Raw genomic sequence first — 111322 nt, 5'->3', positions numbered from 1 at the left:
CGAGGATCTCCTTGCCGCGGTACCCGAAGACGCCCTCGTAGAAGGCGTCGGCCTTCGCCGCGTCGCGGGTGAAGATCTCGGCCCAGACGTAGGAGCCGGGTTGGCGGGTCGTCTCGAAGCCCTGATGGGTCCCGGCCTGCCACGCCCCGAAGACCGCACCGGTGGGGTCGGCCGCGGTCAGCATGGAGCCGAAGGGCCCAACGGCCATGGGCTCCATGATGAGTTGGCCGCCGGCATCGCGGATCCTGCGTGCGGTGTCCTGGATGTCGGACGAGGCGAGATAGAGGTTCCACACGGTCGGCATGCGGCCGTCGGGCTTGGGCGACAGCGCGGCGACGTTCTTCCCCCCGGGACCGTAGGCCTGGGTGTACGAGGACGACTCCGGATCGGTGGCCCCGAAGGTCCAGCCGAGCAGCTCGCCGTAGAAGCGTTTTCCCGCCTCCAGGTCATTGAGCATGGCGTCCGCCCAGCAGGGCACGCCGTCGGCGTATCCGGCCATCTGGTCCTCGATTCGTGTCGTGATTCGCGCGGTGATTCGCATGGATCGACGGAGTGTCTGACTTGACACGTTATCGGCCGATCCTCAAGCCCGCCCGAGGAAAATTCGAACACATGGCCTTCCCCATTTGCAGGCACCGAATCGCGCGCTGATCACCAGCCCGTAAACTGACGGCATGACAGGACAAGTTCGCACCGTCGACGGCCGTGTGGCAGGACGTCGGGGTCAGGCGACGCGGCAGAAGCTGCTCGACTGCCTCAGCGAAATGCTCAGCACGTCGCCGTACCGGGACGTCAAGGTCATCGACGTCGCCCGGATGGCGGGTACCTCCCCCGCAACGTTCTACCAGTACTTCCCCGACGTCGAGGGCGCCGTGCTCGAGCTGGCCGAGGAGATGGCCAAGGAGGGCGCCGCGTTGACGGACCTCGTGGCCGGTCGTTCCTGGGCCGGCAAGGCCGGTGCCACGGCGGCGGAGGAACTCGTCGAGGGCTTCCTCTCCTTCTGGCGCAAGCACGACGCCATCCTGCGTGTCGTGGATCTGGGCGCGGCGGAAGGGGACAAGCGGTTCTACAAACTCCGCATGAAGATCCTCAACCCCCTCACCAACTCCCTTTCGGATTCCGTCAAGGAGCTCCAGAGCAAGGGCAGGGTCGACAAGGACATCACTCCGGCGGCCGTCGCCGGGTCCCTTGTGGCCATGCTCGCGGCGGTCGCCGCACACCAAAAGGGCTTTCAGAGCTGGGGCGTCAAACAGGCCGAGTTGAAGCCGAATCTGGCACTGCTCGTCCATCTGGGAGTGACGGGCAAGAAGCCCACGCGCTGATTCCCGCCGCTCGCGGCCTTTTTAAAGTCCTTGCCGTCGTAGTCCTGCCTGCAAAGACGCGGGCGCCGACCGGTCCTCGGGGGAGGTTGCCGGAACGGCGCCCGCGTTTTCCTTTCCGATTCCGCAAGCAGAGCACGGGCACCCGTTCGGTCGAGCGCGGGGCGCGGACGGACGCCTCAGGCCCGGCCGGCCGGCCGCGGGTCCGTCGCGAGACGGCTGTGCAGATGGACGTCCCTGAGCCGGCCGGAGACATCGACCATCGCCCCGCGCAGGACGCCCTCCAGGGGGTAGCCGCAGCGTCCGGCGACGGCGCAGGACGGCTCGTTGCCGACCGCGTGGCCGAGTTCCAGGCGGTGCAGGCCGAGGTCGCGGAACGCCCACCGGGTGACCGCCTCCAGCGCCCGTGAGGCGACCCCGCGGCCGCGCGCCTCGGGGAGCAGCCAGTAGCTGACCCGGGCGGTGCGCATCGGCCGGTCGATCAGGCCGACGGCGACCTGCCCGAGCACGGCGCCGCCCTCGGTCACCGCGAAGGAGGCGAGGTCGCCCGCGCCCCACCCGTCGCGCCGGCGGCGCAGGAAGTCGCGTACGCCGTTCTCGTCCGGCCGGGGCACGACCGCCGAGTTCCACCGCCGGAAGTCCGGGTCGCCGAGCCCGCGCAGAGCGGCGGCGAAATCTCCCGGAGTGTCCTCCCAGGGCCTGAGCAGCAGGTCGAACGCCTGCAACTCCACGGGGACCAGCACGGGTTCCTGCACGGCCACATTCAACCAACCGCCGCGGAGCGCCGACCAGGGGGTCCGGCCGCGCGAGTGCGCCCCGGCGGCGCGCCGGTTGACCGGATGCGGTCCCTCCTCGGCGAGGTGCGGGCGGTGAAGCGCGCTACCTTCCGGAGTGACCTCGCCATCAGTCAGCCACGGGAGTACGACATGACCGACACCTCCGCCTCCGCCGTCGCCCCGATACCGGGCGCGGCCGCCCCGGACGCCATCGTCATCGGTGCCGGGCCGGGGGGGCTGGCCGTGGCGGCCTCACTGCGGCACCGCGGGGTACGCACCCTGGTCGTCGAGCGCTCCGGCGCCGTGGGCGCGTCCTGGCGCGGCCACTACGAACGGCTGCATCTGCACACCACCAGACGGCTGTCCGCGCTGCCCGGCCTCGCCATCCCGCGGTCCTACGGCCGCTGGGTGGGCCGCGACGACGTGGTGCGCTACCTGGAGCAGTACACGCGCTTCCACGACCTGGACGTCGCCACCGGGATCGAGGTGTCCCGCATCGAGCCCGCGCGGGACCCCGCGGCCGGCTGGGCCCTCCCCGCGACCGGCGGCCGCATGCTGAGCGCCCGCAGCGTCGTGGTCGCCACCGGCTTCAACCACACCCCGCACCTGCCGGACTGGCCCGGCCTGGACACCTTCGACGGCGAGTTGCTGCACGCGTCCGGCTACCGCAACGGCACGCCGTACGCGGGCCGCGACGTCCTCGTCGTCGGCGTCGGCAACACCGGCGCCGAGATCGCGGTCGACCTGGTCGAGGCGGGGGCGGCCCGGGTGCGCCTGGCGGTGCGCACCCCGCCGCACATCCTGCGCCGCTCCACGGCCGGGTGGCCCGCGCAGCGCACGGGCATCCTGGTCCGCCGCCTGCCGGCACCGCTGGTGGACGCGATCGCGCCATATGTGGAGCGGATCTCCGTGCCCGATCTGTCGGCCCACGGGATGCCGCGACCGCGGACCGGCCTCTACTCGCGGGTGCGCGAGGGCGCCATCCCGGTCCAGGACGTCGGCCTGATCGCCGCCGTACAGACGGGCAAGGTCGAACCCGTCGCCGCCGTCGAGGGCTTCGACGGCCGCGAGGTCCTGCTCGCCGACGGCACCCGGCTCACCCCCGAGGCCGTGATCGCGGCGACCGGCTACCGGCGGGGCCTGGAACCGCTGGTCGGCCACCTCGGTGTGCTCGACGGCCGCGGCCGGCCCTCGGTGCACGGCGGCCGCAGCCACAAGAGCGCGCCCGGCCTGTACTTCACCGGCTTCACCAACCCCATCAGCGGCAACCTGCGGGAAATGGCCATCGACGCACGCAGGATCGCCAAGTCCGTTGCCAGGCGGTAGCCGAGGCGCCACGCCGGGTATCGACACGGTGTGGGCGTGCGCGCTCCGGCGCCTCCCGGACGGCGCGCGCACCCCCACGCACACCCTCCGCGCCGCACCGGCGCGGGCCCGGCACCACCCCCGGTCCGGCGGACCGGCCGGCCTCTCCCCCTCGGCCGGCCGGCCCGCCTTCCACCCCGGATCACGGGGCGGCGTCCTTCCTGAACAGGTACCAGATCGCGAGATCCGGATCGCCCAGCTCCTGGTAGAGCACCGGCCGGGCCTCGGTACCCCGTGACGACCAATGGCCCATCTCGGCGCCGTCGTCGCCGAAGGTGAGCGTGAGCCCTCCGGGCACCCCGCCCTCGCTCTCCTTGACGTACCGCCACGTCCCGGGGCCGGAGTGGCTGACGTAGTGGCTGTACAGGCCCGACGCGTCGGCGTCGTACTCGCGGACGCCCTGCGCGATGAAAGTGCCGTCCGCCGAGAACCGCATGACCCCGTCGAACTTGTCGCGCCAGGTACCCGCGTAGTCGGCTCCCGACTCCAGGACCGGCGGCTCGTACTCCTTCACCAGGCCCGTCCCGTACGCCACCAGGCCGCCCGCGAAGACGACTCCGACCAGCACGACACCGACGACGGAGATCTGGCCGGCCACCTGCTTCTGGCGCGGCCATCCGGTCTTCCCGCCCGGGTTCGGGCGAACGGCGTACAACGAGGCGGCCAGCACCGGGGCGACGCCGGCCCCGGCGATGCAGCACCACACCGTCAGGTAGGGCAGGCCCAACGCCGGGGCCGGCGCAGCCAGTACGGCGGCGAGCACCACCTCGGCCGCGAGGCAGCACAGCGTGCGAGGCACGTCGATGCGGCGCGACAGTGCGTGGCCGAGAGCTGCGGCGGGCAGGGCGTGCAGCAGGGAGGCGGCCACACCACCGGCCCAGAGAGCCACGAGGAGGAACGGGAACAGGCACAACACGAGCCCGCCGCCGGCCGGCCCGTAGGACGACTCCAGTGCCGGGGCGACGACGGTCTGGACCGTCAGCGCCACCACGGCCACCGCGCAGTAGGCCGTGACGGCGGCCGCCCTCCCCGCGTCGTCCCACGGACTGCCGGACACTCCCCCGGATGATCTCCCCCACCCCATGACGATCACGCTACGCCCCGGAGGGGACGACCAGTTGGCCGTCCCTCCCCGGGGCCCGAGCGGTGAGCCGGCAGAAGAAGCAGACCCGCCGCGGCCGCCGTGGGCGGGGTGACGGGCCACCGGCCGCAGCGCCTCAGGCGGCCAGCGGGGCCGCCAGAGTCGTGCCGTTGCCCCGGCGGATCACCAGTGCCAGGAGCGCGGCGATCGCGCACAGCGCCCCGGAGGCGTACCAGACGAGGTCGTAGGAGCCGAAGGCGTCGCGTGCCGCGCCGCCGAGGAAGGCCACCAGGGCGGCACCGAGCTGGTGGGAGGCGAGGACCCAGCCGAAGACGATGGCGCTGTCGGCACCGTAGAACTCGCGGCACAGGGCGATGGTCGGCGGGACCGTGGCGACCCAGTCGAGGCCGTAGAAGACGATGAACAGCACCATGGGCGGCTGCACGCTGCCGGCCATGAGCACGGGCAGGAACATCAGCGACAGCCCGCGCAGCCCGTAGTACGTGGCCAGCAGGCGCCGCGGGCTGAAGCGGTCGGTGAACCAGCCGGAGGCGATCGTGCCCGCGATGTCGAAGACGCCGATGACGGCGAGCAGCGACGCGGCGGCCGTCACCGGCATGCCGTGGTCGTGGGCGGCGGGGACGAAGTGGGTCTTGACCAGTCCGTTGGTCGACGCGCCGCAGATCGCGAAGGTGCCCGCGAGCAGCCAGAACGGCCCGCCCTTCGCGGCGCCGGCCAGCGCCCTGAGCGCGCGGACGGCCGCACCGGTCACCGGCGGGGGCTTGGGCACGAACTGCGCGGCGCCGTAGGGGGCGAGCCCGACATCGGCCGGGTGGTCGCGCAGCAGCAGCCACACGAAGGGCGCGACCAGCAGCGCGGCACCGGCGACGGTGAGCGTGGCGGAGCGCCAGCCGGCATCCTCGACGATCACGGACAGCCCCGGCAGGAAGACCAGTTGGCCGGCCGCGCCCGCCGCCGTGAGGATGCCGGTGACCAGGCCGCGGCGTTTGTCGAACCAGCGGTTGGTGACGGTGGTGGCGAAGGCCAGTGCCATGGAGCCGCTGCCGAGCCCGACGAGCACGCCCCACAGCAGCACCAACTGCCAGCTCTGCCGCATGAAGACGGTCAGGCCCGCGCCGGTGGCGATCGTCAGGAGCGCGGCGACGACGACCCTGCGCATGCCGAAGCGGTCCATCAGCGCGGCGGCGAACGGCGCGGTGACCCCGTACAGTGCCAGGTTCACCGACACCGCGAACCCGATCATGCCGCGCGACCAGCCGAACTCGCTGTGCAGCGGCTCGATCAGCAGTCCGGGCAGGGAGGCGAAGCCCGCCGCGCCGACGAGCGTGACAAAACTGGCGACGGCGACGTACCAGGCGCGGTGCACCCGCAGGCGGCGCGGCGGACGGGCGTCGGGGAGGGCGAGGTCCCTCAGGGGCTGGGCGGGAAGCTCCGGAGTCTGCGTCACCAGATGAGCATCGGGCAACGATTCCCGCACAACGAGTGGCCGGATGGCCATGATGTGCAAGGATCGGGCCATGGCCACGCCGCTGGAGTCCGCCGAGAACGCCGCCGCAGAACCCGCCGGCCCGGTGCGGCCGCACCGTGTCGCCGTCCTGGTGCAGCACGGGGTGATCCCGTTCGAACTCGGCATCCCGCACCGCATCTTCGGCGGCGCGCGGACCCCCGGCGGAACGGACCTGTACGAGGTGCGCACCTGCACCCCGGGCGGTCCCGGTCCCGTGCGCGCCGAGGCCGACTTCGAGATCGCCGTGCCCCACGGTCCCGAGATCCTGGAGGAGGCCGACACCGTCATCGTCCCGGCGGCGCACGAACGCGACAGCGCCCACTCCGAGGGCCGGCTCACCCCCGGTCTCGCGGCGGCCTTCGCCCGCATCCGCCCGGGCACCCGGCTGGTCTCCATCTGCACCGGCTCGTACTTCCTCGCCGCGGCGGGCTACCTCGACGGACTGCGCGCGACGACGCACTGGTCCAGCACCGAGCACTTCCAGCGCCTGTATCCCCGGGTGCGGGTGGAGCCGGACGTCCTGTACGTCGACAACGGCACCATCCTGACCTCGGCGGGCGTCGCCTCCGGCATCGACCTGTGCCTGCACCTGCTGCGCCGCGACCACGGCGCGGCCGTCGCCAACGCCAGCGCCCGGCGCACGGTCGTGCCCCCGCACCGCGAGGGCGGCCAGGCCCAGTACGTCCAGCGGCCGCTTCCGGAACCGCAGTTGGCCACGACGGCGACCGCGCGGGCCTGGGCGCTGAGCCGGCTGGACCGACCGCTGTCACTGCGGGAGCTGGCCGGGAAGGAGTCGATGAGCGTGCGCACCTTCACCCGGAGGTTCCGCGAGGAGGTCGGCACGAGCCCCGGTCAGTGGCTGGTGCAGCAGCGCGTCGAACGGGCCCGGCAGTTGCTGGAGTCCAGCGACCTGTCGGTCGACCAGGTCGCGCGCGACGCCGGGTTCGGCACCGCGGCCTCGATGCGGCAGCACCTCCAGGCGGCGCTCGGCGTCTCACCGACCGCCTACCGCCGCACCTTCCGGGACACGGCGATCCGCTGAGCCCTCGGCGCGCCCGCCGGCGGGGTTCAGAACGCCGGGCGGCCGATCAGCCCGCCGGTGGCCTGCGGCGGCACGATCGCCTGACCTCGCGCGCAGCGGTCGATCTCGCACCAGATCTGCTTGCCCGCACCCTCGCGCTGCCAGCCCCAGCGGTCCGCCAGGCCGTCCACCAGCTCCAGGCCGCGCCCGCCCGTCTCGTCCTTGTCCGCGTGGCGCGGCCGCGGCGGCGCGTCACTGGTGTCGGCCACCTCGACCCGTACGGTGTCGCGTTCCTGGCCCTGCGAGGCGCCGGAGGACCGGAAGAGCATCCGCAGCACCGCGGGGCAGCCGGTATGCACGACCGCGTTGGTGACCAGTTCGGAGATCAGCAGGATCAATGTCTCGGCGACGGGCTCGTCCGCCCCTATGCCGGAACCGGCCAGACGCGAACGCGCCCAGCTGCGGGCCCGGCCCACCTCGGCCGGGTCGGGGCCTACCTCTAGCTGAACCTGGAGCATCTGCACTGCTCACACCATCCGAACCGGCGGACACATCGCCTCGCGCCTCGGCAAGGTCACCAAGCGTGACCCCTTCGCGACACAGCATGATTGACCGACAGTCACCCCAACAAGCGCTTCGGGCATATTCCAGCGCGAAGGGGGAGGGGTGCTGCATACTGTGCGGGGCTCAATACGGGGCGAATACGCACAGCGCGACGGCGGTCGCCTGCCCGGCCCCCGGGCCGCGCTCCGACTGCTCACGTCGCGCTCCTGCACCACACGCACCCGATGGAGCGTACCCGAGGTGACGCCCGACTCCATGGCGTGACGAGTCACACCTCGGACACAACCCGATATCGACACCGCTCACCCCTTATCTCCGACGATTCCGACATGCCTCAATAAATGCCGCAAAGGGCGCCATTGCCCGGGCGTTCCGCGCATGCGGTCCCCACCGTCCGCGACCGGCCGCCCCGCACCCCAGGACCCATGCCCGTTTCCCGTGCGGATGCACCTCCCACCCGGATCCGGGTGGGAAACGGCGGCCGTGCCTCCAGCCGCCGGGACACCGCGCGACCTGCGCGCACCTCGACCGGGGAACCGCTTTACGAAAGCGTGAGGCATGGCCGGTGCAAAGCCGCGTAACCTCCTCCGCAAGAGATCCGGAGGGAATGGGGCACGGTGGGCGCACAGGACGACCAGGACCGAACGCAAGACGTCCTGGACGAGGATTTGAACGATCCTCAGGTGCGGCTGCGCCTCGGCGAGGCCGCGCTCGACGCGGGCGAACTCATGGAGGCCCGGGCCCACTTCGAGAACGCGGGACGCCTCTTCGACGCGGCCCCCGAGGCGGCCCCGGCGCACCGGGCCACCGCGCTGCGCGGCCGGGCGGTCACGCACCTGCTGGCCGGTGAGGTGCGGTACGCCGCGCACCTGCTGGAAGAGGGCATCGCACGGCTCCAGGCGGAGGCGGCGTCCGGCGGCAGCCCCGACCCCGACGCCCTGCTGATGCTGCACGTCGCGGCGATCGGCCCGTACACCGACCTGGGCGCCTACGCCCGCGCCGCGCACGCCGCGGAGCAGGCGCTCAACCTCGCGCCCGACGCGGCCGACCCGGCCCTCGTCGCGCTGATGCACCGCAGCATCGCCCGCACGCTGATCGTCGCGGGGCGCACCGGCGAGGCCGAGGCCTCCCTCGCCAAGGCCCAGGAGATCTTCCAGCGCCTCGAACTGCACACGGAACTGGCGCACTGCCACTGGATGCGCGGCTACGTCCACTCCCAGGACGGCGACCTGGAGCAGGCCGAGCGCGAACTGCGCACCGCCCGCGACATGCTGGTGGCCGGGCGCTCGGTGCTCTTCACCGTGCAGGTCGAGGTCGAACTCGCCGACGTGCTGCGCCGGCGCGGCAAGTCCGCCGAGGCCGAGGAGCTGCTGACCCGGCTGCTGGACCAGCTCGGCCCGTGGCGCGGCGCCGTCCACGCGGGCGGCGCGCACCGGCTGCTGGGGCTGCTCGCCGAGGAGCGCGGCGACCCGGAGGCCGCGGAGGAGCACTACGTCTCCGCGCTGGCCCTGCTGGAACGCGCGGGCGCGGCCGGGGACCTGGCGGACATCTGCCGGCTGCTGGGCGACCTGCTGCGGCGGGCCGGCCGGGTCGAAGCCGCGCTGGACGCCTACCGCACCGGGCTCGGCCACCGCGCCGCGATCGGCACCACCACACTCGGGCCGGCCCCCGCGGACTCGTAGGACCTCGCGCGCCTCAGGCCGACAGCGGTCCCGCCTCGTCGTCGGTCGCGGCCGCGATGTCGGGGAACACCTCGAACAGCCGCCGCACCCCCAGTGCGGCCAGCACCTTGTTGACGTGCGCGGCGTTCGTCCCCCGCACGTCGGAGGGCAGGATCAGGCGCAGCCGCCCGGCGCAGGAACGCATCAAGCGCCGCGCGGAGATGAGCACGCCGACCCCGCTGGAGTCGCAGAAGTCCACCCCGGCCAGGTCCAGCACCAGGTCGCGGCGCCCGTCGGCGACGGCCTCGTGCACGTGCCCGCGCACGGTGGGGGCGGTCACGAGGTCCAACGCGCCGGAGACGGTCAGGACCGTCCAGCCGTCCCGCTCGTCGTGCGTCACCTTCAACGCCACTGTCTGGCCCTTCTCCTGGCACCGATTCTGTTGAACCTATGCCCTTCCCAGGCTGCTTCCTCGCAATCTTTCGGTCACACACAGATAACGCATTACCAGAATTGATCAGTTTCGGCAGAAGCTTGCCCCAAGGCGGCGTACACGGCAGCACCGGGCGGATACATTCGATGCGAGGCAGGACGACCGGAGTCGGGCGACGGCGACAAAGGCGAAGAGGGGGGACGACGCATGGCGGCATCGGCACCACCCCGCTGGGACCGCAAGATGCAGCAGCGCCTCGCCCGCGGCGAGGAGGCAGCCCTCGGCGAGCTGTACGACCGCTTCGCCTCCCTCGTGCACACCCTCGCCCACCGCGTCATGGACGACGAGGAGGCCGCCGCCCAGATCACCCGTGAGGTCTTCGGCTACATCTGGGAGAACCCGGACGCCTACGACCCCAAGCAGGGCTCGCTGCGCTCCTGGATCGCCGGGCTCACGCAGAAGCAGGCCGTCCACCGGCTGCGGCTCGCCGAGAGCCACGGCGAGGGCACCCCCGAGGAGGTCGAGACCCGGGTCCGGGAGGCCAACACCGCCGCCCGCGCCGACTACATCGTGACCTCCATGCCCGAACCGCTGCGCCAGGCGCTCGACCTCGCCTACCGGCGCCGCATGGACTACCGCGCCGCCGCCGTCGACCTCGGCGTCACCGACGACGAGGCCCGCCGCCGGCTCCGGCTCGGACTGCAACTGCTCTCCACCGCCATGCAGGACCCCGCCCCCGAGGGGCGTGCCCTGTGACCGGACCCGCCGGAGACGGCGACACCTCCCCGCACGGGGCCACCCCGCCCCGTGTGCCGATGCCCCGCGGCGCCGCCGAGGACGGCCCGCTCCCGGAAAGCGTGACCATGCAGCCCGAACAGCCCCGGTACGACCACCGCGTGCTCCGCTCCCTCCTGGGTGCCTGGGCGCTGTCGGCCTGTTCGCGCGACGAGTCGCTCGCCGTCGACGAGCACCTGACGGCGTGCGCGCCGTGCGCGGACGAGGCACTGCGGCTGCGCCGGGCCGTCGAACTCCTCCACCAGGAGGAGTCCCTCGACCTCGACCCCCTGCTGCGCGCCCGCGTCCTGGAGGGCTGCCTCGGACGCCGCCCCGCCCGCATCCCCGTCCCCCAGTGGGCCGCACCCTACGACGCGGAGACCGCCCGGCTCGACGCGCTCCTGTCCGACCTCGGCGAGAACGAGTGGGAACTGCCGGTCCAGCTCGTCTGGGCGGGCGGCGAACGCGAACTCACGCTCTGCGGGGTCCTGGCCCACCTCGGTTCCGTGGACGGCGTCGTCGCCACCGCGCTCGGCCTCGACGACCCGCTCGGCCCCGGTGCGCCCCGCACCCGCCTGGAGCGCACCGAACTGGCGGGAGAGCGCTGCCGGCAGCACACCCGCGGCTTCGTGCGGAACAAGTGGCGCACCCAGACCCGGGACATCGTGCGCACCCTGTCCTTCGCCGGCACCGGCACCGGCGGCCTGCCCGTCGACTTCGCAGACGTCGTGGTGCCCATGCGGGACGCCCTGATCGACCGTGCCTTCGAGTGCTGGATCCACGCCGAGGACATCGCCCAGGCACTGGACTACCCCGAGTACGGGCCGCCCGCGCCGGCGCACCTCAACAGCATGATCGACCTCGCCGCGCGCATGCTCCCGCTGGCGCTGGCGGGCCTGCGGCAGGCCGGGCTGGCGGACTCCCCGGCGCGGCTGGTGCGCGCGGGCGCCCCCGGCCGCACCCTCGACCTGCACGTCGAGGGCGAGGGCGGCGGCCACTGGTACATCTGCCTCGACTCCCCGGGCGCCGTCGGCTCTCCCGACAACGTCGTCGCCCAACTGGCGGTCGACCAGATCGACTTCTGCCAGCTCGCCGCGGGCCATCTGCCGCCCACCCGCATCGCCGCGGGCCGCGGCGGCGACCCGGACGCCATCCGCGACATCCTCCTCGCCACGGCATCCCTCTCCCGCCTCTGACCCCGAGCCACGACGAACCGCGCGCCCAGCCCCAACCCGGCCGAACAAGCGAACACCCAAGAAAACGCGCCCCAAGGGGGCGCGGGGAACTGCGCGACCAGCCCCAACGAACCATCACGCAAAGAACCCAGCCCCACCCCCGCGCACGAGGCCAACGCCCAACCAGGACACCCCCAAAGGGGCGCGAGGAACTGCGCGACCAACCCCAACGGGCCCGCACCGAAAAGACCCCGCACAAGCGAAGCGCTACCCCTTGCTGACCGCCGCGAGAATCTCCGGCAGCCGCCCCCGCAAGCCCGGCGCAGCCGCCCGCACGCCCACGACCGCCAGCAGCGCCCCGTAGACGCAGCCGACCGGCAGGACGAGCCACAACGCGCCCTGGCGGTCCGCCACGTGCAGCCAGATCAGCAGGGCGAGCACCGGCAGGGTGAGCACGGTCCCCATGCCCGCGCCGCCCACAAGGCTCAGCCAGACCAGGCTGCCCTGCCCCGGGGCGGCGGAGCTGCCGAAGCGGTTCTCCCGGGGCATGGAGTACGGGAAGCGGACGCTGGCCCACGCGCCCGTGGCGATCAGCGCGCCGAGCAGGGCGAAGGAGAGCCCGAGTGTCTCCGGTGCCGCGTCGAGGCGGCCGAGGAGCAGCGCCGTCCCGACCGTGACCACGGCGACGTAGGGGACGGCCACGATGGCGATCGCCAGCGCGCGGGCGCGCAGTTCGGCGAGGGCGTCCTCGCGCGAGGAGATCGTCGCCGCGACGGTCCAGAAGGCGGAGCCGTCCATGCCGAACTGGTTGTACATCTGGAGGCCGAGCAGTCCGGCGGCCCAGCACGCGGAGTACACGCTGCCGTGCTGCACGGCCGAGACCACGGGCAGCAGCAGTCCCACGGCGAGCGCGGTGGCCCACGCGGCCTTGGTGCGCGGGTCGCGCCAGGCGTAGCGGAACTGGCGCTCCATGACGGTGCCCGCGCGGCCCTCGGGGAACAGGGAGCGCGTGCTGCGGACCCGCGTAGGGCGCGTTGCCTGGAGCGTGGAGGAGTCGGGGCGGGTCATGAGCCGGTCCAGGCTGCGGTGCCACCAGACGAGGACGCCGGCCAGCGCCGCGCCCGTCCAGAGGAGTTCGGCGGCGGCGAGCCCGTACGCGCCCGCGCCGGCGGCCCGCACCGCGTCGAGCGCGGACGCGGGCGGCAGCCAGCGCAGTACCGAGGTGACGCCCTCCAGCCGTTCCAGGCCGTTGCCGGAGGCCAGGGCGTTGGCGCCGAGGTTGGCCAACTGGGCGCCGACGGCGACGAGCACACCGCTCAGCAGCGCCAGGTCGCGCCCCCTGCGGCTGGTGAGGAGCCGGGTGTTGGCGGCCGCGACGGCCCGCGACAGGGCCACGCACAGCACCACCACGAGGGGCACGGCGACGACCGCGGCCGCCACCGACGCCGCCCCGTGGGCCACGGCCACCGCCGCCCCGGCCGTCACCAGCAGGGTCAGCAGTGGTCCGACGCCGACCAGGGAGGAGACCAGCAGCGCGCGGATCAGCGGGCGGGGGCGCAGCGGCAGCATCGCCAGCCGGGTGGGGTCGAGGGTCTCGTCGCCGCCGAAGACGAACAGCGGCATCGCCGTCCAGGCGACGGCGAGGACGGTCCCGGCGGCGACGGCCGCGACGGGCGCGTAGTCGTGGCCGTGCAGCACGACCAGGCCCACGGTGACGCCGAACGCGTACATCAGGGCGACGAGCGTGCCGACGATCCAGCCGACCGTGCGGCCGGTCGACTGCCGCAGTCCGTTGCGGATGACGGACAGCTTGAGCCGTACGAAGGTCCCGGTCACGGCCGTCCCGCTCCCCGGCCGCCGGCACCGCCGGTCCCGCCGCCGCCGAGCCAGTCCAGCTCGCGGCCTGCCGCCCGGTCGTGCGCCCCCACGAGCGTGAGGAAGGCGTCCTGGAGGGTCGCCGCCTGCCCGCGGACCTCCGCGAGCGGCCCCTGCGCGACGATCCGGCCGGCCGCCATCACGGCGACCCAGTCGCACAGGCTCTCCACCAGTTCCATGACGTGGGAGGAGAAGACGACGGTGGCCCCCGAGGCCGTGTAGCGCTCCAGGACGCCTCGGATCACCTGGGCGGACACCGGGTCGACGCCCTCGAACGGCTCGTCCAGGAAGAGCACTTCGGGGTTGTGCAGCAGCGCCGCGGCGAGCCCGATCTTCTTGCGCATGCCGGTCGAGTAGTCGACGACCAGTTTGTTCGCGGACCCGGCCAGGTCCAGGACGTCCAGCAGCTGGGCCGCCCTGCGGTCGGTCTCGGCTCCCGGGATGCCGCGCAGGCGCCCGGTGTAGGCGAGCAGTTCGCGCCCGGTGAGCCGCTCGAACAGGCGCAGTCCCTCGGGCAGCACGCCGATCCGGGACTTCACGGCGACCGGGTCGCGCCAGACGTCGGCCCCGGCGATCTCGACCGTGCCGTCGTCCGGCCGGAGCAGTCCGGTGACCATGGACAGTGTCGTGGTCTTGCCCGCGCCGTTGGGACCGACGAGCCCGACGAAGTGACCGGCGGGCAGCGTCAGGTCGATCCCGGCGACAGCGGTCTGCTGCCCGAAGCGCTTCCAGAGTCCCTGGACGCGCACGGCGGGCGGCGTGACGGGTTCGTTCGGCATCCGCCCAGCCTATGCCGCCCCGCCCACAGTCCGGTGGCTACCTGGTCCCTCCGCACGCGTAGGCGAGGGGGCCGAGCAGTTCCTCGGTGTCGGGCAGCCAGCGGTTGACCGCGGTGGGCTTGCGGGCCCACTGGACGGTCTGGCCGCCCGCCAGGCGGGTCGGCGGGGCCGGGATCCAGTCGCCCTCGCCGCGTACGACCAGGTCGAGCGTGGACGGCGACCAGCCGAGCCGCCGCAGCAGCCCGGGCACCTTGGCCCCGGCGCCGGGCAGCACGAAGAAGATCAGCCGCCGGTCGGGGGTGCCGATCACCGGGCCCAGCGGCAGGTCCCTGCGCTCCATCCGGGCGAGCGCGAGGCAGCCGGCGGCCTCGGGGACGTCGATGGCGTCGAAGGCGCGGCCGGTCGGCAGCAGGACGGAGGCGTCCGGCTGGGCCAGCCACATCCGGCGCACGGCGGCGGCGCTCCCGCTCGCCTGCCCGATCCAGTCGGCGCTCAGGGGGTGCGCGCCGGGCCGCGGGCACCGGGGCTCGCCGCACGAGCAGAACGCGGCGCGCCGGCCGCCGGGGCCCGCCACCGGTCCGGTCCCTTCGGTGAGCCAGGCTCCGGGGAGCACATCCCAGTGCCGCTCCTCCGCGTAACCGACCGCGGCGTCGAGGAGTTGGCCGGCGGTCTGCCGGGGGGCTGCGAGGGTGTCGTCCACGGTGTTTTCCACGACCATCACAACTGCGGCGCTGAGCACGGGTTACGGGCGGTGACGAGTCCACCTCGCGGGTCATGACGGGCGCACGGATGCACGTACGGGGGCGCGCGGTGGAGGTCGTACATGATCCGGGTAATCACTCTTGGGTGTGTAGGCATGCATCCCGCCGCAAATTATGGCGTTTGCGGCGAATCCGAGAGGCGCGTACCGGGAAGGGATCTTCAGGCAAGGGATCTTGAGGTCCCGCACAAGCGGCAGCTATGAGGGGGAGCCCATGGCCGCACGACCGCTCGTCGCACGTCAGCCCAACGAAAGGCTGCAGGCACTGATCCAGGAAGCCGGCTGCTCCAACGCCGGATTGGCCCGCCGGGTCAATATGTGCGGGGCGGAGCACGGCCTCGACCTGCGCTACGACAAGACCTCGGTGGCCCGCTGGCTACGGGGCCAGCAGCCCAGGGGCCGGGCGCCGGCGATCATCGCCGAGGCCATCGGCCGCAAGCTGGGCCGCACCGTGACGATCGACGAGATCGGCATGGCCAACGGCAAGAACCTGGCGACCGGTGTCGGCCTGCACTTCTCGCCCACCGTCCTGGGCGCGATCGAGCAGGTCTGCGAGCTGTGGCGCAGCGACGTCGGCCGCCGGGACTTCCTGACCGGGTCGTCCGTGGCCGCCTCCGCGCTGGTCGAGCCGAGCCGCGACTGGCTGATCACCCGCGCCGACTCGCAGGTGGCGCGCACCGGCGGGCCGCGGGTCGGCATGTCCGACGTGGAAGCGGTGCGGGCCACGACCCGGGCGCTGAACGAACTCGACCACCGGTTCGGCAGCGGCCATGTGCGCCCGGTGGTGGTGCACTACCTCAACAGCGTGGTCTCCGGCCTCCTCGCGGGCTCCTACCGCGAGGCGACGGGCCGTCAGCTCTTCTCCGCGGTGGCCCGGTTGACGGAACTCGCCGGCTACATGGCCGTCGACACCGGGCAGCCCGGACTCGCGCAGCGCTACTACATCCAGGCACTGCGGCTGGCCCAGGCGGCCGGCGACCGCGCGTACGGGGGTTACGTCCTGGCGGCCGGGATGAGCCATCTCGCCGCGCAGCTCGGCAACCCCCGCGAGATCGCCCAACTCGCCCGTGCGGCGCAGGAGGGCGCCCGCGGCCAGGTCACCGCGACCGCGCAGGCCATGTTCTACGCCGCCGAGGCGCGCGGCCACGCGCTGATGGGCGACGCGCGGGCCTGCGGCGCGGTCGCCGGGCAGGCCGTGGAGGCGCTGGAGCGCTCGGTCCCGGAGGACGACCCCGACTGGATCGCCCACTTCAACCAGGCCTATCTCGCCGACGAACTGGCGCACTGCCACCGCGATCTGAACCAGGCGCCGCAGGCCGCGCGCCGTGCCGAGGAGGCGCTGTCCGCGCTGGGCCCGGAGAAGGCGCGGCGGCGGGCGATCGGGCTGCTGGTGCTGGCCCAGGCGCAGGTGCAGCAGCGCGAGGTCGAACAGGCCTGCCACACCGGGGCGCAGGCCGTGGAGCTGCTGTCCACGCTGCGTTCCAACCGCGGCGCTGAGTATCTGGAGGACCTGCGGACGCGGCTCCAGCCGTACGCGGCGGAGTCGGCGGTCCGGGAGTTCGACGCCCGTCTGGAGGAGCAGGAGGCCGCGGCCTGACGGGGGTTCGCCCCCCGGCCTGCCGGGGGGCGGAACCGAATCGTTATGCGAACGACATCAACCCACCACCGCGGGCACCTTGTTCTGCGCCGGGGCACCCGGCGGGGACTTCCCGGACCCCCCGCGGCGTGTTGCCTTGTGAAGCCGACCCGGTAGCGTGAGCCGACGATTCCGTGTCGACGGAGAAGGCAGAGGTAGCGGTGATGCACGGCGGACGCGGTGACGAGGCGTATCCGGAGGTGCACGAGGGAGTGGTGCTGCCCGCACAGGGGCGCGCACCCGAGCCCGAGCTGCCCCCGGCGTGGGGCGGCAGTCCGGCCGGCGGCCGGCCCTGGGGCCAGCCGGCGCAGCAGGACCCGTACTACGCGCCCCAGGCGCCCCTGCCGGACAGCGACGCGACGCAGCTCTTCCCGCCCTACCCGCAGGCGCAGCCCCCGGCCGTCCACGACGTCGGGCAGCCCCTGCCGCAGTTCCCGGGCCAGGCCGACGCCACCCAGATGCTGCCCCCGTTCCCGGCGTCCCAGTCGGCGCCCTTCGACCTCCACCCCGGCGCCCCGGGCCCGGCGGAGGCGACCCAGCACCTGCCGCGCTACGAGGACCTCTCGCCGTCCCCGGCGCCGGCGTACGGCTACCCGCAGCAGCCGCAGCAGGAGCCGCAGGACGACTTCGGCCACCTGTACCGCCAGGACGGCCCGTCGCCGTCGCAGAACCTGCCGCAGCAGCAGTCGGCCTACCAGCCGCAGGTCTACCAGCAGCAGCAGCCGCAGGCCCCCTCGTACGAGACGTACGACACGTACGACGCCTCCTACGAGGAGCGCCCGCGCCGCAGCCGCAAGCTCTCCCCCGCGGCCCTCATAGGCATCGTCGTGGGCGGCTGCGCGATAGCCGGCCTCGCCGCGGGAGCCCTCATGAGCGGCGGGGACGACACCGGCCCGACGGCGTCCGCCGGCCAGTCCGCCTCCCCCTCCGGGGCCCCGGACGGCTCCGGCGGCGGGAACGACGCGAGCGCGGCGGAGAAGCAGGCGGGAGAGCTGGACTCGCTGCTGAAGGAGAGCGGCGGCAGCCGCACCGCCGTCATCAACGCGGTGGCGAACATCAACCAGTGCGACAACCTCGACCAGGCGGCCACCGATCTGCGGGCGGCGGCCAAGCAGCGCGGCGAGCTGATAGCCCGCCTGAAGACCCTCTCCGTGGACCAGCTGCCCGATCACCAGCGGCTGGTGGAGGCCCTGAACAAGGCGTGGTCCGCCTCGGCCGCCGCCGACAACCACTACGCGGCCTGGGCCGACCAGGTGCGCGACGGCAAGCGGATGTGCAAGCACGGAAAGGCCCGCACCACCGGGCAGACCGCCGCCGGCAACAACGAGAGCGGCAACGCCACGCAGGCCAAGAAGACGGCCGTCGGCCTGTGGAACACCATCGCCAAGAAGTACGACCTCACCGAGCACCAGTACACCCAGATCTGACCGGGCGCGGCCCGCGCGCGGAAAAGCCCCGGAGTACACCGCTCCGGGGCTTTCGCACGTACGGCCGGCCCTGGTCCCGGGCCGGTTCCCGGCTCATTCGCGCGGGGCGCTCTCCAGCGTCTTGGTCATGTCGACGAAGCCGTTGCTCACGGCGACCAGCTTGCCGTTCACGACCTTCTGGTAGGTCACCTTGCCGTTGACCATGCGCGGCTGGTCGATGATCGAGGCGGCGTCCTGCTCGCGCCAGCCCAGGGGCGGCGTGAGCCCGCCGGTGGAGATGCCGTGCGCCTTGTCGAGGGCCGCCTTCACGGTGGCGGCGGTGATCGGCGCGTCGTTGCCCATCTCACCGACGACCTCGGCGAAGGCCGTGTAGGCGATCCATGTCGTCTGCACGCCCGGGTCGTCGGGGTCGATGTCGTTGTTGCCGAACGCGTACTTGCTGATGGCCTGGCGCATCGTCGCCCAGCGCGCGTCGGAGGCCGGGGGGTACCAGCCGGTGACGTACGCGCCCTCCAGCGGGCTGTTCGGGCCGCCGGTGCTGTCGAGCGTGGACTGCTGCACACTGCCGAGCACGGACGCGATGAGGGCCTTGGGCTTCTCGTCCTTGCCGGTCACCGGGTTGTGGGTGGTGGTGCGGCGGAACGCGTCGAAGAAGGTGGCGGTCTTGTCACCGAGGGCCGCACTGACGCACTCGTCGGCCTTGTTCTCACCGACCGCCTGGAGGGCGATCTGGTTGTAGTCGGTGGAGTCCTCCTTGGCGCGCAAGTCCTTCGCCTTCGTCCGCCCGGCGTCCTGCAGGCCCGTGTCGAGGAAACGGGCGAACAGATCGCCGGCCGCCGTGTCGGGACGGACCAGGCTCACCTTGTCGCACTTGCCGGCGAGCTGGCGGCCGTTGCCGGCCATGAGCACGGTCAGACCGCCGTTGATCGGGTACGACAACGGACTCTCGAACTCGTCCTGCGTGACGCCGTAACCACCGATGTAGGGGATGCCCTCCGCCTCCAGCGTGGAGGTGAAGGCGGCGCCGTACTGGCTGTACGAGCCGATGACGGCGACGGCACCCTCGTCGGCGGCACGCTGGGCGCAATCCTGCGCGCCCAGGGAGGTGTTGTGCTCGTTGCAGCTGATGACCTTCAGCTCACGTCCGCCGATGCCGCCCTTGGCGTTGACGTACTTGGCGAAGGTCTGTGCCATCGCCGGCATTCCCGGCATATTGGTCGCGCTGGTCTCTACTGGAGCCCATGTCATCACTACGACCGGTCCGGTCGAACCCCCAGTCCCCCCCGGGAGCACGCCGCAGCCGACCAGCAGAGCGACGCCGGCCGCCGCGCTGACAAGGGGAACGGCCGTTCGCGAACGCCAATCACTCATGGAACGGGACGATTCCGCTCGATCCACAACTCCAGGGTGAACGCAAGGGAACACAGGACAACGGCCGGGTGAAAATAATGTGCTCCTATCTGGAGCACGTACGATCGTGCACTGTGCAGAGTGCCGAGAAGTCTTCCCGCCGGCGTGTCCGCTCCTCCACGATGGGGGACATGCCGCTCAATGACATGCCGTGGTGGCGCTGGCGCGCCAATGTGCGCTCCGCGCTGCACATGATCAGCGACCCGGTCTTCCACCAGGAGACCTGGCTGGCCGGCCGGCCCGGCTACGGGGACGTGACGGACGCCGTCTACCGCCTGGTCGAGGACACATGGCTCGACAACTGGTCCGCCGAGAAGTACGTCGGAACGGTCTTCCGCGACTCGCAGGAGGCCGCGCTCGTCGACGTCGCCGTGCTGCGCGTCCTGAAGATCCTGCACCAGGTGGGCGCCGACGCGCCGATCTCGGCCTACCTGGAGCACCACGCCTGGACCGAGGCGGTCCGCGCGGCCCGCGAGGCGCATGTACGCCTGGCGACGGCCGACGGCGAGGACCCGGACGCGCCGCCGCGTTCACTGGATGTCCTCAAGATCTACATGAGGACCGCCTGAGCGACGCGGCACACGACCGGCCCGTGGACGTCTTGGATCAGCGGGCGCCGTGTGTGCCAGGCTGGGCCTGTGAACGCCGTCGACGAGTCGCCCCAGCCCGCCGAGCAGTACATCCTCACGCTGTCCTGCCCCGACAAGCCGGGCATCGTGCACGCCGTGTCGAGCTATCTCTTCATGACCGGGTGCAACATCGAGGACAGCCAGCAGTTCGGTGACCGGGACACGGGACTGTTCTTCATGCGGGTGCACTTCACCTCCGACCACCCGGTCGGCGCGGAGAAGCTGCGGGCCAGCTTCGCCGCCGTGGCGGACGCCTACGGGATGGACTGGCAGATCACGCCGTCCGGCGAGCGGATGCGGATCGTGCTGCTGGTCAGCAAGTACGGGCACTGCCTCAACGACCTGCTCTTCCGCACCAGCATCGGCGCGCTGCCCGTGGAGATCGCCGCCGTCGTGTCCAACCACACCGACTTCAAGGAGCTGGCCGGCTCCTACGGCGTCCCCTTCCACCACATCCCGGTGACCAAGGAGACCAAGGCCGAGGCCGAGGCGCAGCTCCTGGCGCTGGTGGAGAAGGAGGGGGTGGAGCTGGTCGTCCTCGCCCGCTACATGCAGGTCCTCTCGGACCATCTGTGCAAGGAGCTCTCCGGGCGGATCATCAACATCCACCACTCCTTCCTGCCGAGCTTCAAGGGCGCCCGCCCCTACCACCAGGCCCACGCCCGCGGTGTGAAGCTCATCGGCGCCACCGCGCACTACGTGACCGCGGACCTCGACGAGGGACCGATCATCGAGCAGGAGGTCGAGCGGGTCGGGCACGACCTGACCCCCGATCAACTGGTCGCCGTCGGGCGCGATGTGGAGTGCCAGGCGCTGGCGCGTGCCGTGAAGTGGCACAGCGAGCACCGCGTGCTGCTCAACGGCCACCGCACGGTCGTCTTCGCCTGACGCCCCGCCAGAACGCCCCGGGAGCCCCCGCCTAGCCCGCGCGGCACACCGGGGCTGCGGCGACGTCCGGGGCGTGCGCGACATCCGCGAGGAAGCTCTCGATCGCCGTGCACCAGGCCTCGGGCTGGTCCCAGGGGACCAGGTGCCCGGCGTCGGGGACCTCCGCGTACGCGCCCCGGGGCAGGACGCGGACCATCTCCTGGGCCTCGGCGCGGCCGAGGTCGCCGTCCGGCCCGCGCACCACCAGGGCGGGGCAGGGGACCTGGGCCAGTTCCTCCCAGTGGGCGTCGTGCACCCAGGGCTCGCGGGAGCGCAGCATGTGGCGCCGGTCGAACACCGGGCGCCATCCGTCGCCGCCCTCCTCCATCACCTCGGCGAAGAACTCCCCGCGGGCCGGACGGCGGCCCTCCACCCGGGGGTCCTCCTCGGCGAACCACCGGCGCACCGCGTCCAGGCTGGGGAAGGGCACCGGCCAGGCCCGGAACCACTCCTCCCAGGACCGCTGGTCGGCCTCGCCGACGGCCGCCGCGCGCATGTCGCACAGCACCACGGCGCCGACCAGGGACGGCCGGCGGGCGGCGAGCTGCCAGGCGGTCAGGGCGCCCATCGCGTGCCCGACGACGACGGCCGGGCCGAGCCCCAGCTGTTCGATCGCGGCGGCGGCGTCGCCGACGTACGCCTCCCGCGAGTACGGCCCCTCGGGCTTGGGGCTGTGCCCGTGCCCGCGCTGGTCCAGCGCGACGACGCGGTGGCGCCCGACGAGCCGCCGGGCGGTGCCGGCCCACTGGGAGGCACGCCCCATCAGCCCGTGGAGCAGCAGGACGGCGGGGCCGGAGGCCGCTCCCGGCCCGCCGCTGTGCTCCCACGCGGTGAGCGGGAGGCCGTCCGCTCCGGTGATTTCCCTACGCCTGGCCATGTGGCGCCCCCTGGTGCGTGACGTTCTCAGGACCCCAGGCTATCGAATTTCTGTTCGAGAGAGGTCTTCACACACGCAACACCGCTCTTTCGAGTGACAGCGCTCAAGGATTGTCGGCGCGCGCCGAGGGGAGGACTTCAGCGGGACGCGGCCCGGCGGGGAAGACGGGCAGCGGGGAGCCACCCGGACAGCTCGGGGATCCGGGTGGCCTCCACGGGGACCGGGGGGACGGGGAGGGGGAGGAGGGGATTCCGGCGCAAGGGGAGGCGCCGGGGTCCCTCCCACCACGGCGGCTCCCGCGCGGGCCGGACGCCTACCGCTTGGCGACGAAGACGTGCGAGGCGGTGTCGCTGCTCAGCTCCGCGGCCTCGCCGCCGCTGCCGACGAGCACGCCGCCCGCCGAAGGGGTCACCGACACCACCGCGCCGGGCTGCACACCGGCCCGCCGCAGCGTGTACATCAGCTGCGCGTCGTTCTGGATGGGCTCGCCGATCCGCCGCACCACCACGCTCGCGCCGGAGAGCCCGCTCTCCAGTTCGCTCAGGCTGACCATGCCCTCGTCCAGGAACGGGTCCGCGCCGTCCTTGTCGCCCAGCTCCTCCAGGCCCGGGATCGGGTTCCCGTACGGCGACTCCGTCGGGTGCCGCAGCAGCTCCAGGACACGGCGCTCGACGGCCTCGCTCATCACGTGCTCCCAGCGGCAGGCCTCCGCGTGCACGTGCTCCCACTCCAGGCCGATCACGTCGACCAGCAGGCACTCGGCGAGCCGGTGCTTGCGCATCACGCGGGTGGCGATACGGCGCCCCTCGGAGGTCAGCTCCAGATGCCGGTCGCCGGCGACGTGCACCAGGCCGTCGCGCTCCATGCGCGCGACGGTCTGGCTCACCGTCGGACCGCTCTGGTCGAGTCGCTCGGCGATTCGGGCGCGCATGGGGACCACGCCTTCCTCCTCCAGCTCCAGGATGGTGCGGAGATACATCTCCGTCGTGTCGATGAGTCCGGACATGCGTGCCCCTCGATGGCTCGTGCGTGGCCCTGGCCTCAATTCTGACGCATCGGACCGACAACCGGCCCCCCGCGGTTGACAGGCGGACGCCGCGCCCACCACGGTTCTCCGCATGACCGATCTGGCCACCACATATTTCGACGCCGCCATCGCACTCCTGCGGCGCGTGAGGGACGAGGAGTCCGAGGGGATCCAGGCGGCCGCCGGCGCCGTCGCGGACGCGGTCGCCGCCGGGGGGCGGGTCTTCGCCTACGGGGCCGGGCACTCCTCGCTCCCCGCCCAGGACGTCGTCTACCGCTCCGGCGGTCTCGCGCTGGTCAACCTGCTCGCGGTGCCCGGAGCGGTCGGGGTGGACGTCGTCCCCGCGACGCTCGGCAGCGCCCTGGAACAGGTCGACGGCCTGGCCGGGGTCGTCCTCGGGACCTCGCCGCTGCGCGCCGGGGACGTCCTGGTGATCGTCTCCCTGTCCGGCCGCAACCCCCTGCCCGTGGAAATGGCGCGGGACGCGCGCTCCATGGGCGTCACGGTCGTCGGCGTGACCTCGGTCGCGTACACGAAGGAGACCCGCTCGCGGCACTCCAGCGGCACGTTCCTGAAGGACCACTGCGACATCGTCATCGACAGCAAGATCGCGCTCGGCGACGCGGAGCTGACCGTCGAGGGCATCCCGGCGCCCTTCGGGCCCGCCTCCACCGTGGTCACCAGCGCCCTGATGCAGGCGGTCGTGGCGACGGCGGCACAGCGGCTCGCGGAGCGCGGGATCACACCTCCGATGCTGCGCTCGGGCAACGTGGACGGCGGCCACGAGTGGAACGCCGCGGTCTTCGACGAGTACCGGGACCGGATCTTCTACCGCCACTGACCGCAGGGCCCCGCGGCTCCCCCGGCAGGCGCTACCGCCCCCGCGGTGCCATGTCCAGGGCCGCGGCCACCCGCAGCGCCACGTCCTCCGCGAAGGCCGCGTCCACGCGGTCGAAGGGGCGCCGCCCCATGCCCCGCAGGAAGGTGAGCGTGCCCAGGGTGCGGCCGCGGCTGCGCAGCACGGCGCACAGCCCGTGCACGGTGCCGTCGGGCCAGCGGCGGGCGGCGGACCAGGCGTCGATCTGGGCCCGGGAGGCGGGCTCGGAGCCCGCGAGGGCGCCGAAGGAGGCGCGGACGGCACCGGTGCGGGCCACCGCCTGGAGCGCGGGATGGCCCTCCCCGTAGCGCACGGGGATGCCGCCGGCGACGGGCAGGCAGGGGCCCGCGCCGCCGGGGGGCGTGGCGGCGGCGCGCACCAGCCGGGTGCCGTCCCCGGTGAGCACGTCGAGCAGCGCGTTCTCCGCGAAGCCCGCGAGCGCGAAGTCCACGTAGCAGGTGGCTGCCTCCATCGGCTCCCGGCACTCGGCGACCGCCCGGGCCGCCCGCTGCAGCTGGTTGGCGCGGAAGCGCAGCACCGCCGCCTCCTGCTCGGCGAGCTTGGCGTCGGTGATGTCGTGGAAGAGCCATCCCACCCCGAGCGGCACCGGCTCCTCCCCCAGCGGCGAGCCGAGCCGCACGAAGCTGCTGCGCCAGCAGCAGCGGGTGCCGCCCTCCTCGCGCAGGCCGACCCACAGTTCGGACGGCGCCGGAGGGGCGCCCTCCGCGAGCACGTGCTGCATCGCGGACTCCAGTTCCTCCACGCCCTGGTCGAGGAAGTCGCCCAGCGGCCGCCCCAGCAGGGCGTCCCGGCTCGTGTGCAGCACGCGGGCGGCGTAGGCGTTGACGACGACCGGGCGCAGGTCCGCGTCGACCAGGACGACACCGGAGGAGGCGTCGTCGAACAGCGCCTCGCTGAGCGCGATCGAGCGCTCCAGGTCGATCTGCGCGTGCACCTCGGAGAACGCGCAGTAGACCCCGGCCGGCCGCCCGTCGGCACCCTGGACGGCGGCGGACTGGGTGCGTACCAGCACCCGGCGGCCGTCCTTGGTCAGCAGGGCGAACTCGTGCACCTGCCGCCCGGCGGCGTCCATCACGGCGAGCAGCCGGGTGCGGACCTCCTCGGCGTCGGCCGTGCGGGCCGCCCAGCCGGCGAAGCCCTTGCGGCCGACGGCCTCCTCGGGCGTCCAGCCCAGGATGCGCACGGCCTCGGAGTTCCAGTGCGTGATCACTCCGTCGCGGTCGAAGGCACAGAGTCCGGCCTCCATGCCGTCGAGGAGCGCGGCGAGCAGCTGCGGCGTCGCATCGAATGACTGCACGTCGGAACATTCAACCCGGATGTGACCCAGGACACAGCCGGTTCGCCGAAATCGGTGCGCACCGGCGGCGGGTGCATTAAAGGGGGACGCAATAAATGGGTTGTGGCGGGGCGGACCCGTTCCTAGAGTGGCGAGCACACACGAAGGGAGGTGGTCCGGAGAATGAGTTCCCATCGGACGCGTGAGGTGGCTGCGGGCTAGCACCGCGCTCCTCGCCTGCGCGCGATGCGCGACGCGGGCCAATCCATCGCAGTCACCCGACCCGCGGGCTCGTCGGATACGTCCGGCCGATGCCTGGACGGCCTCCGTCCAGGGAGCAGCCCGCGGGTCGCCTGCGTCTGCGGGCCCGTGGCGGCTACGGCGCCAGGCGCCGCACCGTCCAGCCGCCCTCCGCCGGAGTCCCGCCGTCCGCCTCGTACAGCAGGCGGTCGTGCAGCCGGTTCTCCCGGCCCTGCCAGAACTCCACGGTCCGCGCGACCACCCGGAAGCCGCCCCAGTGCGGGGGCACCGGTACGTCCGCGTCCTCCGGCCAGCGCTCGGCCAGCTCCGCGTACCGGCGCTCCAGCTCCTCCCGCGAGGCGATCGTGCTGGACTGCTCGCTCGCCCAGGCCCCGATGCGGGAGCCGTGCGGCCTGCTGCGGAAGTACGCCTCGGTCTCCTCCCGCGTCACGCGCTCCACCCGGCCGCCGACGATGACCTGCCGGGCGATCGGGTGCCACGGGAAGAGGAGCGAGGCGTACGGCCGCTCGCCGAGCTCGCGGCCCTTCCTGGACCGATAGTTGGTGAAGAAGACGAAGCCGCGGTGGTCGTAGCTCTTGAGCAGGACGGTCCGGGAACCCGGCCGCCCCTCGGCGTCCGCGGTGGACACGACCATGGCGTTGGGCTCGTCGATACCGCCGTTCACGGCGTCGGCGAACCAGCGCGCGAACTGCGTGTACGGGTCGGCGGCCAGCTCGTCCTCGGCCAGTCCGCGGGTGCGGTACTGCTTGCGCATGGCGGCGGGATCGTGATGGAGGTGCTGCACCCGCCACATCTTGCAGTACGGCGGCCGTCCCGCGGCACGGTGTGCCGCGAATTATGTGCCCCACCTCACGCTTCACGCCATCCGTGGGAGGGGACAGACTTACAGGCCGGGTATCCGTCGGCACACAGCGCCGACGGCCGCCCGGGGATATCGTTCGGGCACTCCGTGCCACACCCCTGTGCCACAAGCACCGCCCACGCCGATCGTCGACCGCATCAAGAGGAGCCGCCTGATGTCCGACTTCGTACCCGGACTCGAGGGAGTCGTCGCCTTCGAAACGGAGATCGCCGAACCCGACAAGGAAGGCGGCGCCCTCCGCTACCGCGGCGTGGACATCGAGGACCTCGTGGGCCATGTCTCCTTCGGCAACGTGTGGGGCCTGCTGGTCGACGGCGCCTTCAACCCCGGCCTGCCGCCGGCCGAGCCCTTCCCGATCCCCGTGCACTCCGGCGACATCCGTGTCGACGTGCAGTCGGCGCTCGCGATGCTGGCCCCCGTGTGGGGCCTGAAGCCGCTGCTGGACATCGACGCCGAGCAGGCACGCGAGGACCTGGCGCGGGCCGCGGTGATGGCGCTGTCCTACGTGGCGCAGTCCGCCCGCGGCCAGGGGCTGCCGATGGTGCCGCAGAGCGAGATCGACAAGGCGGAGACCGTCGTCGAGCGCTTCATGATCCGCTGGCGCGGCGAGCCCGACCCCAAGCACGTCAAGGCCGTGGACGCCTACTGGACGTCCGCCGCCGAGCACGGCATGAACGCCTCCACCTTCACCGCCCGGGTCATCGCCTCGACCGGCGCCGACGTGGCCGCCGCCCTGTCGGGCGCGGTGGGCGCGATGTCCGGACCGCTGCACGGCGGCGCGCCCTCGCGGGTGCTGGGCATGATCGAGGAGATCGAGCGCACCGGCGACGCGACGGCGTACGTGAAGCAGGCCCTCGACAAGGGCGAGCGCCTGATGGGCTTCGGCCACCGCGTCTACCGCGCCGAGGACCCCCGCGCGCGGGTGCTGCGGCGCACCGCCCGTGAGCTGGGCGCGCCCCGCTACGAGATCGCCGAGGCGCTGGAGAAGGCCGCGCTGGAGGAGCTGCACGCGCGGCGCCCCGACCGCGTGCTGGCGACGAACGTGGAGTTCTGGGCGGCGATCATGCTGGACTTCGCCGAGGTCCCGGCGCACATGTTCACGTCGATGTTCAGCTGCGCCCGCACCGCCGGCTGGTCGGCGCACATCCTGGAGCAGAAGCGCACCGGCCGCCTGGTGCGCCCGTCTGCCCGCTACGTGGGCCCCGGCCCCCGCGACCCGCGCGAGGTCGAGGGCTACGGCGACATCGCGGACTGACGCGGACAGCGGGACCCTGGGGGCATGAGGCTGTTCGTGGCGGTCATGCCCCCCAGGGCGGCGCTGGCGGAACTCGGCGAGGCGGTGGCCGCGCTGCGCGCCCTGCCGGACGCCGACGGGCTGAGATGGACGGACCCTGCGGGGTGGCACATCACGCTGGCGTTCCTCGGGGAGGTCGGCGAGGACCTGCTGCCCGCGCTCGCCGAGCGCCTGGACCGGGCGGCCAGGCGCCATCAGCCGTACCGCACCGGCCTGGCCGGGGGCGGACGCTTCGGCGACCGCACCTTGTGGGCGGGACTGGACGGGCAGGACGGCCCGGGAGCCGGGGACGGCCTGGAGATGGCCCGTGTCGCGGAGGCCGCCCAGGCTGCGGCCCGCAGGGCCGGCGTCCACTACGAGGACGAGCACAGCCGCTTCCATGCCCATCTGACCCTGGCCCGGCAGCGCGGTCACCGCGGCCGGGTGGGCCTGCGGCCCTTCACGGACGCGCTCGCCGCCTTCCGGGGCACCCCGTGGGAGGCCGACTCCGTCGCCCTCGTGCGGAGCCGTCCGCCCGCACCTGGGGTGCCGGGCGCACAGCCCCGCTACGAGCGACTGCGGACCTGCCCGCTGGGGCACTGAACCGCTGGGGTTAACCTCGTTGTGTGGATCCGAAGACCCGAACCCGAGTGATGACCGCCGCCCTCGCCCTGCTGGTGATCGTGGTGATCGTGGGCGCGCTGATCCGCTGACGACGGGTCGGCGGGCCCGGCAGCCGGCCGGGGCGGCGGGACGGGCCGGAGCCCGGCTCAGGTCTCGGCGTAGACGTTCGCGACGAACTCGGCGATCTGCTCGTCGGTGAGGTGCCGGGCCAGGTCGGCCTCGGTGATCATCCCGATGAGCTTCTTGTTCTCGACGACCGGAAGCCGCTTGATGCGGTGGGTCTCCATCTCGCTCAGCACGTCGTTGACGTCCGCTCCCGCGTCGATCCACCGCGGGGTGCCCTCGCAGAGGTCCCCGCAGGTGACCTTCGACGGATCACGGCCGGCCGCCACGCACTTCACGACGATGTCGCGGTCCGTGATGATGCCCATCATCCGGTCGTCCGGTCCGTGGACGGGAAGCGCTCCGACGTGGAGTTCGCGCATGAGCTGCGCGGCCCGGTCGAGGCTCTCGGTCGCCGGGATCGCACGGGCGCCTGGATGCATGATCTGCTTGGCTGTCGTCATATCCTCATCGTGCGCCCGGCCGGGTGAATCTGCGACCGGACCAGGGCGCTTGCGCCGGACGGGGCGGCCCCGGCACGGACGGTGTCCGTGCCGGGGCCGCCCGCGCCGCGGGGCAGGTCACCAGGCGAAGGCCTCCGGGGAGGGTCCGGTGCCCGGGAAGATGTTCTCCAGGTCGGCCAACAGGTCCTCCGTCAGCTCCAGTTCGACCGCGCGCAGGGCGGAGTCGAGCTGCTCGCGGGTGCGCGGGCCGACGATCGGGCCGGTGACGCCGGGCCGGGTCAGCAGCCAGGCCAGGGCGACGTCGCCGGGCTGCAGGCCCGCCTTGTCGACCAGGTCCTCGTAACTCTGCACCTGGGCGCGCACGGCGGGGTCCTTCAGCGTGTCGGCGCTGCGGCCGGAGGTCGAGCGGGCACCGCCGCCCTCGCGCTCCTTGCGCAGGGCACCGCCGAGCAGGCCGCCGTGCAACGGGGACCAGGGGATGACGCCCAGCCCGTAGGCCTCGGCCGCCGGGACGACCTCCATCTCGGCGCGCCGCTCGGCCAGGTTGTACAGGCACTGCTCGCTGACCAGGCCGAGCGAACCGCGGCGCGCGGCGGCCTCGTTGGCGCGGGTGATGTGCCAGCCGGCGAAGTTCGACGACCCGGCGTAGAGCACCTTGCCCTGCTGCACCAGGACGTCGACGGCCTGCCAGATCTCCTCCCACGGCGTCGCGCGGTCGACGTGGTGGAACTGGTAGAGGTCGATGTGGTCGGTGCCCAGGCGCTTCAGGCTCGCCTCGCACGCGCGGCGGATGTTGAGCGCGGAGAGCTTGTCCTCGTTGGGCCAGGGGGTGCCGTCGGCGCCCATATTGCCGTACACCTTGGTCGCGAGGACCGTCTTCTCACGGCGGCCGCCGCCCTGGGCGAACCAGGTACCGATGATCTCCTCGGTACGGCCCTTGTTCTCGCCCCAGCCGTAGACGTTGGCGGTGTCGAAGAAGTTGACGCCCGCGTCGAGCGCGGCGTCCATGATCGCGTGGCTGTCGGCCTCGTCCGTCTGCGGGCCGAAGTTCATCGTTCCCAGTACGAGCCGGCTGACCTTGAGTCCGGTGCGTCCGAGCTGTGTGTACTCCATGGGGCACCACCCAAGCTCTTCGAGTGCGCTCGAATCAAGGGCCGTTCCGAGGGCCCGTCAGACGCCCCGGTACGGCGCCCCGGTTCCCCACGCCTGGTGCATCGCGTCGGCGAAGGCGGCGGCGAGCAAATGCTCCCCGGCGGCGCTGGGATGGGTGCCGTCCCAGGTGTGCCGGTCCAGGTCCCAGCCGGCCGGGCGGGACGCCATCAGCAGGGGCGACGCCGGGGTGCCCAGGTCCGCGACGGCCTTGGCGGCCCGGGTGTTGAACTCCTCGCACTGCGCGGCGAATCCGGGGTCCTGAACGCAGCGGGTGTTGGGGATCACCGGCAACAGCACCGCCGCGACACGGGGGTTGGCGGCCCGCGCCCGTTCGACGAACAGCCGCAGGTTCTCCTCGGTCTGCGCGGGGTCGGTGTAGAAGCCGAGGTCTATCAGCCCGAGGGAGACCAGCAGCACGTCCGCGCCGTGCTCGCGCACCGCGTCCTCGATCAGCGGCGCCATGTGCAGCCAGCCCTCGCCCCAGCCCGCCAGGTGGCGGCGCGCCTCCTCCGGGAAGGCCGGGTCGCCGTAGGCGTGGGAGACCGCGGCGTCGGCCGCCGCGTCGTACAGCGCGGTGCGCGGGCCGACCACCGCGAACGGCTCGCCGAGCGAGCTCAGATGCCGCCACATGCGGTAGCGCCACGTGAGGTCGCCGGCGCTGCCGATGGTCATGGAGTCGCCGACGAACATCCAGGAGGTGCGGGGCGGGCGGGACGCTCGGGACAGCCGTGACATAGACGAGATGATAGGCACTCCGGCCCGGCCCGGGATTGGCCCATCGCACCGCAGCCGAAGTGGCCCTGTCCACTGGGCCGTTGCGCTCCTAGTGTCGTGGCCGTGACGCATTCCGTGGATTTCTGGTTCGACCCGGTCTGTCCCTTCGCCTGGATCACCTCCCGCTGGATCCTGGAGGTCGAGCGGCAGCGCGACCTGGACCTGCGCTTCCGTGTGATGAGCCTGTCCGTGCTCAACGAGGGCCGCGAGGGCCTGCCGGAGCGCTACGAGCGCCTGCTGCGCACCGGCTGGGGCCCCGTGCGGGTCTGCGTCGCCGCCGCGCACCACCACGGACAGGAGGTGCTGCGCGACCTGTACACGGCGCTCGGCACCCGGCTGCACGTCCAGGACCGGCCCGTCTCCGACGCGCTGCTGCGCGAGGCGCTGGCCGAGGCGGGACTGCCGGAGGCGCTCGCGGAGGCGGCGGGGAGCACCGCGTACGACGAGGAACTGCGCAAGAGCCACCACGAGGGCATGGACCCGGTCGGCGAGGAGGTGGGCACCCCCACGATCCACATCGACGGGGTCGCGTTCTTCGGGCCCGTGCTGACCTCCGTGCCGCGCGGCGAGGAGGCCCTGCGGGTCTTCGAGGGGGTGCGGCTGCTGGCCGGGTACCCCGCGTTCTTCGAACTGAAGCGCAGCCGTACCGCTGCACCGGACTTCGGCTGAGCCGCTCACCTGGCAGGCTGGGCGCATGCGCATGCGTCCTCTGTTCGCCGCCGCCGCGGCCTCCGCACTCGTCACGGTCCCGCTCCTCGGCCTTCCCGGCCTCGCCGGCAGCGCGGCGGCGGCCGACAGCGACGGCGAGTCCCTGGCCTTCACGATGACGGACCCGCGGATCACCGAGTCGAGCGGCCTGGCCGCCAGCCGGCTGCACAAAGGGGTCTACTGGACGCACAACGACAGCTCCGACGGCCCGTACGTCTACGCCGTGGACTCCGCGACCGGGAAGACCGTCGCGACCGTCACCATGCGCGGGGTCGGCCGTCCGCGCGACGTCGAGGCGATCTCCATCGGACCGGACGGCGACATCTACGTCGGCGACATCGGGGACAACCTCGGCGGCAGCTGGCCGTACGTGTGGATCTACCGCTTCCCGGAGCCGAAGCGCCTGGCCGACCAGACGGTGAAGGCCACCCAGTACGTCGTGAAGTACGACGCCGGGCCGCGCAACGCCGAGGCGATGATGGTCGACCCGCGCACCGGCCGGGTCTGGATCGCGAGCAAGAACGAGGACGGCGGCGCGCTCTACGAGGGTCCGGCCCGGCTGAGCTCCTCCGGCACGAACGTCTTCCGGCGGACCGCCGACATCCCGCTGTGGATCACCGACGGCGCCTTCTCCCCCGACGGCAGCCGCCTGGTGCTGCGCGGCTACTTCGGCGCCCTCATGTACCGCTGGTCCGACGGCACCCCGCACCGCATCGACCAGATGCACGTGCCGCTGCAGCGGCAGGGCGAGTCGGTGACCTTCACCACCGACGGGCGCGACCTGATGTACGGCAGCGAGGGCGAGGACAGCGAGGTCTACCGCGTCCCGTTGACGGGGGACGACCGCCCGGACGACGTCAGCAAGGCCGGCGCCTCCCCGTCCGGCTCGTCGTCCGGCTCCGGCAGCGGGGCGCAGGCGGCGGGCGACGGCTCGGACGGCGTCGGGCCGCGCTCGATGGGGCAGTTCGCGGTCGGCGCCCTGACCATCGCCGCACTGGCCGCGGTCGTCGTGGCGGGCCGCCGGCTGCTGCGCCGGGGCCGCCGCCCGTCCTGAACGCGCGGAAGCCGGTGGGCGCGGCGCCCACCGGCTTCGCGTACCGCTGGGGTCAGAGCCGCTCGGCGACGTAGTCGACGCAGGCGGTCAGCGCCTCCACGTCGGCCGGGTCGACGGCCGGGAACATCGCGACGCGCAGCTGGTTGCGGCCGAGCTTGCGGTACGGCTCGGTGTCGACGATGCCGTTGGCGCGCAGCACCTTGGCGATGGCGGCGGCGTCGATGCCGTCGGCGAAGTCGACGGTGCCGACGACCTGGGAGCGCTTGGCCGGGTCGGAGACGAACGGCGTGGCGTGCTCGGACTTCTCGGCCCAGGTGTACAGGCGCGAGGAGGAGTCGGCCGTGCGGGAGACGGCCCACTCCAGGCCGCCCTGGCCGTTGATCCACTCCAGCTGCTCGTTCAGCAGGAAGAGGGTGGCCAGCGCGGGGGTGTTGTACGTCTGGTTCTTCTTCGAGTTGTCGATCGCGGTCGGCAGGTCGAAGAACGCCGGGATGTGGCGGCCGGAGGCGGCGATCCGCTCGACGCGCTCCAGCGCGGCCGGCGAGAACAGCGCGAGCCACAGGCCGCCGTCGGCGGCGAAGGACTTCTGCGGGGCGAAGTAGTAGACGTCGGTCTCGGTGACGTCCACGGGCAGGCCGCCCGCGCCGGAGGTGGCGTCCACCAGGACCAGCGCGCCCTCGTCGGCGCCCGCGACGCGCCGCAGCGGCATCGCGACACCGGTGGAGGTCTCGTTGTGGGTGAGGGCGTAGACGTCGACACCGGCCTCGGCGGCCGCGTCCGGGTGGGAGCCCGGGTCGGCGGCGATCACGGTCGGCTCGTCCAGCCAGGGCGCGAGCTTGGCGGCCTTGGCGAACTTCGAGGAGAACTCGCCGAAGCTGAGGTGCTGGGACTTCCGCTCGATCAGTCCGTGCGTGGCGATGTCCCAGAACGCGGTGGAACCGCCGTTGCCGAGCACCACCTCGTAGCCCTCGGGGAGGGAGAACAGCTGCCTGATGCCGTCGCGCACCTGGCCGACCAGGTTCTTCACCGGAGCCTGCCGGTGAGAGGTGCCCAGCAGCGAGGTGCCGGTCGCGGCCAGCGCGTCGAGCGCCTCCGGCCGCACCTTGGAGGGGCCCGAACCGAAACGTCCGTCGGCGGGCTTGATGTCAGCGGGGATCTGGATCTCGGCCACGTTCGCAGCGTAGTGCGTTACGGCGTGGTTTCGGGGAGTAGTCCACGCGGTGAGACATGCGCGGCGGTGGGGCAGGCTGGGGGCATGACGGAGGATCTGCGCCGGGCGCTGGAGCGGGCCGTACGGGGCGAGGTCGCCTGCGACCCGCAGAGCCGGGCGCTGGTCACGATGGACGCGTCCAACTACCGGCGTGTCCCGCTGGCCGTGGTGGCGCCGCGGGACGCGGAGGACGTGGCGGCGGCGCTCGCGGTGTGCCGGGAGCACGGGGTGCCGGTGGTCCCGCGCGGCGGCGGCACGTCGATCGCGGGACAGGCGACGGGGACGGGGGTCGTCCTCGACTTCACCCGGCACATGCACCGGATCGTGTCACTGGACCCGCACGCGTTGACGGCCCGCGTGCAGCCCGGTGTCGTCCTGGACGACCTGCGGCGCGCCGCCGCCGACCACGGACTGACCTTCGGCCCCGACCCGTCCACGCACGCCCGCTGCACCCTCGGCGGCATGATCGGCAACAACGCCTGCGGCACGCACTCGGTCGCCTGGGGCACCACCGCGGACAACGTGCGCGGACTGGAGGCGCTCACCTACGGAGGCGACCCGCTGCGCACCCGCGACCCGGTCCGGGCGGACGTGCGGGCCTTCGCCGACGCGCATCTGGCACTGCTGCGCACCGGGTACCCGCAGGACCTGCCGCGCCGCATCTCCGGCTACGCCCTGGACGCGCTGCTGCCCGAGCGGGGCCGCGACCTGGCCCGCGCCCTGACCGGCAGCGAGGGCACACTCGCGGTCGTCACCGAGGCGGAGGTGCGGCTGGTGCCGGCGCCGCCGGTGCGGGTGCTCCTCGTCCTCGGCTACCCGGACGAGGGCGCCGCCGCCGACGCGGCCCCGGCGCTGCTGCCGTACGGCCCGCTGACCGTCGAGGGAATGGCCGCCGACCTGGTCGGCGGCCCCACGGGCGGCCGGAACGAGCTGCTGCCCGAGGGCGCGGCCTGGCTCTTCGTGGAGATGCCGGGCGTCGGCGAGGCCAACGCGCTGCGCCGGCTGGCGGGCGCCGACGGCGCCCTGGCCTCCGCGGTCATCACCGATCCCGCCGCGCAACGCGCCCTGTGGCGGCTGCGGGAGGACGCGGCCGGCACGGCGACGCGCATCAGGACCGGGCCGGACGAGAGCACCGAGGCGTGGCCCGGATGGGAGGACTGCGCCGTACCACCCGCCCGGCTGGGCGCCTACCTGCGGGACTTCCGCGCCCTGCTGGCCTCGCACGGGCTGCGCGGCGCCCCGTACGGGCACTTCGGCGACGGCTGCATCCACGTGCGCATCGACTTCGACCTGGTGCGCGACGCGGGCGTGGCGCGGTTCCGCCGTTTCTCGGAGGACGTGGCCGGCCTGGTGGTGGCGCACGGCGGCTCGCTGTCCGGCGAGCACGGGGACGGCAAGGCGCGCGCGGAGCTGCTGCCGCGCATGTACGGGCCCGAACTGGTCGGCCTGTTCGGCCGGTTCAAGGACCTGCTCGACCCGGCGGGCGGCCTCAACCCCGGCATGCTGGTGCGGCCGGAACCGCTGGACACCGGCCTGCGGTTCGCCGTGCTGCCCAAGGAGCCCGTCGAGGTGGCCTTCGGATATCCGCACGACGGCGGGGACTTCGCCACGGCCGTGCGCCGCTGCGTCGGCGTCGCCAAGTGCCGAGAGGCCGAACCGCCGCAGGGCGCGGGCGTGATGTGCCCCTCGTTCCGCGCGACGGGCGAGGAACGGCACTCCACCCGGGGCCGGGCCCGCCTGCTGCACGAGATGCTGGCGGGCGAGGTCGTCACGGACGGCTGGCGCTCACCGGAGGTCCTGGACGCGCTGGACCTGTGCCTGTCCTGCAAGGGCTGCCGCAGCGACTGCCCGGTGGGCGTCGACATGGCCACGTACAAGGCCGAGTTCCTGCACCACCACTACCGGCGGCGCCTGCGGCCCGCCGCCCACTACGCGCTGGGGCGCCTGCCGGTGTGGCTGCGCGCGGCCGGCCCCTTCGCGGGCACGCTCAACGCGCTGGCCGGGGTACGCCCGCTGGCGGCGCTGGCCCGGCGGGCGGCCGGCATCGCGCCGGAGCGGGCACTGCCGCGGCTGGCCGAGGAGTCCTTCACCCGCTGGTGGCGGCGGACGCACCGGCCACCGGGCCCCCCGGCCGCGGGAGATCTTCTCCTGTGGCCGGACACCTTCACCGACCGCCTGTCCCCCGCGACCGGCCGGGCCGCGGTGCGCGTCCTGGAAGCCGCGGGGCTCCGGCCGGTCCTGCCCCCGCGGGCCGTCTGCTGCGGCCTGACCTGGGTCTCCACCGGCCAGCTCGACCAGGCCCGTGCCGTCATGCGGCGCACGGTGGACCGGTTGCGGCCGGTCCTCGGCGCCGGGCTGCCGGTGGTGGTGCTGGAGCCCAGCTGCGCGGCCGCGCTCCGCACCGACCTGCCCGAACTGCTCGGCACGGACGACGCCCGCGCGCTGGCCTCCTCCGTGCGCACCTTCGCCGAGGCCCTGGAGGAGTTCGCCCCCGGCTGGGCCCCGCCCCGGCTCGCAGCGCCCGTCGCCGGTCAGACGCACTGCCACCAGCACGCCGTCCTCGGCGACGGCCCCGACCGCCGGCTGCGGGCCCGCGCCGGCCTCACCGGGGAACTCTCCGCCGGCTGCTGCGGTCTCGCGGGCAACTTCGGCTTCGAGCGCGGCCATTACGACCTCTCCGTCGCCTGCGCCGAGGAGCAGCTGCTGCCCGCGCTGCGCGCCGCCCGCCCCGGCACCGCCGTCCTCGCCGACGGCTACTCCTGCCGCACCCAGATCGCCCAGCTCGCGGGCGTACCCGCCCGGCACCTCGCGGAGGTGCTGGCCGACGGGCTGTGACGGCGGGGCGCGAGCTCAGAACTCCGTGGTGTCCAGGTCCAGACCGAAGGGCTCGGGAAGACGCAGCGGTGTGCCGAAGGGATGCGGACCGTCCACCACCTGGTAGCCGAGCTCTCCCGGCTCCGCGTACAAGGTGCAACTGCGCTCCTGCCGGTCGACAAGGAGGTACAGCGGGGCGCCGTACTCGGCGTACCGGCGGCGTTCGACGATCCGGTCGGTGTCGCCGTTGGACTCCGAGGTGACCTCCACGACCAGCAGGGTCTGATCGGGCAGCAGTGCCCGCGCTCCCTTGGCGAGTTCACGGGGCACCACGGTCAGATCCGGTACGTACCAGTTGTTCGACCCGGGAAGATCGAGATTGCCCGAACCCGCGATGCACCCGAGCACGCGAAGGGCCGGCCGAATCTGCTCCCGGACCCTGTCCGCGACGTCTTCGTGGTCCCAGGTCGGCGGCACTTGATCGATCACCCCCTCGACCAACTGCACCCCGTCCCCCCGCATGTGCTGGACCGCGAACTTCAGTGCGGTCTCCGGGTCGTCGGCGACGTAGGAGTGCCCTGCGGGGCCCGAGTGGGGCTGAGAGCTCATCGGTCCTCCAGGGGCCGCACGTACGACTGACGACAGCTCCGATTCTCACGCAGCCGCCGCCCTCCCGTCGCGCCCCGATCGCACATTCACTCGAAACGATGAAGCCGCGCCCGTCGCCGCCGGCCCCCGGTCACGGCACCAGCACGAGCCTGCCCCGCAGGCCCCCCTCCGCGAGGCGCGCGTGCGCCTTGGCCGCCTCCTCCAGGGGGTAGGTGTCGGCCACCCGGGTGGTGAGCACGCCCCGGTCCACGAGCGCCGCCAGCTCCGCGAGGCGGGCGCCGTCCGGGCGGACCTGGACGGCGGCGACACGGACGCCGCGTTCGGCGGCGGGGATCGCGTCGGGCCGGGTGGTGACGTAGGCGCCGCCGTCGCGGACGGCGGCCAGGGCGGGACCGCCGAGCGCCGCCGCGTCGAGCGCCGCGTCGACCCGGACGCCGTCCAGGGACGACACGGCCTCGTCCGCCCCCAGCTCCCTCAGCAGCGGCGCGTCGCCGCCGCGGGCCAGGGCGACGACGCGCAGCCCCGCGTGGTGGGCCAGCTGCACGGCGAAGCCCCCGACCGCGCCCGCGGCGCCGGTGACCAGCAGGCGGTCGCCCGGCCGGGCGCCGAGCAGGCCGAGCGCCTGGTCGGCGGTGGGGGCGTTGACCGGGACGGTGGCGGCGTGGACGAGGTCGACGGACGAGGGGGCCGCGGCGACGGCCTCCGCGTCGAGCACGACGTACTCGGCGTGGGCCTTGAGCCGGCCCGACCCGCTCACCAGACCCACGACGGCCGCGCCCTCCGCGAAGCCGGGGACCCCGGCGCCGAGCGCGTCGACCGTCCCGGCGACGTCCCAGCCCAGGCCGAGGAACTCGCCGGGCCCCAGTTCCCGGGGCCCGAACAGTCCGGCCCGGGTGGCGAGATCGGCGGGATTGAGACCGGCCGCGGCGACCCGGATCCGGACCTGGCCCGGTCCCGGCTCGGGCAGCGGCGCCTCGACGACCTCCAGCACCTCGGGCCCGCCGAATCCCCTGATCACAACAGCGCGCATGGCGGAAACTCCCTGTTCTCAACGGTGTGCGGCGGCTGATCCCGCCCACCGCAAACCTAGGGAGAGCTACTCTCTTCTGGTAAGTACGTACCCGGAAGTGCGTACCGTACCCGGAAGTCCGGAGGGAGCCCCATGGCGACGACCACCGCGGCCCAGCGGCGCGAGGAGGCCCGCGCGGTCTACAACGCGTTCATGAAGGGCTGCCCGACGAACGAGCTGCTCGCCCGGATCAGCGACAAATGGGCCGGCCTGCTGCTCTCCGCGCTGGAGGCCGGCCCGCAGCGGTACAGCGACCTCGGCCGCCGCATCCCGGGCGTCAGCCAGAAGATGCTCACGCAGACCCTGCGCACACTGGAGCGCGACGGCCTGGTCTCGCGGACCGTCACACCGTCCGTCCCCGTCCGGGTCGACTACGCCCTCACCCCGCTGGGCGCGAGCCTCGCCCTGCTGTTCTCCGCCGTGAAGAACTGGGCGGAGGAGCACATCGAGGAGGTCTTCGAGGCCCGCGACCGCTACGACGCCGGGACGCCCGCGTCCTGAGCGGGCCGTCCCGGCACCCACCGGACCGGGCACGGGGCCGGCTCCTGCGCCGGTCCCGGTGCGGGTCGACCACGCCCTCGCCCCGCTGGGCGCGAGCCTGGCCCCGCGATCGCCACGACGCCGGGACAGCCGCGTCCGTCGACCGCGGCCCTGGCGCCGGCCGCCGCGGCGCCCACCGGACCGGGAGGGCCGGCGACGGTCCGCGTCGCAAGCCTGCCGATCACCTGTCGCTCTGGAGGGCGTCATCGGCGCGCCGGACGCGACCCGGTCGGCCGCGCCGAGGGCGCCGCCGCCCCGGGCACGGGGCCGACCGCTGGTGCGGGCCGAGCCGATGCGGCGGGCCCGCGCCGCGCTCAGGCGGTCACCGACTCCCTCGGTACCAGCTCGATCAGCTTGTGGTCCTTGCCCCGGTGCAGGTCGATCCTGAGCCGGAGGCCGCCCAGCCGGGCGAGGAACACGCCCACGGAGACGGCCGCCAGCGCCGCGACCAGGCCGCCCGCGAGGAAACCGGTCCTGGCGCCGAACTCGTCGGTCACCCATCCGACGAGCGGGCCGCCGAGCGGGGTGCCGCCGACGAAGACCATCATGAACAGGCTCATGACGCGACCGCGCATGACCGGGTCCGTCGCGAGCTGCACGCTGGCGTTCGCGGTGGTGTTGAACGTCAGCCCGAACATGCCGATCGGCAGCATGAGCACCAGGAACACCCAGTACGTGGGCGACAGCGCGGCCACCATCTCCAGCGCGCCGAAGCCGAACGCGGCCCCCACCAGCAGCCGCAGCCGTGTGCTGCCGCGCCGGGCGGCCAGCAGCGCGCCGATGACGGAGCCGACCGCGAGCACGGAGTTGAACAGGCCGTACATCCCCGCGTCGCCGTGGAAGACGTGGTCGGCGAAGGCGGTCAGCCAGATCGGGAAGTTGTAGGCGAAGGTGCCGATGAAGCCGACCAGGACGATGGGCCAGATCAGTTCGGGCCGGCCGGCCACGTAGCGCAGGCCCTCGCGCAGCTGGCCCTTGCCGCGCGGGGCGGTGGGGACGGCGTACAGGTCGGAGACGCGCATCAGCAGCAGCCCGGCCAGCGGCGCCAGGAAGGACAGGCCGTTGAAGAGGAAGGCCCATCCGCTGCCGACCGCCGTGATCAGCACACCGGCGACGGCGGGGCCGATGAGCCGGGCGCTCTGGAAGTTCGCGGAGTTCAGCGAGACGGCGTTGCGCACGTCGGCCGGTCCGACCATCTCCACCACGAAGGCCTGCCGCGTCGGGTTGTCGACCACGGTGACCATGCCGACGCCGAACGCGATCGCGTAGACGTGCCACACCTGCACCGTGCCGGAGAGCGTGAGCGCCGCCAGCAGCAGGCCGAGCGCGCCCATGGTGATCTGGGTGCCCAGCAGGATCCGGCGCTTGGGGTAGCGGTCGGCGATCACGCCGCCGTAGAGCCCGAAGAGCAGCATCGGCAGGAACTGCAGCGCGGTGGTGATGCCGACCGCGAAGGAGGAGCCGGTCAGGCTCAGTACGAGCCAGTCCTGCGCGATGCGGGACATCCATGTCCCGGTGTTGGAGATCAGCGCGCCCGAGGCGAAGAGCCGGTAGTTGCGGTTGCGCAGCGAGCTGAAGGTGCCCCCGCGGGCGGGGGCGGGCGGCCCTGCGACGCGGGACGCCTCCGCGGCGCCCGCGGCGGTGTCGGCGCCCGCCGGGTTCGCCAGGTCGGCGGGGTCGGCGGCGCCGGCAGCGGCATCGTGAGCTGCCTGGCCGGGGGGTCCGGCGGAATCGATGGACCCGCCCTCGTCGGGCGCGGGACCGGGGGTGGTCGGTTCGGGTGCGGCGTCAGATGCGGCTGCCGAACTCAATCGGGTTTCGCCTCCTCATCGAGGGCTGATGTCGGAGTGGGCGAGCTTCTCCAGGACGGGCGCCGCGGCGCGGAGCGCGGCGCGCTCGTCGTCGTCCAGCCCCTCGATGAGCTGCGCGAGGAAGGCGTTCCTTTTGGCCCGGCTCTCCTCGAGCATCGCTTCGGCAGCCTCGGTCTGCCGGACGACGACCTGGCGGCGGTCGTCCGGGTGGGGGTCCCGGTGGACCAGGCCCTTGGACTCGAGCATGGCGACGATGCGGGTCATCGACGGCGGCTGGACGTGCTCCTTGCGGGCCAGCTCACCGGGTGTGGCGGAGCCGCAGCGGGCCAGGGTGGCCAGCACCGCCATCTCCGTGGGGCTCAGCGACTCGTCGACTCTCTGGTGGCGGAGACGACGGGACAGCCGCATCACGGCGCCGCGCAGCGTGTTCACCGCTGTGCGGTCGTCCTCGGACAGTTCACTCACGTTACTTAGCCTAGCTCATTACTTATGCTAAAGAAAGTCAGGCCTCCCGCGCCAAACGCATTCGTGAGCGAACTCACCCATCCGGGTGAGTTCCGCCCTGAAATCGACGCACGCACGACCGATCGGCGCGGACCCTGGCCCCATGGCTTCGAGAGTGCTCAGCATGCGCATAGACGGGGACTTGCTGGACCGTCTCCAGGCTCACGCCGCGAAACGCGGAATGAGCGTCCAGGACTACATAGTCCGGACGCTCATTCGCGACGACTTCGACGAACGCCTCAAGGCCTCCGTCGACGAGACCGAGCAGTTCTACGCCGACGGCTACGCCAGCCCCAGCGCCGGCATCAGGTAGTAGAAGACGAAGACACCCGCCACCACGTACAGCGCCGCCGGCACCTCGCGGCCGCGCCCCGTCGCCAGCCGCAGCAGGCAGAAGGTGATGAACCCGATGCCGATGCCGTTGGTGATCGAGTAGGTGAAGGGCATCAGCAGCATGGTCAGGAACGCCGGGACGGCGATCGTGAAGTCGCTCCAGTCGATGTCCCGGACCGCGCCCGCCATGATCAGGAAGCCCACCGCCACCAGCGCGGGAGTCGCCGCCTGGGCGGGGACCATGGTGGCCAGCGGGGTGAGGAACAGCGCCACCACGAAGAGCAGACCGGTGACGACCGACGCGAGCCCGGTGCGCGCGCCCTCGCCGGCACCCGCGGTGGACTCCGCGTAGCAGGTGTTGGCCGAGCAGGACGTCAGACCGCCGGCCGCGGTCGCGATGCCGTCGACCATCAGCACCTTGCTCATCCCGGGCAGGTCGCCCTTCTCGTCCAGCAGGTGCGCCTCGTCGCTCACGCCGAGGATGGTGCCCATCGCGTCGAAGAAGCAGCTCAGCAGCACGGTGAAGACGAAGAGCAGACCGGTGACGACGCCGACCTCGCCGAAGCCGCCGAACAGGCTCACCTTGCCCAGCAGCCCGAAGTCGGGGGTGGAGACCGGGTTGCCCGGCCAGTGCGGCACCGTCAGGCCCCACGCGCCCGGCGTGATGTGCGCGACGGCGTCCACGACCAGCGCGAGCACGGTCATCGCCACGATGCTGATGAGGATCGCGCCGGGGACCTTGCGGGCGAGCAGGGCCAGGGTGACCAGCACGCCGAGGATGAAGATCAGCACCGGCCAGCCGAGCAGATGCCCGTTGCCGCCGAGCTGGAGGGGCACGGTGGTGTGCGCGGCGTCCGGGATGCGGGAGACGAAACCGGAGTCGACCAGGCCGATCAGCACGATGAACAGGCCGATGCCGATGGCGATCGCCTTGCGCAGCCCCAGCGGGACCGCGCTCATGACCCGCTCGCGCAGGCCGGTGGCGACCAGCACCATGATCGCCAGGCCCGCGAGGACGACCATGCCCATCGCGTCCGGCCAGCTCATCCGGGGCGCGAGCTGGAGCGCGACGATGGTGTTCACACCGAGGCCGGCCGCGAGCGCGATCGGCACGTTGCCGATGACGCCCATCAGCAGGGTGGTGAACGCGGCGGTCAGGACGGTGGCCGTGACGAGCTGGCCGTTGTCGAGGTGGTGGCCGTACTTGTCCACGCCCGAGCTGAGGATGATCGGGTTCAGGACGATGATGTAGGCCATCGCGAAGAAGGTGGCCAGTCCGCCGCGGATCTCGCGGGGGATCGTGGACCCCCGCTCGGAGATCCGGAAGAACCGGTCGAGCGCGCCGGGGGCGGTCGCCGGGGGCGGGGTCGGGGAGCTGGACACGACCTTTGCGGTGGTCGACGGCGACATGCGGGTCCTTGCGTGGGGGGATCGGGCCGGATTGATCGGGCTTACTTGGATGTTCCTACGAATGATTCACGTCATGCGTGGATGGTTTCAGTATGAACATATGAACGGCTTCCAGGCTATCTCCGCGCGTAGACCCCCTGGCGGGCATGGGTAGGCTGTGCGGTATGAGCAGCAGCGAGCCCGGCACCCACCACCGCACCGCGGGCACAGACGGCACGGACGGCACCAACCGGCCGGCCACGGGCACGAAGGCACCCTTGCGCGAGGCACCGGCGCCGCTGGAGGCCAACGACGTGGCGACCGTCACCGTCGGCACCGTCGTCTGGTTCGCGCTGTTCCTCCTGCAACTGCCCTTCTACGGCTGGTACGCCGACCACGGGCACGCCTGGATCATCTGGACCTGCCTGGCCGGCGGCGGTCTCGGCCTGATCGGCCTCTGGTACGTCCGCGCCCGCCGGGACGCCATCGCCCGGGCCCGGGCCGCCGGACAGACCGGCGAGCCGGAGCACGCCGAGCACGCCTGACCTCCTCCCCCGGGAGGACGACGGCCCCGGAGACCTCCCGGGGACGCACCGCCCCGCGACGCGTCCCCGGCGATCCGCACGTACCGTCGAACCCATGACGGACCGCACGGGAACAGAGGCACGGGACTCCGCGAACGCCCTGCCGCGGGCACTGCGGGGGCTGACGGGTGCCGAGGTCGCGGAACGGGTGGCACGGGGCGAGGTCAACGACGTCCCCGTGACGTCCTCGCGCTCGCTGGCCGAAATCGTGCGGTCGAACATCTTCACCCGCTTCAACGCCATCATCGGCGTGCTCTTCCTGATCATCCTGGTGGTCGGCCCCATCCAGGACGGGCTGTTCGGCTTCGTGATCATCGCCAACACCGGCATCGGGATCTTCCAGGAGTGGCGCGCCAAGAAGACCCTCGACGGCCTCGCCGTCATCGGCGAGGCCAAACCGGTGGTCCGCCGGGACGGCGTCCCGACACGCGTCCCCACCTCGGGGATCGTGCTCGGTGATCTGGTGGAGCTCGGACCCGGCGACAAGGTGGTGGTCGACGGCGAGGTCGCCGAGGCCGACAACCTGGAGGTCGACGAGTCCCTGCTCACCGGGGAGGCCGACCCCGTGGTCAAGCACCCCGGCGACCCGGTGATGTCCGGCAGCTTCGTCGTCGCCGGCGGCGGCGCCTTCACCGCCACCAAGGTCGGCCGTGAGGCGTACGCCGCGCAACTGGCCGAGGAGGCCAGCCGCTTCACCCTCGTCCACTCCGAACTGCGCAGCGGCATCAGCCGGATCCTCAAGTACGTGACCTGGATGATGGTCCCGACCGCGATCGGCCTCATCGTCAGCCAGCTCGTGCTGGAGACCAGCGACTGGCGCGAGGCCGTCCGCCGCATGGTCGGCGGCATCGTGCCGATGGTGCCCGAGGGACTGGTGCTGCTGACCTCGGTGGCCTTCGCGATCGGTGTGGTCCGGCTGGGCCGCAAGCAGTGCCTGGTGCAGGAACTGCCCGCGATCGAGGGACTCGCCCGGGTCGACGTGGTGTGCCTGGACAAGACCGGCACGCTCACCGAGGGCGGCATGGACGTCTCCGCGCTGCGCCTGCTGGACGGCCTGCCCGAGCCGTACGTACGGCAGGTGCTGGGCGCCGTCAGCGCCTCCGACCCGCGGCCCAACCCCACGCTCGCGGCGGTCGCCGAGGCCTACCCCGCCCCCGGTGACGGCTGGCACGTCACGGAGGCACTGCCGTTCTCCTCCGCCCGCAAGTACAGCGGCGCCGCCTTCACCGAGCCCGACGGCGACAGCAGCACCTGGCTGCTCGGCGCCCCCGACGTGCTGCTCCCCGGCGGCGACCGCGCCCTCGCCGAGATCGACGACCTCAACGCCCAGGGGCTGCGCGTCCTGCTGCTCGCCCGCGCCCGCAAGGGGCTGGCCGACCCCGCGGTCACCGCCTCGGTGACCCCCGCCGCGCTCGTGGTGCTGGAGCAGCGGCTGCGCCCCGACGCGGGGGACACACTGCGCTACTTCGCCGAGCAGGACGTGCAGGCCAAGGTCATCTCGGGCGACAACGCGGTCTCGGTCGGCGCGGTCGCCGGCAAGCTGGGCCTGCCCGGCGCGCACGCCCCGGTGGACGCCCGCCGGCTGCCGGCCGACCGCGGCGAGATGGCGGCCGTCCTCGACCGCGGCACGGTCTTCGGGCGCGTCACGCCGCAGCAGAAGCGGGACATGGTGGGCGCGCTCCAGTCACGCGGCCACAACGTCGCGATGACCGGCGACGGGGTCAACGACGTGCTCGCGCTCAAGGACGCCGACATCGGCGTCGCCATGGGCTCCGGCTCCGAGGCCACCCGGGCCGTCGCGCAGATCGTCCTGCTGAACAACAGCTTCGCGACCCTGCCCTCGGTCGTCGCCGAGGGCCGCCGCGTCATCGGGAACATCACGCGCGTCGCGACGCTCTTCCTCACCAAGACGGTGTACTCGGTGCTGCTCGCCCTGCTGGTGGTCATCTGGCACGCGCCGTACCCGTTCCTGCCCCGGCATCTGACGCTGCTGTCCACCCTCACCATCGGGGTGCCCGCCTTCTTCCTGGCCCTGGCCCCCAACAAGGAGCGGGCCAAGCCGCAGTTCGTGCGGCGGGTGATGCGGTACTCGCTGCCGGCCGGGGTGATCGCGGGTGTCGCCACCTTCGTGACGTACCTGCTCGCCCGCCACCACTACCAGGGGCCCGACACGCTCCCCGCCGAGACCAGCGCGGCCACGCTGACGCTCTTCCTCATCGCCATGTGGGTGCTGGCGATCGTCGCCCGCCCCTACACCTGGTGGCGGATCGTGCTGGTGCTCGCCATGGGAGCGGCCTTCCTGGTCGTCCTGGCCGTCCCCTGGCTCCAGGACTTCTTCGCCCTCCGCCTCGTCGGCACCCAGGCCCCCTGGACCGCCGTCGCCGTGGCGGTCGCGGCGTCGGCGGTCCTGGAAGTGGTGTGGCGCCGGGTGTCCCGGACGGACGACGCCTGAGGCACCCGGCGCCGTGACGTCACTTCACGTCGACGTAGTCCGCGGAGGCGAAGGACGAGCCGGTCGTGGACGAGCCGGCGTAGGCGTAGCGCCAGTAGCCGTCCGCGGCCGCCTTGACCGTGGTCCTCAGCGCGCCCGTGCTGCTCGCCGTGATGGTCCGGACGTTGACGAAGTTCGGCGTGCCCGCCTTGCGGAACTGGAGCACGACCTTCTGCTTGCCGTAGCCCGCGTACTTGTGGGTCTGCCAGTTCGCGAGGGTCAGGGCACCGGTGACGGTGAGGGTCTTGCCCTTCTTCACCGGCTCGGGCGCGGCGTTGACCGTCAGGTGGGAGGCGCGCACCACCTTGAAGGTCTTGGCCGGGTCCTTCTGGATGTAGTGGCCGTTGTTCAGGCCGTTCGCGTAGGCCCACATCTTCCAGGTGCCGGCCAGGGCGTTCTTGCCCGGGTCGACGATGTCGGTCAGCACGCAGGTGTAGGTGGCCGCGGTGTGCTTGCCGCAGATGGGCAGGATCGTCGCGCCGCCGTCGTGGTGGTTGACGTCCGCGCCGTGGTAGAGGATGCCGCCGGCGTCGCTGATGCCGTCGGGGTCGGAGGCGGTCAACCGCACCGTGACCCAGGCCCGGCCGTTGGCGCCGAGGACGATGGGCTTGCCGTTGTTGATCACCAGGTTGGTGATCTTGGTGTTTCCGAAGACGATGTCCTTCGGAGCCGTCGTGGCGGCCTGCGCGGCCGGCACCGCGAGCGCCGACAGAGCCAGGACGCCGCTCACGGCGATCGCGGTGGTACGAGTACGCGTGTGCATGATTACCCCCACATCGATACGGTCCCGCCGCGAGTCCCCCTGGCGGGTGACGTTGCCGTCGTGAGAACCACTGTGCACGCGCTTTCCGGCCGCGCCGAGGGTTACCGCCCGTACGCCGCCCGTTCGTCGACCCGCTGTTGCAGGACGCCGACATCGTCACCGGAACCGTCGCGCGGCGGCACCCGCCGTTCATGTACGGCGGGTGCCGCGCGCCCCCCGGACACACGGCAGCCGGACCCCGCGGCGCGGGGTCCGGCTGCCGTGGTGCGTGGTGCGGTGCCTACTTGACGTCGACGTAGTCCGCGGCCGCGGAGACCGCGACGGTGGTGGTGTTGCCGGTGTAGACGTAGCGCCAGTAGCCGTCCGCGGCAGCCTTGACCGTGGTCTTCAGCGCGCCCGTGCTGCTCGTCGTGACGGTCTTGACGTTCACGAAGTTCGTCGTGCCCGCCTTGCGGAACTGGAGCGTCGCCTTCTGGCCGGCGAAGGCGGCGTACTTGGCCGTCTTCCAGTCGGCGCGGGTCAGCGAGCCGGTGACCGTGAGGGTCGCGCCCTTCTTGACCGGCTCCGGCGCGGCGTTGACCGTCAGCCTCGTGGCGCGCAGCACCTTGGTGGTGGCGACCTTGTCCTTGGTGACGACGCCCTTGCCGGTGTTCAGGTCGGCGTCCTTCGGGATCACCACGCCGTAGGCGTACCAGGTGCCGCCCGCGGCGTTGTCGCCGATGTTGCTCTTGGCGTTGACCTTGAAGGTGACGGTGCAGGTCGAGGTCGTGCTGTTCACGGCCTTGCACACCGGGTCGGCGTCCGCCGAGTCGAGCTCGTCGCCCGCGGCGTTGTGCAGGAAGGCGACACCGGCGAGGGCGATGCCGGAGTCGTCGCTCGCCGTGAGGGTGGCCGTGAACGTCTGGTTGCCGGTGCCCAGCACAATGGGCTTGCCGCCGTTGACGACGACCTTGCCGATCGTGGCGGCCTTGGCGGTGTCGGCGCTGGCCGCCGGAACGGCCAGAACGGAGAGAGCCGCGGCAGTGCCCAGCACAACCGTGGCGGTACGTATACGCATGTGTCCCCACATTGTGGAACGAGGGGCCTGGCCCCGAGTGAGCGCCGAGAATGGCGGCTCGCATCGTATACACGTCCCGTCCGGCGCCGGGAAACCGGGTGGCCCGGACTCAGTCGAACCAGCGGTCCCGGGCCAGTTCCTCCGTCCGGGACCCGTCCTCCAGCAGCGCGGCGACCTCGAACCGGCGCTGCCAGGCGCCCGCCGCCCAGGACAGGCCCGCGGCGACGCCCTCCAGGGTGGCGGCGTGCAGGGTGCCGTCGATCCAGCGCCAGTCGAGTTCCACGCGGGCGCCGTCGGGGCCCTCGACGAGCAGCTCCTCGTGCTCGACGTACGTCAGGGGCGCTCCGGGCAGCAGCTCGCGCACCGCCTCGGCGACGTCGTGGAGCTCGCCCTCGGAGACGACGGGGGCGGCGAAGGCCTCGCTGAGCCGGCGCACCTGGAACAGCTCGGCGAGAGCGGCGGCACGCGCCGGCGGCACGGGCAGCAGTGGCAGGCCCCCGGCGAGCGGCAGCAGGTCCGGGGTGTCCGCGACGAGGGCGTCGGGAGCCTCGACGATCTCCGGGTACCGGCTGTCGACGACGGCCCGCAGATCGTCGGGCAGCGTCACCTGCTCGGGGTCGAGGGCGGCCAGCTGCGCGTAGAGGCGGTGCAGCTGGGCCGGGGTGACGGTGCGGCGCGGATCGGCGAGCCGGCCGAGCAGTTCGGCGGCGCCGCCGGGCTCGTCGAGCAGGGCGGTGGCGGAGGTGCGCACGCCGAGGGCGCGCAGCACCTGGTCGTCCACGGCGCCGGCCTCGGCCTCGTCGTACAGCCCGGCGAGCAGCGGGTCGCTGCCCACGGCGCGCAGGCCGACCGGGCGCCGCCCGTCGAGGACGGGATGGTCGCGCAGCCACCAGGCGGTGTACGGGCTCACGGACTCCGTCGTGCCGTCGGGCAGCAGCACCCGCACCGGCTGGGTGATCGCGTCGCGCAGCGGCGGCACGGACAGCATGGCGAGCGCCTGCGGCCACGCGTCGTCGTCGACGAGGTCGAGGTCGCGGACGGCGACGATCTCGGTGGCGACCGGCGGCACATCGGTGTCGGGCAGCTGGTCGAGGACGTCCTCGCACCACACGTCGACCGCGTCGAGCAGCCCGGCGTCGTCCGGCTCCGCCCAGTCGCTCTCCCGGGGCTCCAGCTCGTCCGGGTCGAGCACCACGTCGGTGGCGCGGACCAGGGCGAAGGTGGCCAGTACACCGACCGCGGTCAGCGGCTGCTCGCCCCAGCGGGAGGCCAGGTCCTCGTCCACGGCGCCGAGTTCACCCTCGCGGATGACCTGCTCGAAGAGGCTGCCGGGCAGGACCAGCTCACCGGCGGGGGCGAGTTCGCCCTCGTCGTCGGGGAGCGCGAGCGCCGCCAGCCACGGCTCGTCGCCGGGGGCGAGGTTCGCGGCGCGGGCCAGGCCGAGGACGACCTCGGCCAGTTCCTCGGGGTCGAGGGCGTTCTCGTCCCAGACTTCGCCGGCCTCCAGGGAAGCGGCGACCGCCGCCCGCACCTGAGGGGTCGTCAGAACGGCGCGGGGGGTCGCCGGGGTGGCCCCCAGCTTCTCCAGCAGCGGGTGCGTGGCGTCCGGATCGGCCACCTTCAGCCCCAGCCGCGCCAGTTCGGAGGCCGCAGGCAGGGCGGTGCCGGCCGCCGCCTGGTCCCCGTCGCCGTACACGCTGTCCATCTCCGGCAGCGGCAGCAGCACTTGACGCGGGCCCACGACCGTACGGCCCCCTGCCAGCGGCACCGGCAGGCCGCTGAGGCGGTCCGGGTCGGTACCGGCCAGCGAGTCGTAGAGCCGCCGCCACCAGGGCGCGGGACGCTCCGCACCGGCGAGACGGTCGATGGCGTCGCCCAGCGGCAACCGCGCCACGCCCAGCACCCGCAGCTCCGGGCGGCGCTCCAGACCGGGAGGCAGCAACGTCGGGAAGACCTCGGCCAGCACACGGACGGTCTCCGCCCCCGCGCCCTCGACGACCTCGGCCTCCACCGGGCGCAGCGCCGCCGGCAGGGCGTCCTCCTCGTCCGGGCCCGCGGGAACGTCCGCCGCACGCGGCAGAAAAGCCACCCGGGGCAGCAGCTCCAGCACCCGGCGGCGCAGCTCCGCGTCCAACTCGCCCTTGCCGAGCGGTCCGGGCACGAGGTCCACGATGCCCGGGCCGACCGGCCGCCAGCCGGCGAGCAGCGTCACGAACGCCTCCGCGGCCCGTCCCACCAGGAAGGCGGTCAGCGGGCCCGGCGCGGCGTGCCGGCGGGTCGGGTCCAGCGGGAGCGAGGCGATCAGCAGCGCGGGCAGGCCCAGCGGCTCGTCCGTCGGCGTCGGCGCGTGCACGAACGGCGCGGTGCGCGGCCGCTCCGGCTCGCCCTCGGCCCCGACGGGCACGGCCCAGGTCACCGACCACACCGGCCGCAGCCGCTCCTCGACCGGCCGGTCGACCAGCAGCGCCGGGTCCAACTGCCCGGCGTCGGTCACCGTGCGCCAGCGCGTCGTGCCGTTCGCGCTGTCCTCGATCACGGTGAGGCCGTCGTCCGTGCGACGGGTCAGCGTGCGCACGCCCTCCGGCGTCTCTACGACGACCTCGGACAGGCCCGGGAGGGTCAGCAGCAGCGCGTCGTCGATCGAGGCCAGCAGCCGGCCCGCCAGGTCGGCTGCGGCGCCGTCGCGCAACGGCAGCACCACGACGGTGTCGTAGCCGTCCGGGGCGGTGCCCTCGGCGGGCAGCGGCAGCCGCAGCACCGGCACGTGGCCGTCACGGCGGCGCAGCTCGTCGGTGAGCCCCGGCGAACGGCCGCCGGTCTCGTTCGCCAGATCGCGTGCCTCCGCCAGCGACCAGCGCACACCCCCGGTGCGGCTGAGGATCGCGGGCTCGTCCGACACCGCGAGCACGGCGGAGAAGCCCACGCCGAAGCGGCCGACGACGGCCGCGGCGTCGACCGCCTCACGCTTGGCGCTGGCGCGCAGCGTCGACAGGGACTCGACGCCCGCGGCGTCGAGGTGCGCGCCGGTGTTCGCCGCGGCGAGCACGTCCTCCCGGAGGGTGAGCCGCAGCCGGCCCGGCACGCCGGCGCGGATCGCCGCGTCCGCGGCGTTCTGGGCCAGCTCCACGACGAGGCGGTCCCGGTAGCCGCCGAGGGCGAGGTCCTCCTCCGCGTTGGCGTCCTCACGGAACCGGGCGGGCGACGCCGCCCACGCGTCCAGCACGGCCCGCCGCAGCCGGTCCGTCCCGAACGGATCTGCGCCCCGGTCCATCGCGGTCCCGCTCACGTCGCCTCTTCCCCTCACGCCTAGCCTGTGGGCCCGACGCTACCGTCTTTCCCCGCCCTCCCGCCCGTGTGCCCGGCGCGGTCCGGGCGCCCCGCCGCAAGTGGTGTGGGGGCCGGGTCCGGGGCCTCCGGGGCTGCACGTCCTGGACTGGATATTTACGTGCATTTCCGGTGTCTTCGACTGTTCACCCCGGGTGCCGCACACAAATATGCCGAACGTCCAGAACATCCACCCCTACGACCCCGCCCCCTCCGTCTCGTCCTGCGCCTGATCCCCGGTGGGTGGGTGAGAGGGCGGTCCGGGGTCACCGCAAGTGCTCATCTGAACCCCCACCGGCCGTAAGTCGCCCCAACGACCCCGGGAGGGGGTGCGCCGGGGTCCGCCCGCAGGGGACGAGCGGCAACCGCCTGGTCGATGCCGAATGATGTGGGGGCAAACCGCGAGCCCCGAGGACGGACTCCGGAGCGGCGCCGACCCCACAACGCACGCAGCGCAGGGCCCGCACTTACCGCGCCGGGCACTCGGGAGGGAGGGCGGGGAAAAAACCTGGGCCCGGTCAGGCGAAGCGCAGCGGCTAGCTGTGGCCCAACTCTTCCTGCGGGGTCGAGTCCTCGACAGACCCCTGCCGGTCCGGATGAAGCGGCAGCGGCTCCACCGCGGTCTCGTCCAGCACGGGCGGCGCCGGCCGCGGCGTCTTCGGCATGACCGCCGCCTCGGAGTGGGCGCCGCAGCCGTAGGCGAGGGAGACGACACGCCCGTCCGCGGGCGCGAACTCGTTGGCGCACACGCCGAAGGCCTGCCGGAGGGAGCCCGCGAGGGGGACGAGGAAGCCGCAGGAGACGCACTGGGCCGGGGCGGACTGCGCCATGGGGGCCTTGGGGCCGTACTCGTCCTCCCAGCGGTCCGCGGCGACGTGCAGCCCGTAGCGGGAGAGCACGCGCGGGCGGCCCATGCCGATCTCCTCGGCGACCGCGGCGATGGTCCCGAAGGAGGGCGCCATGGGCAGCTGCGCCGGCGGGCCGGCGGCGACGTCGGCGTCCTCGGCCTCGACGAGTTCGGCCATCTCCTCGGAGACGGCGGAGTTCGGCGGCGGGACGTCCTCGCCGGAGAAGCCCGCTTCGAGGCGCAGGTCCTCGGACTCGGTGGGCAGGAGGTCGCCGGGGCCGAGGTCACCCGGGCGGAGGCGCTCGCTCCACGGCACCCATTCGGGCGCGAGGACCGCGTCGGGGCCGGGGAGCAGGACGGTCTCGTCGAGGGTGACGGCCTTGGCCCGGGAGGCGCGGGTGAGGGTGACCGCCCAGCGCCAGCCCCGGTAGCCCGCCTCGCGGCAGTCGAAGAGGTGGGTGACGACACGCTCGCCCTCGGCCACCGCTCCGAGGTGCTCGCCGACCGCCTCGGGGCCGAAGGCCTCGACGGCCGCCTCGAAGGCGACGTCGACCGCCTCGGCGCACTGGCGGTCAGGGGTACGGCTTCGCATCGCAGCACTCACAAGAATCGATTCTCTCCTACGCCGTTTCACGTGTGCGCCGCCGAGACCGGGCGGGCGGTGGCGGAGCGGACCGGAGGACCGCTTCAACGCTGCCGGCCCGAACGAACTCGGGCGCACCTGTTGACTCCATTCTGCGCGATCGCACGCTATCGGTGCGCACCCCGTTCGGAAAGCCGCCCGGTAGGGCAGACTGGCCAGCGTGGCACGCACAGTGACGTCCGGCCCCGGTCCGGTCCGCAGGGCGGGGACCGCTGTCGCGCGTGCCGCGCAGCGTTCGTCGGGCGCCGTGGTCCGCCGCGTCCGGCGTCACACGCATGCCGGGGGCGCGGGCGAGTCGGGTCTGGCGAAGCTGATCGAGTTGCACGCGGTGAACAGCGCGGGCGACATGCTGATCACGATCGCGCTCGCGAGCACGATCTTCTTCTCGGTGCCGACGGGCGAGGCCCGCGGCCGGGTCGCCCTGTACCTGCTGGTGACGATGGCGCCGTTCGCGCTCCTCGCGCCGGTCATCGGCCCGCTGCTGGACCGGGTGCCGCACGGGCGGCGGGCGGCGATGGCGGTCTCCATGCTCGTGCGGGCGATCCTCGCCTGGACGATGGCGAGCGTGGTGGCGACGGCCGGGCTGGAGCTGTACCCGGCCGCGCTGGGCGTGCTGGTCGCCTCGAAGGCGTACGGAGTGGTGCGCAGCGCCGTCGTGCCGCGACTGCTGCCGGCCCGTACGACGCTGGTGAAGGCGAACTCGCGCGTGACGCTGGCCGGTCTGCTGGCCACGGCCGCCGCCGCGCCCATCGGCGGCCTGCTGCACCTGCTGGGGCCCGGCGCGCCGCTGTACGGGGCCTTCGTGGTCTTCGCGTGCGGCACGCTGCTGTCCTTCTCGCTCCCGCACAAGGTCGACTCGGCCAAGGGCGAGGCGCGCGCCGAACTGACGGCCGGTGCCGGCGCGACCTCCCTGGACAAGGAGGACCGGCGGCCGGGCCGGCCGCGGCGGCCGGGGCTGGGCAGCGTCGGCGGCCCCGTGCTGTACGCGCTCCAGGCGAACGCGGCGCTGCGCGCGCTGTCCGGCTTCCTGACGCTCTTCCTGGCGTTCCTGCTGCGCGACCACCCGCTGGGCGGGCTGTCGGGCCCGGTCTCGCTCGGTGTCGCCGCGGTCTCCGCCGGGGTGGGCAACGCCTTCGGCACCGCGCTGGGCTCGTGGCTGAAGGACCGCGGCCCGGAGCGGATCATCATGTTCGCGATGATCGGCGCACTGACGGCGACATGCGTGGCGGCGGCCCGGTACGGGGTGCTGACCATCGCGCTGGTCGCGGCGGGAGCCGGGGTCGCGCAGGCGCTGAGCAAGCTCTCCCTCGACGCGATGATCCAGCGGGACGTGCCGGAGGAGGTGCGCACCTCGGCCTTCGCCCGGTCCGAGACCGCGTTGCAGCTCGCGTGGGTGATCGGCGGTGCGGTGGGGATCGTGCTGCCGCTCAACGGCACCCTGGGGATGTCCGTGGCCGCCTTCATGGTCGCGGTCGGCTTCACCTTCTCGGTGCGCGGGCTGGTCTCCGCCTCGCGCCGCCGGGCGACGCGCCCCCGGACGGTGTAAAGGGCCCGGCGTTTTCCCGCGGCGGCCGCGTGCCGCGGCAGGCCGGGCGGCAGCCGGGCGGCGGAAACCCGAGGTGGCGGGGACACGAGCCGACCCCCGCGCAGCGTGGACGCACCCGCCCGGTAGCCTCACCCCCATGAGCATTCGCCGCCGCGCCGCCGCCCTCGGGGCCGTGTCCCTCGGGCTGATCGCCCTCTCCGCCTGCGAGAAGCCGACGCCTCTGGTGACCGTCACCGTCGGCGGCGACACCGTGACCACCGAGGCAGCCGACAACTGTTACGCAGACGGCGACAAGCTGACGGAGAAGGCCTTCCTGGCCTGCCTGGACGGCACGCCGAAGAAGACGCTCACGGTGCACACCGGCGACAAGGTGCGGATCGGTGTCGACCCGTCGATCTCCGACAAGGGCTGGGTCGTGGCGACCGGCACCTCCGGCAAGTCCGGTCTGCTCAAGGGCGTGACCTACCGCTCCATCGACGCGGAGACGCTGTTCTCGGACTCCCAGACCGGGCAGACCGCCGACGAGGTCACCCTGAACGTCATCGAGACGGCCGGCACCCAGGAGTATCTGGGCGTCTGGCAGTTCAAGCTGAAGATGGCGGACTGACCGGCGCGCCGCGGATGATTCCCCGCCTTCTGGTCGTCACCGCCGTAGCGGCGGAACGGGACGCGGTCGTGCGCGCCTTCGGCAGCCGGCCCGCCGAACATCCGCTGCCCGGCGGGCGGACGGCGCTGCGCGCGCCGACGGCCACGGTGCTGGCCGCGGGCGTGGGCCCGGCCGCCGCGGCGGCGGGAACGGCGGCGGCGCTGGCCAGCGCCCCGTACGACCTGGTCGTCTCGGCCGGTATCGCCGGCGGGTTCGAGCCCGTCGCACGCATCGGTTCGACCCTGGTCGCCGAGTCGATCGTGGCGGCCGACCTCGGCGCCGAGGGACCGGAGGGCTTCATCCCGGTCGCGGAACTGGGCTTCGGCACCTCCGCCCACCAGCCGCCGCGGGAGCTGTCGCGGCGCGTCGCGGTGGCGCTGGGCGCCGAGTACGGGCCGCTGCTGACCGTCTCCACGGTCACCGGGTCCGCGGAACGGGCCGCCGAGCTGGTCAAGCGGCACCCCGGCGCGGTGGGCGAGGCCATGGAGGGCTTCGGGGTCGCCGAGGCGGCCGTGGCGCACCGGGTGCCGGTGCTGGAGATCCGCACCGTCGCCAATCCCGTCGGGCCGCGGGACCGGGCGTCCTGGCGGGTGCCCGACGCGCTCGACGCGCTCACGGAGGTGTTCGCGCTGCTGCGGAAGCAGCCGGACCTGCTGGACGTTGGAGATCCGACATGAGCGAATCCGCCGCACTGCGCATCGCGTACTCCCCCTGCCCCAACGACACGTTCGTCTTCCACGCCCTGGCGCACGGCCTCGTGCCGGACGCGCCGGACGTGGACGTGACGTTCGCGGACATCGACATCACCAACGGCATGGCCGAGCGCGGCGAACTCGACGTGCTCAAGGTGTCGTACGCCGTGCTGCCGTACGTCCTCGACGAGTACACGCTGCTGCCCGGCGGCGGCGCGCTCGGCCGGGGCTGCGGCCCGCTGGTGCTGACCGCCGAGGAGGGCTCGGGCAAGGGCGCCGACCTCAGCGGGCGCACGGTCGCGGTGCCGAGCGAGCGCTCGACGGCGTACCTGCTCTTCCGGCTCTGGGCGGCGGCCGAAGTGCCGGGCGGCGTCGGCGAGATCGTGGTCCTGCCGTTCCACGAGATCATGCCCGCGGTGCGCGACGGCCGGGTGGACGCGGGCCTGGTCATCCACGAGGCGCGCTTCACCTACCAGAACTACGGGCTGCACAAGCTCGCCGACATGGGCGAGCACTGGGAGCAGACCACCGGCCTGCCGATCCCGCTGGGCGCGATCATCGCCAAGCGCTCGCTGGGCGAGGAGCGGCTGCGCGCGCTCGCCGCGGCGGTGCACACCTCCGTCCGCATGGCCTGGGACGACCCGGACGCCTCCCGCTCCTACGTCATGGAGCACGCGCAGGAGATGGACCCGAAGGTGGCGGACCAGCACATCGGGCTGTACGTCAACGAGTTCACCTCGGCCCTCGGCGAGGACGGCTACGCGGCGATCCGCGGCCTGCTCACCCGGGCGGCGGCCGAGGGACTGGTACCGCCCCTCGGCCCCGGCGCGCTGGACTTCTGACGCCGGCCGCCGGCCCCGCGGGCCGGCCCGCCGGCGCGTCGGTCAGACGTCGAGCTGGTCGGCGACGACCCGCAGCACGGACGCGATCTTGTGGCCGTGCTCCTTGTCCGGGTAGCGGCCGCGCTGCAGCGAGCGGGCGACGTCCTCCAGCAGGGTCGTGAGGTCCTGGACGATCGGGGCCAGTTCGTCCGGCTTGCGGCGCTGCGCGGCGGCCACGGACGGCGCGGGGTCGAGCAGGACCACCGAGAGCGCCTGGTCGCCGCGCTGCCCGGCGACCACGCCGAACTCCACACGCTGGCCCGGCTTGAGCACGGCGACCCCGTCCGGCAGCACGGAGGAGTGGACGAAGACGTCACCGCCGTCGTCGCGGGAGAGGAAGCCGAAGCCCTTCTCGCTGTTGAACCACTTCACCTTGCCGGTAGGCACGTCCGACCTCGTCCTCGCTGTAGAAGGAAAAAAGCACTTGGATAGCAAGACAGCGGGTCCCTTCACAGACCCGCTGCCCCAAGGCTAATGGCCCCGGGGCGTGTGACAAGACGCCGTCGGCTTCTCTCCCCGGTGGTCGTCATCCGGCCGATGCGCTGCGTCTTCCTCCCGCGATCTACCCTGGTGCGGTGAGTAACGAAACCCGGAAACCGGGCGATGTGCTGGTGCGCGTCGGCGGCGTGGTCTTCGCCGTCGGGGCACTGGCCACACTCGCCACCGTGGCCCCCCTCCTGCTCGGCTCGGACCCGCTGCCGACCGCCGCCTACCTGGTGTCCATGCTGATGGGCGTGGGCTTCGCGCTGGCACTGGCCGGATTGCTGCGGTCGGCCAGGGCGCAGAGCCGTCAGGCGACGTCCGGGACGTAGCCGGCGAACCAGGCGGGGAACTCCGTCAGATCGGCGAGTACGACATCCGCGCCGGCGGCGCGCAGTTCGTCCGCGCCGACCGGCCCGGTGGGGACCGCCACGGACAGCGCACCCGCCGTACGGGCTCCCACGACATCGCCGACATGGTCTCCGACGTAGACGGTCGCCCCGTACTCGGTGAGCGCCTCCGCCTTCGCCTCGGCCCACAGCCACCCGCGCAGTTCGTCGACGGCGATGCCCAGGTGGTCCAGGTGCAGCCGGGCGTTCGGCTCGTGCTTGGCGGTCACCACCACGACCCGCCCGCCGGCCGCGCGCACGGCCGCCACGGCCTCCCGGGCGCCGGGCATCGCCGGGGTGGGGGCGATGGCGTAGTCGGGGTAGAGCGCCCGATAGCGGTCGGCGGCCGACGGGATGTCCTCGGCGGGGAACCACTGGGCCAGCTCCCAGTCCAGCGGCGGCCCGAGGCGGGTCACGGCGAGCGCCGAGTCGATGGCGACGCCCGTCTCCGCGGAGAGGCGGTCGTAGGCGGCCTTGATGCCGGGACGGGAGTCGATCAGGGTCATGTCGAGGTCGAAGCCGACGGTTATGGGCATAGCAGACACCCTAACCACCCCGCCCCGGCCCCTGCGGGCCCGGTCACCGCACCCCCTGCCCCGCCGGTGGGCCGTCACCGCGACGGTCGTGTCGAACTGCTCGGACGCCGGGGCAACACGCCGCGGCGCATCGCCCTCCCGCCGAGGGTGCTCGGGGATGTCCCCGGCGAAGCTGAGGACGTCGCGGCACGGGGCGCCTCCCAGCGGTGCCCCTTGCGGGGGCACCCCCGGCGAAGGCTGGGAAGTGCCATGCCGGGGCATCGCCAGCGGAGGGGAGGAGGTTGGGGCACGGAGGTGCCACCCGGCGGGTGCCTTTGCGGGGCGCCCAGCGGTAACCGGGGGGCGGACACCTGGCAGCGGCAGCCCCCGGCGGTAGCCCGGGTGGGCCCCCCGGCGCGGGCGGGGAAGCTCCCCGCTCCGGGGGCACCCAGCAGCAGGCGGCGCGGTGCCGGCGGTAGCCCTCGCAGCACGCACCCCCGGCCCAAGGCCGAGGGAAGGACCGCGCACGGGACCCGGCGATGCAGAGAAAGCCGCGGCACGGGAGCGCCTCCGAGCGGCAGCCCATGCCGGGGTCCTCGGCCGAAGGCCGGCGATGTGCGCTGCTCCGGGATACCCCCGGCGGAGCTGAGGGAATCGCGGCACGGGCGCATCACCCCGCCGCAGACACCCCCAGCCAAAGGCCGAAGAAGCCCCGTGCACGGGGCACCCCCCAGCGGCAGCCGGCGGCAGGCCTTGGCTAGCGGCGGGGGCGGGCGGCGCGCCGGCCGCGCCACAGCAGGAAGAGTGCCGAGGCCACGGCCGCGATGCGCAGGGCGACGGGGAGGACGTCGCCGATCGCGTCCCTCATCTGCCCCTGCGGGATGGGCTCGCCCCAGCGGCCGTCCAGCCGTCCCCACAACCAGACCAGCGCGCCCGCGGCCACCGTGCCGGGCACGCCCAGCGCGGCGAAGCGGGCCGCGCGGCGGGACAGCCGGCGCGAGGAGTAGGCGATCGCCCAGCCCGCGAGGAGGGCGATCCAGGAACCGAGGACCGCGCCGGCGAGCAGCAGCAGCGCGGCCACCGTCTCCAGCAGGGCCGACGGCCGCCACGACCGCTTGCGGGGCGGCGCCTCGGCCTGCTCGGGCTGGGGCTCGGCCTCCTCATCCGGATCGGGTTCCGGCTCGGGCTCGGGGGGCGTCATCGGGATCGTCACCCCGCCCGTCATGCCGGGCAGCCCCGCCAGTTCGTCGCCGGGCACCGCCGGGCGCAGCGACGGCTGCCGCCCTTCCGCCAGCCGCCACCAGTCCGGCTGCGCGGCGGGCCGCGGCTCCGGCCCGGGCTCGGGCTCGGGCTCGTCGGGCCGCCCCGGCAGCGCGGCGGCGTCCCGCACCACCTCGTCGGGTGTCCCCAGCCGCTTCAGGATGCGCCGCACCGCCGTGGAGCTGTCGCTCCGCCCGCGCTCCCGGTCGATGTCCTCCCGCAGCCGTGCCACGAGCTCCGCCCGGCGGGCCGCGGGCAGCGCCGTCTGCGCCAGGTCCCCCACCCTGCTCAGGTAGTCCAGCACCAACTGGTCGCCCTCCGCACCCATGCCCCGAAAACTACCCCCTCGGGCTGCCCCAACGCCCGTCCCGGCCCCCGGCGTTCGGCCCCCCGCGGACCCCGTCGGGGAGCGCCGCCGGAGAGGGCTGGGGGATTACGGGCGGGGGCGGCGCGGCTAATGTGGGTGAGATGACCACCGAAGGGCCCGCGGCGGAGCCGCGCACGCTGGCGGAGGATCTCCGCGCCCGTGGCGACGGGGCGTTGTCCGCGCTGCTCAGGGCGCGTCCGGACCTGCTGAGTCCCGTGCCCAACGACCTGTCGCAGCTGGCGACCCGCGCCGGGACGCGGGCGTCGGTGGTGCGGGCCCTGGAGCGGCTGGACCGGTTCACGCTCCAGGTGGCGGAGGCGCTCGCGATCGTCCCGGACGGCGCGCCGTACGGGACGCTGCTCGCGCTGATGGGCCCTGAGGCGGCCGACGCGCTGCCCGGGGCGCTGGAGACGCTGCGGGCGCAGGCCCTGCTGTGGGGCGGGGACGACCGGCTGCGGCTGGTGCGGACCGCGCGCGACATCCTGGCCCCGACCGCGGGCAGCCTCTCGCCGACCGGGCTGGGCCCGAGTGTCGCCGAGGCGACGTCGGGGATGTCACCGGGCCGCCTCCAGCAGATCCTGGAGGGTGCCGGGCTGCCGCCGACGCACGACCCGGTGAGCGCGGTCGACGCGCTGACCTCGCTGTTCGCGGACCGGACGCGGATGACCGCGCTGCTCCAGGAGGCGCCGCCGGAAGCGACCGCGGTCCTGGGCAGGCTGACGTGGGGTCCGCCGTACGGCGAGGTGGCGGATGTCGGCGCCCCGCCGCCGCCCGTACGGTGGCTGCTGGAGCGGGGGCTGCTGCTGCCCGCCGGGGCCCGCAATGTCGTCCTCCCCCGGGAGGTGGCCCTGTATCTGCGGGACGGCCGTGCGCACCGTACGGCCGAGCCGGTGCCGCCGGTGGTGGAACCGCGCGCGCACGATCCACAGGCTGTGGACGCGACTGCGGCCGGCCAGGCGTTCACGGCCATCCGCACGGTCGAGGAACTGCTCAAGCAGTGGGAGACCGGCGGCCCGCAGATCCTGCGCGCGGGCGGCCTGAGCGTGCGCGACCTGAAGCGGGTGGCGACGGCCCTGGACGTGGCGGAGCCGGTCGCCGCGTTCTGGCTGGAGCTCGCCTACGCCGCCGGCCTGGTCGCCTCCGACGGCGAGGTGGACGAGGCGTACGCGCCCACGCCCGGGTACGACGAATGGCTGCTGCTGCCGGCCGAGCTGCGCTGGGCGGCGCTGGTCGCGGCGTGGCTGACGGCCACCCGGACCTCCGGTGTGGTGGGCACCCGGGACCCCAAGGGCCGCGCCCTGGCCGCGCTGGGCCCCGATCTGGACCGCTCGCTCGCACCCGAGATCCGCCGTCAGGTCCTGGGCTTCCTCGCCGCGCTGCCGGCCGGCGCCTCCGCCACGCCCGACGCCCTGCTGGCGCGGCTGCGCTGGGAGCGTCCGCTGCGCGGCGGTGTGTCGATGGACGGGCTGCGCGCGGACCTCGTGCGGTGGTCGGCGTCGGAGGCGGAGCTGCTGGGGGTCACGGGGCGCGGCGCGCTGGCGGCGCACGGCCGGGCGCTGCTGTCCGGCGACGGGGACCGGGCCGCGCGTGCCGCCGCGCTGCTGCGGCCGCTGCTGCCCGAGCCGCTGGACCACGTGCTGCTCCAGGCCGACCTGACCGCCGTCGCGCCGGGCCCGCTCCAGCCGCATCTGGCGGAGACGCTGCACGTGCTGGCGGACATCGAGTCCAAGGGCGGTGCGACGGTGTACCGCTTCACGCCCGAGTCCGTGCGGCGCGCCCTGGACGCCGGGCGCACGGCGGCCGAACTGCACGCCTTCCTGGCGGCGCACTCGCGCACCCCCGTGCCGCAGCCGCTCAGCTACCTCATCGACGACGTGGCCCGCCGCCACGGCCGGCTGCGGGTCGGCGCGGCCTCGGCGTATCTGCGCTGCGACGACGACGCCCTGATCAGCGAGGTGCTGGCGGACCGCCGTTCGGCGGGTCTCGGGCTGCGCCGCCTCGCGCCGACCGTGCTCGCCGCCCAGGCCGACCCGGGCACGCTGCTGGAACGGCTGCGGGCGATGGGGCTGGCGCCGGCCGCGGAGTCCGCCGAGGGGGACGTGCTGATCACCCGCGCCGACGCCCGCAGGACGCCGCCGCGCAGCGCCCCCGTCCCGGTGACGGACGGCCCGCCGGTCCCGGACGGCACGCTGCTGGCGGCCGCGGTGAAGGCCATAAGGGCGGGCGACCGCGCCTCGACGGCGGTCCGCCGGGAGAGCGTGCCGCGCCCCGCCGCGGGCGGCGAACGGGGACTGCCCCGTACGGCCGCGGCGGAGACCCTGGCGACGATGCAGGCCGCGGTGCTCACCGGCGAGTCGGTGTGGATCGGCTACGTCAACGCGGACGGCGCCGCCAGCCAGCGCGTCATCGGCCCGCTGCGCGTCGAGGGCGGCTTCGTGACCGCCTACGACCACACCGCCGACGAGGTCCGCACCTTCGCCCTGCACCGCATCACGGGCGTCTCCGAACTCGCCGACGACCTGGCGTAGCCCGTCCGGGCCCGCCCCGCACGCTCACGCAGTGCCTTGAGGCGGCTCGGGGGCCGCCCGGGGATGGAAGACGGGGAGGGGAGCGTTAGTGAGGGGCGATGAGGGACCATGGGTAGTTCAGCCCGGCAGCGGGCCCGGTCCCGGCCCGCCCCTATGCGGAGGTTTGTGTGTCCTGTCTGATCGTCCAGAGCGACAAGACCCTGCTCCTGGAGGTCGACCACGAGCTGGCCGACGAGTGCCGGCGGGCCATCGCCCCGTTCGCGGAGCTGGAGCGCGCGCCGGAGCACATCCACACCTACCGCCTCACGCCGCTCGGTCTGTGGAACGCGCGGGCCGCTGGGCACGACGCGGAGCAGGTGGTGGACGCGCTGGTGAAGTTCTCCCGCTACCCCGTGCCGCACGCGCTGCTGGTGGACATCGCCGAGACCATGGACCGGTACGGCCGGCTGACGCTGAGCAAGCACCCGGCGCACGGCCTGGTGCTGACCTCCACGGACCGGCCGGTGCTGGAGGAGATCCTGCGTTCGAAGAAGGTGGCCCCGCTGGTGGGCGCCCGGATCGATCCGGACACCGTGGTCGTGCATCCCTCGGAGCGCGGCCAGATCAAGCAGGTGCTGCTGAAGCTGGGCTGGCCCGCCGAGGACCTGGCCGGGTACGTGGACGGCGAGGCGCACCCGATCGAGCTGGCGGAGAACGGCTGGGCGCTGCGCCCGTACCAGAAGCAGGCCGTCGAGGGCTTCTGGCACGGCGGCTCCGGTGTGGTCGTGCTGCCCTGCGGCGCCGGGAAGACGCTGGTCGGTGCCGGTGCGATGGCCGAGGCGAAGGCCACGACGCTGATCCTGGTGACGAACACCGTCTCGGCCCGGCAGTGGAAGCACGAGCTGGTGAAGCGGACCTCGCTGACCGAGGACGAGATCGGCGAGTACAGCGGCACGCGCAAGGAGATCCGCCCGGTCACCATCGCGACGTACCAGGTGCTGACGACCAAGCGGAAGGGCGTCTACCCGCACCTGGAGCTCTTCGACTCCCGCGACTGGGGCCTGATCGTCTACGACGAGGTGCACCTGCTGCCCGCCCCGGTCTTCAAGTTCACCGCCGACCTCCAGGCCCGCCGCCGGCTGGGCCTGACCGCGACGCTGGTGCGCGAGGACGGCCGGGAGTCGGACGTCTTCTCGCTGATCGGCCCCAAGCGCTTCGACGCGCCGTGGAAGGAGATCGAGGCGCAGGGCTACATCGCGCCCGCGGACTGCGTGGAGGTGCGGGTCAACCTGACGGACTCCGAGCGGCTGGCGTACGCCACCGCCGAGGCCGAGGAGAAGTACCGCTACTGCGCCACGACCGCGACCAAGCGGAAGGTCACCGAGGCGCTGGTGGCCAAGCACCAGGGCGAGCAGACGCTGGTCATCGGGCAGTACATCGACCAGCTGGACGAGCTGGGCGAGCATCTGAACGCCCCGGTCATCAAGGGCGAGACGACCAACGCGCAGCGCGAGAAGCTCTTCGACGCCTTCCGGGAGGGCGAGATCTCGGTGCTGGTGGTCTCGAAGGTCGCCAACTTCTCCATCGACCTGCCCGAGGCGACGGTCGCCATCCAGGTGTCCGGCACGTTCGGCTCCCGTCAGGAGGAGGCGCAGCGCCTCGGCCGGGTGCTGCGGCCGAAGGCGGACGGTCACGAGGCCCGCTTCTACTCGGTGGTCGCGCGCGACACCATCGACCAGGACTTCGCCGCCCACCGGCAGCGCTTCCTGGCCGAGCAGGGCTACGCGTACCGCATCGTGGACGCGGACGAGCTGCTCTGACGGGGGCTGTCCGGGGCCGTCAGTAGCGCGTGCCGTCGGGGCCGAGCAGGACGACGCGGCAGGCGCTCGTCACGTAGACCCTGGCGGCGCGCAGCGCGTTGCCCAGCAGGTACCGCGGACGGCGGTGCGCGGCGTCCGCCGTCAGGGCGGTGCTGCCCCGGACGCGGGATGTACGGGCTCGTGCCATGCCCCCAATGTACGCACATGTGATGCTTTAGGGAGAGCTGTTCCCGCACGCGACGGGAAATCCATTCGCGCCCTCCGTCCCGGCGGCGTAGGATCCTTCGTCTTGCCGCCCGCCCCCGAGGGGACGGTGCCACCGGCCGGACGGAAACCGGCCGGGTCATGGTGTTACTCGCATTCGTATCAGGACAGCGCCCCGCCGACGCGCCCCCGCGCGTGCCGGTCCGGGGCCGGCTGAGCCATGCCCTACGTGCCGCCGGAGGCAACCCGTGCCCGGGGAACAATCCCTCACCACCGATCATCCGCTCGACCGCGAACGCGCCCACCTCGCCGCGTCCCGCTCCGCGCTGCGCGCCATGCGTGCCGACGTCGAGGCGCTCGACATCAAGGACGTGACCGCCAACTGGGTGAACGCCGAAGTGCTCCAGCGGGACATGGACGCGCGTATCAAGGCCCTCGCGGACCTCGCCCACACCCCGCTCTTCTTCGGCCGCCTCGACTACCTGGACGGTCGGGCCTCCCGCGGCGGGACCGCCGAGGCCGCCGAAGCCGCCGAAGACGAAGAGCACCGCTTCTACATCGGCCGCCGCCACGTCCACGACGCCGACGGCGACCCCATGGTCATCGACTGGCGGGCGCCGGTCTCCCAGCCCTTCTACCGCGCCTCCCGCAAGGACCCGCAGGACGTCGCGCTGCGCCGCCGCTTCGGCTACACCGGCGGCGACCTGACCGCGTACGAGGACGAGCACCTCACCGACCCGAGCGAGGCGCAGACCTCCAGCAGGCTGCTCCAGCAGGAGATCGAGCGGCCCCGCGTCGGCCCGATGCGGGACATCGTCGCCACGATCCAGCCGGAGCAGGACGAGATCGTCCGCGCCGGGATCGGCGGCACGGTCTGCGTGCAGGGCGCGCCCGGCACCGGGAAGACCGCCGTCGGCCTGCACCGGGTGGCGTACCTGCTGTACGCGCACCGCGAACGCCTCGCCCGCACGGGCACCCTCGTCATCGGCCCGAACGCCTCCTTCCTGCACTACATCGAGCAGGTGCTGCCCGCGCTGGGCGAGCTCAGCGTCAAGCAGGCCACCGTCGACGACCTGGTCGCGCACGTCCCCGTCCGGGGCACCGACAGCGCGGCGGCCGCCCAGGTGAAGGGCGACGCGCGGATGGCGGAGGTGCTGCGCCGGGCGGTCCGCTCGGGCATCCGGATGCCCACCGAGCCCGTCGTCGTGGTGCGCGGCTCGCGGCGCTGGCGGGTCCCGGCCCACGCGCTGGAGGAGCTGGTCCGCGAGCTGATGGAGCGCGACATCCGGTACGGCGCCGCCCGCGAGGCCCTGCCGCAGCGGATCGCGCACGCCGTGCTGGTGCAGATGGAGGCGGCCGGCGAGGCGCCGGACGACCGTGTGCAGGACGCGGTGGCCCGCAACGCGGCGGTCAAGGCCGCCGTGAAGGAGGCCTGGCCGCCGGTGGACCCGGCGAAGACGGTGCTGCGGCTGCTGTCCGAGCCGGAGTTCCTGGCGCGGTGCGCGGAGGGCCTGCTCACGGAGGAGGAGCAGAAGCAGGTCCTGTGGGCGAAGCCGGCCCGGGGGATCGCCTCCGCGAAGTGGTCGGCGGCCGACACCGTGCTGATCGACGAGGCCCACGACCTGGTGCACCGCACCGGCTCGCTCGGCCATGTCGTGCTGGACGAGGCCCAGGACCTGTCCCCCATGCAGTACCGGGCCGTCGGGCGGCGCTGCTCCACCGGTTCGGCGACCGTGCTGGGCGACCTGGCGCAGGGCACGACCCCGTGGGCCACCGCCACCTGGGAGGAGGCGCTGGCCCACCTGGGCAAGCCGGGCTCCCAGGTCGAGGAGCTGACCCAGGGCTTCCGCGTGCCGCTGGAGGTCATCGCCTACGCCTCCCGGCTGCTGCCCGCCATCGCCCCGGGCCTGACCGAGGCCACGTCCGTCCGCGACAGCCCGGGCGCGTTCTCCGTCACGGAGGTGCCCGCGCGGGAGCTGACCGACGCGGTGGTCACCGCCTGCCGGGAGGCCCTGGAGCGCGAGGGTTCCACGGGCCTGATCGCCGCCGACGCCCGTCTCCCGGCGCTGGCCGAGGCGCTGGCGGCGGCCGGGCTGACGTATCTGTCGCCCGGTGAGGAGACCACCCCGGACGTCCGGCTCACGCTCGTCCCCGCTTCGCTGGCCAAGGGCCTGGAGTACGACTACGTCGTGCTCGACGAGCCCGCCGCCGTCGTCGACGGCGAGCCCGACGAGCGCACGGGCCTGCGCCGCCTGTACGTCTCCCTGACCCGCGCCGTCTCGGGCCTCGCGGTCCTGCACTCCGCACCGCTGCCGGAGGCGCTGCGTTAGCGGTGCCCCGGGCCGATGGCTGAGGCAGGACCGTGCCCGGGGGCACGCGGCGGTGGCCGGGTGGCCCGGACCGCGGCGTCAGTGCGAGGCCGCCGCCGCGGCCAGGGCCGCCCGCAGGTGGCCGTCCGCGTCCGTGAGGAGGCGGGCGGCCGTCGCCGCGTCGACCCCGGCGAGCAGGACGAGGACGGCGTCCTTGACCTCGCCGCCGGTCGCGGTGAGGGCGGCCTCGATCTCGTCGTCGGGGGCGCCGGTGGCCTGGGCGACGATGCTGCGGGAGCGGGCGCGCAGCTTCTCGTTGGAGGCGCGGACGTCGACCATCAGATTCCCGTAGGTCTTGCCCAGCCTGATCATCGTGATGGTCGAGAGCATGTTGAGGACGAGCTTCTGGGCGGTGCCCGCCTTGAGCCGGGTGGAACCGGTCAGGAACTCCGGGCCCGTGACGACCTCGATGCCGTGCTCGGCCGCGGCGGCGAGCGGGGAGCCGGCGTTGCAGGACAGCCCGACGGTCAGGGCGCCCAGGGCGCGGGCGTGCTCGACGGCGCCGACGGCGTAGGGGGTGCGGCCGGAGGCGGAGACGCCGACGACGGCGTCGTCCGGGCCGAGGCCGAGCGCGTCGAGGTCGGCGGCGGCCAGTTCGCGGCTGTCCTCCGCGCCCTCGACGGCGTCGGACATCGCGCGCGGGCCGCCCGCGATGAGCCCGGTGACCTGCCCGGGCGTGGTGTTGAAGGTCGGCGGGCACTCGCTGGCGTCCAGGACGCCGAGGCGCCCGGCGGTGCCCGCGCCCGCGTAGACGAGACGGCCGCCGCGGGACATCCGCGCGGCGATGCCGTCGATCGCGGCGGCGACGGCGGGGAGTCGGGCGGCGACGGCGGCCGGCACGGAGCCGTCCTCGGTGTTCATCAGGCGGGCGATGTCGAGCGTGGCGAGCCGGTCGATCTCGGCGAGGTCGGGGCGGAAGGCCTCGGTGGTCAGCAGGTCCAGTTCGCGGCGGAGCTCGGCGTGCGTCATGTGCGGTGGTTCCTTCGGGGGCTGTGACGATGGGCCAGGGCTTCGTACGACGCGGCCAGGGCCGGTCCCGCGGTGTCGTAGGTCCGTTGCGCGACGCCGACGAACAGGCAGTCCACGACCAGCAGTTGGCTGGTGCGGCTGGACATGGCCGCCGGGCGGAACTCGCTCTCCCGGCTGCTGGAGGTGAGCAGCACATGGTCGGCGTACTGGGTGGCCGTGCCGTCGGCGCGGCCGGTGATCGCGATGGTGGTGGCGCCCCGGTCGAAGGCGGCACGCAGGGGTTCGACCACGTCGTGAGTGTGCCCGGAGTGGGTGACGGCCACGGCAACGTCGCCTTGCCGGAGCTGCACCGCGTTGGTGACGGCGAGGTGGGGGTCGGAGAGCGCGTGCGCGATCAGGCCGATGCGCAGCAGCTTCTGCACCAGGTCCTGGGCGACCAGGCTGGACGCCCCTATCCCGTAGACGTCGATGCGGCGGGCGGCGGCCAGCGCGGCGACCGCGGCCTCCAGTTGGGAGACGTCCAGTTGCGCGGCGGTGTCGGCGAGGCAGCGCTGCTCGTCCTCCGCGAGCTTGGCCACGACCTCGGAGAGCGGGTCGCCAACGGCGATGTCCGGGGTGACGGCGGGCCGGCCGCCCGCCTCCTCGCGGGCGGCGAAGGCGGCCAGGGCGAGCCGCAGATCGCGGTAGCCGGGGTAGCCCAGCACCCGTGCCGTGCGGACGACGGTGGCCTCGCTGGTGCCGGTGCGGACGGCCAGCGCGGTCACGGTGAGCCGGGAGCACTCCGCGGGGTCGGCGACGACGGCCTCCGCGACGCGCTGCATGGAGCGGGTCATGGTGGGGGCCAGGGTCCTGACCTTGGCGGCCAGCCCCCCGGCACTGAAAGTTTCCTTCATTTTCTCGGCCACACCGCGAAAGCTATTTTCACGGGCGTACGGCGTCAAGGACGTCAGGACGGCCACTGGGCGACAATAGGGGGCATGGATCCCGACGTTCCCGGCGCCCCGGGCGCCCCCGCCGCACTGGAAGCCGCGCTGCACGGTGCGCGAGCGCTCATCCTCGCCGACCTCACCGCCACCGACGTGACCGACCCCGGGATCGTCTCCCTCGTCGAGGACACCGTCGCGCAGCGCCGCTGGTGGGTGGAGCAGTGGCCGGACGGTGCCGCGTTCGTCGCGGGCCTGGTCGCGCAGGACGTCAAGGACGCCCTGCTGGAACGAATGGGCCGGTGGCCGCTCTGCCCGCACTGCGCGGACCCGCACGCCCTGGACGTCGAACCCGAACTGGGTCCCGACCCGCACTGGGTCTGCGAGTCGCTGGGCGAGGCCGTGGCCCCCGTCGGCTCGCTGGCCGCCGCGATGGGCGGGGCCCGCTGACCGTGGCCCTCTACATCGACCCGCCGACCTGGCCGGGTCACGGCAGGCTGTGGTCGCACCTGGTCAGCGACGCCTCCTACGAGGAACTGCACACCTTCGCCGCGGCGATCGGCTGCCCGCCGCGGGCGTTCGACGGGGACCACTACGACCTGCCCAGTGAGCGCTACGCCTCCGCGGTGGCCGCGGGGGCGGCGGAGGTCGGCAGCAAGGAGTTGCTGCGCAGGCTGACGGAGGCGGGGTTGCGCGTGCGGAAGCGGCGGTCGCCTTCGGATGCGGGGGCGTGAGTTTTTGCTTCTGGGGTGGGTTTGCGGGGGTGGACGGTTGTGCGTTCCGTGCCGGCTCGTTGTGGCTGAGCGCGCAGTTCCCAGCGCCCCTGACGGGGCCCGATGTCGCGGGCCCCGGGCGGGGCGTCAGGCGCTGACGTATTGGGCGAGGTGGGTGGCGGTGAGGGTGGTGGGGGTGGCGACGAGGTCGGCGGGGGTGCCCTCGAAGACGATGCGGCCGCCGTCGTGGCCGGCGCCCGGGCCGAGGTCGATGATCCAGTCGGCGTGCGCCATGACCGCCTGGTGGTGCTCGACCACGATGACCGACTTGCCGGAGTCGACGAGCCGGTCGAGCAGGCCGAGCAGTTGCTCGACGTCGGCGAGGTGGAGGCCGGCGGTCGGCTCGTCGAGCACGTAGATGCCGCCCTTGTCGGCCATGTGCGTCGCCAGCTTGAGGCGCTGGCGCTCACCGCCGGACAGCGTGGTGAGCGGCTGGCCGAGGCTGAGGTAGCCGAGGCCGACGTCGGCGAGGCGGGTGAGGATGGCGTGCGCGGCAGGGATGCGGGCCTCGCCCGCGCCGAAGAACTCCTCGGCCCCGGTCACCGACATCGCGAGCACCTCGCTGATGTCGCGGCCGCCGAGGTGGTACTCCAGCACCGCCGCCTGGAACCGCTTGCCCTCGCACTCCTCGCAGGTGGTGGCGACGCCGGCCATCATCGCCAGGTCCGTGTAGATCACGCCGGCGCCGTTGCAGCCCGGGCAGGCGCCCTCCGAGTTGGCGCTGAACAGCGCCGGCTTCACGCCGTTGGCCTTGGCGAACGCCTTGCGGATCGGCTCCAGCAGCCCGGTGTACGTCGCCGGGTTGCTGCGCCGCGAGCCGCGGATCGGGCTCTGGTCGACCGAGACCACGCCCGCGCCGGGCGGGATCGACCCGTGCACGAGCGAGCTCTTGCCGGAGCCGGCCACGCCGGTGACGACCGCCAGCACCCCGAGCGGGATGTCGACGTCGACGTCCTGAAGGTTGTGCGCGGTCGCGCCGCGGATCTCCAGGGTGCCGGTGGGCTTGCGCACGCTCTCCTTGAGCCGGGCGCGGTCGTCGAAGTGGCGGCCGGTGACCGTGCCGGCCGCCCGCAGCCCGTCGACCGTGCCCTCGAAGCAGACGCTGCCGCCCGCGGTGCCGGCGCCGGGGCCGAGGTCGACGACGTGGTCGGCGATCGCGATCACCTCGGGCTTGTGCTCGACGACGAGCACCGTGTTGCCCTTGTCCCGCAGCCGCAGCAGCAGGCCGTTCATGCGCTGGATGTCGTGGGGGTGCAGGCCGACGGTGGGCTCGTCGAAGACGTACGTGACGTCGGTGAGCGAGGAGCCGAGGTGGCGGATCATCTTGACGCGCTGCGCCTCGCCGCCCGACAGCGTGCCGGAAGGCCGGTCCAGGGAGAGGTAGCCGAGGCCGATCTCGGCGAAGGAGTCGAAGGTGTCCACCAGGGCCGTCAGCAGGGGCGCGACGGAGGGCTCGTCCAGCGCGCGGACCCATTCGGCGAGGTCGCTGACCTGCATCGCGCAGGCGTCGGCGATGCTGATCCCGCCGATCTTCGAGGAGCGGGCCGCCTCGGTCAGCCGCGTGCCGTCGCACTCGGGGCAGACGGTGAACGTCATCGCCCGCTCAACGAACGCGCGGATGTGCGGCTGGAGGGCGTCGACGTCCTTGGCGAGCATCGACTTCTGGATCTTCGGGATCAGCCCCTCGTAGGTCAGGTTGATCCCCTCGACCTTGATCTTGGTCGGCTCCTTGTGGAGGAGGTCGTGGAGTTCCTTCTTGGTGTACTTGCGGATCGGCTTGTCCGGGTCGAAGAAGCCGCTGCCGCGGAAAATGCGGCCGAACCAGCCGTCCATGCTGTAGCCGGGGACGGTGATCGCGCCCTCGTTGAGCGACTTGCTGTCGTCGTAGAGCTGGGTCAGGTCGATGTCGGTGACCGTGCCCCGGCCCTCGCAGCGCGGGCACATGCCGCCGAGGCGGTTGAAGGTCGCCTTCACCGTCTTCTTCGCGCCGCGCTCGACGGTGATCGCGCCGCTCGCCCGGACCGAGGCGACGTTGAAGGAGAACGCGTTGGGCGAGCCGATGTGCGGCTGCCCGAGCCGGCTGAACAGGATGCGCAGCATCGCGTTGGCGTCGGTGGCGGTGCCGACCGTGGAGCGGGGGTCGGCGCCCAGCCGCTGCTGGTCGACAATGATCGCCGTGGTCAGCCCGTCGAGGACGTCGACCTCGGGCCGGGCCAGCGTCGGCATGAAGCCCTGCACGAAGGCGCTGTAGGTCTCGTTGATCAGCCGCTGGGACTCCGCGGCGACCGTGCCGAAGACGAGCGAGCTCTTGCCCGAGCCGGAGACCCCGGTGAACACCGTCAGCCGGCGCTTGGGGATCTCGACGCTGACGTCCTTGAGGTTGTTCACACGCGCGCCGTGCACGCGGATCAGATCGTGGCTGTCGGCACTGTGCAGCGCGTGCGGCCGCGGGTCCGTCCTCGTGTCCGTGCTCATCGTGTCTCCCTCGGTCCCTCTGAGTCGGTACTGGTGTCCCACCGGCATCGAACAGTACGTCCGGTCGCCGTGTCCGCGCTTCCGGCCGACCGGTCCGGCCGGCCGGAGGCGGCCGCGGCTCACCGGTCCTGGATCAGCCCGAGGACATTGCCGTCGAGGTCGGTGAAGGTGGCCACGAGGCGGCCGCCGCCGACGTCGCGCACCGGGTCCTTGACGGTGGCGCCCGCGGCGGTCACCTCGGCGAGCTTCGCCTCGATGTCCGCCACGTGCCAGTGGGCGACCGGCGAGGTCATGCCCTGCGGTCCGCCGCTCGGCACCAGGCCGATCTGCTGGCCCTCGACCTCGAAGCCGACGTAGTACTCGCTGTCGTGCTGCGGGGCGACACCGAGCAGGGCGGTGTACACCTCCTTCGCCTTCGCGAGGTCGGAGACGGGATGCAGCACGGTCTTGATGCCCTGGGTGGAAGAGCCGCTCATGGTCACTCCTGAGGTCGTGGGTCGGGGCGGGGCGGCGGCGGTGGCGCCGTCGCCCGCTCTGTCCGCCACGCTAATCGCGACCCGGCCGCCGGGGCTTCTCGAATCCTGACCGGTTCGGTCCCGTCCCGGTCAGAGCGGGTCGCCCTGGAGCCGTCCCTCGGGGAGCCTGCGTCCGCACAGCGCGGACGCCAGGTCGCCGGCCTCACCGCTCAGGGCGGGTCCTGAGCCGTAGGACCAGTCCAGGTCGGTGGCGCGCAGGGCGCGGCCGTCGACCGCCACACCGAAGTGGGCGTGGCCGCCGCCGTACGTCAGGTCGTTCAGGACGGCGGTGACGGCCTGCTCCGGGGCCCGGCGCTCCACGCCGAGGGGCACGGTGATGTCGAGGCCGTGGATCACCACGTGGTTGAGGGCGCCGCGGACCCCGCCGCCGGGCGGGGTCCAGTGGTGCATGACCTGCGAGCGCAGCCCGGCGACGAGGGTGTCCTCCGGCAGCGCCGCGTCGCGGACGGCGACGGCGTTCGACAAGCGGGTGAAGTCGTAGTCGCAGGCGCGCAGTTCGGCCATGAACTCGTCTTCGGTGAAGCGTGCCGCCATGGTCATGTGCGCCACGACCTCGCGCACCCGCCAGCCCTCGCAGAGCGAGGGGGTGTCCCACCGGTCCTTGCCCGCCCCGTCGAGGAGGTCGGCGAGGGAGAGGTACGCGGTGGTGAGCGCGGATCGCAGTACGGCGTCATCGGTCATGGCGGCCGCCTTCCGGTGGGTGCGGGCACGACAGGTCTCAGAGGGCAGACCGGTCCGGCGGCGCGGAGTCATCGGCGGAGAGCAGGAGTTCCAGTTCCGTGGTGAGGTTGCGGCGAGCCGTGTCCTCCCAGCGCTCGTAGCCGATGGTGGTGCGGAACAGCCGCGGCAGCGCGAGGAGCTGGCGCAGTACGCCGGCGCGGCCGGCGCGGAAGGCGTCGTCGGGGACGAAGCCGTACTCGTCGCGGACGGCGGCGGCGTAGGCGGCGTAGGCGACGGGGTCGCCGGCCAGGACCGCGAGGTCGGCGTCGCACAGCACCTGGCCGTTGCGGTCGCCGTCGCCGGGGTGGTGGGTGACGGTGAGCCGGACGAGGCGGGCGACCTCGGCGGTGATGGTGTCGGGGACGGCCGCCTCGGGCAGCGCGCGTTCGGCGAGGCGGGCGCTGCGCTCCTCGTTCTCGGAGCGGTCGGGGCGGTAGACGGCGTCGTGGAACCAGGCGGCGAGCAGCACCGCGTCGATGTCCTCGGCGTACTCGGCCAGGGAGTCGACGTGGACGAGCACCGCGGCCAGGTGGTCGGTGGTGTGGTAGCGGCGTTGGGGTTCGGCCCAGCGGGCGAGCAGGTCCTCGCCGTAGGGCCTCGGGTCGACGGACTCGGTCTGGCAGCGGCGCAGCAGCGCGCTCCAGTGCGTCAGCAGCTCGGGATCGGTGGCGGCCATGTCGGCCATTGTGGAGCACGGGGGTCGCGGGCCGGTGGAGGCATGTGGGATCCTGAATATATGTCTAGACCAATTTTCGAAGTGATCGCGCTCGACGCCGACGACGCACGCGCGGCCCAGGCGGGGGGCGCGGACCGCCTCGAACTGGTCACCGACATGTCCGCCGACGGCCTGACCCCGCGCCGGGAGGTCTTCGCGGCCGTGCGCGCCGCGGTGGAGGTGCCGGTACGCGTGATGCTGCGCGGCCGGGCCGACTTCGCGGCGGGCGACGCCCAGGAGGTCGACGCGCTGTGCGCCGCGGCGGCCGCGCTGCGCACGGAGGGGGCCGACGAGTTCGTGCTCGGCTTCCTCGACGCCGCCGGCGGCCCCGACCTGCGGGCGGTGCGGATGCTGGCCGACGCCGTGGGTCCGGGCGCGCGCTGGACGTTCCACCGCGCGATCGACCACTGCGCGGACCGCGCGGCGCTGCGCGCGGCCCTGCGGGGACTGCCCGGGCACGACACGTACCTGACGGCGGGATCGGCCCGCGGGGTCGACACCGGCCTGGACGTCCTGGTCGCGGAGGCGGCGGAGGGCGCGCCCGGCGATCCCCAGTTGATGGTCGGCGGCGGCCTGCGCGCTGAGCACCTGCCCCGGCTGCTGGCGGCGGGCATCGACGCCTTCCACGTCGGCGGCGCGGTCCGCCCCGACGGCTGGTCGGGCCCGGTCGCCGCGGAAGCCGTCCGCACCTGGCGCGAACTGCTCGACGCGCCGGTCGCCGTGGGCTAGCCCGACTCGGTCCCCCGCCCGAACCTCCCTGCGCCCTCCCCCCCCTCGGCCCGCCACATCGGCCGGGCGGCGGAGGTGCGCCAGGGGGCGCGGTCGGCGCGGAGGCCCTGCACACCCGGCGCTGCCTGCTCGACGCGCCTACCCCCGGGCCAGGCCTCTGGCCGGCCCCCGCGGGAACCGCCCGCCCACGCCCCTCGCCACGTTGGCCGGCAACCGGAGGAGCAGCAAGGCGCTGCGCCAGAGTGCCCGGTCGGCGCAGAGGCCCCACGCCCCCGGCGCAACCTGCCCAACCGCCCCTCGCCGTGGGGCCAGCCCTCCAACCGGGCGCGAGGATGCGGGCCTCGGCCCGGTCCTCGCGGGAACGCCCGCTCGGCCGGGCGGCGGAAGGGCGGCGTCCCGTCCGTGGTGACGGAGTTGGCATCGGCCGTGAGGTGGACCGGCTCCCTTGGCAGCCGTACCGCTCGATCAGGGCTTCGGCGTCGTCGCGCGCGGAGCGGTTCCGGAAGCCGTGGTCCCGACCGCGTCGCGCCCGGCATCCGCTCGACCAGTTCCTGCCGCTCTCACGGCGGACCTCTTCCGTGAGCCGGTCGTAGGGCTCGGCCTCCCGTTCCACCCCGGAGTCTCGCCCGCTGAGTCGCTGCCGGACCGCTTCGTCGGTGGGGAGCCGGGCGAGCCGCCCGAGAGGCCGCACCTCAGCACCACCGTGCCCGTCCGGCAGGCGGAATCCGGACGCGCCACGGTCCGCCCTCGGCGGCTGGTCGGGCCCGGTCGGCGCAGCGGCCGTACGCAGCCGGCGCGGGCCGCCGGCGAGGCCGGGGGCAGGCGGCCGCGAGGGCCGCCTCATCGCTCAGCGCCGGGAGGCGGGGACGCGGGAACGCCCGAGGGCGGCACCCCGTGGGGGGTGCCGCCCTCGTTCGTGTACTGCTGAACCCTCGCGGGATCAGAAGTCCATGTCACCGCCCGGCATGCCGCCGCCGGCCGGGGCCGCGGCCTTCTCCGGCTTGTCGGCGATGACGGCCTCGGTGGTGAGGAAGAGCGCGGCGATGGACGCCGCGTTCTGCAGCGCGGAGCGCGTCACCTTGGCCGGGTCGATGATGCCCTCGGCGATCAGGTCGACGTACTCACCGGACGCGGCGTTGAGGCCGTGACCCGGGGTGAGGTTGCGGACCTTCTCCACCACGACGCCGCCCTCGAGGCCGGCGTTGACCGCGATCTGCTTCAGCGGGGCCTCCAGGGCCAGCTTCACGATCGCCGCACCGGTGGCCTCGTCGCCGTCGAGCTCGAGCTTCTCGAAGACGTTGGACGCCTGGAGCAGAGCCACGCCACCACCGGCGACGATGCCCTCCTCGACGGCGGCCTTGGCGTTGCGCACCGCGTCCTCGATGCGGTGCTTGCGCTCCTTGAGCTCGACCTCGGTGGCCGCGCCGGCCTTGATGACGGCCACGCCGCCGGCCAGCTTGGCGAGGCGCTCCTGGAGCTTCTCGCGGTCGTAGTCCGAGTCGCTGTTCTCGATCTCGGCACGGATCTGGTTGACCCGGCCCTGGATCTGGTCGGCGTCGCCGGAGCCGTCCACGATGGTGGTCTCGTCCTTGGTGACGACGACCTTGCGGGCGCGGCCCAGCAGCTCCAGACCGGCGTTCTCCAGCTTGAGGCCGACCTCCTCGGACACCACGGTGCCACCGGTGAGGATGGCGATGTCCTGGAGCATGGCCTTGCGGCGGTCGCCGAAGCCCGGGGCCTTGACGGCGACGGACTTGAAGGTGCCGCGGATCTTGTTGACCACCAGGGTCGACAGGGCCTCGCCGTCCACGTCCTCGGCGATGATCAGCAGCGCCTTGCCGGACTGCATGACCTTCTCCAGCAGCGGGAGCAGGTCCTTGACCGCGGAGATCTTGGAGTTGACGATCAGGATGTACGGGTCGTCGAAGACGGTCTCCATACGCTCCAGGTCGGTGGCGAAGTACGCCGAGATGTAGCCCTTGTCGAAGCGCATACCCTCGGTGAGCTCCAGCTCCAGACCGAAGGTCTGGGACTCCTCGACGGTGATGACGCCTTCCTTGCCGACCTTGTCCATCGCCTCGGCGATGAGCTCGCCGATCTGGGGGTCAGCGGCGGAGATGGAGGCGGTGGAGGCGATCTGCTCCTTGGTCTCCACGTCCTTCGCCTGCTCGAGCAGGGCGGCGGAAACGGCCTCGACGGCCGCCTCGATGCCACGCTTCAGGGCCATCGGGTTCGCACCCGCGGCCACGTTGCGCAGGCCCTCGCGGACCAGCGCCTGGGCGAGGACGGTCGCGGTCGTCGTGCCGTCACCGGCGACGTCGTCCGTCTTCTTCGCGACCTCCTTGACCAGCTCCGCGCCGATCTTCTCGTACGGGTCCTCGAGCTCGATCTCCTTGGCGATGGACACACCATCGTTGGTGATCGTGGGGGCGCCCCACTTCTTCTCGAGGACGACGTTGCGGCCCTTGGGGCCGAGGGTGACCTTGACGGCGTCGGCGAGCTGGTTCATCCCGCGCTCGAGACCGCGCCGTGCCTCCTCGTCGAACGCGATGATCTTGGCCATGTGAAGTGGTCCTCCCGGACTTGGGGTCCCCCCGCGACGCGCGGCCGCGGGGAAGGATTACTCCAGGACCGCGCCGGCGCCCGCGACGGACGGCCTGCCCTTCCGCCGGTTCCTTTCCGGCGGTCGAGCGGGCCTCACCCACTCGGTCCTTTGTCACTCTCAACGTCAGAGTGCTAACGCCAATGATTAGCACTCGCCCTAGGAGAGTGCAAGCCGCTCGGCCGGTCTCCCGCCAGGTGCCGGGGCGGGCGGGGGCGGGCGGGGGGCGCCGGACAGACGAAGGCCCGCCCCCGTTCAGAGGGCGGGCCTTGACATGTACGTTTGAGCGCGTCGGTGCGAGGCGCTCCGTGGCCGGTGCGCGGCGTCAGCCGGCGGCGAGACGGACCATGTCCGCCTGCGGCCCCTTCTGGCCCTGCGAGATCTCGAACTCGACCCGCTGACCTTCCTCGAGGGTGCGGTAGCCGTCCATCTGTATCGCGCTGTAGTGCACGAAGACGTCCGCACCACCGTCGACCGCGATGAAGCCGTAGCCCTTCTCCGCGTTGAACCACTTGACGGTGCCCTGAGCCATTCCTAACTCCCCTATTGCTGGCCTTTCGCAGGCCCGCACCTCGCGGACCCGGGTCAGACCTCACCCCCTACAGCCAAGGGGGCGTGCGCCGGAACGCGTCGACCGCGGCTGAATGTATCTGCACGAACGCTGTCTGCAACAGGTCAATCCGACGAGAAATCCGGGCAGGAGGAAAGGGAAGAACGGCTCGATCGGCCAATGATCCGGGGCAAGTCGGGCGGGACATATGACGCCAACACGACAATCATCGCAGGAATTTGGCGATAAATCGTCGACAGGGACGCCCCGGAAAGAGGGTTTGCGCAGGGCGTTGCAGAGGGTTGCGAGCCTCTGGAACAACTGTACAGCCCTTCAACTACCCCTCACGCACACAGGGGTGCCGGGAGCAACTCCCGGCACCCCTGCCCGTTCCACGGCGCTTCCGGCTCAACAGCCCCCGGCGACCGCGGGGATGATCGACACGGACGCGCCCTCGGCCACCGCGGTCTGCAGGCCCTCGGAGAAACGGACGTCGTCGTCGTTCACGTAGACGTTCACGAAGCGGCGGAGCTTGCCCGTGTCGTCCAGGACACGGGCCGCGATGCCGGGGTGGTTCTTCTCCAGCGACTCGATGACCTCGGCCAGCGTGCCGCCCTCGGCGGGGACCTCGGCCCGGCCGCCGGTGTAGGGGCGGAGGATGGTGGGGATGCGGACGTTCGCGCTCATGATGCGGGGTTCACCTTCGTTTCGGGACGGACGGCGATCGGCGGCCGGGGTCAGCCGGCCAGGCCGGCGGCGCGGAACGCGTCGAGGCTCGGGCGGATGGTGGCGGTGGGACGGGAGGTCGCGGCGACGGCGTCCAGGGTCTTGAGCCCGTCACCGGTGTTGAGCACGACCGTCTCGGCAGCCGGGTCCAACTGCCCGCTCTCGATCAGCTTCTTGAGGACGCCGACGGTCACGCCGCCCGCCGTCTCCGCGAAGATGCCCTCCGTACGGGCGAGCAGCTTGATGGCGTCCACGATCTGCTCGTCGGTGACGTCCTCGACCGCGCCGCCGGTGCGCCGGGCGATATCCAGCACGTAGGGGCCGTCCGCCGGGTTGCCGATGGCGAGCGACTTGGCGATGGTGTTCGGCTTCTGCGGGCGCACGACGTCCTGCCCGGCCTTGAAGGCGGTGGAGACCGGGGAGCACCCCTCGGCCTGGGCGCCGTAGATGCGGTACGGCTTGTCCTCGACCAGGCCGAGCTTGATCAGCTCCTGGAGCCCCTTGTCGATCTTCGTCAGCTGGGAGCCCGAGGCGATCGGGATGACGAGGTTGTCCGGCAGCCGCCAGCCGAGCTGCTCGCAGATCTCGTACGCGAGCGTCTTGGAGCCCTCGCCGTAGTAGGGGCGGAGGTTGACGTTGACGAAGCCCCAGCCCTCGCCGATCGGGTCGCCGATCAGCTCGCTGCAGAAGCGGTTGACGTCGTCGTAGTTGCCCTCGATGCCGACCAGTTCGCCGCCGTAGACGGCGGCCATGACGACCTTGCCCTCCTCCAGGTCGTGCGGGATGAAGACGCAGGACCGGAAGCCGGCGCGGGCCGCCGCGGCGCCGACCGCGCCCGCGAGGTTGCCGGTGGAGGAGCAGGACAGCGTGGTCAGGCCGAAGGTGCGGGCGGCCTCCAGGGCGATGGCGACCACACGGTCCTTGAAGGAGTGCGTGGGGTTGCCGGAGTCGTCCTTGATGTGCAGGCCGCCGGTGACGCCCAGTTCGCGGGCGAGGTTGTCGGCCTTGACGAGCTTGGTGAAGCCGGGGTTCAGATTGGGCTTGGTGGCCACGTCGGCGGGGACGGGCAGCAGCGGCGCGTAGCGCCAGATGTTGTTCGGACCGGACTCGATGCGCTTGCGGAGCGTCTCGGGATCGCCGGCGGGAAGGTCGTAGGCCACTTCGAGCGGCCCGAAACAGACCTCGCACGCGAAGATCGGGCTCAGCGGGAAGCGTTCGCCGCACTCGCGGCAGGACAGTGCGGAAGCGGGTCCGAAGGGGGAATCCGTGGACGCGACGTCGGTGACAGCAGTCTGCGCAGCCATGTCAGGCGAGGCCCTTTCTCCTCATCTTCCTCGCGGCGCATTTCGCCGCGAGACGGAATTGGCACCTTCCCCACCTGGACCTCGCGGTCGGCGGGAGGGTTGCCGGGGCTTCAACGGGCCGTTCCCTCTGCCCCTCTGGATGAGCGGTATGGCACCGGGCGCGGGGCCCGGGCATTTGTCGTACGAGGCGCGATCACCGCGGACATACGATGGTCATGCCTCGTGTTCTCGACTGTAACCGACGACCTCGAACCTGGTCACAGCCCGTCCGTCCTTCGAGACAAGCCGAAGAAGAGGGGCAGAAACGGAGCAACGCAGTGCTGGACGAGGTAGCCGGCTGGCTGCGGCGGCGGTCCTGGACCGCCGAGCGCCGGCCGCTGGGCCAGCTCCTCGCCGCGAAGCGGGCCGCGGGCCCGCGCGGAACGGTGAGCGTGGTGCTGCCCGCGCTCGACGAGGAGGCCACGGTCGGGGCGATCGTCACGGAGATCCGCCGCGCGCTGATGTCCGACGCACCCGGGGCCGTGCCGCTGGTCGACGAGCTCGTCGTCCTGGACTCGGGCTCCACGGACGGGACCGCCGCGGTCGCCGCGGCGGCGGGCGCGACCGTGGTCCACCGCGACGCGATCCTGCCGCGGCTGCCGGCCGTGCCCGGCAAGGGCGAGGTGCTGTGGCGCTCACTGCTCGCCACGCGCGGCGAGATCGTCTGCTTCGTCGACGCCGACCTGCGCGAGTTCGACACCCGCTTCGTCTCCGGGATCGTCGGGCCGCTGCTCACGGAGCCGGACGTCCAGCTGGTCAAGGCGATGTACGACCGGCCCCTGGAGGCCGGCGGCACGGTGGAGCCGGCAGGCGGCGGGCGCGTCACGGAACTGGTCGCCCGGCCCCTGCTCAATCTGCACTGGCCGCAGCTCGCGGGCTTCGTGCAGCCCCTCGGCGGCGAGTACGCGGCGCGGCGGTCACTGCTGGAGCGGCTGCCGTTTCCCGTGGGGTACGGCGTCGAACTGGGGCTGCTCATCGACGCGCTCAACGCGGTCGGGCTCGACGCGCTCGCGCAGGTCGACGTCGGTGTGCGGCACCATCGGCACCAGGACGGGCAGGCGCTGGGCCGCATGGCCGCGACGATCTACCGCACGGCGCAGACGCGGCTGGCGCGGGGGCACCTGGTGCGGCCCGTCCTCACGCAGTTCGAGCGGACCGCGGAGGGGTTCGCTCCGCGGGTGCATGAAGTGACGACGGAGGAGCGGCCGCCCATGATCTCGATCCCGGAGTACGTGCGGCGCCGCGAGGTTGCGTGACGCTGCGGGGGCTTCGGTGCGGGTGCGTCGTGGCTGAGCGCGCAGTTCCCCGCGCCCCTGGGGGGTCGTGGGCTGGGCGCGCAGTTCCCCGGGCCCCTGAGGGGGGCGTGGGGTGGGCGCGCAGGTCCTTGCGGCCCTGGGGACGCTCGGGTGGCGTAGCGCACACGTTTGCGGGTGGGGATGCGTGGCTAGGCTGGCGGCATGGTCGCATCGCATGGCGCGCGGGTTCTGGTGGCGTCCAATCGCGGGCCCGTCTCGTACAGCCTCCGGGAGGACGGGACGCTGGAGTCGCGCCGCGGAGGCGGCGGTCTCGTGTCGGGGCTGAGCGCGATCGGGCCGGACACGGACGCCGTGTGGGTGTGCGCCGCGCTCGGTGACGGCGATCGCGCGGCCGTGCTGCGGACCGCGGACAGGAGCGGGCGGCTGGCCGCGGAGGACACCGGCGACCAGCGGGTGCGCATGCTGGACATCCCGGCGGAGACGTTCGCGTCCGCGTACAACGGGATCGCGAACTCCGTGCTGTGGTTCGTCCACCACCTGCTGTTCCAGACGCCTCTGGAGCCCGTCTTCGACGAGGACTTCCGCGAGCAGTGGGCGGCGTACGTGGCGTACAACAGCGCGTTCGCCGACGCGCTGGCGGAGGAGGCCGGGGAGGGCGCGGCCGTCCTGGTGCAGGACTACCACCTGACGCTGGTGCCGCAGATGCTCCGCTCGCGCCGCCCCGACCTGCGGATCGGCCATTTCTCGCACACGCCGTGGGCGCCGCCGGACTACTTCCGGCTGCTGCCGGACGACGTGGCGGCCGAGGTGCTGAGCGGCGTTCTGGGCGCGGACCGGGCGGCGTTCCTGACCCGGCGCTGGGCGGAGGCGTTCGCCGCGTGCTGCGCCGATGTGCTCGGCGCGTCCGTGAGCCGGGACGGGGACGCACTGTCGGTGACCCATCAGGGCCGCACCACCCGGATCGGGGTGCACGGGCTGGGGGCGGACGCGGAGTTCCTGCGGGAGCGGGCGCACCGGCCGGACGTGGAGGAGCGCCTGGCGGTGCTCCGGGAGGCCGTGGGCGGCCCGGACCGCAAGGTCGTCGTGCGGGTGGACCGCACCGAGCTGTCGAAGAACATCGTGCGCGGCCTGCTGGCGTTCGCGCAGTTGCTGCGCGACCGTCCCGAGTGGCAGGGCCGCGTGGTGCACATCGCGTTCGCCTATCCCTCGCGGCACGACCTGGCGATCTACCGCGAGTACACCGACGAGGTCTCCGATCTGGCGGAGGAGATCAACGAGGAGTTCGGCACCCCGGGTTGGGAGCCGGTGATCCTGCACGTCAAGGACGACTTCGCGCGCTCGCTGGCGGCGTACCGGCTGGCCGACGTGGCGCTGGTCAACCCGATCCGCGACGGCATGAACTTGGTGGCCAAGGAGATCCCGGTCGTCTCGGACGACGGTGTCGCCCTGGTGCTGTCGCGTGAGGCGGGCGCCTACGAGGAGCTGGGCGACGACGCCTTCGTGGTGAACCCGTACGACATCCTGGCCACGGCCCGCGCGCTGCACCAGGCGCTCTCGCTCTCGCACGGGGAACGCGCCGAGGCCACCAAGCGCCTGGTGGCGGCGGCCACCGCGCTGCCGCCTCAGCGGTGGTTCCTGGACCAGCTGCACGCCCTCGACTGACCTGCGTTGAGACACTGGGGCCGACCGCACGTTCTCCTGGGTGACACACGTCACCGCGACGCGGGGCGGCGGCCGGACAGGAATTGACGTGGAGCTTTCACTGCGAGCCCGGGTGCGGGCCGGGGACCCGGCCGCGTTCGCCCAGCTCTTCGACGACCACGCGGGCGTGGTGCACCGGCACGCCGTGCGGGTGCTGGGCAACTGGGCGACGGCCGAGGACATCGTGTCGCTGACGTTCCTGGAGGCGTGGCGGACGCGCGAGCGGGTGCGTGTGGACGGCGACAGCCTCCAGCCGTGGCTGCTGGGCATCGCGACGAACGTGATGCGCAACACGGCGCGTGCCGCGCGGCGCCACCAGGGCGCGCTGGCGCGGCTGCCGCTGCGGGACGCGGTGCCGGACTTCGCGGACGAGCTCGCGGACCGGCTCGCGGACGCCGAACAGCTCGGTGCCGCCCGCCGGGCGCTGGAGCAGTTGCGGCGGCCGGAACGCGAGGTGTTCGCGCTGTGCGTGTGGGCGGGACTGGACTCCGTCGCGGCGGCCGAGGCGCTGGGCATCAAGGTCGGCACGGTCCGCTCGCGGCTGTTCCGGGCCCGGGAGCGGCTGCGGAAGCTGACGGAGGACGAACTGGCACGGGGCCGGGCCGCCGCCGGGCGGCGTCCGGCACCGGAGGAGCAGGTCGGGAGGGAGACCCGGTGAACGAGCACGCCGAACTGGTGGAACTGCTGCCCCCGCCGGGCGACCCGGTCCTCCCGCCGGCCCGCGAGCGGATACTCAAGGAGCACCTGCTGCGCGAGATCGCCCGGGACGGGAAACCGGTACCGCGGCCGCTGCGCTCCCGGGTGCGGCGCCGGCTGCTCACGGCGGGCGTTCCCGCGGCACTGGCGCTCGCCGTCCTGGCCGGTGTCGACGCGAGCGGGGTCCTCGACGACGGCCCCGCCGTCAGCGCGGCCCAGCGGTACCGGGCCGAGGTGCTGCTCACGCGGATCGCGCGGGCGGCGGACTCGCGCCCGGCCGCCGCGGTCCAAGACGACCAGTACGTGTACACCGAAGTCCGGGGCGCCAAGCGGTACTTCGCCGACTTCCTGCCGACCGGGCCCGACGCCCTCGCCCAGCGCGAGGACTGGCACGCCGTGGACGGCCGCCGCAAGGGCCTGGCCCGTATCCGGGCGATCCCCGCGGACGGCGGTGCCACCGGCCACATCGACATGAGCCTGGACGCCGACCCGAACGGCACCACCTACCGCGAGCTCACGGCCCTGCCCACCGATCCGGTTCTGCTGCTGCGCACGCTGTACGCGCGGACCGCGGGCCAGGGGCCGACGCACGAGGAGGCGGTCTTCGAGTCGATCGGCGCGATGCTCCCGGACTCCCTCCTCCTCCCCGATCTGAACTCCGCGCTGTACCGGGCCGCCTCCCGGCTGCCCGGCATGGTGGTCGTGGACCACACCGCGGACGGCGCGGGCCGCCGCGGGGTGGGCCTGACGTTCTTCGGGTCGCGGCACGACACGACGTGGGTCTTCGACCCGTCCTCGCTGGCGTTCCTGGGGACGACGCGGACCGCGGTGATCGAGGTGGGGATCGCCGACCGGGCCGGTCAGCCCCCCGTGCACGGCTGAGCGGCCGCTCGCCGCCGGCTGATGCCCAGCCGGATGCGGGCGGTCAGCGCGCCGGTGGCGAGGTAGTGCTCCACCTCCGCGAGCGGGGCGCGGCGGGCGAGCGGTTCGAGGCCGACGACGAGGGCGACCGGGCCGCCGTCCGCCACGAACGCGGACCACCGCTCCCCGACGGCGGCTTCGAGCAGGCAGCCGCCCGCTTCACCGTGCACGACCGCCCGGCCGGGGGCGGGCACGGTGACCCGTTCGCCCAGGTCGGGCAGGCGGCGCCCCGGTTCGGTCAGGCCGAGCAGCGCGGCGAGCCCGGCCGTGCCGTGCCCGCGCGGGTGGGCCAGCAGCAGGAAGGCCACCGGCCCGAAGGCGGTGTCGTCGAGCCAGGCCCAGGTGGCGGGCCTCACCGCAGCACCACCCAGACCTGCTTGCCGGTGGGGGTCGGGCGGGCGCCCCAGCGGTGGGCGGCCGTCGCGATCAGGTGCATGCCGCGCCCGCGTTCGGCCGACCAGTCGAGCGGCAGCGGCGCGGGGACGGGCAGCCGGTGCGAGCGGTCGCTGACCGTGGCCCGCACTCCCTCGTCGGCGAGGTCGTGCAGGGTCAGTTCGCACTCGGGGGAGCCCGCGTGGCGGTGGACGTTGGCGAGTATCTCGGTGACGCACAGCGCGGCGGCGTTCGCGAGGTCCTCGCGGCCCCAGGCGCGGAGCTGTTCGCGCACGGCGGTGCGCACGGCGGCGATGCGGGCGGGCTCGGCGACGACGCGCATCGCCGTTCCGGGTGGGGATTCCTGCGTCATGGGGTCAACGGTTCCGTGCCGTGGCTAGCCTGACCAGGGACGACCTGACCCCGGGTCAGCTGTGTCGGGGCGGCCGGGCCGGTGTGTACGCGCTGTGTATCGGGGAGGTGGTGCCGTGTCCGCGACGAAGGGCGAGGGCTCGGCCAGCATGCGGATGTTCGGCTCGGTCGCACGGTCGCTGCGGGAGGCGCGGGGACTGTCGACCGAGGAACTGGCCGCGCACGTCGGCTACTCGAAGTCGCTGGTGATCAAGGTCGAGCGGGGGGAGCGGATGCCGCCGCCGGCCTTCGTGGAGGGCGCGGAGACGCTGCTCGGCGACGCGGGCGGGGTGCTGCGGGCCGCGGCGCGGCATCTGGAGCGCGGTGAGTTCCCCTCGTGGTTCGAGGAGTACGCGGAGCTGGAGCGCACGGCGGTCTGCCTCTACACGTACGACACACACGTGGTCAACGGCCTGCTCCAGACCGAGGACTACGCCCGGGTGGTGCTCGGCGCCTACTGCCCGGCCCTCGAAGGGGAGGAGGTGGAGCGGCGGGTGCGGGCCCGGCTGGCCCGGCAGTCGCTGCTGACCCGGGCCCCGACGCCGCAGCTCGCCTTTGTGGTCGAGGAGTGGGTGCTGCGCCGCCCGGTGGGCGGCCGGGAGGTCAACCGGCGCCAGCTGGAACGGCTGCTGGAGGTGGCCGCGCTGCGGAACGTCACCGTCCAGGTGATGCCGCTCGCGCACGAGGCGCACGCCGGTTTCGACGGGCCCATGCATCTGCTGGAGACCCCCGATCTGCGGCTGCTCGCCTATCTCGAAGTCCAGGGCCGCAGCGTGCTGATGAGCGAGCGGAATGAGGTCAGCAAGCTCAACCAGCGCTATGCGATGATCCGGTCGCAGGCCCTCAGCGTCGGGGAATCCGCGAAGGTGATCGAGCAGATTGCAGGGGAGCTATGACCTCCGAACTCGCATGGTTCAAGAGCAGCCACAGCGGCAGTGAGGGCGGCGCGTGCATCGAGGTCGCCGCCGGTCCGGCAGCCGTCCACGTCCGGGACTCCAAGGACCCCGCGGGGCCCGTGCTGGTGTTCCCGGCCGAGCAGTGGTCGGCGTTCGTCGCGTTCGCCGCCGCCGTACCGGTGGAGTGACGTCACCCGTCGAAGCGCGAGGAACCGAGCGTCACTTGGTGCCCGGTGAGGCTGATCTCGATGCCGTCGGCGGTGGCACGCGCCGCGGTGAAACCGAGGCCGACCGGGAGGGCGACCCTCCACTCGCAACCGGCGCGTTCGGCACCGGGAACGGACAGCGTGAGCTCCGAGCCCTGCGCGAGGAGCGTGCCCGTGCTGCTCAGCGGTGCTCCGCCGACCGTTCCCGAGACCTGGACGCGTGCCGCCTGGCCGTCCGATCCCGGGGCCTGCGAGATCTTGATCGAGCCACCGGCCCTCGCCAGCCGTGACACCACGCCGGACAGGTCCTTGTAGGAGAGGGTCAGGGTGCCGGTGGCGAGATTGGCCTGGGCACTGCGCGCCGTCACCGAGGTCACGCTCACGTCGCGCAGATCGATGCGGAGCCGGGCGATGTACAGGTAGCCGCCCTGCCGGTTGTCGACGGTGTCGACGTAGAAGGCGTCCAGCGTGACATGGCGGAAGTCGCCGTCGAGCGCCTGGGTCACGAACGGGAAGCCCTGGATCCCCACGCTCATGTGGCCGTCCGTGGTGTTCGCGTAGCCGTACTTCTCCTTCGCGAGCTGGAGCGCCTCCTTGTCCGCGTAGTGCACGGCCACCCGGTCGGCGGTCACGAACAGCACGGCCAGCACGGCCACCGTGACGGCCAGGACCTTCACCCATCGACGTCCCACGCCGATCCCCCCATGCGTTGCGTTGTCGCCGACGACGAGGTGCGTGCGAGGCGATCACGCACTGCCGCGGACCTCGGCGACAGCCTAGATGTAGGGACCACGGGCGTTGTTGGCGCGGTCCCCTCCAGCGGTCGCGGGCCGCGTCCGGGGCTGCGCTTGCGTGCGTCGGGTCGGCGAACGGGCGTCGCGCGCGCCGCCGCCGTGCGGGTAGAGTAACCGCCCGATCACGCTTCGTGCTTGCGCACGAAGCGGCCCCCAGCGGTGCGCCAACACCGACCGGGGGCCTACATCCCCGAGGCCGATGCGGAGCCCCGTAAATGATGCGTCATGCTATCCCGCCGACCCGTTTCTTCTCCCAGACGCCGAACGACCTCATCCGCCATCCGCGGCTGAACGGAACGGCCGTACGACTGCTCCAGTGGGCGCTCTCCCTGCCCGACGGATCGCGCGAGACCCTCCAGACCATCGGCGAGAAGATGCCCGAAGGACGCATCGCGCTGCGCCGGGCCCGGCAGCAACTCGAAGCCGAGGGCTACGTCCACACCCGGCGCAACCAGTGCCCGCACACGGGCCGATGGACGACCCGAGTGCTGGTGTCCAATGTCGCGTTGCTGGCCCCGGAGGAGATCGAGGCCGCCTTCGCCCCACCGGGTGACCGGATGCCGACCGTCGGCGCACCGGCCGAACGGGCCGTCGGCGCATCACCCAGGGAAAAGAACACCGAAGAGGTGAACACCCCCCACCCCGACGCGCCGCTGGTCGCCCGCGCGGCGGCCGTGCTGCACCGGGTGGGGCGGACGGAGGCCCGGCTCGCCCTCGGCATCGCCGAGGCGGCGAAACTCGCCCCGCTGGCCGCGCGCTGGCTGGCCAACGGCGCGAGCGAACTCGAACTGCGCACCGCCGTCAGCGCCGGACTGCCGTCCGCCGTGCACTCCCCCGCCGGCTTCATCGCCCGCCGCCTGCGCGACAAGCTCCCCGCCCCGCGCACCCGCCTCGATCCGGCGGCCCCGGCCGAACCGCTGCCCGAATGCGCGGGCTGCGGCGATCCGTTGCCGCGAGGGCAAGCCACCGGGGTGTGCGCGCCCTGCACCGGCGCCGTCCCCGCGCCCGGCCCCTTCGGGCCGTCCGGCGCGGACCGGGTGCGCGCCGCACTGGCGCTCGCCGCCCCGGCTGTACGCGTGCGAACGGCCTTGCCACGGCTGTAGGGGCGGGACTGACGGTGAACCGACCCCGTCTCCCGCCTCCGACGGACGGGCCGGGGGCGGGAGACGGTGACCGGCCGGACTACTCGGCGGTCAGGAACTCGTCGTGCGACAGCGGACGGTTCACTATGCGGATGTCACCGACGTTGCCGTGGAAGACGACGTCGACCGCGCCCGCGTACTCGTGGCCGCCCACCAGCCAGGGCAGACCGAGCGAGGTGATGCCCTGCGAGACCCGGTTCGGGTTGTCGACGACGGGGGCGCCGTCGACGTACAGGCGGGTGTAGCGGCCGTCGTTGACGACCGCCAGGTGCCACCACTTGAGCTCCACCAGGCCGTGACCCCAGTTGGTCGTCGGGTAGGTGGTGTTCAGCGGGTAGTGGTTGAACTGCGGCTCGCGGCCGTTGTTCGTGATGTTGAACTGGGCCAGCGGCTCGTTCGGGTCGGTGTTCTTGCCGTGCTTGCCCGCCGCGCCGGACGCACCCCGGCGGCTGAGGAACGACGCGTTGCCGTTCCGGCCGGAGTCCCAGTCCAGCGGCATCATCACGAACGACTCGATCGTGTAACCGCTCCTGAAGGTCTCGCTGTTCAGCGGCGCCTTCGGACCCGTGGTCAGGTACGAGCCGTTGACCGGGTTGCGGCCGCCGGTGAACTTCAGGCTGGCGTGCGCGGGCTGGTCGGGGTGGTGGTCGGCGGACCAGGTCAGCGCACCGTCGGCGGTGCCCGGCAGGGTCACCACCGTCAGGTCGTTGCCCTTGCCCGACAGGTCGCGGATCGTCTGGCCCGCGGTGAGCGCGGTGCCGGGCGCGCCCTGCCCGTCGAAGCGCCAGTACGCCAGCGTGCCCTTCACCAGCTCCTTGCTCGCCGGGCGGGCGGGCCGGACCGGGACCGGGTTGAAGCTCGCGAAGCGCTCGTCGAAGTCGATCGGCATGGAGAAGTTGTCGACCGGGCCGGTGACCTGGGCGATCTCCGCGGCCAGCTGGGTGCGGGTCTCCGGCTCCTGGGCCATGATCCACGGGTTGATCGTCTCGACGTCGATCGTGTTGCGGACCAGGTCGAAGTGGTACAGGCGGATCATGCCGCCGCCGCCGAAGTACCGGTTCTGGTAGTTCGTGATGTGCATGTGCACGTCGTTGCCGGCGGCGTTCTTCTGGGTCATGCGCCCGGGCGGCCAGTAGTGGCCGTTCAGGGTCAGGAAGACCTGGTCGTTCTCCTTGATCAGCTTGTCCCACATCGCCTGACCGTTGCCCACGATCACGGCGTTGTTCTCGGGGTCGCCGGACTCGTACGGGAAAACGTTGTCATCGTACGGAGAGGCGACGATGTCGTGCGACGTGACGATCACCGGCATCTTCGGGTGCGCCTTGATGACCTTGTTGGCCCACGCGTAACCCTGGTCGGTGGTGCGCCAGTCCAGCGCCAGCAGCAGCCACGAGCGGCCGGCGGCCTGGAAGATGTGCGCGGTGTTGTAGCCGGTCTCGTCCGCCGAGGCGAAGGTCTTGGAGTGCCGGAACCGCTGCGGGCCCATGGTCCGCAGGTACGGCGTGTCACCGCGGCTGTCGTCGCCCGACACGTCGTGGTTGCCGGCGAGCACGCTGTACGCGGCGCCGTGCTGGTCCAGCACCGCGAACGCCTTGTCGACCTGCTCGAAGGACGACGGGTCCGCGTCCTGCGTCATGTCGCCGAGGTGCGCCATGAAGACGATGTTGTTGTCGGGGTTGCCGCTGTTGTTGATGATGTAGCGGAACGACTCCTCCTGCGGAGTCCGGTTCACGCTGTCCTGGCTGCCCCAGTAGAGGAACTGGGTGTCCGGCATGACCGCGAGGGTGAACTGGAGCGACGTCGGGTCCGGGTTCCACTTGCCGCTCTTGCCACCGTGCCTGGCGGCGTCCTCGGCGTTCCCGGCCTCCGCGGCGGACGCGGGCGTCACGCCGAACGCGGCCCCGCCGACGCCGACAGCCGCGGCGCCCGCGCCGGCCAGCGCCGCGTTGCGCAGAAAACCGCGCCGGCTGTTGCCGGCCGGCTCCTGGGACGAATGGTCACCATGAGTGCACATGAGGGGGGCCTTCCCGATTGGATGGTTTCAAGCCCCATCGACGCTACGCAGGAAGGCCCCCCAGCTGGGCATACGTCAGATGACAAACGGAATGCGGGTCTCCGCCCAAGGTTTACGGCACTCGTCAACCGGCGGCGGGAAGTCGGCCGCTCGATGAGCGGAGGATGACGAGGAGACGTCGATGTCGTCATGCCGCCGCAACCCGGGAATATCCGCGCGGCCCTGGCAGTGACACCAGGGGATGCGGTGCCGCCCGCCGGTCACCCTGGACCCACCGAACCGGCCGGCATAGAGGGCGGCAGGGGTTGGGCAGCGTTTGATATCGTCTGCCGCACATTTTGATATCATGACCCATGGATCTCACTCTTGGAGGCGGAGATGACCCGTACCGTCATAGACGTCGATGACCACATGCTCGCCGCCGCGGCCGAGATCTTCGGTACAACCACGAAGGTCGCCACCGTCAACGCAGCTCTCGAGGACGCGGTCAAGCGCCGGAAGCGCGCGTCGTTTCTGGAGTGGCTGGCTGATGGCGGGCTTCCTGATCTGACCGGTCCCGTCGACAGTGCGGACGACCCGCATCACGACGCATGACCGACCGCTTCCTCATCGACACCTCCGCCCTCGCCCGTTATCCGAAGCCGCCGGTCCGCGCCATGGTCCAGCCGCTGCACAACGCCGGGCTCCTCGCCGTGTGCGGGGCCGTCGAAGTGGAGGTCCTCCGCAGCGCCCGTTCCAAGGCCGACGCCGAACGTATCCGCGACGAGATGCGCGGTTTCGACTGGCTCCCCACGCCTGACGAAGCATGGGACCGCGCCCTAGAGGTGCAAACCCTGCTCATCGGAGACGGGAACTGGAAGGCTTTGTCCGTCGCGGATCTGATCATCGCAGCGACGGCGGAGCGGCACGGCGCCACCGTCCTGCACTACGACGGCGACTTCGACATGATCGCGCGCGTGACCGGACAGCCCATGCGATGGGTGGCCACGGCAGGCAGCGCCGACTGACCGGGGCCGACCCCACTATGCCTGCGGGGGCGGTGGGGGGATCGTGCCGAGGTCGGGGGCGGGTTCGGGCCAGACCAGGAGGACCGGGCAGGGGGCGTGGTCCACGACGAAGCGCGCGGCGGGGCCCAGGCTGTGCGGGCCGAGGTGGCTGCGGTCGCCGTCGCGGGCGAGGACCAGGAGGTCGGCGCCCTCCGCCGCCGCCACCACCTCCCGTTCGACCCGGCCGGTCAGCTCGCGCCGGACGCACGGCCGGCCCAGCCGGTCGGCCGCCGCCGCGAGCAACTCCCGTCCCGAGACGGCCGCCTGCTCCTCCATGCGGGTCCCCGGATCGCGACCCCAGCCGTGCGCCGGGCCGTGCGGGCGCGGGTGCCCGCGGCCCAGCAGACCCGCGAACGCGCCGTGGGCCGCGTCCGGCACGTCCTGCCCGCTGACATGGAGCAGCACGATGTCGGCGCCCTCCGGCGCGTGGGCGCGCGCGGCGTCCACACACGCGGGCCAGGTCCCCTCGACGGTCCAGACGACAACGGTCAACGCGGTCCCCTTTCCGGCTCAGCCTCCGAAGACCGGCAGTGACACCCACAGTGCCACCACCGACAGCACCAGCGCAGCGGGCACGACGAGCAGCCCGAGAAGCGTGAACTCCCGCAGGTTCACCGCCGCGTCGTGGGCGTGGACGATACGCCGCCACAACAGGGTGGCCAGCGACCCCGCGTACGTCAGGTTGGGGCCGATGTTCACCCCGAGCAGGACGGCGAGCACCGCGCCCGGGCCGCCCGGCGCCGCCAGAGGCAGCAGCACGAGCACCGCGGGCAGGTTGTTGATGACGTTGGCCAGCACCGCCGCCAGGGCCGCGAGCCCGAGCAGCGCGAGCAGGCCCGTGCCCTCGGGGACGACGTGCGTGAGCACGGAGGCCAGCCCGTTGTCGACGACCGCGCGGACCACCACGCCGAGCGCGAGCACGAACGCCAGGAAGGGGACGGCCGCCGACCGGCCGATCGCGCGGACCGTGGTCCGCCGCCGCAGCAGCGCGCGCACCGCCAACGCCAGCGCGCCGGCCAGCGCCGCCCACGCCGGGTTCAGCCCGAACGCGGAGGTGGCGACGAACCCGGCGAGGGTGCAGACCACCGTCACCAGCGCGAACAGCGGCACCTCCGGTGCGTCCCCGGCCGCCCGGACCCCGGCGGAGGCGTCCAGGTCGGAGGCGAACCAGCGCCGCAGCACCACGTACTCCACGCCGATCGCCACCAGCCACGGCAGTGCCATCAGCGCCGCGAAGCGGGCGAAGGACAGCCCGCTGGAGGCGAAGGCCAGCAGATTGGTGAGGTTGGAGACGGGCAGCAGCAGCGACGCCGTGTTGGACAGGTGCGTGCACGCGTACACGTGCGGCTTGGCCCGCGCCCCAAGCCGCGCGGCGGTCGCGAAGACCACGGGGGTGAGCAGCACCACGGTCGCGTCCAGGCTCAGCACCGCGGTGATCACCGAGGCCACGACGAAGACCTGGGCCAGCAGCCGGCGCGGACGGCCCGCCGCCGTCCGCGCCATCCATGCCCCGCAGGCGCGGAACAGCCCTTCGTCGTCGCAGAGTTGGGCCAGCACCAGCACGGCCGCCAGGAAGCCGATCACCGGCCCCAGCCGGGCGGCCTCCTCCCCGGCGTGGTCGAGGGAGATCGCCCCGGTTCCGATGACGATGCCCGCCGCCGGGACGGCGACCACCGCCTCGGGCAGGCCCCAGGGGCGCACCACGGCGCAGACCAGCACCACCACCAGCAGCAGGGCGGACAGCGCCTCCGCGTACGACGTGCTCAGGACCGGCTCCTTCGGTGGGCCACAAACGGGCGGACTACTTCTTCGCCTTGCCCACCGAGTCTGCCGCCACGCACACCGCCAGGCCCAATGCGACCAGCACGACACACACGTACATCCGGTAGCCGTCGAGGAAACCGATCCGCTGCACCAGCGCCCACAGATGGAACCTGCCGTCGGTGAGCTCGTAGGCGATGCCGCCGAGGCCCTGGGAGAGCAGGACGAAGCCGAGGAATCCTGTGAACCCGCGAAGACCCTTCATGCCCCGAGGCTAGGAAGCGGCGCCGGGGCCGGGCTGTCGTCCTAAGTAGCCGATCGGCCCCCGCGTGTCGTCCGAAGGTCCCGACTTCGCACGCGGCCTGTGGTGGCGGCGTCCGCGGTCCGTAGATTCGGGGACATGCGAGGCATACCCAGACGCATGCCGAAGGGCATCGGCGCCGACATCGCGGTCTTCCTCGGCGCCGCGGCCTTCTCCGTGCTGTCCGCGGGCGGGACGGGCGCCGGGACCGGGATCGCCGAGCAGGCCGTGAGCGCGGCCGCGTGCACCGCGCTGTTCCTGCGGCGGCGGTGGCCGGTGCAGCTGGCGGCGGCACTGCTGGTGACCGGATGGTTCGCGCACCTGGTGGGCGGGCCGACGGCGGTGGCCGTCTTCACCGTGGCGGCGCACCGCCCGCTGCGAAGCACGGCGTGGATCGCGGCGCTCGCCTTCGCGCCGCTGCCGGTGTTCCTCGCCCGCGGACCCGACCCGGACCTGCCGGAGACCGGTTCCGCGCTCACCTTCTTCGCCATCATGGCCGGGGCGATCGGCTGGGGGCTGTACGTGCGCTCCCGGCGGCAGTTGCTCGCCTCCCACGCGGAACGGGGACGGCGGGAGGCCCGCGAGGAGATCGCCCGCGAGATGCACGACGTCCTGGCGCACCGGCTGACGCTGCTCAGCGTCCACGCGGGGGCGCTGGAGTTCCACCCGGGAGCCCCGCCCGCCGAGATCGAACGGGCCGCGGGCGTGATCCGCGACGCCGCGCACCAGGCGCTGGAGGACCTGCGCGGGATCATCGGCGTCCTGCGCGAGCCGGGCGGGACGGGCGGCACGACCGGCGGGGGCGCGGGCGTGCGCCCGCAGCCGACCCTCGCCGACGTGCCCCGGCTGGTGGCGGAGGCACGGGAGGCCGGCATGCGGATCGCACTGGAGACGGACTGCGCGGCGGGGGAGGGCGGGGCCGCCACGGGGCGCACCGCCTACCGCATCGTGCAGGAGGGGCTGACCAACGCCCGCAAGCACGCGCCCGGCACGGAGGTGACGGTCCGGCTCAGCGGCGGCCCGGCGCGCGGGCTGACGGTCGAGGTCAGCAACCCGGCGCCGGACACGGCCCCCGCCGCCCCGCGCGCCGCGGGCATCCCCGGCGCCGGACAGGGACTGACCGGCCTCACCGAACGTGCCGCCCTCACCGGCGGCCGGCTCGAACACGGCCCGGTGCGCGGCGGCTTCCGCGTCCGGGCCTGGCTGCCGTGGGCGCCGTGAACGCCGTGAACGCCGCGACGGGCCGACTGGCTACGGTGGGCGCGTGACCGTGCTGCGCCTGATGCTCGTCGACGACGACCCCCTCGTCCGCGCCGGCCTGCGCCTGATGCTGGGCGGGGCCCCGGACATCGAGGTCGTGGCCGAGGCCGGCGACGGGGCGGAGGTCTCCGCGCTGGTCGAGGCGCACGCCCCCGACGTGGTCCTGATGGACATCCGCATGCCTTCGGTGGACGGCCTGGCCGCCACGGAGGAGCTGCGGTCCCGGCCCGGTGCGCCGGAGGTCGTCGTCCTGACCACGTTCCACACCGACGAGCACGTGCTGCGCGCGCTGCGCGCCGGGGCGGCGGGCTTCGTCCTCAAGGACACCCCGCCGCGCGAGATCGTCGAGGCGGTACGGAAGGTGGCCGCCGGGGAGCCGGTGCTGTCGCCCGCGGTGACACGGCAGTTGATCGCGCAGGTCGCGGGCGGGGCGGCGCAGTCGCGGAGCGCGGGCGCGCGGGCCCGCCGCCAACTCGCCTCGCTGGGCGGGCGCGAACGCGAGGTGGCCCTGGCCATCGGCGAGGGCCGGTCGAACGCGGAGATCGCGGCGGCGCTCCACATGAGCGTGCCCACGGTCAAGACCCATGTCTCCCGCGTCCTGGGCAAGCTCGGGCTCAACAACCGTGTGCAGATCGCCCTGATCGTGCACGACGCGGACGCCGACGGCGGCGGCGCCGGGAGGTCAGGCGGCCGGGCCTGAGGGCTTCCCCTTGAGTTTGGCCCAGATGGCGTTGAGCGCCTGTATGTCGGCCTCGTCCAGACGGTCGTCGAATCCGTCCGCCAGCGCGGCGCGGCGGGTGGCGTCGGCCTCGTCGAAGGCCGCCCGGCCGGCCTCGGTCAGCAGCACCCCGGTGGAGCGGGCGTCGGTCGGCGAGGGCACGCGGACGATCAGGCCGCGCGCCTGGAGGGCGTCCATGACGCGGGAGACCTGGCTGCGGCTGAGCAGTGTCCGCGCCCCCAGGTCGGAGGCGGCCACCGGCTCGCTCCGGCGGCGCAGCCACAGCATGACCTCGAACCAGGACATCGGCAGGTCGTGGGCGCGGAGCAGCGCCTGGTCGACGCGGCCGGTGAGGGTGGTGCCGGCCCACATCAGGCCGTAGAAGGCACGGTCGCGGTCGGAGAGTTCCCCCAGGGTGATGTCGTTGCGCGCCATGGGGTCACCTTACCGGGCGGGGCGGGGTTGTGTGTACACGCACGCAATGGTTATGGTGTGTGTACACGCACAGAATCCCTGGGCGCGACGAACGAACGGAACCCCCATGCCTGCCCACGCCACCTCCCCCGGCACCGTCCTCATCACCGGCACCTCCACCGGCATCGGCCTGGCCGTCGCCGTCGGCGCCGCCCGCGCCGGCTGGACCGTCGTCGCCACCATGCGCGACCTCGGCAAGGCCGACGCGCTCCGCGAGGCCGCGGAGAAGGCCGGTGTCGCCGAGCGCGTCCACCTCAAGCGGCTGGACGTCACCGACCCGCTGCTGGTCGCCGCGTGCGTCGAGGACGTCGTCGTCGAGTTCGGGCGGCTGGACGCGGTCGTCAACAACGCCGGCGCCGGACACGTCAACACCGTCGAACTGGGCACCGTCGCGGACGTGCGCGCCACGATGGAGGTCAACTTCTTCGGCGTCGTCGAGGTCACCAAGGCCGCGATGCCGCACCTGCGGGAGTCCGGCGGCCGCCTCATCACCGTCACCAGCGTCGGCGGCGTCGTCGGACAGCCCTTCAACGAGGCGTACTGCGCCGCCAAGTTCGCGGTCGAGGGCTTCATGGAGTCGCTCGCGCCGGTCGCCGCCGCCGTCGGCGTCTCCGTCATCGTCGTCGAACCCGGCGCCGTGGCCAGCGAGTTCGTCGCCAACGTCGGCATCGACATCCCCGCGTACGTCGCCGCGGCCGGACCCTACGCCGACGCGATGACGCACTACCTCGACCGCACCACGCAGGCCTTCCACGCAGCGCAGGGCGTCGAGGACGCCGCCGCACCCGTCGTCGACGCCCTCGGCGCCGACAACCCGCCGTTCCGCGTCCAGACCTCCGAGGCCGCCCGCGCCTTCGTCGGCGCCAAGCTCGCCGACCTCGACGGCTCGGCCGTTCAGTCGCTCACGCGGTCCTGGCTCTCCTGACCCTCCAGGACGGCCGCGAGGGCGTCCAGCAGACGCACCACGCCCTCCGGCCCGTCCACCACCAGATCCGCGCGGGCGGCCAGCTCCGCCACCTCCGCGCTGCCGCTGCACACCAGCACACCCGGCAGGCCGTCCGCGCGGCGCTTCTCCACCGCGCCGAACGCCGCCAGATCGCCCAGGTCGTCACCCGCGTACAGCACCGGGCCCGCCCCCACCTCCCGCAGGAAGTCGCCCAGCGCCACACCCTTGTCCATCCCCGGCGGACGCAGCTCCAGCACCATCCGGCCCGGCTCCACGATCAGGCCGTGCCGCTCCGCCAGCTCCCCCAACGGGCCCCGCAGCGCCGCGAACGCGGCCTGCGGATCCTCCGTACGGCGCGTGTGCACCGCCACGGCACGGCCCTTGTCCTCCACCCAGGTGCCCTGCCACGCGCCGATCCCGTCCAGCACCCCCGGCAGCTCCGCACGCAGCGCGTCCACCCCCGGGTGCGCGCCCGGCGCCCGCACCTCGCCGGACCGCGCGTCCCACCGCTCGGCGCCGTAATGGCCCAGCACCACCATCCGCTCCAGACCCGGCACCCCGGCGAAACCGCCGTACCGCACGGCCACCCCCGCGGGACGGCCCGTCACGACCACCACCGAGCCGATGAGCGGCGCGAGGCGCGCCAGCACCCGGGCGGCCTCCGGATGCGCCCGCGCGCTGTCCGGATCCGGCACGATCGGGGCCAGCGTCCCGTCGAAGTCCAGCGCCACGACGGCCCTGCGGGGCTCCGCGAGCAGTGCGGTCAGGCCGTCCCCGCCCTCGGGCGTCGTCGGCTCGGGCAGTTCGTCCCTGGGGTCCCTGAGGGTCATGCCACCGACCATACCGAGGGGGGCGGGGGGCATGGCGGGCGTACGGAAGCATCGCCCCTCCGGGGCTTCACCTGTGCACGGGGGCCGGCCGCCGTCGCTGGGTGGGTGCCGCGCTCCTAGGCACACGGCGGCCTTCATCGATCGCGCACGAGGATGTTGGGTGGGTAAACAGAAGACCCGGCAGCGCTTTCATGGAGGAGATATGCCAACCGTCGACCACCAGGACATCATCACCGAGTGGATCGCCGCGTCGAATACGCACGATGCCGGCACCTACCTGAAGTTCTTCACCGAAGATGCCGTGCTTGACGATCCGTCCGTGGGGCGCACATTCGATGGCGTGGCCGGCATCAAGGAATACTTCGACGCGTACTTCATCGGCTACCGCACGACAACGCGACTCCAGAGCGTCACGCCCGTTCCCGCAGCGACCGGGGCCGGATACCTGCATGTCGAGGTCGACTTCACCGGCGACTTCCCCGGCGGTCACACCGGTGGAACATTCGACATCACCTTCAGTGGGGACAAGATCGCCCACATCAGAGCAGACCTCACCTGATGTATTGAGATCTCGTCCTCCTGTCCATCATGAAAAGGGACATCCATGTCTTCCAGCGAGCATCAGATCACCCAGCTCATCGGCCGGTACGCGTTCCTCGTCGATGACGGCGATTTCGCCGGGCTCGGCGAACTCCTCGACGCCGCAGAATTCACCCTCGGCACGAAAACGGTTCGCGGCAAGGCCGCCGTCGAGGACATGGCGGTGAACACGTTGCGGACCTACGACGACGGCACGCCCAGAACCCGCCACGTCACCACCAACCTCCTCATCGACGTCGACGAGGAAGCCGGCACCGCCACCTCCTCCTCGTACTTCACCGTCCTGCAGCAGACCGACGGCTTCCCTCTCCAGCCCGTCGCGACCGGCCGCTACCGCGACACCTTCGAACGTCGCGACGGCGTGTGGCGCTTCACCCGCCGTACGGTCGGTGAGCAGTTCTACGGCGACCTCAGCCATCACGTGAAGGCCGCGCCGGACGCATGAGCGCCCTCGGCCGTCCGCTTCGCGTGCCCCCAGCCGGTGGCGCTGTCTCCCGGGCACCGCGTCGATGATGCGGGCGGTCTCGGAGGCATCGCGCGGCCGGGTCGGCCCTGGGCGGCACCGACGCCAGCGGGCGGAGGGAGTTGTTGCCGTTTCGGGACACAGTGAGCCAGTGATCATCGCATGGCGGTCGGAATGTGAACCGATCTGTCACCGCCGGGGAAGAGACCAGCTCATGTCCAGCCTGAACACACCGCCCACGCCGCCGGGGCGGCCCGCACCTGTGCTGCTCCTGGAGGGGCTGACCCGGGTGCACGGGTCCGGGGCCACCGAGGTGCACGCGCTGCGCGGCATCGACCTGGCCGTGCACCCGGGCGAACTCGTCGCCGTCATGGGCCCGTCGGGGTCGGGCAAGTCCTCGCTGCTGACCCTCGCGGGCGGGCTGGACGTGCCCACGTCCGGACGCGTGGTGGTCGAGGGCACCGACCTGACGGCGGCGAGCCGCAAGCAGGTGGCGGCACTGCGCCGCCGCAGCATCGGCTACGTCTTCCAGGACTACAACCTGATACCCGCGCTCACCGCCGCCGAGAACGTCGCGCTCCCCCGTGAACTGGACGGCACCGGCAGCCGCGCGGCCCGCCGCGAGGCGCTCGCGCTGCTGGCGGAGATGGGCCTGGAGCAGCTCGCCGACCGCTTCCCCGACGAGATGTCCGGCGGCCAGCAGCAGCGGGTCGCCGTCGCCCGGGCGCTGGTCGGCGACCGGCGGCTGGTCCTCGCCGACGAGCCCACCGGCGCCCTGGACTCGGAGACCGGCGAGGCGGTGCTCGCGCTGCTGCGGAACCGGTGCGACGCGGGCGCGGCCTGTGTGCTGGTCACGCACGAGGCGCGGTTCGCCTCCTGGGCGGACCGGGTGGTCTCCGTGCGCGACGGCTCGGTGGTGGACATCACCCTGCGGCCGTCCGCGGATCCGCTGCTGACCGGGGGGACGGCCCAGTGACCTCGCCGTTCCGCAGCTGGCGGGTCGCGGTCCGGATCGCCCGCCGCGACGCCTGGCGCGCCAAGGGCCGCAGCCTGATGGTGCTGGCGATGATCGCGGTACCGGTCGTCGGGGTCAGCGCCGCCGACGTCACCATCCGCAGCTCCCGGCTGACCCCGCAGCAGACCGTCACCCGCGACATCGGGGCGGCCGACGCCCGCCTGGAGGACGCCGGCCAGGGAGGCACCGCGATCCTCCAGACGCCGCAGGGCGACAGCTTCGCTTTGGCGCGGCAGGAGAAGCCCGGCGAGACGGCCGTGCCGCCCGGCGTCGACCCCAGGACGGCGGCGCCCGCGGGGGCCAGGAGCATCCCCGACACGATCGCGTACGCCGACGTCATGACCACGTCCGGCATCATGGGCACCGAGGTCAGGGAACTGGACGGGGCCGACCCCCTCGCCGCCGGGATCATGGACCTGACCCGCGGGCGCTTCGCCGCCTCGCCCGACGAGGTGACCGCCACCAACGCGTTCCTGGCGCGCAGCGGACTGCGCGTCGGGTCCGAGGTCCGGGCCCAGGGACTGGACCACGCCTACCGCGTCGTCGGCGCCTACGACCTGCCGAGCAGGCTCGGCACCGCCCAACTGGACTTCCACCCGGGCGCGTTCGTCGACCGGTACGTCGCCGCACGCAAGGCGGCCGGCTCGGACGCGGGCGCACCCGCGCCGTCGTACCTGGTCGCGGTGGACGGCGGCTTCACCTGGGACATGGTGCGGCGCGCCAACACCGCCGGGGTGCTGGTCCATTCGCGGACGGTGACGCTCGATCCGCCCGCCGACTCCCAGGTGCCCTTCTACCGGCTGCCGGACTCCGGCAAGCCCGCCGCGCCCCAGGACCGCGCCGCGCTGACCGCCGGGGCGACCGTCGCGGGCATGGCGCTGCTGGAGGTCTGCCTGCTGGCGGGCCCCGCGTTCGCGGTCGGCGCACGGCGTTCGCGGCGCCAACTCGGACTGGTCGGCGCCAACGGCGGCGACCGCCGGCACATCCGGGCGATCGTGCTCTCCGGCGGCCTGGTCATCGGCGGCGCGGCCGCGGTCGTGGGCACGGTGACCGGCATCGCGCTGACACTGCTGCTGCGTCCCGCGATCGAGGACTACACCGGCAGCCGCTTCGGCGGATTCACCCTGCGGCCCGCCGAGTTGCTGGGCATCGGCGCGCTCGCGGTCGTCACCGGGCTGCTCGCCGCGGCCGTGCCCGCGTTCACCGCCTCGCGGCAGAGCGTGCTCGCCTCGCTCACCGGCCGGCGCGCGACGCGGAAGGCCGGACGGCTGCTGCCCTTGGCGGGTCTCACGGCACTCTGCCTGGGCGCGCTGATCGCGGTCTACGGATCTGCGCGCACCACCGACACCTACGTGGTGGCCGGCGGCTCCGCCCTCGCCGAACTGGGCCTGGTCGCCCTCACCCCGCTGCTCGTCGCGGGCTTCGGCCGGTTCGGCCGGTGGCTGCCGTTCGCCCCGCGGCTGGCGCTGCGGGACGCGGTGCGCCACCGCGGCCGCACCGCGCCCGCCGTGGCCGCGGTGCTGGCGGCCGTGGCGGGTACGGTCGCCGTCGCCACGTACGCGGCCAGCCAGGAGCAGCAGAACCGGGACGCGTACGTCGCCAGGGCACCGCGCGGTGTGCTCGCGGTCGGCCTCCCCTCGGAAGGCGGCCGCGGCATGGACGCGATGCGGCAGAGCGTGGACAAGCGCCTCCCGGTCGGCCGGCGGGCGGACGTGTCACGGCTCGTGACCGGGACCCGGATCTGCGACCCGTACACCGCGCAGCCCGGCTGCGGCGACGTCATGCCGGTGCAGCCCGACGCCAACCAGTGCCCGCCCGACGCCGAGGGCACCTCCGGGACGTTCACCCCGGCCCAGTTGCGGGCCTTCGCGAAGGACTGGCGGTGCCGGCAGGACGGCACCACACCGGCGATCTGGGCGGAGGGCAGCGTCCTGGTCGGCGGACCGCAGGTGCTGGACGTCCTCGGGATCCACGACCCCGCCGCGCGGGGGGCACTGGCCCGCGGGACGACCGTGCTGTTCGACCGCACCTACGCCGACCACGGCTCCCTGCGGCTCCGGGTGACCCCGGACATGTCGAAGCAGGAGACAAGCACGGTGAAGAGGCTGCCCATGCGGCTGAGCACCGCCCACGCGTACGGGGTGCGGGCCGTCGTACCGGAGCCGGCCGCCGCCTCCGCCGGGCTGCGCACGGTGCCGCTGGGCTCGCTCTTCACCACCACGCGCATGCCCACCGACGCCGAACAGCAGGCGCTGGCCCAGGACATCGCCAAACTGGGCGTCCGGTCCGACGTCTACCTGGAGCACGGCTACACCGGCAGGTACGGCGTCGTCCTGGTGGCGCTGACCCTCTTCGCGGGCCTGGTGACGATCGGCGCCGCCGGTGTCGCGACGGGTCTGGCCCAGGCCGACGCCGAGGCGGACCTCAGGACCCTGGCCGCCGTCGGGGCCCCGGGCCGGGTGCGGCGCACGCTCTCCGGGTTCCAGTGCGGGGTCGTCGCGGCGATGGGCGTACTGCTGGGGACGGCGGCAGGCATCCTGCCCGCGGTCGCGCTGCGGCGCGTCGACCGGCAGCAGCAGCGGGACCTCGCCCGGCAGATGCTGGAACAGGGCCGCGGCGCCCTCGTCGCACACGTCGAGGTGCCCGTGGTGGTGCCGTGGGCGACCATCGGCATGCTGCTGGTCCTGGTGCCGCTGGGGGCGACGCTGCTCGCGGCCCTGCTCACCCGCTCCCACAGCCGGATGGGCCGCCGCGCCCTGGACTAGCCCCCTTTTGTGGCTCGGTTCGCCTCCGGGGCGCACCGGCCCCCTCGGCTCACGCGCCGAACCCGCCGAACACGACGCCCACCGCCACCGCCTACCGGGTGGTGCGGTGGGCGTCGCGCATCCGGCGCAGGCGGTTGACGGTGACGGGGGCGTGCGCGAGTGCCTCGGGGTCGTCGAGCAGCGCGTTCAGAAGCTGGTAGAACCGCGTCGGCGAGATCCCGAGCCGCTCCCGTATCGCCCGTTCCTTCGCGCCGGGGCCCGCCCACGAACGGCCCGCGATGTCGAGGACGGCACGGTCCTGGTCGGTGAGGGTCACCTCGTCACGATAGCCCGTGTGGCGAGGGCCCCATGAGGTCTGCACCACACCGGCTTCCCCTTGTGCCGCCTCGCCGAATCACCTGGCGGGCGGCGGAACGGGATCTCTTTCGACGAGTGGACTAGACCTTTTGTGCTGTCTCACGGGAGACTGTCCTCCGTGAGACACGTCATCGCCCTCGATGTGGGCGGCACCGGCATGAAAGCCGCACTGGTCGCGGCGGACGGCACGCTGCTCCACGAGGCACGCCGCGCGACCGGCCGGGACCGCGGGACCGAGGCCGTCATCGCGTCCGTGCTGGACTTCGCCGCGGACCTGCGGGCGTACGGGGCGGACACGTACGGCGAGCCCGCCGCCGCGGCCGGGGTGGCCGTGCCGGGGCTGGTCGACGAGCGGGCGGGCGTCGCGGTGTTCTCCGCGAACCTCGGCTGGCGCGACCTCCCGCTGCGCGACCTGCTCTCCCGCCGCCTGGACGGCACGCCCGTGGCCCTCGGCCACGACGTGCGCTCCGGAGGCCTGGCCGAGGGCCGGCTCGGCACCGGGCGCGGCGCGGAACGCTTCCTCTTCGTCGCCCTGGGCACCGGCATCGCCGGTGCCATCGGCATCGAGGGGCGCGTCGAGGCCACCGAACTCGGGCACATCGTCGTCCGCCCCGGCGGCGCGGCGTGCGGCTGCGGCCAGCACGGCTGCCTGGAGACCATCGCCTCCGCCTCCGGTGTGGCCCGCGCCTTCGGCGCCGAGGCCGCCGAGTGCGCCGCCGCCGTCGCGGCGGGCGACCCGCGCGCCGTCGCCGTGTGGGACGAGGTGGTCGCCGCCCTCGCGGACGGCCTGGTCACCGGGATCACCCTGCTCACGCCGGAGACGCTGATCGTCGGCGGCGGGCTGGCCGAGGCCGGTGACACGCTCTTCGCGCCGCTGCGCGCGGCCGTCGAGGAGCGGCTGACGTTCCAGAAACTCCCCCTCATCGTGCCGGCGGCCCTCGGGGACACCGCCGGATGCCTGGGCGCAGGGCTGCTGGCCTGGGATCTTCTCTCCCTGGAGGTGACCGCTTGACTGCGGAACCAACCGTGCTGACCGGTGCCCGCGTCGTACTGCCGGACGGTGTCGTCGACGGCGGCCGGATCACGGTCGAAGGCCGCACGATCGTCGCGGACGACCCGCGCCGGCCCGCGGCCGCCCGCGATCTGACCGGGCACTGGATCGTCCCCGGCTTCGTGGACATCCATGTGCACGGCGGCGGCGGCGCGTCCTTCTCGGCCGCCCGCGCGGAGGACGTCCTCACCGGCGTCGGCACCCACCGCCGGCACGGCACCACCACCATGGTCGCCTCCACGGTCACCGGCGAGCTGGACGACCTCGCCCGGCAGGCCGCGCTGCTGTCCGAACTGGTCGAGCAGGGCGACCTCGCGGGCATCCACTTCGAGGGGCCCTTCATCTCCCCGCACCGCTGCGGGGCCCACAAGCCGTCGCTGCTGCGCGACCCGGACCCCGCGGACGTCCGCAAGCTCGTCGACGCCGCCCGCGGCGCCGCGCGCATGGTGACCCTCGCGCCGGAACTCCCCGGCGGGCTCGACTCCGTACAGCTGCTGGCCGAGCACGGCGTCATCGCCGCCGTCGGCCACACCGACGCCGCCTACGAGGCCACCTTGGAGGCCATCGACGCCGGTGCCACCGTCGCCACGCACCTGTTCAACGCGATGCCCACCCTGCTGCACCGGCAGCCCGGCCCCATCGCCGCGCTGCTGGAGGACGAGCGGGTCACCGTCGAGCTGATCAACGACGGCGTCCACCTGCATCCGGCCGTCCTCGAACTGGCCTTCCGCAGCGCGGGCGCCGACCGGGTGGCCTTCATCACCGACGCCATGGACGCGGCCGGCTTCGGCGACGGCCGCTACCTGCTGGGCCCCATGGAGGTCGACGTCACCGACGGCGTCGCCCGGCTGGTCGAGGGCGGCTCGATCGCCGGTTCCACCCTGACCCTGGACACCGCCTTCAAGCGGGCCGTCACCGTGGACGGCATCGCCGTCACCGACGCCGTACGCGCGCTGAGCGCCAACCCGGCGCGGCTGCTGGGCGCGTACGACCGCATCGGCTCGCTGGAGCCCGGCAAGGACGCGGACCTGGTGGTGCTGAACGAGGCGTACGACCTGGTCGGCGTCATGCGCAAGGGGCAGTGGGTCGTCGAGCCGTAGTGGATCGGGCGGACCTCCGGCCGTAGCCGTCCGGTGCCGGAGGTCCGCCCTGTCATACGAGGCGGGCGTTACTGCCCGGCCTTCTCGCCCTTCGGCCCGACGGCGAACCATGTCCCGCCGACGCCCTGGCCGTTGAGGTCGCCGGGCTTGGTGTCCCCCGCGAAGCGGTAGACCGGCATGCCGCCCACCGTCAGCTGCACCTGGCCGTCCTGGCGGCGGATCGCACCCACCTGGTCGCGGTCCACGCCCGCCAGGTAGACGTTGCCGCCCTGCTGGATGGTGACCGCGGGCCACTGGACGGCGCAGGCGTCGTTGCAGTGCGACTGCGACGGGTCGGCGCTGTCCGGGTCGAAGCGGTACAGCGCGGCCTGGTTGATGTTGATCAGATGCGGGGCGGTCACCGGCGGCGAGGTCACCGCGGACAGCTGCACCCAGCGCGGCGGGGCCTCCTGGACGGCCGCCCCCACAACCGTGCCGCCGTTGCCGGTCAGCCCGGCCTGCGCGGCCGTGCGGTCGACGACCTGGAGCGCGGTGTTGCCCACGGGCTGCGACGCGGCGGGGGGCGCCGCGGGCGGGGCGGCGGGCGCCGATGCGGCCGGGGCGGAGGCGTCGCCGATGGTGATGGTCTTGCCGCACCCGGCCAGGCCCGCCACGCCGCACAGGGCGACCACGCCGGCGACGGCCGCGCGGCGTACGCGGGCGCGCGGGGCGGCGCCGGAGAAGTGGTGAAGAGAGGTCACGGCCGGTACACGAGGCCGCGCCCGGAACGGTTCACCCCATCTTCGGGTTCCTCGGCTTCTTCGCGTTCCTCGGGTTCTTCGCGGGCGTCGCCGGAAGCCGATTGAACCCAGTGGGCCGTCCCGCCCGTGTGACCCGTGAGGCCGCAAGCGGCCGAGCACGAGGGGATCGGCATGGCCCAGGACATCAACATACCGGGGAACGAGCTGCGGGAGGCCCAGCAGATGCTGGACTTCGTCCACGACTTCATCGACATCGGACACCACACGTTCGACTTCGACGCGGCGTTCGGCCCCGAGCTCTCCCACGGCTCGGCGCAGCACTTCGAGAACAAGTGGGAGGACGGCAAGAAGCAGCTCCAGAAGCAGGTCAAGGGCATCCGGGACGCCATCGGCAGCATCCTCGACTCCTTCGACAAGACCGACCAGGACGCCGCCTCCAACCTCGACGACGGAAAGAGTGGCCAATGAGCACCGCGCACCGTTTCCTGCTCGACATCCCCGATCTGTGGGACACCGTCGACCTCAGCGGGGAGGAGCTGTCCAGGACCCGCGCCAAGGCGCTCGCCACCACCGACGACCCCCGCGAGAAGGCCCGGATCAACGACATGTTCCGGCAGGGGCGCGAAGTGAGCCGGGCCGCGCGACGGCACGGCGCCCTGCTGGCCGCCGGCACCGCGACCCTCTACGGCGACGACCTGTTCATGGCCTACGGCATGGTCTTCGCCGTCACCACGCCCGAGGGCTCGGAGCTGACGCTCCCGGTGCTCTCCGCGCAGCTGGGGATCTCCTCCGCGAACGGGACGGCGCCCAAGGACCGGGTGATCACCTCCGTGAAGGTGCCCCACGTGGGCACCGTGGCCCGGGTGACCGGCACCGAGACCACCCGGCTGACCAGCGACATCGACGTGGAGCTGCTGACGATGCACACGATGATGCCCGTCCCCGGCCGCGCCGACGACTTCCTCGTCGTCACCCTCGCCAGCCCCAACCTGCCGCTGAAGAACGAGGTGTACGACCTCTTCGACGCCATCACCGGCACCTTCCGCTTCCTCACCGAGGAGGGCGAGCCGCTGGCGCCCGTCGCCCGCGCCTCCTGAGACCGGGTCCGCAACCGAAGGGCGGCCGGGACATCGCGTCCCGGCCGCCCTTCGTGCATGCCGTCGGCGTCAGACCTCCGTGCCGGACAGCGGCACCTGCACCGCCCGCAGCGACCCGTCGCCGAGGTGGATCAGGCCGCGGCCTGGCTGCGGCGCCTGGCCGACCACGCCGCGGGTCAGCTTGACGCCGATGACCTCGCCGTCGGCCAGGCCCTGCGGCGACAGCAGCATGCCGGTGCGGTTCCGCTTCACCTGGCCCATCCAGCCGGCCAGGCTCAGCGCCAGCGACTCGGCGTTGCCGGCCGCCAGCACGCCCCAGCCGTTGCCCGCGCCGCCCCGGGCGAGCAGCGCCAGGTCGGCGTCGATGTCGGAGCCCATGAACAGCTCGGCGTCGTCCACGACCACCACCGCGTTGTCCTGCGGAATGGCGCCGAGCACCCCCCGGAACTCCTCGACCGTCACCTGCGCGTCCGTGATCACGGCCGCCACCCCGGGCCTGCCCTCCAGTTCGCGCAGCGGTGAGCGGCGCGGCGCCAGCAGCACCAGGCCCGTGCCCTCCGCCAGCAGCGAGTGCGCCGCGGTGAGCAGCACCGTGCTGCGGCCGGTCCGCGGCGGCCCGGCGACGACGAACGTGGGGACGTCGGCGAGGTCCGGGCCCAGCGAGGCGAGGGTGTCGCCGCCGACCGCGACCAGCGGCCGCATCGGCCCGCGCCGGGTGTGCAGGGCCAGCGCGTCGCGGTAGGCGATCCGGTCCGGCAGGACGTCCAGGCGCAGCGGCCCGCGCTCCGCCGGCACACCGGCCTCGCGCTCGGCGAGCGCCGTGCCGAGCGCGGTGAGGAACTGGCCCTGCGCCGCGCCGGAGAGGTCGCCGGTCAGGACCGCGATCTGGGCCTCCGCCAGGTCCAGGGTGCGGATGCCGCGGCCCGGAGCCGGGTCGCTCGGCGCCGACTTGGACGGGACGCCGACCGACGAGTAGTCCTGGCGGTCGTTGAGCTTGAGGACGATCTTGTCCTCGGTGGTGCCGGAGAACCGGCTGGAGCCCAGCACCCGGTCGCCCGCGAGCACGAGGTGGATGCCGACGCCCGCGCCGTCCCGCAGCAGCCTGATCATGCGCTCCATGAGGCTGCCGTTGTCGTACGCGGTGAACTCGCGCTCGAAGACCTCGAAGCGGTCCACCAGGAGCACGATGTGCGGCAGCCGCTCCCCCGCGGCCTGGGTGCGGCGCAGCTCGGCGAGGTCGGCGGCGCCGCGGGTGCCCAGCACGCCCTGCCGGGCGGTGAGTTCGGCGTTCAGCCGGTCCAGCAGCCGGCCCAGGCGCTCCACCTGGTTGCGGTCCACGACCGCGCCGCAGTGCGGAAGCGCGGTGAGCGCGTTGAGCGCGCCGTTGCCGCAGTCGATCCCGTACAGATGGACGTCGTCCGCGCCGTGCGCCTGCGCCAGGGCGGCGGCGAGGGTGCGCAGCGACTGGGAACGGCCGCTGCGGGGCGAGCCGATGAGGTGCAGGTGGCCCGCCCGGTCGATGTCGAACTCCAGCGCGGCGCGGGTCTGCCGCGCGGGCAGGTCCACCATGCCGTAGGCCACGGGCGGCAGTTCGGCCTCCCGTTCGCCGGCCGGCTTGGGCGCGGGCGGCGCCGTCCACTCCAGCACCTCGGGCAGCGCGGGCAGCCAGGGGCTCGGCTGCCGGGGAACCCCGGCCAGCCGCGCGGCCTGGGCGACGGACGCGGTGAGCACCGCGAGGTCCGTGACCGCCTCCGCATGCGCCAGGCCCCTGCGGGCGCCGCGGGAACCGCCGGTGGGCAGCGGCCCGCCGAGCTCCCGCCAGGTCACCGCGTGGGCCCGGACCGGCACTTCCGTGCCCTCGGCGACCGCGCCGCCGGGCCGCCGGCCGCCGACGCGCCCGGACTGGAACGGCAGCAGCGCCGACGGGCCCAGGCGCGCGTAGGCGCGTCCCGGATTGGCGGGCGAGATCTCCCCGGAGTCGGGGGCGTCGATGATGTCGCGGCTCTCGGTGGTGTCGGTGGTGCGCAGCGCGATCCGCAGGTTGGTGTTGGCCCGGATGTCCGGGGTCACCGCGCCGCCGGGACGCTGGGTCGCCAGCACCATGTGGATGCCCAGCGAACGCCCGCGCTGGGCGATGTTGACCAGGCCCGAGATGAAGTCGGGCAGTTCGCGCACCATGGACGCGAACTCGTCGACGACCAGGAGCAGCCGGGGCAGCGGCGGCAGCACGTCGCCGCCGCGGGACCGCTTGTCGAGGTAGTCCTCGATGTCCTTGGCCCCGGCCTGCGCCAACTGGGTCTCCCGGCGGCGCAGTTCGGCACCCAGCGAGACCAGGGCGCGCTCCACCAGGTGCGTGTCCAGGTCGGTGACGAGGCCGACGGTGTGCGGCAGGTCGGCGCACTCGGCGAAGGCGCTGCCGCCCTTGTAGTCGATGAGCACGAAGGTCATCTCGTCCGGCCGGTTCACCACCGCGAGCGTGGCGACCAGCGTCTGCAGCAGTTCGGACTTGCCCGAACCGGTGGTGCCCGCGATCAGCGCGTGCGGCCCGTCGCGGACCAGGTCGACCGAGAAGTCCCCGTCGTAGCCGGTGCCCAGGACCGCCCGCGTGCTGCGGCCGCCGAGCGACCAGCCCGCCACCACCGCCTCCGCGGTGGGCGGTTCGAGGCCCAGCAGGTCCAGCAGCCGGACCGATCCGGGCAGCGCGCTCTCGTCGCTGTCGCCGACGCCGCGCAGCGGCGCCAGCGCCCGGCCGAAGCGCTCGTACCAGGCGGGCTCCGGCGAGTCGGTGCGCACGCCCTCCAAAGCGGAGCCGGTTCCGGTGCGGACCCGCGAGACACCCTGCGCGGTGTCCCCGGTGACGACGACCGCGCCGCACTCCTCGGGCAGCAGCCGCTCCTCGCGGTCGATGCACAGGGTGTGGACACCCACCGACGGCCCGTCGCGCAGCAGGGCGATGACGCCCGGCAGCGAACGGGCCCTGCGGGCCTGCTCCAGCACGACCAGGATGTCCGGGTAGCCGTTGACGCCGCCCCGGACCAGATCCGGTCCGGCCGCCATACGGGACGTGACGATCTGGCCCAGTTCGCCGATGCGGCGGGCCAGCGACTCGGTGGTGCTGCCCACCAGCGCGTAGGCGTCCTCGCCCTGGGCCTGCGCGTGCGGCAGCCAGCGGGCCCACGACCACGCCGCCTCCCCCTCGGGCCCGGCGAGCACGACGATCCGCAGGTCCGCCGGACTGTGCAGGGCGGCGGCCTGGGCCGTCATCCACCCGGCGAGCCGCTGGGCGCCGGGACCGGCGAGCCCCGCCACCCCCGCCCTCCGCAGCGGCACGGAGACCGGCACCTGGCCCAGGAGCGGCACGGTGATGCGCCGGTGCTCGTCCTGCGTGGGGTCCTCGACGCTCAGCGACGAGGGCAGATCGGCCGTCCCCACCCGGACGGAGAGGAAGTCCGGGTCCTGCCAGCGCCGTTCCCACAGCCGCTCGGACGGCCGCACGGCCATCTGGAGCAGGGAGGCCGGATCGGGCAGCGACAGCCGCAGCCCGCGCTGCTCCTCCAGGACGGCGGACTCCACGTCCGCCTCGACCCGTCGCAGCGCGCCCTCGTACTCCTCCTTCTTCTCCAGGTACTTCAGCATCGCCTGCTTGCGCCCGCCGAACTGGGTGAACAGCGCGGCGAGCGGCGAGAGCAGGGCGATGAAGACGAAGACCCAGCTCTTGGTGACGAAGATGGCGATCGCCGCGCTGCCCGCGGGCAGCAGCAGGATCGGCAGCAGCGGGACGGGCCGCTTGTCGGGCCGCACGGGCGGCGTCGGCAGCCGGAACTTGCCGCCCGCGCGGGCGGGCAGGAAGCGCGGCGGCCGGTTGAACTCCAGGCCCAGGCCGTCGGCGGCCGGGGTCAGCGGCGCGGTCGCCGCCTCGCGCGACGCCAGCTCCAGCAGGGTGTCGCCGACGGCGAGCTGACTGCCCTCGCGCCAGGCCGCACCGGGCGCCGGGGTCCTGCCGTCGAGCACCGCGTCGGCCGCGGACAGCAGTTCCGCACCACCGTCGAGCCGCACCCGGATCCGGGCCGCGAACGCCGGGGCGTCCTCGGCCAGCCGGATACGGCAGGTGCGGTCGCTGCCGAGGTCGTACTCGCCGGGCACCAGCCGGAAGACCGTGCCCGCGCCCCGCCCCGACACCAGCCGGATCTCGGTGCGGCCCTCGGGCTCGGACTCCGCCGGCAGGGCGGAACCGAGCCCGAGGTCCATGCCGTCCCGGACCCCGGCCGCCTGGAGGGTGGCGTCCGGGTCGATCTCCCCCGCCCCGGTGAACAGGGCGGGCCCCCCCGCCCCGCCGGCCCCCTCGTGGTCGACGGCCCGCGCGAGTTCCGCCGCGAGAGTGCCGGCCCGTGCGGTCGGCTCGGTCTCGACGACGACGGTGGTGGACACCCCCTCGACCCGGGGGTCACGGACGCTGACGTTCAAACGCACGATGCATCGTCTTTCTCACGGAGGGGCGGGACGGGGGAAGCGGGCTCAGCCGAGGTTCGAGCCGAGCTGGTCGTCGGTCTGCGAGAAGGCGTCGCCGACGGAGCGGACGTACTGCCCGATGCCCTGCAGACCCTGGTTGACCTGGTCGAAGCCCTTGGCGAACTCGTCGAAGAACGGCGAGAACTTCTGCTGGGCGGCCGGGGTGCTGTAGCCGTTGGCGAGCAGGTTGGAGATCTTGCCCTTGACCTCGCTCAGCTTGTCCTGGAGCTGCGAGAAGTCGTTGAGCAGCGCCTGCGAGGTGGAAGCGGTCTCGTCAGAGTTGACGCGGTAGTCGGGCATGTCGGTACTCCTTGCGTGATCGGGTGAAGAATCCGTCCCTGGGAGGGACGGAGGTCTGTGGGGTGCGGGTCCCGGGCGGCGCTAGCGGCCGTCCGTCCCCGTCGTCGCGTCGCCTCCGGCGGGGCTGGTCGGCGCGGTGGTGAAGCCGTCGCCTCCGGCGGGGCTGGTGGGCGCGGTGGTGAAGCCGTCGCTGCCGGAACCGGCCGGCGAGGCGCCGCCGCCCGGCGGGGCCGCCGGGCTCTGCGGCGGGATGTCCAGCGGGGTGAGCGGCGGCCGCCCGGTCGTGGGCGACGGCGGCAGCGGCACGTCCGCCGGGTTCACCGTGTGCGCCGGGCCGGTGCCCGCGGGCGCGGCCGGACCCGT

At 73.3% G+C, this 111322-nt stretch carries 106 protein-coding genes and 1 riboswitch (2 of these 107 running past the window's edge); of the genes, 51 read left to right on the top strand and 55 right to left on the bottom strand.

The annotated features are described in order from the left end of the window. Window positions 1-541, bottom strand: partial view of a VOC family protein gene (locus tag ACIP9H_RS11110; RefSeq protein WP_401958803.1) — the 5' portion only. The gene continues 368 nt to the left of window position 1, outside the view; only the first 541 of its 909 coding nucleotides appear in the window; its start codon is at window positions 539-541; its stop codon lies beyond the left edge, outside the window. A gap of 133 nt (window positions 542-674) precedes the next feature. Between ACIP9H_RS11110 and ACIP9H_RS11105 the strand changes: the two genes are divergently transcribed. Next, on the top strand, window positions 675-1322 hold the full coding sequence (locus ACIP9H_RS11105) for a TetR/AcrR family transcriptional regulator (RefSeq protein ID WP_360901157.1): 648 nt from the start codon (window positions 675-677) through the stop codon (window positions 1320-1322). A 176-nt stretch (window positions 1323-1498) separates the two neighbouring features. On the opposite strand, the gene ACIP9H_RS11100 is transcribed toward ACIP9H_RS11105, so the two are convergent. Further along, a complete protein-coding gene (locus ACIP9H_RS11100; protein ID WP_401592538.1) occupies window positions 1499-2074 on the bottom strand; it encodes a GNAT family N-acetyltransferase in 576 nt (191 codons plus the stop codon). Window positions 2075-2245: 171 nt separating this feature from the next. On the opposite strand from ACIP9H_RS11100, the gene ACIP9H_RS11095 reads away from it, so the two are divergent. After that, window positions 2246-3421, top strand: a complete 1176-nt coding sequence (locus ACIP9H_RS11095; protein ID WP_401592536.1) for a flavin-containing monooxygenase — start codon at window positions 2246-2248, stop codon at window positions 3419-3421. A 181-nt stretch (window positions 3422-3602) separates the two neighbouring features. Here the strand turns inward: ACIP9H_RS11095 and ACIP9H_RS11090 are convergent, their stop codons facing one another. Continuing rightward, window positions 3603-4517: a hypothetical protein gene (locus ACIP9H_RS11090; protein WP_401592534.1), complete on the bottom strand. Its 915-nt coding sequence runs from the start codon at window positions 4515-4517 to the stop codon at window positions 3603-3605. Between the two features lie 160 nt (window positions 4518-4677). Beyond that, window positions 4678-6009: an MFS transporter gene (locus ACIP9H_RS11085; RefSeq protein ID WP_401958801.1), complete on the bottom strand. Its 1332-nt coding sequence runs from the start codon at window positions 6007-6009 to the stop codon at window positions 4678-4680. Window positions 6010-6079: 70 nt separating this feature from the next. On the opposite strand from ACIP9H_RS11085, the gene ACIP9H_RS11080 reads away from it, so the two are divergent. Then, window positions 6080-7111 carry a GlxA family transcriptional regulator gene (locus tag ACIP9H_RS11080; protein ID WP_401592530.1) on the top strand — a complete coding sequence of 344 codons (1032 nt, stop codon included), beginning with the start codon at window positions 6080-6082 and terminating at the stop codon, window positions 7109-7111. Between the two features lie 26 nt (window positions 7112-7137). On the opposite strand, the gene ACIP9H_RS11075 is transcribed toward ACIP9H_RS11080, so the two are convergent. After that, complete coding sequence (locus ACIP9H_RS11075) at window positions 7138-7614, bottom strand: ATP-binding protein (protein ID WP_401592528.1); 477 nt, start codon at window positions 7612-7614, stop codon at window positions 7138-7140. A gap of 696 nt (window positions 7615-8310) precedes the next feature. On the opposite strand from ACIP9H_RS11075, the gene ACIP9H_RS11070 reads away from it, so the two are divergent. Next, entirely contained in the window at window positions 8311-9336 is a 1026-nt protein-coding gene (locus ACIP9H_RS11070) for a tetratricopeptide repeat protein (protein ID WP_401958998.1), read from the top strand. A gap of 13 nt (window positions 9337-9349) precedes the next feature. Here ACIP9H_RS11070 and ACIP9H_RS11065 read toward each other — a convergent pair whose 3' ends face one another. Continuing rightward, entirely contained in the window at window positions 9350-9727 is a 378-nt protein-coding gene (locus tag ACIP9H_RS11065) for an STAS domain-containing protein (RefSeq protein ID WP_401592526.1), read from the bottom strand. Between the two features lie 228 nt (window positions 9728-9955). On the opposite strand from ACIP9H_RS11065, the gene ACIP9H_RS11060 reads away from it, so the two are divergent. After that, on the top strand, window positions 9956-10504 hold the full coding sequence (locus ACIP9H_RS11060; protein WP_401592524.1) for a sigma factor: 549 nt from the start codon (window positions 9956-9958) through the stop codon (window positions 10502-10504). Then, a complete protein-coding gene (locus ACIP9H_RS11055; protein ID WP_401592522.1) occupies window positions 10501-11718 on the top strand; it encodes a maleylpyruvate isomerase N-terminal domain-containing protein in 1218 nt (405 codons plus the stop codon). Before ACIP9H_RS11060 ends, ACIP9H_RS11055 begins: the two co-directional genes overlap by 4 nt. Before the next feature lie 246 nt (window positions 11719-11964). On the opposite strand, the gene ACIP9H_RS11050 is transcribed toward ACIP9H_RS11055, so the two are convergent. The 3 genes from ACIP9H_RS11050 to ACIP9H_RS11040 are packed head-to-tail and all read right to left on the bottom strand — an operon-like array spanning window position 11965 to window position 15069. Continuing rightward, on the bottom strand, window positions 11965-13533 hold the full coding sequence (locus ACIP9H_RS11050) for a transporter (RefSeq protein WP_401958795.1): 1569 nt from the start codon (window positions 13531-13533) through the stop codon (window positions 11965-11967). Continuing rightward, window positions 13530-14351, bottom strand: coding sequence for an ABC transporter ATP-binding protein (locus ACIP9H_RS11045; protein WP_401592518.1), 822 nt, complete (start codon window positions 14349-14351; stop codon window positions 13530-13532). Before ACIP9H_RS11045 ends, ACIP9H_RS11050 begins: the two co-directional genes overlap by 4 nt. Window positions 14352-14388: 37 nt before the next feature. Continuing rightward, window positions 14389-15069 (bottom strand): bifunctional DNA primase/polymerase, encoded by a 681-nt coding sequence (locus tag ACIP9H_RS11040; protein ID WP_401592600.1) that lies wholly within the window; start codon window positions 15067-15069, stop codon window positions 14389-14391. 256 nt (window positions 15070-15325) lie between these two features. Here ACIP9H_RS11040 and ACIP9H_RS11035 point away from each other — a divergent pair, with 256 nt between their 5' ends. Together ACIP9H_RS11035 and ACIP9H_RS11030 are read left to right on the top strand one after the other, a co-directional pair. Beyond that, a complete protein-coding gene (locus ACIP9H_RS11035) occupies window positions 15326-16708 on the top strand; it encodes a transcriptional regulator (protein WP_401958792.1) in 1383 nt (460 codons plus the stop codon). Between the two features lie 203 nt (window positions 16709-16911). Further along, on the top strand, window positions 16912-18174 hold the full coding sequence (locus tag ACIP9H_RS11030; RefSeq protein ID WP_401592514.1) for a hypothetical protein: 1263 nt from the start codon (window positions 16912-16914) through the stop codon (window positions 18172-18174). Between the two features lie 93 nt (window positions 18175-18267). On the opposite strand, the gene ACIP9H_RS11025 is transcribed toward ACIP9H_RS11030, so the two are convergent. Beyond that, window positions 18268-19545, bottom strand: a complete 1278-nt coding sequence (locus ACIP9H_RS11025; protein ID WP_401592512.1) for an ABC transporter substrate-binding protein — start codon at window positions 19543-19545, stop codon at window positions 18268-18270. A gap of 161 nt (window positions 19546-19706) precedes the next feature. On the opposite strand from ACIP9H_RS11025, the gene ACIP9H_RS11020 reads away from it, so the two are divergent. Together ACIP9H_RS11020 and purU are read left to right on the top strand one after the other, a co-directional pair. Next, entirely contained in the window at window positions 19707-20153 is a 447-nt protein-coding gene (locus ACIP9H_RS11020) for a hypothetical protein (protein WP_401592510.1), read from the top strand. 69 nt (window positions 20154-20222) lie between these two features. Beyond that, window positions 20223-21101, top strand: a complete 879-nt coding sequence (gene purU, locus ACIP9H_RS11015; RefSeq protein ID WP_360901113.1) for a formyltetrahydrofolate deformylase — start codon at window positions 20223-20225, stop codon at window positions 21099-21101. 31 nt (window positions 21102-21132) lie between these two features. Here purU and ACIP9H_RS11010 read toward each other — a convergent pair whose 3' ends face one another. Continuing rightward, window positions 21133-22017 carry an alpha/beta fold hydrolase gene (locus ACIP9H_RS11010; protein ID WP_401958786.1) on the bottom strand — a complete coding sequence of 295 codons (885 nt, stop codon included), beginning with the start codon at window positions 22015-22017 and terminating at the stop codon, window positions 21133-21135. A 313-nt stretch (window positions 22018-22330) separates the two neighbouring features. After that, window positions 22331-23023 (bottom strand): metal-dependent transcriptional regulator, encoded by a 693-nt coding sequence (locus tag ACIP9H_RS11005; RefSeq protein WP_360901107.1) that lies wholly within the window; start codon window positions 23021-23023, stop codon window positions 22331-22333. Window positions 23024-23135: 112 nt separating this feature from the next. On the opposite strand from ACIP9H_RS11005, the gene ACIP9H_RS11000 reads away from it, so the two are divergent. After that, entirely contained in the window at window positions 23136-23885 is a 750-nt protein-coding gene (locus ACIP9H_RS11000) for an SIS domain-containing protein (RefSeq protein ID WP_401592505.1), read from the top strand. A gap of 31 nt (window positions 23886-23916) precedes the next feature. On the opposite strand, the gene ACIP9H_RS10995 is transcribed toward ACIP9H_RS11000, so the two are convergent. Next, the gene (locus ACIP9H_RS10995; protein WP_401592503.1) at window positions 23917-25239 is read right to left on the bottom strand and encodes a PAS domain-containing protein; all 1323 of its coding nucleotides are present in this window, start codon (window positions 25237-25239) and stop codon (window positions 23917-23919) included. A 355-nt stretch (window positions 25240-25594) separates the two neighbouring features. After that, window positions 25595-26233, bottom strand: a complete 639-nt coding sequence (gene pdxH, locus ACIP9H_RS10990; protein WP_401592598.1) for a pyridoxamine 5'-phosphate oxidase — start codon at window positions 26231-26233, stop codon at window positions 25595-25597. A gap of 262 nt (window positions 26234-26495) precedes the next feature. Here pdxH and ACIP9H_RS10985 point away from each other — a divergent pair, with 262 nt between their 5' ends. Continuing rightward, window positions 26496-27596, top strand: a complete 1101-nt coding sequence (locus ACIP9H_RS10985; protein ID WP_401592501.1) for a citrate synthase 2 — start codon at window positions 26496-26498, stop codon at window positions 27594-27596. 24 nt (window positions 27597-27620) lie between these two features. Beyond that, window positions 27621-28217, top strand: coding sequence for an RNA 2',3'-cyclic phosphodiesterase (thpR, locus tag ACIP9H_RS10980; RefSeq protein ID WP_401592499.1), 597 nt, complete (start codon window positions 27621-27623; stop codon window positions 28215-28217). 167 nt (window positions 28218-28384) lie between these two features. Here thpR and ACIP9H_RS10975 read toward each other — a convergent pair whose 3' ends face one another. The 3 genes from ACIP9H_RS10975 to ACIP9H_RS10965 form a co-directional block, all read right to left on the bottom strand. After that, window positions 28385-28804, bottom strand: a complete 420-nt coding sequence (locus ACIP9H_RS10975; RefSeq protein ID WP_360901092.1) for a CBS domain-containing protein — start codon at window positions 28802-28804, stop codon at window positions 28385-28387. Window positions 28805-28921: 117 nt separating this feature from the next. Then, a complete protein-coding gene (locus ACIP9H_RS10970) occupies window positions 28922-29917 on the bottom strand; it encodes an aldo/keto reductase (RefSeq protein ID WP_401592496.1) in 996 nt (331 codons plus the stop codon). A gap of 57 nt (window positions 29918-29974) precedes the next feature. Further along, window positions 29975-30646: a GDSL-type esterase/lipase family protein gene (locus tag ACIP9H_RS10965; protein ID WP_401592596.1), complete on the bottom strand. Its 672-nt coding sequence runs from the start codon at window positions 30644-30646 to the stop codon at window positions 29975-29977. Window positions 30647-30793: 147 nt separating this feature from the next. Here ACIP9H_RS10965 and ACIP9H_RS10960 point away from each other — a divergent pair, with 147 nt between their 5' ends. After that, a complete protein-coding gene (locus ACIP9H_RS10960) occupies window positions 30794-31399 on the top strand; it encodes a DsbA family protein (protein WP_401592494.1) in 606 nt (201 codons plus the stop codon). A 31-nt stretch (window positions 31400-31430) separates the two neighbouring features. Next, complete coding sequence (locus ACIP9H_RS10955) at window positions 31431-32492, top strand: hypothetical protein (RefSeq protein ID WP_401958995.1); 1062 nt, start codon at window positions 31431-31433, stop codon at window positions 32490-32492. Between the two features lie 52 nt (window positions 32493-32544). On the opposite strand, the gene serC is transcribed toward ACIP9H_RS10955, so the two are convergent. Beyond that, complete coding sequence (gene serC, locus ACIP9H_RS10950; protein ID WP_360901084.1) at window positions 32545-33663, bottom strand: phosphoserine transaminase; 1119 nt, start codon at window positions 33661-33663, stop codon at window positions 32545-32547. A gap of 84 nt (window positions 33664-33747) precedes the next feature. On the opposite strand from serC, the gene ACIP9H_RS10945 reads away from it, so the two are divergent. Then, window positions 33748-36537, top strand: coding sequence for an FAD-linked oxidase C-terminal domain-containing protein (locus tag ACIP9H_RS10945; protein ID WP_401958779.1), 2790 nt, complete (start codon window positions 33748-33750; stop codon window positions 36535-36537). A gap of 15 nt (window positions 36538-36552) precedes the next feature. Here ACIP9H_RS10945 and ACIP9H_RS10940 read toward each other — a convergent pair whose 3' ends face one another. Then, the gene (locus ACIP9H_RS10940; protein ID WP_401958776.1) at window positions 36553-37125 is read right to left on the bottom strand and encodes a Uma2 family endonuclease; all 573 of its coding nucleotides are present in this window, start codon (window positions 37123-37125) and stop codon (window positions 36553-36555) included. Between the two features lie 130 nt (window positions 37126-37255). Further along, on the bottom strand, window positions 37256-38155 hold the full coding sequence (locus tag ACIP9H_RS10935; RefSeq protein ID WP_401592488.1) for an NADP-dependent oxidoreductase: 900 nt from the start codon (window positions 38153-38155) through the stop codon (window positions 37256-37258). Window positions 38156-38287: 132 nt separating this feature from the next. Here ACIP9H_RS10935 and ACIP9H_RS10930 point away from each other — a divergent pair, with 132 nt between their 5' ends. Further along, the gene (locus ACIP9H_RS10930; protein WP_360901072.1) at window positions 38288-38695 is read left to right on the top strand and encodes a helix-turn-helix domain-containing protein; all 408 of its coding nucleotides are present in this window, start codon (window positions 38288-38290) and stop codon (window positions 38693-38695) included. Window positions 38696-39048: 353 nt separating this feature from the next. On the opposite strand, the gene ACIP9H_RS10925 is transcribed toward ACIP9H_RS10930, so the two are convergent. Next, entirely contained in the window at window positions 39049-40401 is a 1353-nt protein-coding gene (locus tag ACIP9H_RS10925) for an MFS transporter (RefSeq protein ID WP_401592592.1), read from the bottom strand. Between the two features lie 159 nt (window positions 40402-40560). Further along, window positions 40561-40953 carry a MarR family transcriptional regulator gene (locus tag ACIP9H_RS10920; RefSeq protein ID WP_360901651.1) on the bottom strand — a complete coding sequence of 131 codons (393 nt, stop codon included), beginning with the start codon at window positions 40951-40953 and terminating at the stop codon, window positions 40561-40563. Window positions 40954-41152: 199 nt separating this feature from the next. On the opposite strand from ACIP9H_RS10920, the gene ACIP9H_RS10915 reads away from it, so the two are divergent. Next, entirely contained in the window at window positions 41153-41362 is a 210-nt protein-coding gene (locus ACIP9H_RS10915; protein WP_360901066.1) for a ribbon-helix-helix protein, CopG family, read from the top strand. Here ACIP9H_RS10915 and ACIP9H_RS10910 read toward each other — a convergent pair. Then, on the bottom strand, window positions 41332-42792 hold the full coding sequence (locus tag ACIP9H_RS10910) for an NCS2 family permease (protein WP_401592485.1): 1461 nt from the start codon (window positions 42790-42792) through the stop codon (window positions 41332-41334). The two genes, ACIP9H_RS10915 and ACIP9H_RS10910, sit on opposite strands and share 31 nt — an antisense overlap. A 257-nt stretch (window positions 42793-43049) precedes the next feature. Here ACIP9H_RS10910 and ACIP9H_RS10905 point away from each other — a divergent pair, with 257 nt between their 5' ends. Both ACIP9H_RS10905 and ACIP9H_RS10900 read left to right on the top strand, forming a co-directional pair. Then, entirely contained in the window at window positions 43050-43316 is a 267-nt protein-coding gene (locus ACIP9H_RS10905; RefSeq protein ID WP_401592589.1) for a DUF2530 domain-containing protein, read from the top strand. 94 nt (window positions 43317-43410) lie between these two features. Continuing rightward, on the top strand, window positions 43411-45807 hold the full coding sequence (locus ACIP9H_RS10900; RefSeq protein WP_401592483.1) for an HAD-IC family P-type ATPase: 2397 nt from the start codon (window positions 43411-43413) through the stop codon (window positions 45805-45807). 19 nt (window positions 45808-45826) lie between these two features. Here ACIP9H_RS10900 and ACIP9H_RS10895 read toward each other — a convergent pair whose 3' ends face one another. From ACIP9H_RS10895 to ACIP9H_RS10880, 4 genes are all read right to left on the bottom strand, one after another. After that, window positions 45827-46609 carry a calcium-binding protein gene (locus ACIP9H_RS10895; protein ID WP_401592481.1) on the bottom strand — a complete coding sequence of 261 codons (783 nt, stop codon included), beginning with the start codon at window positions 46607-46609 and terminating at the stop codon, window positions 45827-45829. A 280-nt stretch (window positions 46610-46889) separates the two neighbouring features. Further along, window positions 46890-47666: a calcium-binding protein gene (locus tag ACIP9H_RS10890; RefSeq protein WP_401592479.1), complete on the bottom strand. Its 777-nt coding sequence runs from the start codon at window positions 47664-47666 to the stop codon at window positions 46890-46892. Between the two features lie 109 nt (window positions 47667-47775). Then, on the bottom strand, window positions 47776-50937 hold the full coding sequence (locus ACIP9H_RS10885) for a sacsin N-terminal ATP-binding-like domain-containing protein (RefSeq protein ID WP_401958992.1): 3162 nt from the start codon (window positions 50935-50937) through the stop codon (window positions 47776-47778). A 589-nt stretch (window positions 50938-51526) separates the two neighbouring features. After that, a complete protein-coding gene (locus tag ACIP9H_RS10880) occupies window positions 51527-52429 on the bottom strand; it encodes a DUF3027 domain-containing protein (protein ID WP_401592477.1) in 903 nt (300 codons plus the stop codon). Window positions 52430-52640: 211 nt separating this feature from the next. Here ACIP9H_RS10880 and ACIP9H_RS10875 point away from each other — a divergent pair, with 211 nt between their 5' ends. From ACIP9H_RS10875 to ACIP9H_RS10860, 4 genes are all read left to right on the top strand, one after another. Then, a complete protein-coding gene (locus ACIP9H_RS10875; RefSeq protein WP_401592475.1) occupies window positions 52641-54026 on the top strand; it encodes an MFS transporter in 1386 nt (461 codons plus the stop codon). Between the two features lie 136 nt (window positions 54027-54162). After that, window positions 54163-54633, top strand: coding sequence for a hypothetical protein (locus ACIP9H_RS10870; protein WP_401592473.1), 471 nt, complete (start codon window positions 54163-54165; stop codon window positions 54631-54633). A 14-nt stretch (window positions 54634-54647) separates the two neighbouring features. Continuing rightward, on the top strand, window positions 54648-55349 hold the full coding sequence (locus tag ACIP9H_RS10865) for a futalosine hydrolase (protein ID WP_401592471.1): 702 nt from the start codon (window positions 54648-54650) through the stop codon (window positions 55347-55349). Beyond that, window positions 55346-56206 (top strand): 1,4-dihydroxy-6-naphthoate synthase, encoded by an 861-nt coding sequence (locus ACIP9H_RS10860; RefSeq protein ID WP_401592469.1) that lies wholly within the window; start codon window positions 55346-55348, stop codon window positions 56204-56206. The genes ACIP9H_RS10865 and ACIP9H_RS10860 overlap by 4 nt, the downstream gene beginning before the upstream one ends. 42 nt (window positions 56207-56248) lie before the next feature. Here the strand turns inward: ACIP9H_RS10860 and ACIP9H_RS10855 are convergent, their stop codons facing one another. Further along, the gene (locus tag ACIP9H_RS10855) at window positions 56249-56632 is read right to left on the bottom strand and encodes a cold-shock protein (protein WP_319662974.1); all 384 of its coding nucleotides are present in this window, start codon (window positions 56630-56632) and stop codon (window positions 56249-56251) included. A 188-nt stretch (window positions 56633-56820) separates the two neighbouring features. On the opposite strand from ACIP9H_RS10855, the gene ACIP9H_RS10850 reads away from it, so the two are divergent. Next, window positions 56821-57057, top strand: coding sequence for a hypothetical protein (locus ACIP9H_RS10850; protein WP_360901042.1), 237 nt, complete (start codon window positions 56821-56823; stop codon window positions 57055-57057). On the opposite strand, the gene ACIP9H_RS10845 is transcribed toward ACIP9H_RS10850, so the two are convergent. Further along, a complete protein-coding gene (locus tag ACIP9H_RS10845) occupies window positions 57036-57650 on the bottom strand; it encodes an HAD family hydrolase (protein WP_401592467.1) in 615 nt (204 codons plus the stop codon). The genes ACIP9H_RS10850 and ACIP9H_RS10845 overlap by 22 nt on opposite strands. A 736-nt stretch (window positions 57651-58386) precedes the next feature. After that, window positions 58387-59217 (bottom strand): HAAS signaling domain-containing protein, encoded by an 831-nt coding sequence (locus ACIP9H_RS10840; protein WP_401958766.1) that lies wholly within the window; start codon window positions 59215-59217, stop codon window positions 58387-58389. 140 nt (window positions 59218-59357) lie between these two features. Here ACIP9H_RS10840 and ACIP9H_RS10835 point away from each other — a divergent pair, with 140 nt between their 5' ends. Beyond that, entirely contained in the window at window positions 59358-61784 is a 2427-nt protein-coding gene (locus tag ACIP9H_RS10835; protein ID WP_401958763.1) for a helicase-associated domain-containing protein, read from the top strand. Window positions 61785-61951: 167 nt separating this feature from the next. Beyond that, window positions 61952-63583 carry a DNA repair helicase XPB gene (locus tag ACIP9H_RS10830; RefSeq protein ID WP_360901030.1) on the top strand — a complete coding sequence of 544 codons (1632 nt, stop codon included), beginning with the start codon at window positions 61952-61954 and terminating at the stop codon, window positions 63581-63583. A 19-nt stretch (window positions 63584-63602) separates the two neighbouring features. Here the strand turns inward: ACIP9H_RS10830 and ACIP9H_RS10825 are convergent, their stop codons facing one another. Continuing rightward, window positions 63603-63770: a hypothetical protein gene (locus tag ACIP9H_RS10825; RefSeq protein WP_401592460.1), complete on the bottom strand. Its 168-nt coding sequence runs from the start codon at window positions 63768-63770 to the stop codon at window positions 63603-63605. A gap of 265 nt (window positions 63771-64035) precedes the next feature. Between ACIP9H_RS10825 and ACIP9H_RS10820 the strand changes: the two genes are divergently transcribed. Beyond that, the gene (locus ACIP9H_RS10820; RefSeq protein WP_401592458.1) at window positions 64036-66117 is read left to right on the top strand and encodes a HelD family protein; all 2082 of its coding nucleotides are present in this window, start codon (window positions 64036-64038) and stop codon (window positions 66115-66117) included. A gap of 78 nt (window positions 66118-66195) precedes the next feature. On the opposite strand, the gene murQ is transcribed toward ACIP9H_RS10820, so the two are convergent. Together murQ and ACIP9H_RS10810 are read right to left on the bottom strand one after the other, a co-directional pair. Next, on the bottom strand, window positions 66196-67125 hold the full coding sequence (gene murQ, locus ACIP9H_RS10815; RefSeq protein ID WP_401592456.1) for an N-acetylmuramic acid 6-phosphate etherase: 930 nt from the start codon (window positions 67123-67125) through the stop codon (window positions 66196-66198). After that, window positions 67122-68018: a MurR/RpiR family transcriptional regulator gene (locus ACIP9H_RS10810; protein ID WP_360901019.1), complete on the bottom strand. Its 897-nt coding sequence runs from the start codon at window positions 68016-68018 to the stop codon at window positions 67122-67124. The genes murQ and ACIP9H_RS10810 overlap by 4 nt, the downstream gene beginning before the upstream one ends. An 84-nt stretch (window positions 68019-68102) precedes the next feature. On the opposite strand from ACIP9H_RS10810, the gene ACIP9H_RS10805 reads away from it, so the two are divergent. Together ACIP9H_RS10805 and ACIP9H_RS10800 are read left to right on the top strand one after the other, a co-directional pair. Further along, entirely contained in the window at window positions 68103-68498 is a 396-nt protein-coding gene (locus ACIP9H_RS10805) for a hypothetical protein (protein WP_401592454.1), read from the top strand. Between the two features lie 2 nt (window positions 68499-68500). Then, window positions 68501-68782, top strand: coding sequence for a DUF4031 domain-containing protein (locus ACIP9H_RS10800; RefSeq protein WP_401592452.1), 282 nt, complete (start codon window positions 68501-68503; stop codon window positions 68780-68782). A gap of 126 nt (window positions 68783-68908) precedes the next feature. Here ACIP9H_RS10800 and ACIP9H_RS10795 read toward each other — a convergent pair whose 3' ends face one another. The 4 genes from ACIP9H_RS10795 to ACIP9H_RS10780 form a co-directional block, all read right to left on the bottom strand. Continuing rightward, window positions 68909-71296, bottom strand: a complete 2388-nt coding sequence (locus ACIP9H_RS10795; protein WP_401592450.1) for an ATP-binding cassette domain-containing protein — start codon at window positions 71294-71296, stop codon at window positions 68909-68911. Between the two features lie 119 nt (window positions 71297-71415). Then, window positions 71416-71772: a VOC family protein gene (locus ACIP9H_RS10790; protein ID WP_401592448.1), complete on the bottom strand. Its 357-nt coding sequence runs from the start codon at window positions 71770-71772 to the stop codon at window positions 71416-71418. Window positions 71773-71901: 129 nt separating this feature from the next. Continuing rightward, window positions 71902-72513 (bottom strand): maleylpyruvate isomerase family mycothiol-dependent enzyme, encoded by a 612-nt coding sequence (locus ACIP9H_RS10785; RefSeq protein WP_401592446.1) that lies wholly within the window; start codon window positions 72511-72513, stop codon window positions 71902-71904. Window positions 72514-72550: 37 nt separating this feature from the next. Next, on the bottom strand, window positions 72551-73237 hold the full coding sequence (locus ACIP9H_RS10780) for a hypothetical protein (RefSeq protein ID WP_360901002.1): 687 nt from the start codon (window positions 73235-73237) through the stop codon (window positions 72551-72553). 51 nt (window positions 73238-73288) lie between these two features. Here ACIP9H_RS10780 and ACIP9H_RS10775 point away from each other — a divergent pair, with 51 nt between their 5' ends. Further along, window positions 73289-73996, top strand: a complete 708-nt coding sequence (locus ACIP9H_RS10775; protein WP_401592444.1) for a copper homeostasis protein CutC — start codon at window positions 73289-73291, stop codon at window positions 73994-73996. A 940-nt stretch (window positions 73997-74936) separates the two neighbouring features. Here ACIP9H_RS10775 and groL read toward each other — a convergent pair. The 4 genes from groL to thrC all read right to left on the bottom strand — a co-directional run bounded on the left by groL (window position 74937) and on the right by thrC (window position 79178). Beyond that, the gene (gene groL / locus ACIP9H_RS10770; RefSeq protein ID WP_360900996.1) at window positions 74937-76559 is read right to left on the bottom strand and encodes a chaperonin GroEL; all 1623 of its coding nucleotides are present in this window, start codon (window positions 76557-76559) and stop codon (window positions 74937-74939) included. Window positions 76560-76923: 364 nt separating this feature from the next. After that, window positions 76924-77130, bottom strand: a complete 207-nt coding sequence (locus tag ACIP9H_RS10765; protein WP_005486335.1) for a cold-shock protein — start codon at window positions 77128-77130, stop codon at window positions 76924-76926. A 426-nt stretch (window positions 77131-77556) separates the two neighbouring features. Continuing rightward, window positions 77557-77835 carry a ubiquitin-like small modifier protein 1 gene (locus ACIP9H_RS10760; RefSeq protein ID WP_401592441.1) on the bottom strand — a complete coding sequence of 93 codons (279 nt, stop codon included), beginning with the start codon at window positions 77833-77835 and terminating at the stop codon, window positions 77557-77559. 50 nt (window positions 77836-77885) lie between these two features. Continuing rightward, complete coding sequence (gene thrC, locus ACIP9H_RS10755) at window positions 77886-79178, bottom strand: threonine synthase (protein ID WP_401592439.1); 1293 nt, start codon at window positions 79176-79178, stop codon at window positions 77886-77888. An 18-nt stretch (window positions 79179-79196) separates the two neighbouring features. Continuing rightward, window positions 79197-79324: riboswitch (SAM riboswitch) on the bottom strand. Between the two features lie 171 nt (window positions 79325-79495). Here thrC and ACIP9H_RS10750 point away from each other — a divergent pair. From ACIP9H_RS10750 to ACIP9H_RS10735, 4 genes are all read left to right on the top strand, one after another. Then, window positions 79496-80473 (top strand): glucosyl-3-phosphoglycerate synthase, encoded by a 978-nt coding sequence (locus tag ACIP9H_RS10750; protein ID WP_401592437.1) that lies wholly within the window; start codon window positions 79496-79498, stop codon window positions 80471-80473. A gap of 201 nt (window positions 80474-80674) precedes the next feature. Next, a complete protein-coding gene (locus ACIP9H_RS10745; protein ID WP_401592435.1) occupies window positions 80675-82135 on the top strand; it encodes a trehalose-6-phosphate synthase in 1461 nt (486 codons plus the stop codon). Window positions 82136-82223: 88 nt separating this feature from the next. Then, the gene (locus ACIP9H_RS10740; RefSeq protein ID WP_401592433.1) at window positions 82224-82832 is read left to right on the top strand and encodes an RNA polymerase sigma factor; all 609 of its coding nucleotides are present in this window, start codon (window positions 82224-82226) and stop codon (window positions 82830-82832) included. Then, window positions 82829-83752 (top strand): CU044_5270 family protein, encoded by a 924-nt coding sequence (locus tag ACIP9H_RS10735; RefSeq protein ID WP_401958752.1) that lies wholly within the window; start codon window positions 82829-82831, stop codon window positions 83750-83752. The genes ACIP9H_RS10740 and ACIP9H_RS10735 overlap by 4 nt, the downstream gene beginning before the upstream one ends. On the opposite strand, the gene ACIP9H_RS10730 is transcribed toward ACIP9H_RS10735, so the two are convergent. After that, a complete protein-coding gene (locus tag ACIP9H_RS10730; RefSeq protein WP_401592429.1) occupies window positions 83731-84147 on the bottom strand; it encodes a hypothetical protein in 417 nt (138 codons plus the stop codon). The genes ACIP9H_RS10735 and ACIP9H_RS10730 overlap by 22 nt on opposite strands. Next, entirely contained in the window at window positions 84144-84536 is a 393-nt protein-coding gene (locus ACIP9H_RS10725) for an ATP-binding protein (RefSeq protein ID WP_360900971.1), read from the bottom strand. The genes ACIP9H_RS10730 and ACIP9H_RS10725 overlap by 4 nt, the downstream gene beginning before the upstream one ends. A 115-nt stretch (window positions 84537-84651) precedes the next feature. Between ACIP9H_RS10725 and ACIP9H_RS10720 the strand changes: the two genes are divergently transcribed. Together ACIP9H_RS10720 and ACIP9H_RS10715 are read left to right on the top strand one after the other, a co-directional pair. Next, entirely contained in the window at window positions 84652-85470 is an 819-nt protein-coding gene (locus ACIP9H_RS10720; protein WP_401958749.1) for a Scr1 family TA system antitoxin-like transcriptional regulator, read from the top strand. Next, window positions 85467-85658, top strand: a complete 192-nt coding sequence (locus ACIP9H_RS10715) for a DUF397 domain-containing protein (protein ID WP_401592425.1) — start codon at window positions 85467-85469, stop codon at window positions 85656-85658. Before ACIP9H_RS10720 ends, ACIP9H_RS10715 begins: the two co-directional genes overlap by 4 nt. Before the next feature lie 2 nt (window positions 85659-85660). Here ACIP9H_RS10715 and ACIP9H_RS10710 read toward each other — a convergent pair whose 3' ends face one another. Continuing rightward, window positions 85661-86368 (bottom strand): DUF2993 domain-containing protein, encoded by a 708-nt coding sequence (locus ACIP9H_RS10710; RefSeq protein WP_401958745.1) that lies wholly within the window; start codon window positions 86366-86368, stop codon window positions 85661-85663. A gap of 317 nt (window positions 86369-86685) precedes the next feature. Here ACIP9H_RS10710 and ACIP9H_RS10705 point away from each other — a divergent pair, with 317 nt between their 5' ends. Then, window positions 86686-87573, top strand: coding sequence for a hypothetical protein (locus tag ACIP9H_RS10705; protein ID WP_401958743.1), 888 nt, complete (start codon window positions 86686-86688; stop codon window positions 87571-87573). 79 nt (window positions 87574-87652) lie between these two features. Here ACIP9H_RS10705 and ACIP9H_RS10700 read toward each other — a convergent pair whose 3' ends face one another. Next, window positions 87653-89626 (bottom strand): LamG-like jellyroll fold domain-containing protein, encoded by a 1974-nt coding sequence (locus ACIP9H_RS10700; RefSeq protein WP_401592419.1) that lies wholly within the window; start codon window positions 89624-89626, stop codon window positions 87653-87655. Between the two features lie 378 nt (window positions 89627-90004). Here ACIP9H_RS10700 and ACIP9H_RS10695 point away from each other — a divergent pair, with 378 nt between their 5' ends. Further along, window positions 90005-90220, top strand: a complete 216-nt coding sequence (locus tag ACIP9H_RS10695) for a type II toxin-antitoxin system VapB family antitoxin (protein ID WP_401592417.1) — start codon at window positions 90005-90007, stop codon at window positions 90218-90220. Then, the gene (locus ACIP9H_RS10690; protein WP_401958739.1) at window positions 90217-90633 is read left to right on the top strand and encodes a PIN domain nuclease; all 417 of its coding nucleotides are present in this window, start codon (window positions 90217-90219) and stop codon (window positions 90631-90633) included. The genes ACIP9H_RS10695 and ACIP9H_RS10690 overlap by 4 nt, the downstream gene beginning before the upstream one ends. 15 nt (window positions 90634-90648) lie before the next feature. On the opposite strand, the gene ACIP9H_RS10685 is transcribed toward ACIP9H_RS10690, so the two are convergent. Genes ACIP9H_RS10685 through ACIP9H_RS10675 form a run of 3 tightly spaced genes read right to left on the bottom strand, consistent with a single transcriptional unit; the run spans window position 90649 to window position 92698 of the window. Further along, complete coding sequence (locus ACIP9H_RS10685; RefSeq protein ID WP_401958737.1) at window positions 90649-91164, bottom strand: universal stress protein; 516 nt, start codon at window positions 91162-91164, stop codon at window positions 90649-90651. An 18-nt stretch (window positions 91165-91182) separates the two neighbouring features. Beyond that, window positions 91183-92439 (bottom strand): SLC13 family permease, encoded by a 1257-nt coding sequence (locus tag ACIP9H_RS10680; RefSeq protein ID WP_401958990.1) that lies wholly within the window; start codon window positions 92437-92439, stop codon window positions 91183-91185. Between the two features lie 34 nt (window positions 92440-92473). Then, window positions 92474-92698: a hypothetical protein gene (locus ACIP9H_RS10675; protein ID WP_401592411.1), complete on the bottom strand. Its 225-nt coding sequence runs from the start codon at window positions 92696-92698 to the stop codon at window positions 92474-92476. 135 nt (window positions 92699-92833) lie between these two features. On the opposite strand from ACIP9H_RS10675, the gene ACIP9H_RS10670 reads away from it, so the two are divergent. Continuing rightward, window positions 92834-93955 carry a sensor histidine kinase gene (locus ACIP9H_RS10670; protein ID WP_401592409.1) on the top strand — a complete coding sequence of 374 codons (1122 nt, stop codon included), beginning with the start codon at window positions 92834-92836 and terminating at the stop codon, window positions 93953-93955. Window positions 93956-94016: 61 nt separating this feature from the next. After that, the gene (locus ACIP9H_RS10665; protein ID WP_401592583.1) at window positions 94017-94694 is read left to right on the top strand and encodes a response regulator; all 678 of its coding nucleotides are present in this window, start codon (window positions 94017-94019) and stop codon (window positions 94692-94694) included. Here the strand turns inward: ACIP9H_RS10665 and ACIP9H_RS10660 are convergent. Further along, window positions 94677-95147, bottom strand: a complete 471-nt coding sequence (locus tag ACIP9H_RS10660; RefSeq protein ID WP_360900929.1) for a MarR family winged helix-turn-helix transcriptional regulator — start codon at window positions 95145-95147, stop codon at window positions 94677-94679. The two genes, ACIP9H_RS10665 and ACIP9H_RS10660, sit on opposite strands and share 18 nt — an antisense overlap. 106 nt (window positions 95148-95253) lie before the next feature. Here ACIP9H_RS10660 and ACIP9H_RS10655 point away from each other — a divergent pair, with 106 nt between their 5' ends. Continuing rightward, window positions 95254-96111: an SDR family NAD(P)-dependent oxidoreductase gene (locus ACIP9H_RS10655; RefSeq protein WP_401592406.1), complete on the top strand. Its 858-nt coding sequence runs from the start codon at window positions 95254-95256 to the stop codon at window positions 96109-96111. Here ACIP9H_RS10655 and otsB read toward each other — a convergent pair. After that, a complete protein-coding gene (gene otsB, locus ACIP9H_RS10650) occupies window positions 96081-96962 on the bottom strand; it encodes a trehalose-phosphatase (RefSeq protein ID WP_401592404.1) in 882 nt (293 codons plus the stop codon). The two genes, ACIP9H_RS10655 and otsB, sit on opposite strands and share 31 nt — an antisense overlap. Window positions 96963-97122: 160 nt before the next feature. Here otsB and ACIP9H_RS10645 point away from each other — a divergent pair, with 160 nt between their 5' ends. The 4 genes from ACIP9H_RS10645 to ACIP9H_RS10630 all read left to right on the top strand — a co-directional run bounded on the left by ACIP9H_RS10645 (window position 97123) and on the right by ACIP9H_RS10630 (window position 101805). Beyond that, a complete protein-coding gene (locus ACIP9H_RS10645) occupies window positions 97123-97521 on the top strand; it encodes a nuclear transport factor 2 family protein (RefSeq protein WP_401592402.1) in 399 nt (132 codons plus the stop codon). A gap of 45 nt (window positions 97522-97566) precedes the next feature. Next, window positions 97567-98007, top strand: a complete 441-nt coding sequence (locus ACIP9H_RS10640; RefSeq protein WP_401592400.1) for a nuclear transport factor 2 family protein — start codon at window positions 97567-97569, stop codon at window positions 98005-98007. Between the two features lie 232 nt (window positions 98008-98239). Further along, complete coding sequence (locus ACIP9H_RS10635) at window positions 98240-99001, top strand: ABC transporter ATP-binding protein (RefSeq protein WP_401592398.1); 762 nt, start codon at window positions 98240-98242, stop codon at window positions 98999-99001. Then, window positions 98998-101805, top strand: a complete 2808-nt coding sequence (locus ACIP9H_RS10630; RefSeq protein WP_401958729.1) for an FtsX-like permease family protein — start codon at window positions 98998-99000, stop codon at window positions 101803-101805. Before ACIP9H_RS10635 ends, ACIP9H_RS10630 begins: the two co-directional genes overlap by 4 nt. A gap of 91 nt (window positions 101806-101896) precedes the next feature. Here the strand turns inward: ACIP9H_RS10630 and ACIP9H_RS10625 are convergent, their stop codons facing one another. Then, entirely contained in the window at window positions 101897-102166 is a 270-nt protein-coding gene (locus ACIP9H_RS10625) for a DUF3263 domain-containing protein (RefSeq protein WP_401592581.1), read from the bottom strand. 114 nt (window positions 102167-102280) lie between these two features. Between ACIP9H_RS10625 and ACIP9H_RS10620 the strand changes: the two genes are divergently transcribed. Then, a complete protein-coding gene (locus tag ACIP9H_RS10620) occupies window positions 102281-103174 on the top strand; it encodes an ROK family protein (RefSeq protein WP_401958727.1) in 894 nt (297 codons plus the stop codon). Further along, on the top strand, window positions 103117-104313 hold the full coding sequence (gene nagA, locus ACIP9H_RS10615; RefSeq protein WP_401958725.1) for an N-acetylglucosamine-6-phosphate deacetylase: 1197 nt from the start codon (window positions 103117-103119) through the stop codon (window positions 104311-104313). Before ACIP9H_RS10620 ends, nagA begins: the two co-directional genes overlap by 58 nt. Before the next feature lie 68 nt (window positions 104314-104381). Here the strand turns inward: nagA and ACIP9H_RS10610 are convergent, their stop codons facing one another. Then, the gene (locus ACIP9H_RS10610; RefSeq protein ID WP_401958722.1) at window positions 104382-105053 is read right to left on the bottom strand and encodes a hypothetical protein; all 672 of its coding nucleotides are present in this window, start codon (window positions 105051-105053) and stop codon (window positions 104382-104384) included. Window positions 105054-105188: 135 nt separating this feature from the next. Between ACIP9H_RS10610 and ACIP9H_RS10605 the strand changes: the two genes are divergently transcribed. Both ACIP9H_RS10605 and ACIP9H_RS10600 read left to right on the top strand, forming a co-directional pair. Further along, the gene (locus ACIP9H_RS10605; protein WP_401592389.1) at window positions 105189-105521 is read left to right on the top strand and encodes a hypothetical protein; all 333 of its coding nucleotides are present in this window, start codon (window positions 105189-105191) and stop codon (window positions 105519-105521) included. Further along, window positions 105518-106150, top strand: a complete 633-nt coding sequence (locus tag ACIP9H_RS10600) for a hypothetical protein (RefSeq protein ID WP_401958719.1) — start codon at window positions 105518-105520, stop codon at window positions 106148-106150. The genes ACIP9H_RS10605 and ACIP9H_RS10600 overlap by 4 nt, the downstream gene beginning before the upstream one ends. A gap of 69 nt (window positions 106151-106219) precedes the next feature. Here ACIP9H_RS10600 and ACIP9H_RS10595 read toward each other — a convergent pair whose 3' ends face one another. From ACIP9H_RS10595 to ACIP9H_RS10585, 3 genes are all read right to left on the bottom strand, one after another. Next, a complete protein-coding gene (locus tag ACIP9H_RS10595; protein WP_401958716.1) occupies window positions 106220-110620 on the bottom strand; it encodes an FtsK/SpoIIIE domain-containing protein in 4401 nt (1466 codons plus the stop codon). A 45-nt stretch (window positions 110621-110665) separates the two neighbouring features. Then, entirely contained in the window at window positions 110666-110959 is a 294-nt protein-coding gene (locus ACIP9H_RS10590) for a WXG100 family type VII secretion target (RefSeq protein WP_319662927.1), read from the bottom strand. A gap of 81 nt (window positions 110960-111040) precedes the next feature. Then, window positions 111041-111322, bottom strand: the final stretch of a protein-coding gene (locus ACIP9H_RS10585; protein ID WP_401958713.1) for a hypothetical protein. Its footprint extends 1575 nt past the window's final position; 282 of the gene's 1857 nt are visible here — the last part of the coding sequence; the start codon falls outside the window, past its right edge; it ends in the stop codon at window positions 111041-111043.

The sequence above is a fragment of the Streptomyces sp. NPDC088732 genome, from assembly GCF_044751205.1.
Lineage (GTDB): Bacteria > Actinomycetota > Actinomycetes > Streptomycetales > Streptomycetaceae > Actinacidiphila.
The sequence above is the reverse complement of the archived record's forward strand: the minus strand, read 5'-3'. Positions and strand labels throughout refer to the sequence as shown.

Excerpts from the sequence above, each read along its gene's own strand:
- ACIP9H_RS10810 (WP_360901019.1), bottom strand. The coding sequence starts at position 68,018 with ATGAAGGAAACTTTCAGTGCCGGGGGGCTGGCCGCCAAGGTCAGGACC.
- ACIP9H_RS10900 (WP_401592483.1), top strand. The coding sequence starts at position 43,411 with ATGACGGACCGCACGGGAACAGAGGCACGGGACTCCGCGAACGCCCTG.
- ACIP9H_RS10635 (WP_401592398.1), top strand. The coding sequence starts at position 98,240 with ATGTCCAGCCTGAACACACCGCCCACGCCGCCGGGGCGGCCCGCACCT.
- ACIP9H_RS10840 (WP_401958766.1), bottom strand. The coding sequence starts at position 59,217 with ATGGGTGCGGAGGGCGACCAGTTGGTGCTGGACTACCTGAGCAGGGTG.
- thpR (WP_401592499.1), top strand. The coding sequence starts at position 27,621 with ATGAGGCTGTTCGTGGCGGTCATGCCCCCCAGGGCGGCGCTGGCGGAA.
- ACIP9H_RS10845 (WP_401592467.1), bottom strand. The coding sequence starts at position 57,650 with ATGCCCATAACCGTCGGCTTCGACCTCGACATGACCCTGATCGACTCC.
- ACIP9H_RS10805 (WP_401592454.1), top strand. The coding sequence starts at position 68,103 with ATGGATCCCGACGTTCCCGGCGCCCCGGGCGCCCCCGCCGCACTGGAA.
- ACIP9H_RS11030 (WP_401592514.1), top strand. The coding sequence starts at position 16,912 with ATGCACGGCGGACGCGGTGACGAGGCGTATCCGGAGGTGCACGAGGGA.
- ACIP9H_RS10890 (WP_401592479.1), bottom strand. The coding sequence starts at position 47,666 with ATGCGTATACGTACCGCCACGGTTGTGCTGGGCACTGCCGCGGCTCTC.
- ACIP9H_RS11010 (WP_401958786.1), bottom strand. The coding sequence starts at position 22,017 with ATGGCCAGGCGTAGGGAAATCACCGGAGCGGACGGCCTCCCGCTCACC.
- ACIP9H_RS10880 (WP_401592477.1), bottom strand. The coding sequence starts at position 52,429 with ATGCGAAGCCGTACCCCTGACCGCCAGTGCGCCGAGGCGGTCGACGTC.
- ACIP9H_RS10790 (WP_401592448.1), bottom strand. The coding sequence starts at position 71,772 with ATGAGCGGCTCTTCCACCCAGGGCATCAAGACCGTGCTGCATCCCGTC.
- ACIP9H_RS10705 (WP_401958743.1), top strand. The coding sequence starts at position 86,686 with ATGATGCGTCATGCTATCCCGCCGACCCGTTTCTTCTCCCAGACGCCG.
- ACIP9H_RS10865 (WP_401592471.1), top strand. The coding sequence starts at position 54,648 with ATGATTCCCCGCCTTCTGGTCGTCACCGCCGTAGCGGCGGAACGGGAC.
- ACIP9H_RS10930 (WP_360901072.1), top strand. The coding sequence starts at position 38,288 with ATGGCGACGACCACCGCGGCCCAGCGGCGCGAGGAGGCCCGCGCGGTC.
- ACIP9H_RS10785 (WP_401592446.1), bottom strand. The coding sequence starts at position 72,513 with ATGACCGATGACGCCGTACTGCGATCCGCGCTCACCACCGCGTACCTC.
- ACIP9H_RS11105 (WP_360901157.1), top strand. The coding sequence starts at position 675 with ATGACAGGACAAGTTCGCACCGTCGACGGCCGTGTGGCAGGACGTCGG.
- ACIP9H_RS10675 (WP_401592411.1), bottom strand. The coding sequence starts at position 92,698 with ATGAAGGGTCTTCGCGGGTTCACAGGATTCCTCGGCTTCGTCCTGCTC.
- ACIP9H_RS10965 (WP_401592596.1), bottom strand. The coding sequence starts at position 30,646 with ATGTTCGTCGGCGACTCCATGACCATCGGCAGCGCCGGCGACCTCACG.
- ACIP9H_RS11045 (WP_401592518.1), bottom strand. The coding sequence starts at position 14,351 with ATGCCGAACGAACCCGTCACGCCGCCCGCCGTGCGCGTCCAGGGACTC.
- pdxH (WP_401592598.1), bottom strand. The coding sequence starts at position 26,233 with ATGCGCAAGCAGTACCGCACCCGCGGACTGGCCGAGGACGAGCTGGCC.
- ACIP9H_RS10660 (WP_360900929.1), bottom strand. The coding sequence starts at position 95,147 with ATGGCGCGCAACGACATCACCCTGGGGGAACTCTCCGACCGCGACCGT.
- otsB (WP_401592404.1), bottom strand. The coding sequence starts at position 96,962 with ATGACCCTCAGGGACCCCAGGGACGAACTGCCCGAGCCGACGACGCCC.
- ACIP9H_RS10760 (WP_401592441.1), bottom strand. The coding sequence starts at position 77,835 with ATGAGCGCGAACGTCCGCATCCCCACCATCCTCCGCCCCTACACCGGC.
- ACIP9H_RS10835 (WP_401958763.1), top strand. The coding sequence starts at position 59,358 with ATGACCACCGAAGGGCCCGCGGCGGAGCCGCGCACGCTGGCGGAGGAT.
- ACIP9H_RS10920 (WP_360901651.1), bottom strand. The coding sequence starts at position 40,953 with ATGCGGCTGTCCCGTCGTCTCCGCCACCAGAGAGTCGACGAGTCGCTG.
- ACIP9H_RS10765 (WP_005486335.1), bottom strand. The coding sequence starts at position 77,130 with ATGGCTCAGGGCACCGTCAAGTGGTTCAACGCGGAGAAGGGCTACGGC.
- ACIP9H_RS10860 (WP_401592469.1), top strand. The coding sequence starts at position 55,346 with ATGAGCGAATCCGCCGCACTGCGCATCGCGTACTCCCCCTGCCCCAAC.
- ACIP9H_RS11080 (WP_401592530.1), top strand. The coding sequence starts at position 6,080 with ATGGCCACGCCGCTGGAGTCCGCCGAGAACGCCGCCGCAGAACCCGCC.
- ACIP9H_RS10590 (WP_319662927.1), bottom strand. The coding sequence starts at position 110,959 with ATGCCCGACTACCGCGTCAACTCTGACGAGACCGCTTCCACCTCGCAG.
- ACIP9H_RS10970 (WP_401592496.1), bottom strand. The coding sequence starts at position 29,917 with ATGGAGTACACACAGCTCGGACGCACCGGACTCAAGGTCAGCCGGCTC.
- ACIP9H_RS10985 (WP_401592501.1), top strand. The coding sequence starts at position 26,496 with ATGTCCGACTTCGTACCCGGACTCGAGGGAGTCGTCGCCTTCGAAACG.
- ACIP9H_RS10775 (WP_401592444.1), top strand. The coding sequence starts at position 73,289 with ATGTCTAGACCAATTTTCGAAGTGATCGCGCTCGACGCCGACGACGCA.
- ACIP9H_RS10745 (WP_401592435.1), top strand. The coding sequence starts at position 80,675 with ATGGTCGCATCGCATGGCGCGCGGGTTCTGGTGGCGTCCAATCGCGGG.
- ACIP9H_RS10700 (WP_401592419.1), bottom strand. The coding sequence starts at position 89,626 with ATGTGCACTCATGGTGACCATTCGTCCCAGGAGCCGGCCGGCAACAGC.
- ACIP9H_RS10935 (WP_401592488.1), bottom strand. The coding sequence starts at position 38,155 with ATGCGCGCTGTTGTGATCAGGGGATTCGGCGGGCCCGAGGTGCTGGAG.
- ACIP9H_RS10695 (WP_401592417.1), top strand. The coding sequence starts at position 90,005 with ATGACCCGTACCGTCATAGACGTCGATGACCACATGCTCGCCGCCGCG.
- ACIP9H_RS11020 (WP_401592510.1), top strand. The coding sequence starts at position 19,707 with ATGGGGGACATGCCGCTCAATGACATGCCGTGGTGGCGCTGGCGCGCC.
- ACIP9H_RS10780 (WP_360901002.1), bottom strand. The coding sequence starts at position 73,237 with ATGGCCGACATGGCCGCCACCGATCCCGAGCTGCTGACGCACTGGAGC.
- ACIP9H_RS10915 (WP_360901066.1), top strand. The coding sequence starts at position 41,153 with ATGGCTTCGAGAGTGCTCAGCATGCGCATAGACGGGGACTTGCTGGAC.
- nagA (WP_401958725.1), top strand. The coding sequence starts at position 103,117 with ATGCCTGGGCGCAGGGCTGCTGGCCTGGGATCTTCTCTCCCTGGAGGT.
- ACIP9H_RS10885 (WP_401958992.1), bottom strand. The coding sequence starts at position 50,937 with ATGGACCGGGGCGCAGATCCGTTCGGGACGGACCGGCTGCGGCGGGCC.
- ACIP9H_RS10655 (WP_401592406.1), top strand. The coding sequence starts at position 95,254 with ATGCCTGCCCACGCCACCTCCCCCGGCACCGTCCTCATCACCGGCACC.
- ACIP9H_RS11025 (WP_401592512.1), bottom strand. The coding sequence starts at position 19,545 with ATGAGTGATTGGCGTTCGCGAACGGCCGTTCCCCTTGTCAGCGCGGCG.
- ACIP9H_RS10940 (WP_401958776.1), bottom strand. The coding sequence starts at position 37,125 with ATGAGCTCTCAGCCCCACTCGGGCCCCGCAGGGCACTCCTACGTCGCC.
- ACIP9H_RS11035 (WP_401958792.1), top strand. The coding sequence starts at position 15,326 with ATGGCCGCACGACCGCTCGTCGCACGTCAGCCCAACGAAAGGCTGCAG.
- ACIP9H_RS11060 (WP_401592524.1), top strand. The coding sequence starts at position 9,956 with ATGGCGGCATCGGCACCACCCCGCTGGGACCGCAAGATGCAGCAGCGC.
- ACIP9H_RS10715 (WP_401592425.1), top strand. The coding sequence starts at position 85,467 with ATGACCTCCGAACTCGCATGGTTCAAGAGCAGCCACAGCGGCAGTGAG.
- thrC (WP_401592439.1), bottom strand. The coding sequence starts at position 79,178 with ATGGCTGCGCAGACTGCTGTCACCGACGTCGCGTCCACGGATTCCCCC.
- ACIP9H_RS11040 (WP_401592600.1), bottom strand. The coding sequence starts at position 15,069 with ATGGTCGTGGAAAACACCGTGGACGACACCCTCGCAGCCCCCCGGCAG.
- ACIP9H_RS11095 (WP_401592536.1), top strand. The coding sequence starts at position 2,246 with ATGACCGACACCTCCGCCTCCGCCGTCGCCCCGATACCGGGCGCGGCC.
- ACIP9H_RS11005 (WP_360901107.1), bottom strand. The coding sequence starts at position 23,023 with ATGTCCGGACTCATCGACACGACGGAGATGTATCTCCGCACCATCCTG.
- murQ (WP_401592456.1), bottom strand. The coding sequence starts at position 67,125 with ATGACGCACGCCGAGCTCCGCCGCGAACTGGACCTGCTGACCACCGAG.
- ACIP9H_RS10945 (WP_401958779.1), top strand. The coding sequence starts at position 33,748 with ATGACGGAGGATCTGCGCCGGGCGCTGGAGCGGGCCGTACGGGGCGAG.
- ACIP9H_RS10665 (WP_401592583.1), top strand. The coding sequence starts at position 94,017 with ATGCTCGTCGACGACGACCCCCTCGTCCGCGCCGGCCTGCGCCTGATG.
- ACIP9H_RS10895 (WP_401592481.1), bottom strand. The coding sequence starts at position 46,609 with ATGCACACGCGTACTCGTACCACCGCGATCGCCGTGAGCGGCGTCCTG.
- ACIP9H_RS10910 (WP_401592485.1), bottom strand. The coding sequence starts at position 42,792 with ATGTCGCCGTCGACCACCGCAAAGGTCGTGTCCAGCTCCCCGACCCCG.
- ACIP9H_RS11000 (WP_401592505.1), top strand. The coding sequence starts at position 23,136 with ATGACCGATCTGGCCACCACATATTTCGACGCCGCCATCGCACTCCTG.
- ACIP9H_RS10975 (WP_360901092.1), bottom strand. The coding sequence starts at position 28,804 with ATGACGACAGCCAAGCAGATCATGCATCCAGGCGCCCGTGCGATCCCG.
- ACIP9H_RS10670 (WP_401592409.1), top strand. The coding sequence starts at position 92,834 with ATGCGAGGCATACCCAGACGCATGCCGAAGGGCATCGGCGCCGACATC.
- groL (WP_360900996.1), bottom strand. The coding sequence starts at position 76,559 with ATGGCCAAGATCATCGCGTTCGACGAGGAGGCACGGCGCGGTCTCGAG.
- ACIP9H_RS10870 (WP_401592473.1), top strand. The coding sequence starts at position 54,163 with ATGAGCATTCGCCGCCGCGCCGCCGCCCTCGGGGCCGTGTCCCTCGGG.
- ACIP9H_RS10825 (WP_401592460.1), bottom strand. The coding sequence starts at position 63,770 with ATGGCACGAGCCCGTACATCCCGCGTCCGGGGCAGCACCGCCCTGACG.
- ACIP9H_RS10955 (WP_401958995.1), top strand. The coding sequence starts at position 31,431 with ATGCGTCCTCTGTTCGCCGCCGCCGCGGCCTCCGCACTCGTCACGGTC.
- ACIP9H_RS10600 (WP_401958719.1), top strand. The coding sequence starts at position 105,518 with ATGAGCACCGCGCACCGTTTCCTGCTCGACATCCCCGATCTGTGGGAC.
- ACIP9H_RS10795 (WP_401592450.1), bottom strand. The coding sequence starts at position 71,296 with ATGAGCACGGACACGAGGACGGACCCGCGGCCGCACGCGCTGCACAGT.
- ACIP9H_RS10640 (WP_401592400.1), top strand. The coding sequence starts at position 97,567 with ATGTCTTCCAGCGAGCATCAGATCACCCAGCTCATCGGCCGGTACGCG.
- ACIP9H_RS10690 (WP_401958739.1), top strand. The coding sequence starts at position 90,217 with ATGACCGACCGCTTCCTCATCGACACCTCCGCCCTCGCCCGTTATCCG.
- ACIP9H_RS10725 (WP_360900971.1), bottom strand. The coding sequence starts at position 84,536 with ATGACGCAGGAATCCCCACCCGGAACGGCGATGCGCGTCGTCGCCGAG.